The following is a 114,959-nucleotide window of genomic DNA, read 5'->3' as shown; positions in this document are numbered from 1 at the left end:
CTACCTGGTGCCCAACCGCTTCGAGTATGGCTATGGCCTGACCCCGGAAATCGTCGAAGTCGCGCTGGCTCGCGAGCCGCAGTTGCTGATCACCGTCGACAACGGGATTTCCAGCGTGGAAGGCGTGGCGGCGGCGAAGGCCGCGGGGCTCAAGGTGCTGGTCACCGACCACCACTTGCCGGGCCTCGAACTGCCGGCGGCCGATGCCATCGTCAACCCGAACCAGCCTGGCTGTGAGTTTCCGAGCAAGGCGCTGGCCGGGGTCGGGGTGATCTTCTACGTGCTGATGGCGCTGCGGGCCCGCCTGCGCAGCCTGGGGTGGTACGCCAGCACGCCGCAACCGAACATTGGCGAGTTGCTCGACCTGGTGGCCCTGGGCAGCGTCGCCGACGTGGTGCCCCTGGACGCCAACAACCGCATCCTGGTGCACCAGGGGCTGGAGCGGATTCGTGCCGGGCGCGCCCGCCCAGGCATCAAGGCCATCCTGGAAGTGGCCAAGCGCGACCCTTCGCGCATCACCTCCACGGACCTCGGGTTTATCCTTGGGCCGCGCCTGAATGCGGCGGGGCGCCTGGATGACATGAGCCTGGGCATTGAATGCCTGCTCACCGACGACCCGGCCCTGGCGCGGGAAATGGCCGCGCAACTGGATGGCATGAACCAGGACCGCAAATCCATCGAGCAAGGCATGCAGCGCGAAGCCCTGGCCCAGCTCAAGGAGCTGCCTGTGGAGTCGATGCCGTTCGGCTTGTGCCTGTTCGACCCGCAGTGGCACCAAGGGGTGATCGGGATTCTCGCCTCGCGGATGAAAGAGCGCTATTTCCGACCGACCATCGCCTTTGCCGACGCCGGTGACGGCTTACTCAAGGGCTCGGGACGCTCGGTGCCGGGGTTCCACATTCGCGATGCGCTGAGCGTGGTGGCGGCGCAGCATCCGACCCTGATCAGCAAGTACGGCGGCCACGCCATGGCGGCGGGGCTGACGTTGCCGGAAGCGAATTTCCCGTTGTTTGCCGAGGCGTTCGACGCTGAAGTGCGCAGGCAACTGCGCGACGAAGACCTGACCGGGCGGCTGTTGTCGGACGGCACGTTGGCGGTCGAGGAGTTCCACCTGGAACTGGCCCGGGCGCTGCGTCATGCCGGGCCCTGGGGCCAGCATTTCCCCGAGCCGATGTTCCACGGCGTGTTTCAGTTGGTGGAACAGCGGGTGGTGGGCGAACGGCACTTGAAGGTGGTCCTCAAGAGCGAGTGCGGCTCGGTGAAGCTTGATGGCATCGCCTTTGGCATCGACCGCGAGATCTGGCCCAACCCTACCGTGCGCTGGGTGGAACTGGCCTATAAGCTCGACCTCAACGAGTTCCGCGGCCAGGAAACCGTGCAGTTGATGATTGCCCATATCGAGCCGCGGTAAACACACAGATTCCCAAGGCGATGATCTCCCTGTGGCGAGGGGATTTATCCCCGTTCGGCTGCACAGCAGCCGCAAATTGGCTGACGAGGTATGCCAGGTACACCTCGATGCCAGGTTTTGGGGCTGCTGCGCAGCCCAGCGGGGATAAATCCCCTCGCCACAGTAGCTTGTTTTAGATTCTGAACCCTGCCTTATCCCACGTTGTCGACTAGGCTCTAAGCACTGCTTGATAGCCCTTGTGACGTCTTGTCGATTTTCGTTGCCCGCGGGGGCGGGTGTTGCGCTTTTGTCACTCGTCGACTGTTCAAACAGAACCCTGGAGCCTGCCCACTGATTCGAGAGGTGCCCCATGAGTCTGCTGCTGGAACCCTATACCCTTCGTCAATTGACCCTGCCCAATCGCATCGCGGTCTCACCGATGTGCCAATATTCGAGCGTCGATGGCCTGGCCAACGACTGGCATTTGGTCCACCTGGGCAGCCGCGCCGTTGGTGGCGCCGGCCTGGTGTTCACCGAAGCCACCGCCGTCACGGCTGACGGCCGTATCACCGCCCAGGACCTGGGGCTGTGGAACGATGAACAGATCGAACCGCTGCAACGCATTACCCGTTTCATCACCGCCCAGGGGGCCGTGCCGGGTATCCAGTTGGCCCACGCCGGACGCAAGGCCAGTACCTGGCGCCCCTGGCTGGGCAACCACGGCAGCGTGAAGCCGGCGGATGGCGGCTGGGTGCCGGTCGGTCCGTCACCGATCGCCTTCGACCCGCAACACACCCAGCCGGTCCAGTTGGACGAGGGGCAGATCGCCGGCCTGATCCAGGCGTTCGTCGATTCGGCCAAGCGCGCCCTCACCGCCGGGTTCAAGGTGGTCGAAGTCCACGCCGCCCACGGTTACCTGCTGCATCAATTCCTGTCGCCCTTGAGCAATCAGCGCCGCGATCAATATGGCGGTTCGTTCGAAAACCGAATCCGCCTGGTGCTGCAAGTCACCGAAGCGATCCGGGCGGTCTGGCCTGAAGAGCTGCCGGTGTTCGTGCGCGTTTCCGCCACCGACTGGGTCGAGGACGGCTGGAACCCGGATGAAACCGTGGAGCTGGCACGGCGCCTCAGGGCGTTGGGGGTGGACCTGATCGACGTGTCCTCGGGTGGCACCGCCGCCAACGCCGAGATCCCCACCGGCCCTGGCTACCAGACCCGCTTTGCCGAACGGGTGCGCAAGGAATCGGAAATCGCCACCGGTACGGTGGGCATGATCACCGAACCGGCCCAGGCCGAACACATCCTGCGGACCTGCCAGGCAGACATCATCTTCCTGGCCCGCGAATTGTTGCGTGATCCGTACTGGGCCTTGCACGCCGACGATGACCTGGGCGGGCGCAAGGCCGTGTGGCCGGCGCAGTACCAGCGGGCGACGCATCGGGACCAGCCGATCCATGAATCGGATTTGCGCGATTGAGTGTTTGGTAAAACAAAAAAGCCCCGGTCGTCATTGGCCGGGGCTTTTTGCTTATCTGAAATCGTGAGTGTTGGTACTGCCGTCTTCGCGAGCAAGCTCGCTCCCACAGTGGATTCGTGTTGTTCACACGTAATCTATGGGAGCGGGCTTGCTCGCGAAGGCGTCATCCCTGACGCAGCAGGGCTCAGGGATACTTGCGCTTGTCCGGCGCTGGCGGGAAGTACTGGTACAGCCAGGTCTCGCTCAAGGTCCGGTCCTTGGTGCGGATGAACAGGCGCATCTGCACCGGGTCGACGCGGTCGTCGGTCGGGTACCAGTCGAAGGTGATGCGGTAGCCCTTGATCGCGTCCAGCACCAGTACGTTGAAATCCTTCACCTCGCCGTGGGAGCAGGTCACCACCGGTTCGATGCCAGTGCCCGGTGGCAACTGGTCGAGACCGCCGCCGCTGAAGTCCACGGCGAAGCGGCGGGCCCAGACGGTCGGGTAGTGTTCGCCCGGCGCCCAGCCTTCGATGAAGCCGCCCATGCCCGAACGGGTTGCATCGACATGGGCCAGGTCCGTGCTGACCGGGGGCAGGGCGCTCCAGTAGAGTTTGTAGCCGTAGTTCAGCGAGTCGCCGGCGGCCACCGGTTTCTTCGGTGTCCAGAACGCGACGATGTTATCCAGGGTTTCGCCGGTCGTAGGAATTTCCAGCAGGTCGACCGAGCCCTCGCCCCAGGCCGTCGTCGGCTCGACCCACAGGCTCGGGCGCTTGCTGTACCAGTCCACGGTGTCCTGGTAGCTGGCGAAGTCATGGTCGGTCTGTACCAGGCCGAAACCTTTCGGATTGTTGTCGGCAAAGGCGTTGAATTGCAGGGTGGCGGGGTTGTTCAACGGACGGCAGACCCACTCGCCGTTGCCGCGCCACATGGCCAGCCGGTCGGAGTCATGGATTTGCGGATGGATGGTGTCGCACATGCGCCGCTCGACGGTGCCGCAACTGAACATGCTGGTCATCGGCGCGATACCCAGTTGTTCGATGGCGGTGCGGGCGTTGATGTGCGCATCGATTTCCATCACCACACGGGTCGGTTGGCAATCGATGTCGAACCGATAGGCACCGGTGGCGCTGGGGGAGTCGAGCAAGGCGTAGACCACGAAGCGGGTGCTGTTCTTGTCCGGGGTTTCGAACCAGAACTTGGTGAAGTCCGGGAACTCCTCGCGCTTCTTGGCGTAGGTGTCGATGGCCAGGCCGCGAGCCGACAGCCCGTACTGGCCGCTGGCATCGACGGCGCGGAAATAACTGGCCCCCAGGAACGACACGATGTCGTGGCGGGCCAGCTCTGGCGCCTTGAACACGCGAAAGCCGGCGAAGCCCAGGTCACCCGTCAGTTGCGAGGTGTTGACCGTGGTTTTCTCGTAGTTGAACAGCTCCGGGCGGAAGTGCACCTCACGGGCCATGCGGGTCTTCGGGTCGAGGCTGTACATGCGCACCGGCTGCTTGAAGCCCATGCCGACGTGGAAGAACTGCGCGTCCAGTTGCCGACCTTCCAGCTCATTCCACAGGGAGTGATTGGCGTCGTACTGAATGGCGTTGAACTGCAAGGGCGACATCTGCGCCAGGGTCGGCGGCAAGACTTGCTTGGTGTCGACGTAGCGGCTGGCGGCCAGTTTGCGGGCCTGGTCTTTCAGCGAATCGAAATCGAAGGGACGGGCTTCGCCGTCGGCGGTCTGATCAGCAGCCCAGGCGCGCGCGGCCATGAGCCCTGAGGCTGACAGCCCGGTGTAGGCGGCAAAGGCCATGGAGGCCTTGAGCAGGTTCCTGCGGTGCATAAATACAACCTTTCTCGAAACAATCCCGTGCCCATCCTGGCAACAGAAGACTGATGAAGGAGTTCGGACATGCCTTTGGCCAAACGCGACGAACGTTAGAACAGATGCCTGAGAGCTGGATCGGTTCACCGAGGCGCAAAATCATAGGGGATGAGCGGGTGCCGGGAGAACGGAAAGCGGGGCTAAGTCAAAATTTCTTACAGTTATTTCTTTTTTTATAAGGATTGCGGCATTTTTTGACTAATTACTCTAAAACTCCCTTCTCCCGGTTGGAAACCTCCCTATTCTCTAGCGTGACAGGCGATCCACGCCGGGATCCACACGCGCTATCAGTTACATTCGACGTACAGAAGGACATACGCTCATGACGAAAATACAGGGCATCGCTGAAATACTGGGGATCTTTCCAAACCTGACTCATGGGCGCAGGTCGCGGCGCTTGAGCCTGGAAGAACTGAAACTGGTGGAGCGCTATCGGGAACTGTCGGAAAGCGACCGGATCGCCATGCGCTACCTGGTGGATGCAATGAGGAGTGTTTCGAGGTTCTAAGGGCAGGATCGACGGCCGGAGTGGACGGGCATCACCGATGTCATTCCGGCGACCAGTCCTGTGGACGCTCGTTGCGTTGGTGCAATATCCGCAGAATCTGCACTTGTGCATGCACCATACGGTAGGGGATAACGAACGGGTAGCGTGTCAGCACCAGCTCTCGGATATCGGGTGCGATCGAGGGGCGGCCCGAACCCGGAAAACGCTGCAGGCGTTGCAAGGTTTCCAGGATCGTGATGATGGCAGCAGCTGCGCCGTTCTTGCCGAGGGCAGCTTGGTAGTGTTCGTGAATCGAGTCGAGGTCACTCTGTGCTTTGTCGGTCAGTACGATGCTCGGCACGCTTTGCCCACTTAGCCTTAACGGCGTCCAGGTCGGTCAGGTTTCCAGCGTCGGCGTCTGCCACGCCTTCGCTGATGGCTTGCAGATGCCAGGATTCGGCCTCCACATATCGGACCAGTGCACGCTTGAGGTGGTATTGACGATCGCGGTCGGTGGCGATGGCCAACAAATCCAGCTGTTGGGCCAGACCTTCTTCCACGCGAAAGGATAAAACGGGCGAGGCCATGGCTGATCTCCTAGGGTGTATACGTTGTAGACACCCTAGGTTCTGCCAGGATTTCCGTCAACCGGCGAACGTGCATCGATCGACGAAAACCTTAGCAGGACCTCGACCCGGCAACCGTGGGCATGTGTTGCCAACGTTGTCTTGACTCAGTGCTTGAACATCACATGGCGCACCACCGTGTAATCCTCCAGCCCATACATGGACATGTCCTTGCCGTAGCCGGAGCGTTTCTGACCGCCATGGGGCATTTCGCTGACGAGCATGAAGTGGGTGTTGACCCAGGTGCAGCCGTATTGCAGGCGTGCCGCCAGGCGATGGGCGCGACCGACGTCGGCGGTCCATACCGAGGACGCCAGGCCGTAGTCCGAATCGTTGGCCCAGGCCAGCACTTGCGCTTCATCGAGGAACGGTGTGACGGAAACCACCGGCCCGAAGACTTCCCGGCGGACGATTTCGTCATCCTGCTGGGCATCGGCCAGCACGGTCGGCTCGAAGAAGAACCCGTTGCCCTCCACGGCCTTGCCGCCGGTGACCAGGCGAATATGCGCCTGGGCGATGGCGCGCTCGACGAACCCGGCCACGCGGTCGCGATGCTGGGCGGTGATCAGCGGGCCCATCTCGGTGTCGGCGGCGGTTTGCAGGCCGTACTTGATGCTGCTGACCGCCGCGCCGAGTTTTTCGACAAAAGTGTCATAGATGCCTTGCTGGGCATAGATACGGCAGGCGGCGGTGCAATCCTGGCCGGCGTTGTAGAAGCCGAAGGTGCGGATGCCTTCCACCGCGGCGTCGATGTCGGCGTCGTCGAAGATGATCACCGGGGCCTTGCCGCCCAGTTCCATGTGCGTGCGCTTGACGCTGTCGGCGGTGCTGGAAATGATGTTCGAGCCGGTGGCAATGGAGCCGGTCAACGAGACCATGCGCACTTTTGGGTGGGTCACCAGGGGCTGGCCAACGGTCGGCCCGCGACCGAACACCACGTTGAGCACGCCGGCCGGGAAGATCTCTGACGCCAGTTGCGCCAGGCGCAACGCCGTCAGCGGGGTCTGTTCCGATGGCTTGAGCACCACGGTATTGCCGGCGGCCAGGGCCGGGGCGATTTTCCAGGCGACCATCATCAGCGGGTAGTTCCACGGTGCGATGGAGGCGACGACGCCCACCGGGTCGCGACGGATCATCGAGGTGTGCCCCGGCAGGTACTCGCCGCCGGCCGAACCGTTCATGCAGCGGCTGGCGCCGGCAAAGAAGCGGAACACGTCGGCGATCGCCGGGATCTCATCGTTCAGCGCGGCGCTCAGGGGCTTGCCGCAATTGTCCGACTCCAGCTTTGCCAGTTCCTCGCCGTGGGCCTCGATGGCGTCGGCCAGCCGAAGCAGCAGCAAGGAGCGGTCCTTGGGGGCCACCTGGGACCAGCTGTCGAACGCACTGTCGGCGGCGCGCACGGCGGCGTCCACCTGGGCTTCGCTGGCCTCGTTGATTTCCACCAGCACCCGGCCCAGCGCAGGGTTGAACACGGCTTGACCAGGCCCTTCGCCGTCCACCAGGTGGCCGTTGATCAGTAGTTTGGTTTGCATCTCCCTGTCCTCCTCTCGCTGTTTTGTTTTTTGTGGCAGAGAGCCGCTCGCTCCCTCACTGGATAGTCGTCAGTGGCTGATTCATTTTCCCCCGCTGCCCGCCACGCTTTCGCCTCCTCGGGTCAGGTAATAGGCCCCCAGTATCGGCAGCATGGTCACCAGCATCACCAGCATCGCTACCACGTTGGTCACCGGCACGTCGCGGGGCCGGCTGAGTTGATTGAGCAGCCACAGCGGCAGCGTGCGTTCGTGGCCGGCGGTGAAGGTGGTGACGATAATTTCGTCGAACGACAGCGCAAATGCCAGCATCCCGCCGGCCAGCAACGCCGAGCCCAGGTTGGGCAGGATGATGTAGCGGAACGTCTGCCAGCCGTCGGCCCCCAGGTCCATCGACGCCTCGATCAGGCTGTAGGCGGTGCGGCGCAGGCGCGCGATGACATTGTTATAGACGATCACTACGCAAAAGGTTGCATGGCCAACGATGATGGTGAACATCCCCGGCTCGATCCCCAGGCTCTTGAACGTCGCCAGCAACGCGATGCCGGTGATGATCCCCGGCAGGGCGATCGGCAGGATCAGCATCAATGAAATGGCCTGCTTGCCGAAGAATTCACGCCGGTACAGCGCCGCCGAGGCCAACGTGCCAAGCACCATGGCGATCAGCGTGGCGATGGCCGCGACCTGCAGCGACAACTTGATCGCTTCCAGCACGTCGGGGCGTGCGAAGGCGACGCTGAACCACTTCAGGGTCAGGCCCTTGGGCGGAAAGCTGAACGCCGCGTCCTCGGTGTTGAACGCGTAGAGGACGATGATCAGGATCGGAAAGTGCAGGAATACCAGCCCGCCCCATGCCGCAAGACGCAGCCCCCAGGACGCTCGGGACAAGGAGTCAGAGTGCATCGAAAGCCCCCAGGCGTTTGACGATGGACAGGTACACGGCGATCAGCACGATGGGCACCAGCGTGAAGGCGGCCGCCATGGGCATGTTGCCGATGGCCCCTTGCTGGGCGTAGACCATGCTGCCGACGAAGTAGCCCGGCGGCCCCACCAGTTGGGGCACGATGAAATCCCCCAGGGTGAGTGAAAACGTGAAGATCGAGCCGGCGGCGATGCCTGGGATCGACAGCGGCACAATCACCTGCATGAACGTCTGGCGCGGTTTGGCGCCCAGGTCTGCCGAGGCTTGCAGCAGCGACGGCGGCAGGCGTTCGAGGGAGGCCTGGATCGGCAGGATCATGAAGGGCAGCCAGATGTAGACAAACACCAGGAAGCGCCCCAGGTGCGAGGTGGAAAGCGTGCTGCCCCCGACGCCGGGGACGCCAAGCACGAACTGCAGCGACGGTCCCAGGCCCAGTTGCTGGATGAACCACTGCGCCACGCCGCCCTTGGCCAGCAGGAGCGTCCAGGCATAGGCCTTGACGATGTAGCTGGCCCACATCGGCAGCATCACCGCGATGTAGAAAAACGCCTTGGTCTTGCCTCGGGTGTAGCGCGCCATGTAGTAGGCAATCGGGAACGCGACGATCGCGCTGGCGATGGACACGACGATGGCCATGCTCACGGTGCGCAGGATGATGTCGACATTCGAGGGTTGGAACAGGGCGACGAAGTTCGCCAGGGTCAGGTCCGGCGTGACGGCCATGGTGAAGTCGTCGAAGGTGTAGAACCCCTGCCACAACAGGGTCAGCAGCGAACCCAGGTAGACCGCGCCGAACCAGATCAGCGGCGGCACCAGTAACATCGACAGGTAGAGGTTGGGGCGTCGGTACAACAGGTTGGAGAACCGTCGCAGCGAGCCCGATGCGGTGGCGGAGCGCAAGGCCGGTGTGTTCATGTCACGCCTCGCCCGGGACGCTGTCGTGCAGGGGGATCATCGCCTCGCGGGCCCAGCGCACGGCCAGGTGCTGGCCGGCCTGGTGGCGGGTCCCCGGGTCGTCCCATTGGGTGTTGGCCTGGCTGAGGTTCAGGACCTGGCCGTTGGCAAGCTTCAACTCGTAGCGCGTGGCGCTGCCCTGGTACTGGATGTCGTGGAGCAGGCCGTGGACTTCGATCTCATGCGCGGCCAGCGGGCCGTCGGCAAACCGCAGGTGTTCGGGGCGGATCGAGAAGGGCTGTGGATAACCGCTCAGGGTTTGCGCCAGCTCGCCACGGATCACGTTGGAGGTGCCGACGAACTCGGCGACGAAGGTGGTCGCCGGCTTCATGTACAAATTGCGCGGGGTGTCGACCTGTTCGATGCGCCCCTTGTTGAACACCGCCACGCGGTCGGACATCGACAGCGCTTCGGTCTGGTCATGGGTGACGAAGATGAACGTGATGCCCAACTGGCGTTGCAGTTTTTTCAGCTCGCCCTGCATCTGTTCCCGCAGCTTCAGGTCCAGAGCCCCCAGGGGCTCGTCCAGCAGCAGCACCCGCGGGCGATTGACCAGCGCACGGGCCAGGGCCACGCGTTGGCGCTGGCCGCCGGAGAGCTGGGCCGGCTTGCGCTCGCCGTAGCCGCCCAGGGCGACCATCTCCAGGGCGTCTTCGGCGCGCTTGATGCGCTCGGCCTTGGCCACGCCCTTGACCTTCAAGCCGTAGGCCACGTTGTCGCGCACGTTCATGTGCGGGAAGAGGGCGTAGTCCTGGAACACCGTGTTGACGTCCCGCTGGTAGGGCGCCAGTCCCGTGGCTTCCTCGCCGTGGATGCGGATCGAGCCTTCACTGGGCTGCTCGAACCCGGCGATCAGGCGCAGGCAGGTGGTCTTGCCCGAACCGGAGGGGCCCAGCATGGAAAAGAACTCGCCGTCCTGGATATCGATTGAAACCCGGTCAACGGCTTTCACATCGCCGAACTGACGGGATACCTGGGTGAATTGGACTGCAAGCGTCATGGTGCGGGGCTCCAAAAAGCGGGGCGGGTATGAACCTTCAATGATTGGCACGCGACCCCGTGGCGAGGGAGCTTGCTCCCGCTGGGTGGCGCAGCCGCCCTAAAACCAGGCGATGCGGTGTGTCAGCTAATACCGCGTCGCTCGGTTTTGGGCGCGCTTCGCACGCCAGCGGGAGCAAGCTCCCTCGCCACAGGGGCTACTCCCATTTATGTGCCGGGCCTTACCGCCCACCCATGATCGCAATGTAGTCCTGGGTCCAGCGGCTGTAGGGCACGTACTTGCCCCCCTCGGCCTGCGGGGTTTTCCAGAAGGCGATCTTGTCGAACTGATCGAAGCCGTTGGTCTTGCAGCCTTCGGCGCCGAGCAGTTCGCTGCCTTTGCACGCCGCCGGCACCGCCGGCAGGGAGCCGAACCAGGCGGCCACGTCACCCTGGACTTTCGGTTGCAGCGACCAGTCCATCCATTTGTAGGCGCAGTTGGGGTGCTTGGCGTCGGCGTGGAGCATCGTGGTATCGGCCCAACCGGTGGCGCCTTCTTTCGGGACGGTCGAGGCGATCGGCTGTTTCTCGTTCATCAGGCCGTTGACCTGGTACGGCCAGGCCCCGGACGCCACGACACCCTCGTTCTTGAAGTCACTCATCTGCACGGTGGTGTCGTGCCAGTAACGATGGATCAACGGTTGCTGCGCTCGCAGCAATTGCAGCACGGCCTTGTATTGCGCCTCGTCGAGCTGATAAGGGTCCTTGATGCCCAGCTCAGGCTTGGCGGTCTTGAGGTAGAGCGCTGCGTCGGCGATGTAGATCGGACCGTCGTAGGCTTGCACGCGCCCCTTGTTCGGTTTGCCGTCGGGCAGGTCCTGGGCGTTGAACAACATGCCCCAGCTGGTCGGTGCCTGCTTGAACACCTCGGTGTTGTACATCAGTACGTTCGGGCCCCACTGGTACGGTGTGCCGTAGGTCTGCTGGTTGACCACGTACCACGGCGCATCCTTGAGGCGTGGGTCGAGGTTCTGCCAGTTGGGGATCAGCGCCGTGTTGATCGGCTGCACCCGCTTGCCGGCAATCAAGCGCAGCGAGGCATCGCCCGAGGCGGTGACCAGGTCGTAGCCACCCTTGGTCATCAGGCTGACCATTTCGTCGGAGGTCGCCGCGGTCTTCACGTTCACCTTGCAACCGGTTTCCTGCTCGAAACCGCTCACCCAATCGTAGGCCTTGTCGCTTTCGCCGCGTTCGATGTAGCCCGGCCAGGCCACGATATCCAGCTGGCCTTCGCCAGCGCCAATCGCCTTGGGCAGCTCGGCGGCCTGGAGGCTGACACCGGTCAGCAGCGCCGTGGTCATTGCGCTGAGCAATACGGTCTTGTGCGCGTACATGGGAATCCCTCTTGCTTTAATTGTGGTCGGGGCAGTGTCGGAACGGGGCGATACGCTATGGATGGCTAGCTATTAGCGTAGTCAGGCAACATCTGGAAGCAAACTTGCCGCTGTACAAGGGCACTTTCGATCTAGGCTGGTGGCCTTAATGATCCGGTTAACCCGAATGCGTGGAGGTGGTAAATGAACACCCGTGGATTGCTCGATCAACTCCTCAAGTCTGGCCAGGAGATGTTGCAGAACAAGGCCGGCGGCTCACAAGACAAGGCGTCCGGTGGCTTGGGCGGCTTGCTCGGGGGCTCCGGCAACCTGGGCGCAATGCTCTCCGGCAAGGGGGCCCTGGCCGCCGGGGCCATGGGGCTGCTGCTGGGAAACAAGAAAGCCCGCCAGTTCGGCGGCAAGGCCTTGGCCTATGGCGGCTTGGCCGCGCTGGGCGTGATCGCCTACAAGGCCTATGGCAACTGGCAGGCCCAGCAGGGCCGCGCCCCGCAAACCGAACCGCAGACCCTGGACCGCGTGCCCCCGGCGCAGGTCGAACAGCACAGCCAGGCGATCCTCAAGGCCCTGGTGGCGGCCGCCAAGGCCGACGGCCATGTGGATGAGCGTGAGCGCGAGCTGATCGAAGGCGAGTTCACCAAGCTCGACAACGACCAGGAACTGCAACACTGGCTGCACGCCGAACTCAACAAGCCCCTGGACCCCACCGATGTCGCCCGCGCCGCCGGCACCCCGGAAATCGCCGCGGAAATGTACGTCGCCAGTGTGATGCTGGTGGACGAGGAAAACTTCATGGAGAAGTCCTACCTCGACGAACTGGCCCGCCAGCTCAAGCTGGAGCCGGGATTGAAGGCCGAGCTGGAGAAACAGGTGCGCCAGGCCGCCTGATCCCCCACGCAAATACCCCTTCAGAAAACACCTCCTGTGGGAGCGAGCAGGCTCGCTCCCACAGTTTTTTGCAGGGCGCGCCCATACAGCCGTTCCCCGGCCCTCAGCTATACTCCCCAGCATTTTCAAAGTGCCTGAGGTTTTACTGTGAAGAACTGGACATTGCGCCAACGCATCCTGGCGAGTTTCGCGGTGATCATCGCCATCATGCTGCTCATGGTGGTTGTCTCGTACTCGCGGTTGCTGAAGATCCAGGACAGTGAAGAACGGGTGCGTGCCGATGCGGTGCCGGGGGTGTACTACAGCTCCATGATTCGCGGTGGCTGGGTCGACAACTACGTCCTGACCCAGCAGATCGTCGGCCTTTCCGGAAACCGCGAGCTCACCGCCGAGGACAAGGCCCGCTACCAGGGCTTCGAGCAGCACCTGCGCGAAGAAATAGAGAACTATGAAAAACTGATCCAGAACCCCGCCGACCAGGCGTCTTTCGACGAGTTCGAGGCCAACCACCAGGCGTTCAACCAAGCCATGGCCAAGGTCCTGGACTTGTACCAGCGCAAGGACTACGAAGGCGCGCGGCAGATCCTGGACAAGGAGCTGACGCCGGCCTGGATCGGCGGCCGCGGGCACCTGAACCGCATCATCGAACGCAATCGCGAGCTCGCGCAAAACGCCACCCAGACCATCGGCGATGCGGTGACGGCGGCCAAGGTGGCCATGGGCCTGTCATTTCTCGTCGCGCTCATCATCGCGCTGCTGTGCGGGCTGTTGCTGATGCGCGCGATCATGGCGCCGATGAACCGCATCGTGGAGATCCTCGACGTCATGCGCAGCGGCGACCTGAGCGGGCGCCTGAACCTGGCGCGCAAGGACGAATTCGGCGCGGTGGAAACCGGCTTCAACGACATGATGGCCGAACTGACATCGCTGGTGGCCCAGGCCCAGCGTTCGTCGGTTCAGGTCACCACGTCGGTGACCGAGATCGCCGCCACGTCACGGCAGCAACAGGCCACGGCCACTGAAACCGCCGCCACCACCACCGAGATCGGCGCGACGTCCCGGGAAATCGCCGCCACGTCCCGCGACCTGGTGCGCACCATGACCGAGGTTTCCACCGCTGCCGACCAGGCCTCGGTGGCCGCCGGCTCCGGCCAGCAAGGCCTGGCGCGCATGGAAGACACCATGCATTCGGTGATGGGCGCCGCCGACCTGGTGAACGCCAAGCTGGCGATCCTCAACGAGAAGGCCGGCAACATCAATCAGGTGGTGGTGACCATCGTCAAGGTGGCGGACCAGACCAACCTGTTGTCCCTCAACGCCGCCATCGAGGCCGAGAAGGCCGGTGAATACGGGCGCGGCTTCGCCGTGGTGGCCACCGAAGTGCGTCGCCTGGCCGACCAGACCGCCGTGGCGACCTACGACATCGAGCAAATGGTGCGCGAGATCCAGTCCGCCGTATCGGCCGGCGTGATGGGCATGGACAAGTTCTCCGAAGAAGTGCGTCGAGGCATGGCCGAGGTGCAGCAGGTCGGCGAGCAGCTGTCACAGATCATCCATCAGGTCCAGGCGCTGGCACCGCGGGTGTTGATGGTCAACGAAGGCATGCAGGCCCAGGCCACGGGGGCTGAGCAGATCAACCATGCCCTGGTGCAACTGGGCGACGCCAGTAGCCAGACCGTGGAGTCCTTGCGCCAGGCCAGTTCCGCGATCGATGAACTGAGCCAGGTGGCCGTAGGGCTGCGCAGTGGCGTCTCGCGTTTCAAAGTCTGATGGGCGAATTCGAGACCCGGCATGGCACCGTGCCGACGGCCCGCCAGGCGCTGTTCCTGGTGTTTCGCATCGGCAACGAACGTTATGCGTTGCAGGCCATCGATGTGGTGGAGGTACTGCCGCGCCTGCCCCTCAAGCCCATTGCGCGAGCGCCGGCCTGGGTGGCGGGCGTGTTTGCCTGGCGCGGTACGGTGGTGCCGGTGATCGACCTGTGCGCCCTGACATTCGGCCAGGACGCCGAGGCCCGCACCAGCACGCGCTTGGTGCTGGTCCATTACCGGCCCGACAGCGGCCAGGCGGGGCATGTGCTGGGGCTGATCCTGGAACAGGCCACCGACACCTTGCGTTGCGATCCGGCGGACTTCCAACCCTATGGCCTGGAGAACCGGCAGGCGCCGTACCTGGGCCCTGTGCGCGAAGACGCCCAGGGGTTGCTGCAATGGGTGCGGGTCAATGACCTGCTCGACGCGTCGGTTCACGCCATGTTGTTCCCCACTCCGCCGCTCAACCCGCATGATTTCGAGGCGCGGCCATGAGCAGTGACCAACGCTTTTTCGACTTCCTCAAGGCGCGCATCGGCCTCGACGTGACGTCTGTTGGCACCGCCATCATCGAGCGGGCGGTGCGCCAGCGCATCCTGGCCGTGGTAGGACGAACCGCCGATGAGTACTGGCAAACCCTGCAGCATTCGACCCAGGAACAGCAGGCGCTGATCGAAGCGGTCATCGTCCCGGAGACCTGGTTCTTTCGCTATCCGGAGTCGTTCGCGACCCTGGCCAGGCTGGCCATCAAACGCCTGGCCGAGATCAACCACCTGCGTGCGTTGCGCGTCCTCAGCCTGCCGTGCTCCACCGGCGAGGAACCCTATTCCATCGCCATGGCCTTGTTCGACGCGGGCCTCAAGCCCCATCAGTTCAAGGTCGATGGCCTGGACGTCAGCCCGCTGTCGGTGGAGCGGGCCAGGGAGGCGCGCTACTACAGGAACTCCTTCCGTGGGGCGGACCTGGGTTTTCGCGAGCGGTATTTCGTCGCTGAAGATGACGGCTATCGCCTCGACGAACGGGTGCGCGAGCAGGTGCGCCTGCAAGTGGGCAACCTGCTGGATCCGGCGTTGCTGGTGAACGAGGCGCCTTATGACTTTGTGTTTTGCCGCAATCTGCTGATCTATTTCGACCAACCGATCCAGCAGCGGGTGTTCGAGGTGCTCAAGCGCCTGACCCACCAGGACGGCGTGCTGTTTATCGGCCCGGCCGAAGGCAGCCTGCTGGGGCGGCTGGGCATGCGTTCAATCGGCGTGCCCCAATCGTTCGCCTTCAGCCGCCAGGGCGTCGCCGAGCCACAACCGTTGCCGGCCTTGGCGCCGACCCCGCCACCGCTGCGCCAGCCGCCCCCGCGGGTTGTCCCCCCGGTGGCGAGGCCCCGGCCGTTCGCCGCAACGGTGGCGCCGGTTGCCGAGCCAGGAAACCGCGAGGCTGACGCCTTGCTGGCGCAGATCGCGGCCCTGGCCAACGGTGGCAAAAGTGCCGAGGCCCGTGCGGCGTGCGAACAGTATCTGCGCAACCACGCGCCGGTGGCCCAGGTGTTCTATTGGCTGGGGTTGCTCAGCGACATGGCCGGCGACGCACTCCAGGCCCAGGGTTTCTACCGCAAGGCGCTTTATCTTGAACCGCAGCACGCCGAGGCCCTGGTGCACCTGGCGGCGCTGCTGGCTTCCCAGGGAGACGCGGCTGGCGCGCGTCGATTGCAGGAACGCGCCGCGCGCAGTGGGCGCGCGGCAGACAGTGAGCGTAAACAATGAGCGGTCCGGCTTCTTACCACGTCATCCATGACGAGGCCCAGGCAATCGACGATTGCTGGAACCGTATCGGGATCCATGGCGACAAGTCCTGCCCGCTATTGGTCGAGCACATCCACTGCCGCAATTGCTCGGTGTATTCGGCCGCCGCTACGCGGCTGCTCGACCGCTACGCCTTGCAGCAGGATGACCGGGCGCGGGTCCAGGCGCCGGTGGACAGCGACCTTGTCACCCGCTCGTTGCTGATGTTTCGCCTGGGTGAAGAGTGGCTGGGCCTGACCACCCGCAGCCTGGTGGAGGTCGCGCCGTTGCAGCCGATCCATTCGTTGCCGCACCAGCGTTCGCGGGCCTTGCTGGGCGTGGCGAACGTGCGCGGGGCGTTGGTGGCCTGCCTGTCGCTGGCGGAGCTGTTGGACCTGGAACCCGGCGGCACCGTGGCGTCCGGCGCCCGGAGCCAGCCGCGCATGCTCATCGTCGCCGCCAAGGGCGGGGCGGTGGTGGTACCGGTGGACGAGGTGGACGGCATCCATGCCATCGACGAACGCATCCTGGCGAACGCTTCGCCGTCCGCCGGCAAGTACACCCGTGGCGTGTTGCCCTACAAGGGGCGCAGCCTGCGCTGGCTGGACGAAGAACAGTTGTTGTCTGCCGTGACCCGGAGCCTGTCATGACCCCTGACCAGATGCGCGACGCGTCGCTGCTGGAGTTGTTCAGCCTGGAGGCCGAAGCCCAGACCCAGGTGCTGAGTGCCGGGCTGCTGGCCCTGGAACGTGACCCGACCCAGGCCGATCACCTGGAGTCATGCATGCGCGCCGCGCACTCGCTCAAGGGCGCGGCGCGGATCGTCGGGGTGGACGCCGGGGTCAGCGTGGCCCACGTGATGGAGGATTGCCTGGTCAGCGCCCAGGAACGGCGCCTGGTGCTGACGGCCGAGCACATCGACGCCTTGCTGCAAGGCACCGACCTGCTGACGCGCATCGCCACGCCGGGCAACGACGTGGGCGCCGCGGAGATCGAGGCCTATGTCAGCCTGATGGGGCGTTGGCTGGATCCCAGCGTCGTGCAGGACGCGTTGGTGACGCCGGCCAGGATCGAGGTGCCGGTGGCGCCGGTCCGCGTCGAGTTGCCCGAGCCGCAAGCCCCGCAGCCCGCGGAGCCGGCCACCAAGGGCAAGCGGGTCATCGAAGGTGGCGAGCGGGTCCTGCGGGTGACCGCCGAGCGTCTCAACGGCTTGCTCGACCTGTCGAGCAAGTCCCTGGTGGAAACCCAGCGCCTCAAGCCCTGGCTGGCGACCCTGCAACGGCTCAAGCGCCAACAGGGCAATGGCTTGCGTGCCCTTGAGGCGTTGAACGTGCACCTCAAGGAACACACCCTGAGCCTGCAAGCCCAAGAAGCCCTCGACGATGCGCGGCGCTTATTGGCCGAGACCCAGCAACTGTTGGCGCAGAAAACCGCCGAGCTGGACGAATTCGCCTGGCAGGCCGGTCAGCGGGCGCAAGTGCTGTATGACACGGCACTGGCCTGCCGCATGCGCCCGTTCGCCGATGTGCTCTCCGGCCAGGTGCGCATGGTGCGCGACCTGGGGCGCAGCCTGGGCAAGCAAGTGCGCCTGGAAATCGAAGGCGAGAAAACCCAGGTCGACCGCGATGTGCTGGAGAAGCTCGAGGCGCCGCTGACCCACCTCTTGCGCAACGCCGTGGACCATGGCATCGAAACCCCGGAGCAACGGCAACTGGCCGGCAAGCCCGCCGAAGGCCTGATTCGCCTGCGGGCCTCTCACCAGGCCGGGTTGCTGGTCCTGGAGCTGGCCGACGACGGTGCCGGCGTGGACCTGGAGCGGGTCCGTCGCAGCATCGTCGAGCGCGGCCTGTCCCTTGAGCAGACGGCCGCCAGCCTGAGCGAAGAGGAGCTGCTGACGTTCCTGTTCCTGCCCGGTTTCAGTCTGCGCGACAAAGTCACCGAAGTGTCCGGGCGCGGTGTCGGCCTGGACGCCGTCCAGCACATGGTCCGGCAGTTGCGCGGGTCGGTGGTGCTGGAGCAGACGGCGGGCGAGGGCAGCCGTTTCCACCTCGAAGTGCCGTTGACGCTGTCGGTGGTGCGCAGCCTGGTGGTGGATGTCGGCAACGAGGCCTATGCCTTTCCCCTGGCCCACATCGAGCGGATGTGCGACCTGGCGCCGGAAGACATCGTCCAGGTCGAAGGACGCCAGCATTTCTGGTACGAAGGTCGGCACGTCGGCTTGGTGGCGGCCACCCAATTGCTCAATCGCCCGGCGACGCAGAACAACCAACAGACCCTCAAAGTGGTGGTGATCCGCGAGCGTGAGGCGATCTATGGCGTGGCGGTGGAGCGTTTCATTGGCGAGCGGACCCTGGTGGTCCTGCCCCTGGACGAACGCCTGGGCAAGGTCCAGGACATTTCCGCCGGGGCCCTGCTGGACGACGGCTCGGTGGTGTTGATCGTCGACGTCGAAGACCTGTTGCGTTCGGTGGACAAGCTGCTCGACACCGGGCGCCTGGAGCGCATTGCCCGGCAGGACCAGGCCCAGGCCCCGCGCAAGCGCATCCTGGTGGTGGACGATTCGCTGACCGTGCGCGAGCTGCAACGCAAGCTGCTGCTGGGGCGCGGTTACGACGTGGCGGTGGCGGTGGACGGCATGGACGGCTGGAACGCCTTGCGTTCGGAAGACTTCGACCTGCTGATCACCGACATCGACATGCCGCGCATGGACGGCATCGAGCTGGTCTCCCTGCTGCGGCGCGACAACCGTCTGCAATCGCTGCCGGTGATGGTGGTGTCCTACAAGGACCGCGAAGAAGATCGCCGTCGTGGCCTGGACGCCGGCGCCGACTATTATCTAGCCAAGGCGAGCTTCCATGACGACGCCTTGCTCGACGCCGTGGTCGAATTGATCGGAGGAGCACGCGCTTGAAGGTCGCCATCGTCAATGACATGCCCCTGGCGGTCGAGGCCCTGCGCCGCGCCCTGGCGTTCGAACCGGCGCACCAGTTGGTCTGGGTGGCCGCCAATGGCGCCGAGGCGGTGCAGCGCTGCGCCGAATACACCCCGGACCTGATCCTGATGGACCTGTTCATGCCGATCATGGACGGCGTGGAGGCGACCCGGCGGATCATGGCCGACACGCCGTGCGCGATCGTGATCGTCACCGGTGACAGCCAGCAGAACGTCCACCGCGTGTTCGAGGCCATGGGTCACGGGGCGCTGGACGTGGTCGACACGCCGGCTCTGGGCGTCGGCAACCCGGCCGATGCGGCGGCGCCCTTGTTGCGCAAGATCGCCAACATCGGCTGGTTGATCGGTGAGCGCGGCAACCGCGAGCGCTCGGCGCCGGCGTCGCAGCGTGCGGCGGTATCGCGCAAGCGCCTGGTGGCCATCGGCTCGTCGGCCGGCGGCCCGGCGGCCCTGGAGATCCTGCTCAAGGGTTTGCCGCGCGACTTTGCCCCGGCCATCGTGCTGGTCCAGCACGTGGACGAGGTATTTGCCGCGGGCATGGCCGAGTGGCTGAGCAGTGCCTCGGGGCACACCGTTCGCCTGGCCCGGGAAGGCGAGACACCCCAGGGCGGCACGGTGCTGCTGGCCGGGACCAACCATCACCTGCGGCTGTTGAAGGACGGCACCCTGGCCTACACCGCCGAGCCGGTGCACGAGATCTACCGCCCTTCCATCGACGTGTTTTTCGAGAGCGTCGCGCACTTCTGGAGCGGTGACGCAGTGGGCGTACTGCTCACCGGCATGGGGCGCGATGGCGCGCAAGGGCTTAAACTGATGCGCCAGCAGGGTTGCGTGACCATCGCCCAGGACCAGAGCAGCAGCGCGGTCTACGGTATGCCAAAGGCCGCCGCCGCCATCGATGCTGCCGCCCATATACTTGCCCTGGACCGCATAGCGCCAAGGCTGTTGGAGATTTTTGCCCCATGATGACCCCCGGCCGTCTTGCCTCAGGCCGTATTCAGGTAAGCCCCCATGCATGATTTACAGCTCGACGAATTCAAGAGCGACGAGAACGCCGCGATGGTCCTGCTCGTCGACGACCAGGCGATGATCGGCGAGGCGGTGCGGCGCGGGCTATCGAATGAAGAAAACATCGACTTCCACTTCTGCTCGGACCCGCACCAGGCCATCGCCCATGCAATCCGCATCAAGCCGACGGTGATTCTCCAGGACCTGGTGATGCCTGGCCTCGATGGCCTGAGCCTGGTGCGCGAATACCGCAACCATCCGGCCACCCGCGATATCCCGATCATTGTCCTGTCCACCAAGGAAGACCCGCTGGTCAAGAGCGCGGCATTCGCCGCGGGGGCCAACGACTATCTGGTCAAGTTGCCCGACAACATCGAACTGGTGGCGCGCATCCGCTACCACTCGCGCTCCTACATGATGCTGTTGCAACGCGACGCGGCCTATCGCGCCCTGCGCATCAGCCAGCAGCAATTGCTCGACACCAACCTGGTGCTGCAACGGCTGATGAACTCCGACGGCCTGACCGGGCTGTCGAACCGGCGGCATTTCGACGAGTACCTGGAGCTGGAATGGCGCCGGGCGATGCGCGACCAGAGCCAGCTGTCGCTGCTGATGATCGATGTGGATTACTTCAAGTCCTACAACGATAACTTCGGCCACGTGGAGGGCGACGAAGCCCTGCGCAAGGTCGCCACGGCGATCCGCGATGCCTGCAGTCGCCCCTCCGACCTGCCGGCCCGCTACGGTGGCGAAGAATTCGCCCTGGTCCTGCCTGGCACTTCGCCTGGCGGCGCCCGGTTGATGGCCGAAAAGCTGCGCCAGAGCGTGGTCGCCCTGAACATTCCCCACAACACCCCCGACGGCGGCGCGAACCTGACCGTCAGCATCGGCGTCTCCACCGTCACTCCGCAGCAGGGCGGCGACAGCCGGCAACTGATCTCGGCGGCGGACAAGGGCCTGTACATGGCCAAGCACAATGGGCGCAACCGGGTGGGTATCGAATAACGCCCAAGGCAACAGGGGGATTTTTGTGGCGAGGGGATTTATCCCCGTCGGGCTGCGTAGCGGCCCTGTAAGAGCGACTAGCGGGTAAGTCAGGTGAGCCGACTTGGCTGCTTTGGGGCTGCTTCGCAACCCAGCGGGGATAAATCCCCTCGCCACAAGGGCCGGAGTCTGGCCCTTACTCTGAATCTCCTTCCCCCAAAGCCGCCAGGCGGGCTGCCGCTGGCGCGTGATTACGTTATACTCGCCGGCTTTCAAAAGTTCGCCAACGAGTGCTGCCCGCCATGGAAATCAACCCGATCCTGAACACCATCAAGGACCTGTCCGAGCGCTCCGAAACTATTCGGGGGTATCTTTGACTACGATCAAAAGCATGAGCGCCTGACCGAAGTCAATCGCGAGCTTGAAGATCCGAGTGTCTGGAACAAACCTGAATACGCCCAGGAACTGGGCCGCGAGCGTTCTGCGCTGGCGCAGATCGTCGAGACCCTGGACGAACTGGCCAGCGGCCTGAGCGATTGCCGCGACCTGCTGGACATGGCCGTCGAGGAAAACGACGAAGGCGCGGTCGGCGATGTCGTCGCCGAACTGGCCCGCCTGGAAGAATCCCTGGCCAAGCTGGAATTCCGCCGCATGTTCAGCGGCGAGATGGACATGAACAACGCCTACCTGGACATCCAGGCCGGTTCCGGCGGCACCGAAGCCCAGGACTGGGCCAACATCCTGCTGCGCATGTACCTGCGCTGGGCCGACAAGCGCGGTTTCGACGCGACGATCATGGAACTGTCGGCCGGCGAGGTCGCCGGGATCAAGGGCGCCACCGTGCACATCAAGGGTGAATACGCCTTTGGCTGGCTGCGCACCGAGATCGGCGTGCATCGCCTGGTGCGCAAGAGCCCGTTCGACTCCGGCAACCGTCGCCACACCTCGTTCTCGGCGGTGTTCGTGTCGCCCGAAATCGACGACAAGGTCGAGATCGAGATCAACCCGGCGGACCTGCGCATCGACACCTATCGCTCCTCGGGTGCCGGTGGCCAGCACGTCAACACCACCGACTCGGCCGTGCGGATTACCCACGTACCGACCAACACCGTGGTCAGCTGCCAGAACGAACGTTCCCAGCACGCCAACAAAGACACCGCGATGAAAATGCTCCGGGCCCGCCTGTACGAGCAGGAGATCCAGAAGCGCAACGCGGCGTCCCAGGCCCTGGAAGACAGCAAGTCGGACATCGGCTGGGGTCACCAGATCCGTTCGTACGTGCTCGATGCCTCGCGCATCAAGGACCTGCGCACCAACATCGAACGCAGCGACTGCGACAAGGTGCTCGACGGCGACATCGACGAATACCTGGAAGCGAGCCTCAAGCAAGGCCTGTAACGCGACACCCATGCGCCGGGCAGGCCCGCTCCCAAGAGAGGCGCGAGGCTTGCCCGCCCACTCCGGCCCGGCGCTGGAGGCAACGAACCTGTGATGGAAACCTTAAAGACATGAGCGACCTAGAACTCGACCCGCAAGCCCTGCAACAGGAAGAAAACGCCCTGATCGCCCTGCGCAAGGAAAAGCTGGCTGCCGAGCGCGCCAAGGGCCAGCCTTTCCCGAATGACTTCCGCCGCGACGCGTATTGCGACGTGCTGCAGAAGACATACGCGGACAAGACCAAGGAAGAACTGGCCGAGGCGGCGATTCCAGTCAAGGTGGCCGGTCGCATCATGCTCAACCGTGGGTCGTTCATGGTGATCCAGGACATGACCGGGCGCATCCAGGTCTACGTCAACCGCAAGACCCTGCCGGAAGAAACCCTGGCCGCCGTCAAGACCTGGGACCTGGGCGACATCATTGCCGCCGAAGGAACCCTGGCTCGCTCCGGCAAAGGCGACTTGTACGTTGAAATGACCCACGTGCGCCTGCTGACCAAGTCCCTGCGCCCGCTGCCGGACAAGCACCACGGCCTGACCGACACCGAACAGCGCTATCGCCAGCGCTACGTCGACCTGATCGTCAACGAAGAGGTGCGCCAGACGTTCCGCGTACGCTCGCAGGTCATCGCCCACATCCGCAGCTTCCTGATGAAGCGCGACTTCCTCGAAGTCGAGACGCCGATGTTGCAGACCATCCCTGGCGGTGCGGCGGCCAAGCCGTTCGAGACCCACCACAACGCCCTGGACATGGAAATGTTCCTGCGTATCGCCCCCGAGCTGTACCTCAAGCGCCTGGTGGTCGGTGGCTTCGAAAAAGTCTTCGAGATCAACCGCAACTTCCGTAACGAAGGCGTCTCGACCCGGCACAACCCCGAGTTCACCATGCTCGAGTTCTACCAGGCCTACGCCGATTACGAAGACAACATGGACCTGACCGAGGAACTGTTCCGTGAGCTGGCGCAGCTGGTGCTCGGCACCACCGACGTGCCGTACGGCGACAAGGTGTTCCACTTCGGCGAGCCATTCGTGCGCCTGTCGGTGTTCGACTCGATCCTCAAGTACAACCCGGACATCAGCGCTGACGACCTGCGGGACATCGACAAGGCCCGTGCCATCGCCAAGAAAGCCGGTGCCAAGGTGCTCGGCTTCGAAGGCCTGGGCAAGCTGCAGGTGATGATTTTCGAAGAGCTGGTCGAGCACAAGCTCGAGCAGCCGCACTTCATCACCCAGTACCCGTTCGAAGTGTCGCCGCTGGCCCGTCGCAACGACGAAGACCCAAGCGTGACCGACCGCTTCGAGCTGTTCATCGGTGGCCGCGAAATCGCCAACGCCTACTCCGAGCTCAATGACGCGCAAGACCAGGCCGAGCGCTTCATGGCCCAGGTGGCCGACAAGGACGCCGGCGACGACGAAGCCATGCACTACGACGCTGACTTCGTGCGTGCCCTGGAGTACGGCATGCCGCCGACCGCCGGTGAAGGCATCGGCATCGATCGCCTGGTGATGTTGCTGACCAACTCGCCGTCGATCCGGGATGTCATCCTCTTCCCGCACATGCGGCCGCAAGCGTAAGGGTTTCAAATAAAAAGCCGCCTGGAAGGGCGGCTTTTTATTGCCTGTCTGGTACAAACGTATCAATTGGTTACTTTTGAAAGAGCGAGGAAAGACCTGTCGTGAATCGTGCAATGGCTTCAGAAGGTGCCGCGGGCGTCGCCACGGCTGTCGCTGAAAGTGTTCAGTACCAGGGCCGCAAGGCCAGCCGACAGGGCAGTGAGCAGCGGCGCCAGGAGATTCTCGACGCAGCCATGCGCATTGTGGTGCGCGATGGCGTGCGTGCGGTTCGCCACCGCGCCGTGGCCGCCGAGGCGGGCGTGCCGCTGTCGGCCACGACGTATTATTTCAAGGACATCGATGATCTGCTCACCGATACCTTCGCCCAGTACGTGGAACGCAGCGCGGCGTTCATGGCCAAGCTGTGGACCAGCAACGAAGGCCTCTTGCGTGAAATGGTCGCCTACGGTGACGGCAGCGCCGAGTCCCGCTCGCAGTTGGCGGACGACATTGCCCGGATGACCGCCGACTACGTGCAACACCAACTGGACAGCCGTCGCGAGTACCTGATGGCCGAGCAGGCGTTTCGCCAGGAAGCACTGCTCAACCCGCGCCTGGCGCAACTGGTGCGTTCCCACCAGCAGATCCTGCTGCACGGCACCTGTCAGTTTTTCCAGGTATTGGGCTCCCGCGAACCGCAACAGGATGCCAAAGTGTTGACGGCGATTATCGGACGGATGGAATATCAGGGCTTGCTCAATGGCGCCGAGCCGGTCGCCGGTGAAGACATGCTCGGTATCCTGACCCGCTACATGCACCTGGTATTGGCGTCGGTGTAACCCTTTTTGGGTTACAGCAGCCCCTTGTGGCGAGGGGATTTATCCCCGTTGGGCTGCGAAGCGGCCCCAAAACCAGCCAACTTGGTACATCTGGCTAAGTGAGCTGACTGCAAGGGGGCTGCTCCGCAGCCCAACGGGGATAAATCCCCTCGCCACAGTTGCCATAGGGAGTTCCAATGAAAACCTGGCGTGCCGTTGTACTGGCCGTGTCGTTGCTGCTGCTAAGTGGCTGCCTGGTGTCGTTCAAGACGCCGCTGCCCGACGCCGAGGCGGCGCCCAAGGGCCTGCTCGGCCAGTGGACCAGCACCAATGCCTGGGGCGAGCCGCTGAACCTGGAACTGACGAAGGTCGGCAAGCACCGCTACCAGGCCATCAGCTACTTCAGGGCCAGGCCCCAGGAACGCGAAGCCATCCCGCTCACGGTCTCGCGCCATGGCAGCCGCTGGTACCTGTCGGCCAAGGTGCCGGCCCGTTATGGCGGTCATTTCGTGATCGCCGGCTTCGAACTCACCGACAAGCACGAGCTGGTGGTCTACAACCTGGACCTGGAGCAGGTCAACCAGGCCATCGACCAGAAGATTCTCAGCGGCCAGGTGAACCAGAGCGAGGCCGGTGACGGCGTGCTGGTGGACAGCGACATGGACAAGGTCTTCAGTTACCTCGACGATCCGGCCAATTCCGACGTGTTCTCGGAGGCCGTGCGCTACCAGCGGCAGGCCAGATCCCAATAATCGCAGCAGGCAGATGTCTTTTCACAGGAGTTACGGGTGGACGATTACCAGCAGACGATACGCACCTTGTCCGATCGCATTGTGCTGGCGCAAACGCCGATCCGCGTCCTCGATGCGGTGAAGTGGGACGAGAACATCCGCAAAGGGTTTCTCAAGGCCAAGGGCAAGGAAATGCCCGCCGTGGACCGCGACTATTACCTCAATCGACCGCTGTCCTTCGATTCCAGCAAGGTGAAGCTGGAGTTCCAGAACATCGAGCGCGACATCACCCGCCAGCTCGGGCAGTTCAACCCGGTGGGCCAGATCATGCGCCGCATGTGCAAGGAGTACCGCATGGTGGTGCGCATGCTCGAAGCCCGGGGCACCGAGGATTTCGGGCTGATTTCCCAGGAGCTCTACGGCGCGGCCTCCGACGCCTTCCACGCCGGCGACCCGACGCTGGCCGACCTGGGCCTGATGCTGTCCGACTACCTGAACAACATCGACGGCCGTGGCGACCTGAAGGACGAGCCGAAGATCCTCAGCGCCCAGGACGCCGTCAGCCTGCTGCAACACCGGCTCAACCGGGTGTTCGGCGAGGCCGAGGAAACCATCCGCGTGTTCGAGTCCGATGGGATCGTCGCCGACGCGGCGGCGGGCGCGGACTACATCAAGATCCGCACCGATGCGATGTTCAATGAGCGGGATGTGCGGGCGTTGGAGGTCCACGAAGGGCTGGTGCATGTCGGCACCACCCTCAACGGGCTGAACCAGCCGATCTGCACCTTCCTGTCCAAGGGCCCGCCCTCGTCCACGGTGACCCAGGAAGGCCTGGCGATCCTGATGGAGATCATCACCTTCGCTTCCTATCCGAGCCGGCTGCGCAAGCTCACCAACCGCACCCGCGCCATCCACATGGTGGAGGAGGGCGCCGACTTCCTGCAGGTCTTCGAATTCTTCCGCGAGCAGGGCTTTGAGATGGCGGAAAGCTACGGCAACGCCAGCCGAGTGTTCCGTGGCTCGGTGCCGACCGGCCTGCCATTCACCAAAGATTTGTCCTACCTCAAGGGCTTCATCATGGTTTACAACTACATTCAGCTGGCCGTGCGCAAAGGCAAGCTGGAGCAGGTGCCGCTGCTGTTCTGCGGCAAGACCACCCTGGAGGATATGCGCACCCTGCGGCAACTGGTGGACGAGGGCCTGGTCGTGCCGCCCAAGTACCTGCCCGAGCAGTTCCGCGACATGAATGCACTCTCGGCCTGGATGTGCTTTTCCAACTTCCTGAACCACCTGAGCCTGGATCGGATCGAAGCGGATTATTCCAATATCCTTTGAACACAACACCCAGCCCCTGTGGGAGCGGGCTTGCTCGCGAAAGCGGTGTATCAGTCGACATCATCGTTAGCTGACACACCGCTTTCGCGAGCAAGCCCGCTCCCACTGGGATGGCGTTCCAACTCTGATTTTTGCGAGGTTTCACCGGATGCGAACCCTCGGCATCTTTTGCCTGTTGCTGGCCTTGAGCGGTTGCAGTTCGCTGCTGTTCTACCCTGAGCGTGGCCTGCCATTCACCCCTGAGCGGGCCAAGCTAGCGTACCGCGACGTCACCCTGACCACCGCTGACGGCCTCAAGCTGCGCGGTTGGTGGCTGCCCGTCAAACCAGGCGTGGAGGTCAAGGGCACGGTGCTGCACCTGCACGGCAACGGCGGCAACCTGGCCTGGCACCTGGGTGGGAGCTGGTGGTTGCCGGAGCAGGGCTACCAGGTGTTGATGGTCGACTACCGGGGGTATGGCGTGTCCGAGGGCGAGCCGAGCCTGCCGGCGATCTACCAGGACATCGACGCCGCGTTCCAATGGCTCGACCAGTCCCCCGACGTGCAGGGCAAGCCGCTGGTGTTGCTCGGCCAGAGCCTGGGAGGCGCGTTGGCGGTGCATTACCTGGTGGAGCATCCGCAGCGCCAGCGACAGCTCAAGGCGCTGGTGCTCGACGGCGTGCCGGCCAGCTATCGCGATGTCGGGCGGTTTGCCCTGAGCACCTCGTGGTTGACCTGGCCGTTCCAGGTGCCGTTGTCCTGGCTGGTGCCGGACGGTGACAGCGCGATCAGCTCGATGGCGCAATTGACCGGCGTGCCGAAACTGATCTATCACAGCCTGGACGACCCGATCGTGCCCCTTTCCAACGGCATCCGCCTGTACCAAGCTGCGCCGCCGCCCAGGGTCCTGCAATTGACCCGTGGCGGGCATGTACAGACATTCGCCGACCCGACCTGGCGAACCGTGATGTTGCGCTACCTCGACGACCCCACGCATTTCGACGGCCTGCGTCGCCTGGGCGAAGTGCCGAATTATCCGAAATCACCCGATCAATCCCCAGAGAGTCCGCAATGAGCGAAGAACGTAACGCCATCCCCCTGATCATCACCGGTATCTGCAGCATCCTCGGCACTGTCGCGGTGTTGTGGTACTACGGTTACCTGCACTTCGCCAAGCCCGAGGACGCGTTGCTGCTCAACGAATTCACCATGCTCAAGACCGTGCCGGGCGAAGACTACAAAGTCTCCCTGGAGCCCGCGCCCCAAGTGGCCCAATGCATCGACGGTGTGTTGGTGCTGTTCGACACCGAGCAGAAAGGCCTGACCGGCGTGCTGGTCAACGAAAAGAAACGCGCCGTGCGCTGCATGGGCCAGGAGACGCCGCAGAAGCTGCAGCCTTGAAATAATCCATGACTTCCAGTGATCCCCTGTGGGAGCGGGCTTGCTCGCGAACACCATGTGTCAGTCGATGCACAGGTCACTGACACACCGCTTTCGCGAGCAAGCCCGCTCCCTCATGTGGGGAAGTGTTCAGCAATGAAAAAGCCCCGCCTGACCCAGTCAGGCGGGGCTTTGCTATTGCCGTCAACCGATCAGTTGGCGCTCATGCTCGAACGCGGGGCGACGGGTTGGTTGTCGTTGGAGATGGTCACCTCCACGCGACGGTTCATGGCACGGCCCGAAACGCTGTTGTTGTCGGCGACCGGGAATTCCTTGCCATAACCCTGGGTCACGATGCGGGCCGGATCGACGCCCATTTTCACCAGGGCAGTGCGCACGGAGCTGGCACGGCGCTCGGACAGCGATTGGTTGTAGGAGTCCGAACCGGTGCTGTCGGTGTAGCCTTCGACGATCACCTTGCGGTCCGGGTTTTCCTGGAGGAACTGTGCCAGTTTGTTCACGTTGACCAGGCCGCTGGAGCGCAGGTCGGACTTGTTGGTGGCGAACAGCACGTCACCGAAAGTCACCAGCGTACCGCGTTCGGTCTGCTTGGCGTTCAGGCTGTCCTGCAGTTGCTTGATCTGCGCATTGCGGGCATCGAGCAGCGCACGGGCGCGTTCGTCACCGGCGTTTTTCAGCGCGGCCTCGGCGTTGCGCAGGGCGATGGTCTGCTTGGCCACTTCAACACGCTGGTTGGTCAGGTAGGCCAGTTGGTCGACCTTGGCTTCGTCTTCCCGGTCCAGGTAAGCCTTGTCGGCCTTGGCCAGGAAATCGGCTGCGTCCTTGGTTTCCAGGGCTGCCACCTTGGTCGCCGCTGGGTCAGCCTGCAGGCCGTTGTAGTTGGTGCGGGCCTGTTCCAGGTTCGCGTTCGGGTCATGGGAGCAAGCGGCCAGGGCTACGCAGGCAGCGAGCAGGGCGGGCATCATCAAGTGTTTGTGCATCATAGTCTGTCGTCCTTTTATCAATGAGAAGTACGTCGTGGCCTGAACCGATTACTGAATCTTGTTCATGCCTTCCTGACGCAGTTCCTGAACCCCTTTCTGGGAATCCTTGAGTGCTTGTTCCGCTTTGGCGGCCTGGGCCTTGCGCTCGGCGACGCGAGCATCCCACTCGGCCTGTTCGGCCAGACGCTTGGCTTCGTCGTATTTCTTGTCGTGCATGGCCAGTTCGGCTTGCTTGAGCTTGTCCTGGGCCGATTTCATTTCCACCGCGGCGAATTCGGTACCACCGGCCGTCACGGCGCTGTTGACCGCCGATTGGGTCACCGCGTACTGCTCCGAAGGTGGGTTGCCCGCGCAACCGGCCAGGATGAAGCTGCTACCGATGGCCAGGGCAGCCAGCTTGAGGCCGCGCAGGCCCGCGGATGAGGGTTTCGCAGTGCAGGTATTCATAGGCTTCAACTCCATTGGAAAACTCCTGAAAAAAACTACAAATCCATGCTGGGACCGAAACCGTGACGTCTGTTTAGGCGCGGAGGCCAGGGCGCGTTTATTAAAACGGCCGTTCCAGTATGGTTATTCGGTGTGACCCGAAGCTTTTTTCAAAAGTTCAGCGGAGGTGGCCATTCGCCAAAAGAATTGCTGACTGATTGGTCAATGGCAAAAAAGCTGAACTTTCAAGGCGTGCAGCGGTATTCCCGGCGCCAGTCATGGCGTCCGGGAGACCACGAGCGGGAAGGGCGTCAGTGTTTCGGCTTGTCGTTCTGCGAGGAAAGCTCATGCAGATGCCTACGCGACAAGGCGAGGAATCTCGGCGTCGGGCCGACGTCTTCGTACAGCGGGTCACCTTCTTCATCGGTGGCGACCACCTGCTGCCCCTTGACGTACGGGAAGCTCGCTTCGAGTTCTTCCAGCGCGGCCCCGATCAGTTCGCCCAGCAGTTCCTCGGGCTGGCGCTTGGGGTACATGTCACAGATTGCCGCCAGTCGTGCCGCGGCTTCGACGTCCAGGTGAATCGTGTAGCCGGTCTGGGTCAGGCGACCCTTGGCGTTTTCTTCCCAATGCTGGGCAAGCTCACGGATTTTCATGATGGCCTCAATAAGTCTGCTTATGGCAGGCGTGGTGAGTGGCAAGCCGTTGTGTGGCCTATTCATCAGACTAGCTTTGTCCTACAAGGTTTAAAGACCCTTCGTCGCTTGTCATAAACGACCGGCATCGGCACTCTCTATGGCAACGCGTCTACCCCGTTCGCTGTCCGGACCTTTTGCTGGAGAACTGCTGATGACCGATATCGATGCCCGCTTGCGCGAGGACGTCCACCTGCTCGGCGAGCTGCTGGGCAATACCATTCGCGAGCAGTACGGCGACACGTTCCTCGACAAGATCGAGCAGATCCGCAAGGGCGCCAAGGCCGATCGGCGCGGCTCGGCGGATGCCGAACTCAGTGCCAGCCTCAACGCGTTGAGCGAAGACGAGCTGCTGCCCGTGGCGCGGGCATTCAACCAGTTTCTCAACCTTGCCAACATCGCCGAGCAGTACCAGCTCATCCACCGCCGCGAAGAGTCGCAGCCGGCTCCCTTCGAGGCCCGGGTGTTGCCCGAGCTGCTCGCCCGGTTGCGGGCCGAGGGCCACGGCGCCGAGGCCCTGGCGCGGCAATTGGGACGGCTGGAGATCGAGCTGGTGCTGACGGCCCACCCCACGGAAGTGGCCCGGCGTACGCTGATCCAGAAATACGACGCCATCGCCGCGCAACTGGCGGCCCAGGACCACCGCGACCTGACCAGCGCCGAGCGGGCGCAGATTCATGAGCGCCTGCAACGCTTGATCGCCGAGGCCTGGCATACCGAGGAAATCCGTCGCACCCGCCCGACCCCCGTGGACGAGGCCAAGTGGGGCTTCGCGGTGATCGAGCATTCGCTGTGGCAGGCCATCCCCAATTACCTGCGCAAGGCCGATCAGGCCCTGCACGCGGCCACCGGGCTGCACCTGCCGCTGGAGGCCGCGCCGATCCGTTTTGCTTCGTGGATGGGCGGCGACCGGGACGGCAACCCGAACGTCACGGCGGCGGTAACGCGCGAAGTGCTGTTGCTGGCGCGGTGGATGGCGGCGGACCTGTACTTGCGTGACGTCGATCACCTGGCCGCCGAGCTGTCCATGCAGAACGCCAGCGACGCCTTGCGTGCCCTGGCGGGTGACAGCGCCGAACCCTATCGCGCCGTGCTCAAGCAGTTGCGCGAGCGCCTGCGGGCCACCCGCAACTGGGCCCACGCGGCCTTGAAAGGTGCCACGCCAGCGTCCGCCGATGTGCTGCAGAGCAACCGCGAACTGCTGGACCCGCTGGAGCTGTGCTACCAGTCGCTGCATGAGTGCGGCATGGGCGTGATCGCCGACGGGCCGTTGCTCGATTGCCTGCGCCGGGCAGTCACCTTCGGCCTGTTCCTGGTGCGCCTGGACGTGCGCCAGGACTCGACCCGCCATTGCTCGGCCATGACTGAAATCACCGACTACCTGGGCCTGGGTCGCTACGAGGACTGGAACGAGGAACAGCGCATCAGTTTCCTGCTGGAAGAGCTGAACAACCGGCGCCCGCTGTTGCCTGCCCATTTCAAACCATCGGCTGACACGGCCGAAGTGTTGGCCACGTGCCGTGAAGTGGCGGCGGCACCTGCGGCGTCCCTGGGCTCCTACGTGATCTCCATGGCCGGCGCGGCTTCCGACGTGCTGGCGGTGCAACTGTTGTTGAAAGAGTCCGGCGTGCTGCGCCCGATGCGGGTGGTGCCGCTGTTCGAAACCCTGGCCGACCTGGACAACGCCGGGCCGGTGATCGAGCGGCTGCTGCGGTTGCCGGGCTATCGCTCTCGGCTGCAAGGCCCCCAGGAAGTGATGATCGGCTATTCCGACTCCGCCAAGGATGCCGGCACCACGGCGGCGGCGTGGGCACAGTACCGGGCCCAGGAGCGGCTGGTGGACATCTGTCGCGAGCAGCAGGTCGAACTGCTGTTGTTCCACGGTCGCGGCGGCACGGTCGGGCGTGGCGGCGGTCCGGCCCACGCGGCGATCCTGTCCCAGCCGCCGGGCTCGGTGGCCGGGCGTTTCCGCACCACCGAGCAGGGCGAAATGATTCGTTTCAAATTCGGCCTGCCGGACATCGCCGAGCAGAACCTCAACCTGTACCTCGCCGCCGTACTGGAAGCGACTCTGTTGCCGCCACCACCGCCGACCCCCGAGTGGCGGCACCTGATGGACGAACTGGCCGCCGACGGTGTCAACGCCTACCGCGCGGTGGTGCGGGAGAACCCGCAATTCGTCGAGTATTTCCGCCAGTCCACGCCCGAGCAGGAACTGGGTCGCCTGCCGTTGGGCAGTCGTCCGGCCAAGCGTCGGGCCGGCGGGATCGAAAGCCTGCGGGCGATCCCCTGGATCTTTGGCTGGACCCAGACCCGCCTGATGTTGCCGGCCTGGCTCGGTTGGGAAACCGCCCTGGGCAAGGCGCTGGAGCGGGGTGAAGGGCAATTGCTCGGCCAGATGCGCGAGCAGTGGCCATTCTTCCGTACCCGCATCGATATGCTGGAGATGGTGCTGGCCAAGGCCGACGCCGATATCGCGCGCTCCTACGACGAACGTCTGGTGGAACCTGAGTTGCTGCCTTTGGGTGCGCATTTACGCGACCTATTGTCGCAGGCCTGTTCGGTGGTGCTGGGGTTGACCGGTCAGTCGCAGCTGCTGGCACATAGCCCAGACACGCTGGAATTCATCCGCTTGCGCAACACCTACCTCGACCCACTGCACCTGTTGCAAGCCGAACTGCTGGCCCGCTCGCGGCAACCCGAGGTCGCCCAGGGCAGCCCCGTGGAACAGGCGTTGCTGGTGTCTGTGGCAGGGATTGCCGCCGGTTTGCGCAATACCGGCTAAGCTCCAGCAGCGCACCGAAACGGCCCGTCCGGGGTTCCCGGACGTCGGCCGCGGGGGAGGGAAGAGGTCGACCAGGCGACAGTTTGTTGTTCGGTTGCGACTCTCGCCACCTCCGCCAAAGGTCGCATCAGGCGCCGGTTCCTCCGACTTTTGGCGGCTTGTGTGGGTCGGGCCTGCTGTGTATCTTGATCAGCCTTTGGCCGTTTGGGCGGTCACGATTCCAGATTTTCCGAGATTGGCCCCACGAGGCGAATCCGAGCGTTTTACATAAAAAATTGAGGAGCACATCGATGCGCGTCATTCTGCTGGGAGCTCCCGGGGCCGGTAAAGGTACTCAGGCAAAGTTCATCACCGAGAAATTCGGTATCCCGCAAATCTCCACGGGCGACATGCTGCGTGCCGCGGTCAAGGCGGGCACCGAGCTGGGCATCAAGGCCAAGAGCATCATGGATGCCGGTGGCCTGGTGTCGGATGACCTGATCATCGCCCTGGTCAAGGATCGCATCGCTCAGGCCGATTGCGCCAAGGGCTTCCTGTTCGATGGTTTCCCACGCACCATTCCCCAGGCTGAAGCGCTGGTAGAAGCTGGCGTGGAACTCGATCACGTGGTCGAGATCGCTGTCGACGACGAAGAGATCGTCCAGCGCATCGCCGGTCGCCGCGTCCATGAGCCGTCCGGTCGTGTCTACCACACCGTCTACAACCCGCCGAAACTGGCCGGCAAGGACGACATCACCGGCGAAGAGCTGGTGCAGCGCAAGGACGACACCGAAGAAACCGTGCGTCATCGCCTGTCGGTCTACCATTCCCAGACCAAGCCGCTGGTGGCGTTCTACCAGAACCTGTCGGCCGCCAAGGGCAAGCCGAAGTACAGCCACATCCCGGGCGTTGGCTCGGTCGATGCGATCACCGGCAAGGTGCTCGAAGCGCTCAGCTGAAAAGTCTGATTCGCTGTGACAACTACGGCCCGCTTGCGGGCCGTAGTTGTTTATACTGGCGCCCTTTTTCCCCCACCTGATTCGGACACATCGATGAGCACCTTGCTGGCCCTGGACACCGCGACTGAAGCTTGCTCCGTTGCCTTGCTGCACGACGGCAAGGTCACGAGCCATTACGAGGTGATTCCGCGCCTGCATGCCCAGAAGCTGTTGCCGATGATCCAGCAGTTGCTCAGCGACGCCGGGACCACCTTGCAAGCGGTGGACGCCATTGCCTTCGGGCGTGGGCCCGGGGCATTCACCGGCGTGCGCATCGCCATCGGCGTGGTCCAGGGGCTGGCGTTCGCGCTGGAGCGTCCGGTGTTGCCGGTGTCCAATCTGGCGGTGCTGGCCCAGCGTGCGTTGCGCGAGCACGGTGCACGGCAGGTCGCTGCCGCCATCGACGCCCGCATGGACGAAGTGTACTGGGGCTGCTACCGCGAAACCGACGGCGAGATGCGCCTGGTGGGTGCAGAAGCCGTGTTGCCGCCGCAGGTCGCGGCTTTACCAAGCGAAGCCGCTGGCGAGTGGTTCGGAGCCGGGACCGGTTGGGGCTACGGCGAGCGGATCGCCGTCAAGCTCTGCGGCCAGGACGCGGCCATGTTGCCTCACGCCGAAGACCTGCTGACCCTGGCACGCTTCGCCTGGGCCCGGGGCGAAGCCGTCCCGGCGGACGACGCCCAGCCGGTGTATCTGCGCGACAAGGTGGCGGTACCGAAGGCAGAGCGCTAGATCCTCTCCCTCGCCACAGGCGTAGAGGTCGAAAGTCATTTCCCTACTCAAAAGTCACACCCTTTATTGCCAGTCGTCACTTTTTTCAGCGGTTTTTAAACCTTTTTGGCTTTATGTGTTCTAGTTATCACTTGCGCATTTGCGCGGCTACGAAAGTGCCGCTAAATTGCCATCATTGATACCGAGCATTCTGTCATGCGTATAGACGGCGTTTCCTCACAGTCCTATCCCATCAAGCGCAAGCCGCGTGCAGGCAAGGCTGTCGAGCCTGAGTCGCTCGATGATATCGATGGCGAACTGGACTCCCCGTCCGAAGAACAACTGGCTGCCCGCGCCGCCAAATCCGCCGCGCAGCGCCTGAGCAACCTTCCCGCCCGCCAGCAAGACATGCTGTATCACCGCGCCATGAAGCGCAGCGTCGCCACGGCCCTGGCCAGCTACCTGAGCACCGCCGGTTTCGTCGATTGGGATATGGAAGTGCTGGGCCTCGACCTCTACATCTGATGGGCTTGCCTTACTACCTGGGCTGCCCCTCCTGGAGCGAAAACGCCTGGCGTGATTACCTCTATCCGCAAGACGCCAAAAGCGCCGATTTCCTCAGCCTCTACTGCCAAGTGTTCAATGCCGTGGAAGGCAATACGACGTTCTACGCCAGCCCGTCTGCCGCCATCGTGCAGCGTTGGGCCGATGCCATGCCCGAACACTTTCGTTTTACCGCCAAGTTGCCCGGTGACATCAGCCACAATGGTGATTTGCGTGAGCAGTTAGCAGCCACCGAAACCTTCGTGCAGTTGCTCAGCCCCTTGGGTGAGCGGGTTTCGCCGTTCTGGTTGCAGTTGTCCAAGGCCTTCACCCCGCATCGGCTCGGCGAACTGGCGGCGTTCATCGACGCCTTCGAGCGGCCACTGGCCGTGGAAGTGCGCCACGATGAGTTCTTTGCCAAGGGTGACGCCGAGCGACAGCTCAATCGCCTGCTGCTCGACCGTGGTGTCGAGCGCATCTGCCTCGATCCGCGGGCCCTGTTCAGTTGCACCTCCACCGAACCTTCGGTGCTCCACGCGCAATCGAAAAAGCCTCGGGTGCCGCCTCGGCCAACAGCCTTTACCCAATGCCCACAAGTGCGCTTCATCGGTCATCCGGTACTGGAAGCCAACGAACCGTTCCTGACGCCTTGGGTGGAGAAAGTCGCCGGCTGGATCGAAGAGGGGCGCACGCCGTATGTCTTCCTGCACACCGCCGATAACCTGCTGGCGGCCAAACTCGCGCAGCACTTTCACCAGCGATTGATGCGTCGATTGCCTGGCTTGCCGGCCCTGCCTGAGCTATACAGAGAGCCCGCCGCCGAGCAACTGGGTTTGCTCTGAGGCCTACCCCTTTCTGCTCAGGAGCGAACTACATGGATGCGCAAACCCGTCGAGCCCAGGCGTTCAAGGCCTTGCACGCACGCGAAGGGGCTTTCGTCATTCCCAACCCGTGGGATGCCGGTTCCGCCAAGATGCTCGCCACCCTCGGCTTTGAAGCCTTGGCGACCACCAGTGCCGGTCACGCGTTTTCCCTGGCGCGGCCGGACGGAGGCCTGGGGCTGGAAGCCACGCTGGCCAACGTGCGGGCCATCGTCGCCGCCACCGACTTGCCGGTGGCGGTCGACCTGGAGAATGGGTTTGCCGATGATCCCCAAGCCTGCGCTCAAAACCTGCTTCGGGCCGCGGAGGCCGGGGCGGTGGGGGGATCGATCGAAGATGCCACGGGGCGTGAAGACAGCCCGATCTATTGTTTCGAACAGGCCGTGGCACGGGTCAAGGCGGCCGCCGAAGCGGTGGCCAGCTTGCCGTATCCCTTCCTGCTCACGGCCAGGGCGGAAAACTTCCTGCATGGCAATCCTGACCTGGATGACACGATTCGGCGCCTGAGGGCGTTCGCCGACGCCGGTGCCGATGTGCTCTACGCCCCTGGGCTCAATACGGCCGAGCAAGTGCTCGCGGTGGTCCGGGCCGTGGCGCCGAAACCCGTGAATGTGTTGATGTCCGGGGCGCTGGACCTGACCGTCGCGCAGGTGAGCGAGATGGGCGTCAAGCGCATCAGCGTCGGTTCGGCCCTGGCCCTGGCCGCGTATGGCGAGTTCTTCCGCGCCGCCGAGGAAATCCAGCAGCAGGGCACGTTCACCTTCACTCGGCGCTCGATGCCGTTCAAGCAGGCCAACGAATTGTTCAAGGGTTGATGGCCGAGGCAATGTCGTGCGGGTCCTGAAAGGTTTCCTGTGGCTGGGATTGATCGCCGGTGTGGCCGGGGTGGGGGTGTGGCGCGGTTGGCTGTCGCTGCCTCCCCAGTGGAATCCCTGGGCGCCGCTGGACGTCAACCTGGCGCCGAACCTGCTGACCCGCTACAAGCTCATGGCCCTGCGCAACGACCCGCAACTGTGCGACCAGGCCCTCGCCACGTCGGGGCTGCGGGTCGCTCGGCAGGCCGACAGCCCTGACAATGCCGATTGCCCGCTGACCAATGTGTTGCGGGTGCAGGGCGGCGAGGTTGGGTTGAGCAGCAGTTTTCTCGCCAGTTGCCCGTTGGCGGTGGCTTTCGCGCTGTTCGAGCGTCATGCGTTGCAGCCGGCGTCGGCGGCGGTCTATGGACAGAAGGTAACGCGGGTCGACCACCTCGGCAGTTTCGCCTGCCGGAACATGTACGGCCGTGAAAGTGGCGCACGCAGCCAGCATGCCACGGCCAGCGCCCTGGACATTGCCGGGTTTCGCCTGGCCGATGGCCGCGCGGTCAGCGTGCTCAAGGACTGGCCCCGGAACAACGCCGATGCGCAGTTCCTGCGACAGGTGCGCGACGGTGCCTGCGACATGTTCAGTGTGGTCCTGAGCCCGGACTACAACGCGGCGCACCGCAACCATTTCCATCTGGATGTGGGGCCCTGGTGGATCTGTCGCTGATCAGGCGGCGATGCGCAGGTTCTGCAGCACGATAGGGCGAGCCCAGCGCGTGTCGAAGTCCAATGCTTTCTGCTGGGCCACGATTTCGTCTTCCGGGAACGGCGGGAACGGCTTGTCCAGCAAGTCGAGTTCCAACTCGGCAATCGGCAGGTGCAAGGGCCGTGGTTGCGGTGCCGGGCCCGGTTCTGGCAGCGGTTGGCCGGCGGTAAGGACGAGCGGGCGAACCCAGTGGCTCTCGAAATCCTGCTGCTTTTGCTGGGCGACGATTTCGTCTTCCGGGAACGGCGGGAATGGCTTGTCCAGCAGGTCGAGCTCGAATTCGGCGATCGGCAGGAACAGCGGCTCCGGCGGTGCGATCGGGGTGTCTTTCACGTCACAGGTGCGCTGGCTGACGATGTGGTCCAGCAGTTCGGCGCCGAGGGTCGGTTCAACGGCCTCATCGAGGGCGACGGGCTGGTAGCTGCCCGGCGCCGGCGCGGCATCACCCAGTTGATCGGCCAGGGCCTGGGCAAAGAAATCCTGCCACAGGTGACTGACGCCGCTCAGTGCTTGGGTGTTGCGCAGGCGGTAATCCCCGTACGGGGAGATCACGCCTATCGATGTGGATTGAATGTCTGACATTTTTCTCGGTCGACGCTCAGCTCTGGCAAAATGCCGTTCACTGTTGTTATCGGCGGTTTTTGCCGATCCTTAATTTTTTGAGCGTGTTTTCATGATTGAGCAACCCGCGGCCTGCCGCATCCACGTCGAGGCCTTGGCCCCGGCCTTCGAGTCGCAAGCGCAAGCATGGGCCGAGCGCCTCGACCTGCCCCGGCAGGTGGACGACGGCGAGTTCGCCTTGCAGGTCGGCGAGCAAGGGCTGCAATTGCAGCAACTGGGCCCGGACGCGCCGGGCCCGGTGCGTGTCGACTTCGTCGAGGGTGGTGCGGCCCATCGCCGGTTGTACGGCGGCGGCAGCGGCCAGATGATCGCCAAGGCGGTCGGTATTGCCCAGGGCGTGCGTCCAAGGGTGCTGGATGCCACGGCCGGGTTGGGCAAGGATGCGTTCGTGCTGGCGAGCCTGGGTTGTGAAATGAGCCTGATCGAGCGCCAGCCGCTGATCGGCGCCTTGCTTGAGGATGGCCTGGCCCGTGGGGCGGAGGATTTCGACGTGGCGCCGATCGTCGCGCGGATGCGCCTGCTCAAGGGCAACTCCATCGAGGTGATGCGCAACTGGGAAGGCGAGCCGCCCCAGGTGATCTACCTGGACCCGATGTTCCCTCATCGGGAAAAAACCGCCCTGGTGAAGAAGGAAATGCGTCTGTTCCGGCCCTTGGTCGGCGACGATCCGGACGCGCCGGCGCTGCTGGCCGCGGCCTTGGCCCTGGCAACCCACCGGGTGGTGGTCAAGCGCCCGCGCAAGGCGCCGTGCATCGAGGGGCCGAAGCCGAGCCATGGGCTCGATGGCAAGTCCAGTCGGTACGATATCTACCCCAAGAAAGCGCTCAAGGCCTGAAACCGCGTCGGGCCCATCGCGGGCTTGCTCGCGATGGCGGTGGGTCAGTGGGTGCAGATGCTGAATGTTCCGACGTCTTCGCGGGCAAGCCCGCTCCCACAGGGGCCAGCGGCGGATGTGGATTTCGAGCACACCCACGATCCATTGTGGGAGCGGGCTTGCCCGCGAAGAGGCCCGCCCCGCCAGCGAAGCTCTGCCGGATGATCTAAGGCCGATAAGCCCGCACAAACAACCCCACCACCTCCCGCACATGGGCCTCGGCGGCTTCTGGCTCCAACGGCGCGCCGCAGCCATACAGCAGCCGGAAATTCGCCGCGCCCTTGATCAGGCAAAAGAAGTGTTCCGCCGCGTTGCGCGGTTTATCGATGCTCAAGGCGCCGCTCTGGTTGACCTTGCTCAACAGGCGTTCCATCCCTGACAACATCCGCTGCGGACCGGCCTCGAAGAAAATCGTCGAGAGCTTCGGGTCCTGGCTGCCCAGCGCCATGATCACTCGGTGCAGGTTCACCGATTCCTCACTGCTGACCAGTTGGTGAAAGCCGCGGGCTATGTTCAGCAATACTTCCTCGATCGCCACGCCTTCGGGCCATTCGAAGAACAGCGGCGGCACTTGCTCTTCGCACTTGGCGATCACCGCGGCGGAGAACAGCGTTTCCTTGTCGTTGAAGTGGCTGTAGACCGTCAGCTTGGAAACCCCGGCCTCGGTGGCCACGGTGTCCATGCTGGTATTGGCGTAGCCCATGTTCACGAACAGGCGTTTCGCGGCGTCGAGAATGGCCTGGCGCTTGGCCAGGTCCTTGGGACGGCCGGGGCCGCTGGGAGATGCAAGATTGTTCGACATTTTTCCGCTTTAATACTGGACTGGTGAGTTTGCTATTAATAACATACTGGCCAGTATAATTATTCCAAGCACCATTCGCGAAAGGTCAGCCGCCATGTTCCGCTCTGCCTTGCCCCTCGCCATGCCAGTCTGCCTGGCTTTTTTATTGTCTGCGTGTGGTCATGACGAGCCGGCGCCCGTCGCCGTGCGCCCGGCCATGGTGGTCAAGCCAGAGCCTTCGGCCCAGGCCATGGAAAGCTATCCTGGTGAGGTGCGAGCGCGTTTCGAGCCCGACCTGGCCTTTCGCATTGGCGGCAAGGTGAGCCGACGGCTGGTCGAAGAGGGGCAGCGGGTCAAGGCCAACCAGCCCCTGGCCGAGCTCGACCCCGAGGACGTACGTCTGCAACTGGAAGCGACCCGGGCCCAGGTGGCCGCCGCCGAGGCGAACCTGAACCTGGTGCGTGCCGAGCGTGACCGCTACAAGACGCTGATGGAGCGGCAGATGGTCAGCCGCTCCCAGTACGACAATGCCGAAAACCTCTATCGCTCCGGCGCCGCGCGGCTCAAGCAGATCAAGGCTGAGTTCGACGTGGCCAACAACCAGGCCAGCTATTCGGTGTTACGGGCACCCCAGGACGGCGTCGTTGCCAGGCGTGCGGTGGAAGTCGGGCAAGTGGTTTCGGCCGGACAGACGGTCTTCACCCTGGCCACCGACGGTGAGCGTGAAGTGCTGATCAGCTTGCCGGAACAGGGTTTTGGTCGCTTCAAGGTCGGCCAGCCGGTTTCGGTCGAGTTGTGGAGCCAGCCTGACCAGCGTTTCAGTGGCCGCATTCGCGAATTGTCGCCGGCCGCCGACCCCAGGTCCCGTACCTTCGCCGCTCGCGTGGCGTTCACCGCCGGCAGCGTTCCGGCCGAGTTGGGCCAAAGTGCCCGGGTGTTCATCCAGACGGCCGACAAGGTGTCGCTGGCGGTGCCTTTGTCGGCCCTGACGGCCGAGAACGGCGCGACCTACGTCTGGGTGGTCAACGCCAACAACACCCTGAAAAAGGTCCCGGTGCGGGTCGGCGCGTTCGGCGAGAAAGCCGTCCCGGTGCTGGAAGGCCTGAGCCCGGATGACTGGGTGGTGGCGGCCGGCGTCCATGTGCTCCTCGACGGCCAGCAGGTGCGGCCGGTGGATCGCTCCAACCGCGTGGTCAACCTGGCGGCCAAGGAGTAATCCCCGATGGGTTTCAATCTTTCCGAATGGGCGCTGCGTAATCGCCAGATCGTACTGTTCCTGATGCTCCTGCTGGCCATCGTCGGTGCGCTTTCCTACACCAAGCTGGGCCAGAGCGAAGACCCGCCGTTCACGTTCAAGGCCATGGTGATTCGCACCCTCTGGCCGGGCGCGACGGCCGAGGAGGTTTCGCGCCAGGTCACCGAACGCATCGAGAAGAAGCTGATGGAGACCGGCGATTACGAGCGTATCGTCTCGTTCTCCCGGCCGGGCGAGTCCCAGGTCACCTTCATGGCGCGCGACTCCCTGCATTCGGCGCAGATCCCCGAGCTGTGGTACCAGATCCGCAAGAAAGTCAGCGACATTCGCCATACCTTGCCGCCGGGCATCCAGGGACCGTTCTTCAACGACGAATTCGGCACCACCTTCGGCAACATTTACGCGTTGACCGGTGACGGTTTCGACTACGCCGTGCTCAAGGACTACGCCGATCGCATCCAGATCCAGTTGCAACGGGTCAAGGACGTGGGCAAGGTCGAGCTGCTCGGCTTGCAGGACGAGAAAATCTGGATCGAGCTGTCGAACGTCAAGCTGGCGACCCTCGGCCTGCCCTTGGCGGCGGTGCAGCAGGCCCTTGAGGAGCAGAACGCGGTATCGACCGCAGGCTTCTTCGAGACCGGCAGCGAGCGCTTGCAGTTGCGGGTGTCGGGCAATTTCCAGACGGTCGAAGAGATCCGCAACTTTCCGATCCGGGTGGCCGACCGAACCTTTCGCATCAGCGACCTGGCGGACGTGCGTCGTGGCTTCAACGACCCACCGGCGCCGCGCATGCGCTTCATGGGCGAAGATGCCATCGGCCTGGCCGTGGCGATGAAGGACGGTGGCGACATCCTGGTCCTGGGCAAGGCGCTGGAAGCCGAGTTCGCCCGGATCCAGAACAACCTGCCGGCCGGCATGCAACTGCGTAAGGTGTCGGACCAGCCGGCGGCGGTGAAGACGGGCGTCGGCGAGTTCGTCCAGGTGCTGGTGGAGGCCCTGGCGATCGTGTTGCTGGTGAGTTTCTTCTCCCTGGGACTGCGCACCGGGATGGTCGTGGCGCTGGCGATCCCGCTGGTGCTGGCGATGACCTTCGCCGCGATGTATTACCTGGGAATCGGCCTGCACAAGATCTCCCTTGGCGCGCTGGTGCTGGCATTGGGGCTGCTGGTGGACGACGCGATCATTGCGGTGGAGATGATGGCGATCAAGATGGAGCAGGGCTTCGACCGCATCAAGGCCGCCAGTTATGCCTGGACCAGCACCGCCTTCCCCATGCTCACCGGTACGCTGATCACGGCGGCGGGCTTCCTGCCGATCGCCACGGCGCAGTCGGGCACGGGTGAATACACCCGCTCGATCTTCCAGGTGGTGACCTTGGCATTGCTGGCGTCCTGGGTGGCCGCGGTGGTGTTCGTGCCGTATCTGGGGGAAAGACTCCTACCAGACCTGGCGAAAATTCATGCCGCCAAACACGGCACCGCCGACGGTGAATTCGACCCTTACGGCACGCCGTTCTATCAACGCGTGCGGCGGCTGGTGGGCTGGTGCGTGCGTCGGCGCAAAACCGTCATCGCGCTGACCGTGCTGCTGTTTATCGGCTCGGTGGTGTTGTTCCGTTTTGTGCCTCAGCAGTTCTTCCCAGCCTCCGGGCGGTTGGAGCTGATGGTCGACCTCAAACTGGAGGAAGGCGCCTCCCTGAGCAACACCGCCGAGCAGGTCAAGCGCCTTGAAGCGCTGCTCAAGGACCACGCCGGCATCGACAACTATGTGGCCTACGTCGGTACCGGATCGCCGCGTTTCTACCTGCCGCTGGATCAGCAACTGCCCGCGTCCAGCTTTGCTCAGTTCGTGGTGCTGGCCAAGACCATCGAAGACCGCGAACCGCTGCGCAGTTGGCTGATCAGCACCCTGAACGAACAGTTCCCGACCCTGCGTTCGCGGGTGACCCGCCTGGAAAACGGGCCGCCGGTGGGCTACCCGGTGCAGTTTCGCGTGACGGGTGAGCACATCGAGGAAGTCCGGGCCTTGGCGCGGAAAGTGGCGGCCAAGGTTCGGGAAAATCCCTACGTGGCCAACGTGCATCTGGATTGGGAAGAACCGAGCAAGGTGGTCTACCTCAATATCGACCAGGACCGCGCCCGGGCCCTGGGCGTCAGCACGGCGAACCTGTCCAGCGCCCTGCGCAGTTCCCTGACCGGGTCGAGTGTCAGCCAGTACCGCGAAGACAACGAGCTGATCGAGATCCTGCTACGGGGCACGGTGCACGAGCGCACCGAACTGTCGCTGCTGCCAAGCCTGGCCGTGCCGACCGACAGCGGTCAGAGTGTGGCGTTGTCGCAGATCGCCACCCTGGAATACGGCTTCGAAGAAGGTGTGATCTGGCACCGCAATCGCCTGCCGAGCGTGACCGTGCGGGCAGACATCTACGGCAAGGAGCAGCCGGCCACCCTGGTGCAGCAGATTTTCCCGACCCTGGAGCCGATCCGCGCGGAACTGCCGGACGGTTACCTGCTGGAAGTGGGCGGGACGGTGGAGGATTCGGCCCGTGGCCAGAAATCGGTGAATGCCGGCGTGCCGCTGTTCATCGTGGTGGTGCTGACGTTGCTGATGCTGCAACTGCGCAGTTTCTCGCGCACGGCGATGGTGTTCCTGACGGCGCCCCTGGGGTTGATCGGCGTCACGCTGTTCCTGCTGGTGTTCCGTCAGCCGTTCGGCTTCGTGGCGATGCTGGGGACCATCGCGCTGTCGGGGATGATCATGCGTAACTCGGTGATCCTGGTGGACCAGATCGAGCAGGACATCAAGGCCGGGCTCGCACCCTGGCAGGCAATCATCGAAGCCACCGTGCGCCGCTTCCGCCCGATTGTGCTGACCGCGCTGGCGGCGGTGCTGGCGATGATCCCGCTGTCGCGCAGCCTGTTCTTCGGCCCGATGGCCGTGGCGATCATGGGCGGGTTGATCGTGGCGACGGCGTTGACGCTGTTGTTCCTGCCGGCGTTGTATGCGGCGTGGTTCAGGGTCAAGAAAGCCTGATCAACAGGTGCACACTGGCCCTGTGGCGAGGGGATTTATCCCCGTTGGGCTGCGAAGCGGCCCTAAAGCAGTGAACTCAATCTTTCTGACACACCGAGTTTTCTGGTTTAGGGGCTGCTGTGCAGCCCAACGGGGATAAATCCCCTCGCCACAGGGTTTTGCGCTAAGTCTTAAAGCGCGCCGAACACCTTCTTCGCCAGGCTGGTCGCGGCGGCGGCCGGGTTCTGGCGAATGGTGGCTTCCTGCTTGGCGATCATCTCGAACAACCCGTCCAGCGCCTGCTCGGTCACGTAGTTCTCGATGTTGGCGCTTTTCGCATCCAGTACGCCGAGCGTCGCGGCCTGGCCGGCGAAGGCGTTGTATTTCTGGGCCAGGCCGACCTTGTCGGTGGCTTGCTTGACGATTGGCAGGAACTTGGCGCGGATCTGCTCGCGGCTGCTCTTGTTCAGGTACTGCGTGGCCGAGTCGTTACCGCCGCTCAGGATGCCCTTGGCGTCGTTCACGCTCATGTTCTTCACGGCATTGACCAGGATCGGCTGGGCCTGGACCACGGCGGCTTCGGCGGCCTGGTTCATGCTGGTTTCCAGCTGATCGACCTGGTCACCCATGCCGAAGGCCTTCATCTTGCCGGCGACCTTGCCGAGCTTGCCCGGCAACTCGATCTTCACCTCGGGGTTGTTGTTGAAACCGCCGGGCTTGCCCAGTTGCTGGACCGCCACCTGCGCGCCTTGGGTCAGGGCGTCCTTGAGACCGCCGGTGGCATCCTTTTGCGACAGGTCGCCCAAGGACAGGGCCATGGCATTGGCGCAGATCAGCAGGCCCGCGCAAAGGCCGGTGAAACGGAGAGGGAAACGGAGCATGACGGCATCCTTGAAAAAGTGGAAAACGGAATCAGCGCGCAGGGTTGACGCGGATCTTCAACGGCTGCGGGTCTTTGCCATCCAGGTGTACGGCGTGCTGTTGGGTGGTGATGAACAGCAACTGGCCGTCTACTTCGATGCGGGCGCTCACGGCATAACGATGACCGGGCTTGACCTGGGCTGGATCATAACTGAGGTGGAACGGCAGCGGGACCTGGCCTTTGACCGGCCCGCTGTGTTCATCGAGCACCACCGCCGGGGCATCGGCCAGGGAGACGTCCTGCAGGCTCACGCTCAAGGTGGCGCTGGGGGCAGGGCGATACGTTGCAAGTAGAAGACTTCGCCATCCAGGGACGCGGCGGATGGAGTGGGTGGGGTTGTGGCTTGGCACGCGGCCAGTAAAGCCATGGAGGCAAGCAAAACGAGTTTTTTCATCGGGAGCACCTGGTGCGTCGACGCCCGCGACACGGCGGGCGCCGACGAACATTCAGCGAAGTGGCGTCCAGGCAAGCCCTTGTAGCGTCACGGTTCAGGAACCGAACGCGGGTGCCTGGACCGTTTCAGCCAGCGATCCTGGCGTCAGGTTCAGGGGGATGTCAACGTGCTGGTTGCTGCCATCCCAGGTGAATGTCTGTTCGGCATCGAGGAACAGAGCGGTCTCGCCCAGGTACATTTGGACCTTGACCGAGAGCGCTTCTCCCACAGGCGTTACCTTGGGATCGAGCAGGAAGCGATATTGCCAAGGTTGCCTGGCCGCTGGCACCTGCGATGCCACGTTGGAACCCTGGCCACCGCTGGCGCTGATCTGCTCACCGGCTGCATTTCGCACACTGATTTCGGCGCGGCCGGCTTCCGGGAGTTGATAGCCATCGGGCAATTGCAGGGTCAATGTGATGATGTTCATGGTGAATTCCTTTTCAGTACGTCGTTATTGACGCGAGTCCATCCTAGAAGTCTGCTCCACGGTTTTCTGTAGGTTTTTTCTTCGTTTGATGTCGCCTCAGCCGCTCCAGGGTGTCGGAGACCGCTGTCGATTGCCCCGTCGACTCACCGCTAACGTCCCTGTTCACGGTGAGTGGGCCGAGCCTTGTCAAAGGTCCGGACTGAGGGCGACCTCGGCTGCGTCTTCGCTGCGATGCAGCGCCACCTGGCGGATCGACAGGCGAATTTCCGCCGGCAGTACCCGCTTGGCCGCGCCCTCGGCCAGTTCTCCCAGCAGCGGGTGGTAACTCAGCTTGCCAGCCTCGTCACGGCGCAGCACCTCAAGGTCCAGCAGGGTCTGGATGAAGTGGCGGAACAGGCTCTTGTCGAAGAACTCCGGAGCGTTCAGGCCATGCAGGATCGACAGGCGCTGAGCCATGACCGTGCAAAGGTCTTCCAGTTCTTCGGCGCTGACGGTGTTCTGGCCGCTGTTGAGCAGCAGTGAGACGGTCATGTAGAAGCGTTGCAGGGTCTGGGCGATGCTTTTGGACAGCAGGGTCAGCAGCACGAAGTGCCGCGAGCTTGGGGCCGGACGCAGGTACAGGTCTTTTTCGAAACGCAGCAGGCCTTGCTCGACGAACGCTTCGAGCCACTGGTCGACCACGTCGTCCAGTTCCTCCAGCGACCAGCGAATGAACAGCTCCGATTGCAGGTACGGGTACAGCGCGCGGGTGTAGCGCAGGATCTGCTCGCGGCTCATGCGCGAGGTGCTCTGGAAGAAGCTCGCCAGCAACGCCGGCAAGGCAAAGATGTGCAGCACGTTGTTGCGGTAGTAAGTCATCAGTACCGCGTTCTGTTCATCCAGGTACAGGATCTTGCCCAGGGCGTCGCTCTGTTCCGAGAGCAGGTCCATGCCCTTCACGTGCTCGATCAGCGCCCGTCCGTCGCCTTCGGGCAGGGTGGTGTGGGGCGAGTACGGGACTTTGCGCAGCAGCGCCAGGTACAGGTCGAGCACCCGGGCCATGGCGCGGTCGTCCAGGGCCAGGCGGCTGGTGGACAGCAGCGCCAGGGCCACGAGGTTGACCGGGTTGATGGCCGCCGCTTCGTTCAGGTGCCGGGCCACGCGCTCGCCGAGGCGGTGGGTGGTGGGGTTGAGCCAGGCCGGTTTGAACTGCGGCCCCAGTTCCTGCTCCCGCCAGCCGGGCTGTTCGCCGTCGAGGAAGTCGGCCAGTTTGATCGGTTCGCCGAAGTTCACCGCCACCTGCCCGAAGCGTTGCTTGAGGGCGCCGATGACCTTGAAGATGTCGAAGATCGATTCTTTCTTCTTGCTGGCCCCGCGCAGTTCCCCCAGGTAGGTGCGACCTTCCAGGACCCGCTCGTAGCCGATGTAGACCGGCACGAAGACGATGGGCGTGCGCGACGAACGCAGGAAGCTGCGCAGGGTGATGGCGAGCATGCCGGTCTTGGGCTGCAGCATGCGCCCGGTGCGCGAGCGTCCACCCTCGACGAAGTACTCCACCGGAAAGCCCTTGGTGAACAGCGTGTGCAGGTACTCATTGAACACGGCGGTGTAGAGCGGGTTGCCCTTGAAGGTACGGCGCATGAAAAATGCCCCGCCCCGGCGCAGCAGGCCGCCGATGACCGGCATGTTGAGGTTGATGCCGGCCGCGATGTGCGGTGGAGTCAGGCCGTTGCGAAACAGCAGGTACGACAGCAGCAGGTAGTCGATGTGGCTGCGGTGGCAGGGCACGTAGATGACTTCGTGGCCGGGGGCGATGGCCTGTACGCCTTCGATGTTGTTGACCTTGATGCCGTCGTAGATCTTGTTCCAGAACCAGCTCAGGACCACTTCCAGGAAACGGATCGCGGTGTAGGTGTAGTCCGAGGCGATTTCGTTGCCATAGCGCAGGGCCTGGGCCTTGGCTTTCTCCGCCGAGATCTTTTCCCGCTCGGCCTCGTCGGCAATCGCCTGCTTGACCAGCGGCTGGTTCAGCAGGCCCTTGACCAGGTTGCGCCGGTGGGAAATGTCCGGGCCGATGACCGCCGTCTTCAGGTTGCGCAAATGCACCCGCAGCACCCGTTGGGCCATGCGCACGGTGCGTTCGTGGCCTTTGTCGTGTTCGATCAGTTCGCGCAGGTGGATCGGTGGCGAGAACTGCACGCGGGTCTTGCGCCCCAGGATCATGATGCTCAGCAGGCGCCGCAGGCGCCCGGTGACTGCCCAACTGTCGGCGAACAGCAGCTTCCATGGGCTGGATTCACTGTCGGGCGATTGGCCCCAGAACACGCTGACCGGAATGATCTGGGCGTCTTCGGCGGCGTTGTGGGTCAGGGCGTCGACCAGCCGCGTCAGGGTCGGTGGCGCGCCGCGCTTGTCCTGGCGGCCAAGCCAGTCCGGGGCGGGCGTGAGGTAGAAGAACGCCGCCGGCTCCAGCAGGTTGCCCACCGACACCGGCAGCACCGGGCGGGGCAGGCCGGCCTTGGTGCACTCGGTGTCGAGCACCGCCAGGTCGGTCAGCGAAGGGTCTTGCAGAACGTAGAACACCGGACGGCTGCGGTCGAGGTTGAGGGTGAAGGACGACTGGTTGATGGTCTCGGAGCGAACCCAGAGATACAGCAGTCGGCGCAGGGTGCCAAACACTAGACGGCGGAACGGGGAACGGGTCATACGGCTTCTGCATGAGTGGATGGGGTTGAGCGGCAGGTAGTGTGCCGGATTCACCGAAAATCGGCAAAAAAGCACCGAAGTAAAGTCAGTTGAGAGTTTTTCCCGGTGTCATATACTCGGCGGGCTACTGCCCCGACGTTCACGTGGACGGCCAGGCGGCGGTGAGAGTCCGCAGGCTTTGTCTGCCTGCCGCTAGGCGGGACAAGCCGACTTAACAATAAGAAATGGGAGTGAGCATCATGGCTGCACGCGAGACCGGCAGTGTGAAGTGGTTCAACGACGCCAAAGGCTACGGCTTCATCCAGCGCGAAGGTGGGGCCGATGTGTTCGTGCACTACCGCGCGATCCGCGGTGAAGGCCACCGTTCACTGACCGAAGGCCAGCAGGTCGAATACGCGGTCGTGGAAGGACAGAAGGGCTTGCAGGCCGAGGATGTGGTGGGGTTGTAAGCCATTCTTTTTCAGCCACCGCCAATCCCCTGTGGGAGCGGGCTTGCTCGCGAATGCGTCAGTCCAGCCGGCATGGATGTCGACTGATGCACCGCTTTCGCGAGCAAGCCCGCTCCCACATTTGGGACTGTGGTGGGCCTTGGGCCGAATCAGGCCGTCTTCCAGGTGATCTCCTCTTCCCCATCGGCGCTGATGCGAATCCAGCGATCGGCCGATTCCTCGCCTTCTTCTTCCACCCACGAGCCGGGTGCGCAGCGCACTTCGACATTCAGTGCGGCGTAGGCGGCGCGGGCGCAAGCAATGTCGTCTTCCCACGGGGTCCGGTCGCTTTCCAGGTACAGGCTGTTCCATTTGCCGACGGCCTTGGGCAGCCAGGTCACCGGGACGTCGCCGGCCTTGCACTTGTAGGTCTGGCCTTTCTGGACCCATTCGCTGCACGGGCCCAGGGCCTGGCCGAGCCAGTGGGCGATGGCCTTGTGGTCGACGTCGGCGTCCTTGAGGTAAATCTCGATATCGGGTTGGCGCATGGATGTCCTCACTGCGGTCTTGAAAAATCCATTCGCGGATTTAACGGGCCCCGTACGGGTGTCCGGGGCCGATCATAAGGTTTATTGAAGAACGAAATAATCGTAGCGCATCGACACCGTGACCTCGAACGGTTCAGCCTGCTCGATCACGCTGGCCCGGCGTTCGGCACTGGCGCGCCAGCCGTGGGGCGTCATCGCCAGCAGGTTGGCGCGGTCCTGGCCGCTTTCGAGCACGAGCGTGAACTCCAGGGTTTCGCTGTGCTCCAGCGCCATCCCCGAAGGCACCAGGGCCAGGTGCTTGTCGTCGGTGTATTCGCGCACTTCGTCGTACAGGCGTTCACGCAATTGCATCAGGTGACCGCGGGTCGGGCCGACTTTCATCAAGCCGCCGCCGGGGCTGAGCAGGCGCTTGGCTTCCTGCCAGTCCAGTGGGCTGAACACGCTCGCCAGGAACTGGCAGCAGCCGTCCGCCAGCGGCACCCGGGCCATGCTGGCGATCAACCAGGTCAGTTGCGGGCTGCGTTTGCAGGCGCGTTTGACTGCCTCGCGGGAAATGTCCAGGGCATAGCCATCGGCGTCGGGCAGTGCGTCGGCGATCTGCGCGGTGTAGTAGCCCTCGCCACAGCCGATGTCCAGCCAGCGCCCCGGCGCGCGCTCAGCCGCCAGTTCGGCCAGGCGCCGGGCAACGGGGGCGTAGTGCCCGGCGTTGAGAAAGTCGCGACGGGCTTCGACCATGGCCTGGTTGTCCCCGGGGTCGCGGCTGTTCTTGTGCTGCACCGGCAACAGGTTCAGGTAGCCCTGGCGCGCGCGGTCGAACCGATGGCCGGCCGGGCAGGCCACGCCGTTGTCCACCGCGTTCAGCGGTTCACTGCAGATCGGGCAGGCGAGCATCAGGCGAGCAACTTGATCAGCGTCTGGTAGTAGATCTCGGTCAGTACGTCGAGATCGGCTGCCAATACCCGTTCGTTGACCTGGTGGATGGTCGCGTTGACCGGGCCCAGTTCCACCACTTGCGTGCCCATGGTCGCGATGAAGCGGCCGTCGGAGGTGCCGCCGCTGGTGGACGCCTGGGTCTCGCGGCCGGTGACGTCCTTGATGCTCGACGACACGGCGTCCAGCAGCGCACCCGGTTCGGTGAGGAACGGCAGCCCGGACAGGGCCCAGTCGATGTGCCAGTCCAACTGGTGCTTGTCGAGGATATCGGCGACGCGCTGTTGCAGGCCTTCGACAGTGGATTCGGTGGAGAAGCGGAAGTTGAACACCGCCACCAGGTCACCCGGGATCACGTTGGTCGCGCCGGTGCCGGCGTTGAGGTTGGAGATCTGGAAGCTGGTGGGCGGGAAGAAATCGTTGCCATGGTCCCAATGTTCGGCGGCCAACTCCGCCAGGGCTGGCGCGGCGAGGTGGATGGGGTTCCTCGCCAGGTGCGGGTAGGCCACGTGACCTTGCTTGCCGCGCACGGTCAGTGTGGCGCCAAGGGAGCCACGACGGCCGTTCTTGACCACGTCACCCACCAGGGTGGTGCTCGACGGCTCGCCGACGATGCACCAGTCCAGGCGCTCCTGCCGAGCCTTGAGGCGCTCGACCACAGCTTTGGTGCCGTGGTGCGCCGGGCCTTCTTCGTCGCTGGTGATCAGGAAGGTCACCGCACCCTTGTGGTCCGGGTAGTCGGCGACGAACCGCTCGGCCGCCACCACCATCGCTGCGAGGCTGCCTTTCATGTCGGCGGCGCCACGGCCGCAGAGCATGCCCTGTTCATCGATCACCGCATCGAACGGGTCGAGCTGCCAGGCCTGCACCGGGCCGGTCGGCACCACGTCGGTGTGCCCGGCGAAGCACAGCACCGGGCCGTCATGCTGGCCGTGGCGGGCCCAGAAGTTATCCACATCCTCGATGCGCATCGGCTCGAGCGCAAAGCCCGCGTTGCCCAGGCGCTGCATCATCAGTTTCTGGCAATCGGCGTCCACCGGTGTCACGGACGGACGGCGGATCAGGTCGCAGGCGAGTTGCAAGGTCGGCGAGAGGTCGGCGTGGGCCGTCATGGAAACTCCGGGAATATAGTGTGAACGCAAGGCTTGTGCAGGCGCGGGCTGGCTCGCGCAAAATGGCGATTATCTTATAGTAAAACGACCGTCATTGGCCCAAGTATGCCGACAGTGTGTGACACAGAACCTGTGGGAGCGAGCTTGCTCGCGATGGCGGTGGATCAGTCGATACTCTATTGACTGGACTGACGCCATCGCGAGCAAGCTCGCTCCCACAAGGGGGAATTGGTGGGATTCAATTCGCGAACGGCTCGAATTGCCACGGCGAAGCCCTATAATGCGCGCCGGTTTTTGGGGTAATGGTCATGAGTACAGAAGATCCACGGTTTGCCGGCATCGCCCGTTTGTATGGCATCGAGGGCCTGGAGCGCCTGCGGGCGGCCCATGTGGCGGTGGTCGGGGTGGGCGGGGTCGGTTCCTGGGCGGCGGAAGCGATCGCCCGGTGCGGCGTGGGCGAAATTTCGCTGTTCGACCTGGACGATGTCTGCGTCAGCAACGCCAACCGCCAGTTACACGCCCTGGACAGCACCGTCGGCAAGCCCAAGGTCGAGGTCATGGCCGAGCGGCTGCGGGGCATCAACCCCGATTGCACGGTGCACGCCGTGGCCGACTTCGTCACCCGCGACACCATGGCCGAATACATCACGCCCCACATCGATTGCGTGATCGACTGCATCGACAGCGTCAATGCCAAGGCGGCGCTGATCGCCTGGTGCAAGCGCCGCAAGATCCAGATCATCACCACCGGCGGCGCGGGCGGGCAGATTGACCCGACGCTGATCCAGGTGTGCGACCTGAACCGTACCTTCAACGATCCGCTGGCCTCCAAAGTGCGCTCGACCCTGCGTCGCGACTACGGCTTTTCCCGCACCGTGACCCGTCACTACAGCGTGCCGTGCGTGTTCTCCACCGAACAGCTGCGTTATCCGAAGCCGGACGGCAGTATTTGCTTGCAGAAGAGTTTTGTCGGCGACGGCGTGAAGCTCGACTGCGCCGGCGGGTTTGGCGCGGTGATGATGGTGACGGCGACATTTGGCATGGTCGCGGCGACCAAGGCGGTGGACAAGATCGTGGCGGGCGTGCGGCGGCCGGCTGACAGGACCAAGCCTCAGGATTGAGGGTTGAGGTGGTCAATTTTTTCCGGACACCTCAATCGGTGTTTTTCAGGCTGCTTGCCGCTCATACTGATTGGGCGGCAAATAGCCCAAAGATGAATGGATTCGCCTTCCGTTATAGAACCGCACGATGTAGTCCGTGATGTCTTTGATCGCTTCGCCATGGTTGGCGTAATCCTTGCGCCAAACACGCTCCATCTTCAGATTCAAGAAGAAGCGCTCCATGACCGCATTGTCCCAGCAGTTGCCCTTGCGACTCATGCTGCAACGCATTCCATGTCGCGTCAGCAAGTTCTGGTAATCCGTACCGGCATACTGGCTGCCTCGATCCGAATGAGCGATCAAGCCCGGTTCAGGTTGTCTCTGCGCGATGGCCAGTTGCATCGCACTGCATACCAACTCTGCTCGCATGTGGGGTGCCATGGCCCAGCCCACGATTTTGCGTGAGTACAGGTCCATGACGGCCGCCAGGTACAGCCAGCCGCTGCGGGTACGGATGTAGGTGATGTCAGCGACCCACGACTGGTTGATGCGCTCGGGATTGAACTGGCGATTGAGCAGGTTCTCAGCCACCGGAAAATTGTGATTGCTGTCAGTGGTATGAACGAACTTGCGCTTCCAAATCGGACGCAAATCCTGTTGTTTCATCAGGCGGCGGACCTTGTTCCGTCCAACGGAGACGCCAGTGTCACGCAGCGCTTTCACCAAACGACGGCTGCCATAACAGTGTTCATTGGACACGAAGGCAGCCTTGAGCTGAGCGGAAACCGAGCACACAGGTTTTGGCTTCAAACGCCGCTGACGAGCTTCGTAAAACCCCGAACGACTGATCCGCAACACCCGGCAGATACGCGCCACCGGGTAGGCCTTGCATTGGACTTGGTGAACCAACTGGTGGATCACTTCAACTCGCGGGCAAAGAAGGCCGTAGCTTTTTTTAATATGTCATTATCCGTCTTCAGTTCGCGGACTTGCTGTTCAAGCTGGCGAATACGCTGCTGGTCGCTGGTCAATGGTTTGCCAATCCCCGTACCGCCCGACTGCTCGGTTTGATACTGCTGAACCCAGCGGCGTACGGCGGTATCGCTCAGGCCTAAATCGGTACAAACCGAGTTCACGCTCAGACCTTGATCAACAACCATCTTGCAGACCTTCAGCTTGAACTCGGCGTCGAATTTTCTGTACTTCTTAGTCATGGAATATTCCTCAATGAGTGTAGTTTCACCCATTGAGGTGTCCGGGGCTATTAGACCAGCTCAGGTGGGCTGAGGGCCTCTTCGCGAGCAAGCCCGCTCCCACAGTGGATAGGGGGATCACAAGATTTGTGTTCAATGAGATCCCTTGTGGGAGCGGGCTTGCTCGCGAAGCTTTTAACGATCAGCGAGTCAGCGCAATCATCCGCTGCAACACCGCATTCAACCCATTACTGCGCGAAGGCGATAGCTGGCGCGACAATCCCAGTTCACCAAACCACCCCGGCAGATCGACCTCGCGCAACTCGTTCGCCGATAACCCATTGACCCGCGCCAGCAGCAACGCCACCAGCCCGCGAATCAACCGCGCTTCGCTGCTGGCGGCAAATTGCCAATGCCCGTCCTGCAACCGACCCATCAGCCACACCTGGCTTTCGCAGCCGTTGACCAGGTTGGCGTCGCATCGCTCGGCCTCGCTCAGCGGCGGCAGGCGCTCGCCCCATTGCATCAGCAGCCGGGCGCGCTGTTCCCAGCCCGAGGCCTGCTGAAAGGTCTGCAGCGCCGTGACAGCCTCGGCCGGCAGGTTCATCGGAGCATCTCCAGGGCCTGGTCCAGGGCCTCGAAGAAGCGTTCGAGGTCGGCCGAATCGTTGTACAACGCCAGCGACACCCGGATCGCGCCCGACAGGTTCAGGTGCTTGAACAGCGGCATGGCGCAGTGATGCCCGGCGCGTACGGCGATGCCTTGCTCGGTCAGCAGGTGAGCCAAATCGGCGTTATGCACACCGTCGACGCCGAAGCTGACCAGCGCCAGCCGGGGCTGGCCCACCAGGCGTATGCCCTTGCGTGCCTGCAAGCCATGGAGCAGGTAGTCGTGCAGCGCCGCCTCATGCTCGATGACCGCGGGCGTCTCGAGACCGGTCAGGTAATCCAGGGTCGCCCCCAGGCCGATCACGCTGGCGATCGGCGGCGTACCGGCTTCAAAGCCCAGCGGCGCCGGGCGGAACGTGGCGCTGTGGTAATCGGCCTGTTGCACCATTTCACCGCCAAACTGCCAGTGCCGCAGTTCGCTCAACGCTTCGTGACGGCCGTACAGCACGCCCAGCCCGTCGGGCCCGTAGAGCTTGTGGCTGGAGAACACATAGAAGTCGCAACCCAGGCCTTGTACGTCGTGCCGGCCATGAACCACGCCCTGGGCGCCATCGATCACCGTCAACGCGCCGTGGGCCTTGGCCAGGGCCAGCAGCGCCGGTAATGGTTGCCAGGCCCCTAGCACGTTGGACAACTGACTCACCGCCAGCAGGCGCGTACGCGGCCCGATCAACTGCGTGGCGGCGTCCACGTCGATGACCCCGTCGGGGTCCAGCGGCAGCACTACCAGCGTCAACGCACGGCGTTCAGCCAGTTGTTGCCACGGCAGCAGGTTGGCGTGGTGTTCGAGGGCGCTAACGACGATTTCATCGCCCGGCTTGAACAGGTGTTCCAGTCCGTAGGCCAGAAGATTCAGCGCGCAGGTCGCGCCGTGGGTAAAGACGATCTGCCCGCTGTCGCCTGCGTTGAGCCATTGCGCGACTTTAAGGCGACTGTCTTCGAAGGCCTGGGTGGCATGGGCGCCTGGCAGGTGTTGCGCGCGATGCACGTTGGCCGCGCCGTTGGCGTAGTAGTGCACCAGGGCATCGAGCAAGGCTTGGGGTTTTTGCGTGGTGGCGGCGCTGTCCAGGTAGGTCTGGCCTTGCCGGTGCAGGGCGGCGATGGCCGGGAAGTCGGCACGCCAGGGAGAGGGGATCAACATGCTTTCGGGCCCTGCTGGGTTACGCCGGACCCTGTGGGAGCTGTTCGCTCCCACAGGTGACTGTGTGAAGCGCCTTAGTTGTGCGCGTGCAGAGCTTCGTTCAGCTCGATGGCCGATTTGTGGGTCTTGCACTCCACCGCGCCGGTTTCGGAGTTGCGGCGGAACAGCAGGTCGGGTTGACCGGCCAGCTCGCGGGCCTTGACCACTTTGACCAGTTGGTTGTTCTCGTCCAGCAGTGCGACCTTGGTGCCGGCGGTCACGTACAGGCCCGACTCCACGGTGTTGCGGTCACCCAGTGGAATACCGATACCGGCGTTGGCGCCGATCAGGCAGCCTTCGCCGACCTTGATCACGATGTTGCCGCCACCCGACAGGGTGCCCATGGTGGAGCAGCCGCCGCCCAGGTCCGACCCCTTGCCGACGAACACGCCCGCCGATACGCGGCCTTCGATCATGCCCGGGCCTTCGGTGCCGGCGTTGAAGTTGACGAAGCCTTCGTGCATCACGGTAGTGCCTTCGCCCACGTAGGCGCCCAGGCGAATCCGCGCGGCGTCGGCGATACGCACGCCGGCCGGGACCACGTAGTCGGTCATTTTCGGGAACTTGTCCACCGAGAACACTTCCAGCAGTTCGCCACGCAGGCGGGCTTCGAGCTGGTGCTCGGCCAGTTCGGCCAGGTCGATCGCGCCCTGGCTGGTCCAGGCGACGTTCGGCAGCAACGGGAAAATCCCGGCCAGGTTCAGGCCATGGGGCTTGACCAGGCGATGGGACAGCAGGTGCAGCTTGAGGTAGGCCTCAGGCGTCGAGCTCAATTGGGCGTCTTCGGCCAGCAGGGTGGCAACCAGCGGCTTGTGGCTCTCGGCCAGGCGGGTTAGCAGGGCGGCTTGCGCGGCGTCGACGCCCTTGAGCGCTTCGGCCAGTTGCGAGGCCTGGGCGGTGGTGAAGGTGATCGCCTGGTTGCCTTCGCTGTAGCCAAGGATGGGTGCGATGGCGCTGACGATGGCCGCCGACGGGTTGAGCAGCGGTTGTGCGTAGAACACTTCCAGCCAGGCGCCTTGACGGTTTTGAGTGCCGACACCGAAGGCCAGGCTGAACAGGGTAGTGGACATGGACATTACCTCAACAAAATGGACTGGGCAGGTTTACTTGAGCGCTGCCGCATAAATATCTGGCTTGAAGCCAATCAGGGTTCGGTCGCCGAGATCGAGCACCGGGCGCTTGATCATCGAGGGTTGGGCGAGCATCAGTTCGATGGCTTTCGACTGGTCGAGATCGGCTTTGCGTTCGTCGTCGAGCTTGCGAAAGGTCGTACCGGCGCGATTCAACACCACTTGCCAGCCATGCTCGTCGCACCATTGGGTCAGGTGTTCACGGTCGATGCCGGCGCTCTTGTAGTCGTGGAAGTCGTAGCGTACAGCGTGTTCATCGAGCCAGGTGCGCGCTTTTTTCATCGTGTCACAGGCTTTGATGCCGAAAAGGTGCAACGTTTTGCTTGAATCGGTCAAGGAACTGCCCCCTTTGCAGGTGCTGGGAATAAAAGGTGACGGATTATGCCATGACCGGACGGTTTCGCGGCGGCCTGGGTTGATTTGCCCCAAAGCCTTGGAGAGGGTGCGACATAGGTGTAACGGTCAGCGCCATGCTAAGCGACTAATATGGCACTTCAACGGCAAGCTGTTGCCGGATGTGTGTCGCTGTCAATGGAACCCCCTATGCAAAGCGCTTATACCGTCCTGATCCTGCTGACACTGGTGGGTGTCTCGCGTTTGATCGGGCGGTTGATCCCCCTGCCGTTGCCGCTGGTGCAGATCGGCGCAGGGGCCGTGCTAGCCTGGCCGTCCTTGGGCCTGCACGTGGCCCTCGATCCCGAACTGTTCCTGTTTCTGTTCTTGCCCCCGCTGCTGTTCTCCGACGGTTGGCGCATGCCCAAGCGTGAGCTGTGGCGCCTGCGCGGGCCGATCCTGACACTGGCGGTGGGCCTGGTGCTGTTCACGGTGGTGGGCGCCGGGTATTTCATTCATTGGCTGTTGCCCAGCATCCCGTTGCCGGTGGCCTTCGCCCTGGCCGCGGTGCTGTCGCCCACTGACGCCGTGGCCGTGTCGGCGATTGCCCGGGACCGCTTGCCCAAGCCGCTGATGCACATGCTCCAGGGCGAAGCGCTGATGAACGACGCCTCTGGCCTGGTGACCTTCAAGTTCGCCCTGGCGGCGGCCATCACCGGGGTGTTCTCCCTGGCCAACGCCAGCCTGGCGTTTGTGTTGGTGGCCGTCGGAGGTCTGTTGGTGGGGGTGGCCCTGAGCTGGCTGGTCGGTCGTCTGCGGGCCTGGATGGTGGCACGCGGGTGGGATGATCCGGCCACCCACGTGGTGTTCATGCTATTGCTGCCATTCGCCGCCTATGTGGTGGCTGAGCGATTGGGCGTCTCGGGCATTCTCTCGGCGGTGGCGGCCGGGATGATGCAGAGCTGGCTGGATCTACTGCCGCGCCAGACCCATACGCGGCTGCTCAATCGCAGCGTCTGGTCGCTGTTGGAATTCGCCTTCAACGGCTTGATCTTCCTGCTGCTGGGCTTGCAGTTGCCGGACATCGTCAAGGCCGTCACCCGCCACGAGACCACGTTGTGGCCGACGTTGTTCTACCTCTGCCTGGAGGTGATGGCGATCTTTCTGGTGTTGCTGGTGCTGCGGTTTGTCTGGGTGCAAAGCATCTGGCGCCTGTCCGGGTGGTTGCGCCGCTGGCGTGGCAAGGGGGAGTTGACCTTGGTGCCGACGGCGCGCTCCTGCTGGCTGCTGACCTTCGGTGGGGTGAGAGGGGCCGTGACGTTGGCGGGCGTGTTATCGGTGCCGTTGCTGTTGGGCGCCGGGGAAGCGTTTCCCGAGCGCGATTTGCTGATCTTCATCGCCGCGGGGGTGATCCTGCTGTCGCTGATTGCGGCCTGCATTGCTTTGCCACTGTTGCTGCGGGGCATCGAGCAAAGTCCCGACGACAAGCGTCGCACCGAAGTGCGCGAGGCCTGGCGCAAGACCGCCGAGGCGGCGATCCGTGCGCTGGAAGTGGAAGAGCCCGCCGAGCCGGCCAGTGCGCCAGCGGCGGCCATGGCGACCGAGGTCAAGGCGCGATTGATGAGTGAGTATCGCCATCAGTTGGAGGTGTTCAACGACTCCGCCGAAGCCCAGGCCCTGGCGTTCGAAATGGACCTGCTGGAGCGCCGCCTGCGCCTCAAGGCCCTGAAAGCCCAGCGCCTGGAACTGTATCGCCTCAGCCGCCATCACCAGATCGGCGACGACGTGCTGCGTGAAGTGCTGGGGGAGTTGGATTTGGCGGAGGCGAATTTGGGGTTGGGTAAATAGTCGTTATGCGTAGGACACGTCGTGGCGAGGGGATTTATCCCCGCTGGGCTGCGAAGCAGCCCTGAAACCGGGTCGCGCGGCATCTCAGACAGATCGAGTTGACTTGTTTGGGCCCGCTGCGCAGCCCAGCGGGAGCAAGCTCCCTTGCCACAACAACGCTTATGCGTGGGCCTCTTCCTGCTCAGGCACCAACCGTACTTCCACCCTCTGACCCAGCGCACGCGCCGCGCTGGCAAGTGTTGCCAGCGTCATTCCCGCATCATTCTGATCGAGCGCACGATCAACCGCGGTACGGCTGGTATGCATTCGCTCTGCCAAAGCCTTCTTGGTCACTTTCTGAAGTCGCATGGCCTCGGCAATTTGCCAGGAAATAACGCGTTTGAGCGCGGCCGCAGACACTTCCTCGGCAATTCCTTGCTCGGCCAGGAAGTCGTCAAAATCAGATCCAATGTGTTTGTTCATTTGCGGTACCTCATAATCTTGCTTTGCGCTGCTTGGCGGTTGCCATGTCGACCGCTGGTGTTTTTTGACTTTTCTTGATGAAGCCATGGAGTAGAACCATGTCGGAACCGACCACGGTGAAAAGAACGCGGGCGGTAGAGTCTTCAAGATCAATCCTGACTTCCCATAGCCCTGTATCCAGCTTGCGCACCACAGGCATACCTATCGGCCAACCAAGCTGAACAGTCTTGATGTCAGTCCCTATCATCCGTCTGTGTTCGCGGGGCAGATCTGTCAGCCATTCCCGCACGGGTTCATTTCCGGCATCTGTGCAGAAGAAACGTACATTCAGTATGGGTGCGATTTCGGTCATGGGGGCAGTGTACCGAAATAGGTGCATTGCGCAACCTTGGCGTTGCTGGGATTTTGTACAGGCGCCCAGCCTCAAATGGAGTCCTGAATGCGGTAAGCGCCGGCGCCCAGTGTGGCGGCGAGCCTGCTCGCGATGAGGTAATGTCAGGCAGTGAAGATTTGATGCCGGTCAGAAAGCTCTTGTGGCGAGGGAGCTTGCTCCCGCTGGACTGCGCAGCAGTCCCAAAAAGCGAGGGGCGCTTGGCGCCCCAGCGGGAGCAAGCTCCCTCGCCACAGGTTCAGTGTTCAACCGAAACGGCCTATCACCCCCGGCGCTGGATGAACGCGCGGATCCGCTCGGCCGCTTCCACGCACTCGGCCAATGGGGCGACCAGGGCCATGCGCACACGGCCGGCGCCCGGGTTGACGCCGTCCACGTCGCGGGAGAGGTAGGAGCCTGGTACCACGGTCACGTGTTCCTGCTCGAACAGGTCCCGGCAGAACGCCGCGTCATCGCCTGCCACGTTGGGCCACAAGTAGAAACTGCCGTCGGGGCGTTGCACGTCCAGCACCGGGCTGAGGATCTGCAGCACGGCGTCGAATTTCTCCCGGTACAGCGCCCGGTTGGCGCGTACGTGCACTTCATCGTTCCAGGCGGCGACGCTCGCCAGCTGGGTCTGCACCGGCATCGCGCAGCCGTGGTAGGTGCGGTACAGCAAGAAGCCCTTGAGGATGTCCGCGTCGCCAGCCACGAAACCGGAGCGCAGGCCAGGCAGGTTGGAGCGCTTGGAGAGGCTGTGGAACACCACGCAACGCTTGAAATCCTTGCGTCCCAGCTCAACGCAGGCGCTGAGCAGGCCCGGTGGCGGCGTCTGCTCGTCGAAATACAGCTCGCTGTAGCACTCGTCGGCGGCGATCACGAAGTCGTGTTCGTCGGCCAGGGCGATGAGTTTTTTCAGCACATCCACCGGGATCAGTGCGCCGGTCGGGTTGCCGGGGGAGCACAGGAACAGGATCTGGCAGCGCTTCCAGATGTCCGCCGAGACGGCGTCGAAATCCGGGTTGAAGCCGTTTTCGTCCAGGCACGGCAGGTAGTGCGGCTTGGCCCCGGCCAGGAACGCGGCGCCTTCATAGATCTGGTAGAAGGGGTTCGGGCTCACGACCAGCGCATCGTCACCGCGGTTGACCACGGTCTGGGTGAAGGCGAAGAGGGCTTCGCGGGTGCCGTTGACCGGCAGCACGTGGCGCGCCGGGTCAAGCCAGCCGGTCGGCACACCAAAGCGTCGCTCGCACCAGCCGGTGATGGCTTCACGCAAGGCCGGGATGCCGAGCGTGGTCGGATAAACCGCCATCTGGTCCAGGTTGCTGGCCAGGGCCTCGGCGACAAAGCTGGGCGAGCGGTGCTTGGGTTCGCCGATGGACAGGGCAATCGGCCGCTTGTCCGGGTTGGGCGTGACGCTGCCGAGCAGGGCGCGAAGCTTCTCGAACGGGTAGGGCTGCAACTGGTTCAGGGCGTTGTTCATCGGGGGCCTCGTTCAATGTGGGGCGCTAGCCTTGTGGGAGCGGGCTTGCTCGCGAAAGCGGTGTGTCAGGTGATGGTCAGTTGACTGACACACCGCTTTCGCGAGCAAGCCCGCTCCCACAGGGGATATAGAGTGGGTCAGATACTGATACGCGTCAGGTTGATGTCCGGTTCCTGGTTGACGCTCAAGTGCCGGACCATCTCTTCCTGCAAGCGGCTGCACAACTGCGGGTCGGACAATGGCTGGTTGTGGGCGTCGGTGATGAAGAACACGTCTTCCACGCGTTCGCCGAGGGTGGCGATCTTGGCGTTCTGCAGCGACAGGTCGAACTCCAGGAAGATGTGCCCGACCCGTGCCAGCAGGCCCGGACGATCCGGGGCGCTGAGTTCCAGCACGGTGACCTGGCGCAGGGCGTCGTTGTGGATCGTCACCTGCGGGGCAAACGCGAAATGCTTGAGCTGGCGCGGCACCCGGCGCTGGATGATGGTCGGGTAGTCCGCCGGGTTACGCAGCGCTTCGGTCAGGCCTTCGCGGATCTGCTTGATCCGCGCCGGGTTGTCGCCAATCGAGTCGCCGTCGGTGTCGAGCACGATGTAGGTGTCGAGGGTGAACTGGCTGCTGGAGGTGATGACCCGGGCGTCGTGGATGTTCAGGTTGAGCTGGTCCATCGCGGCCACGGTCACGGCGAAGAAGTCGTGCTGGTCCGGCGCGTAGATGAAGATCTGCGTGCCGCCCTCGAACTCGCGCTGAGTGGTTTCCTTGATCAGCACCAGGGGCCCGCCATCGGCCGGTTGTTGCAGGATCGCATCGCTGTGCCAGGCCACGTCGCCGGCGGTGTGGCGCAGGAAATAGTCATCGCCCAGTTGCGCCCAGAGCTGTTCGACGTCGTCCGGATCGGTGCCGCCGCGCACCAGGATGTCCAGGGCGGCGCTTTGTGTGCGACGGATCTGCTCTTCGCGGTCCACGGGGTTTTCCAGGCCGCGGCGCAAGGCCCGCTTGGTCTCGGTGTACAGCTGGCGCAACAGGCTGGCGCGCCAGGAGTTCCACAGGCTTGGGTTGGTGGCGTTGATGTCGGCCACGGTCAGCACGTAGAGGTAATCCAGGCGGGTTTCATCGCCGACGATCTGGGCGAAGTCGTGGATCACCTGCGGGTCGGACAAGTCCTTGCGCTGGGCGGTGGTCGACATCACCAGGTGGTTCTGCACCAGCCAGACGATCAACCGGCTGTCCCACACCGGCAGTTGGTGTCGCTGGCAGAACGCCTCGGCATCCACCGCGCCGACCTCGGAGTGATCGCCCTGGCGCCCCTTGCCGATGTCGTGGTACAGCCCGGCCATGTAGATCAGCTCGGGCTTGGGCAGCTTGCCCATGAGCTTGCTGGCCAGCGGGAATTTCTCGGACACCTGGGTGTACTGCAGCTTACGCAGGTGCTTGATCAGGTTCAGTGTGTGGGCATCGACCGTATAGATGTGGAACAGGTCATGCTGCATCTGCCCGACGATGAAGCCGAACTCCGGCAGGTAGCGCCCGAGGATCCCGTAGCGATTCATCCGCCGCAGGTTGCGGTGCACGCCGATCTTGCATTTGAACAGCTCGATGAACAGGCTGGTGTTGCGGATGTCATGACGGAAATCGTCATCGATCAGGTGCCGGTTTTCCCGCAGCAGGCGAATGGTGTCGGCGCGCACGCCCTTGATTTCCGGCTGCTGGGCCATGAGCACGAAGATTTCCAGCATGGCGAACGGCGTGCGGCGGAACACATTGGGGTGGCGGGCCTCGATGTAGCCGTCGTGCAGTTGGAAGCGCGAGTTGATCGGCAGCGGCGCTTCCTCGTCCTCGGGGGCCAGGATGACTTCCTCGAAGTGCTGGATGATCAGTTCGCTGAGCTGGGCGATGCTCATCACCACCCGATAGTACTGCTGCATGAAGTTTTCGATGGATTGCTTGGCGTCCTGCCCTTCGAAACCCAGCAGCCCGGCGATGGAGCGCTGGTGATCGAACAACAGGCGGTCTTCGGCGCGTCCGGCGAGCATGTGCAGGGCATAGCGAACCTTCCACAGGAATTCCTGGGAGGAGGCCAGCAAGGCGTTTTCGCTTTCCACCAGGAAACCTTCGCCGGCCAGTGCACGCAGGTTCAGCGTGCCGTACTGGCGGCGGGCGACCCAGAGGATCGTCTGGATGTCCCGCAGCCCACCGGGCGAGCCCTTGACGTTGGGCTCCAGGTTGTACTCGGTGTCGTTGTACTTGTGGTGACGGGCTTTCTGCTCGGCGTGCTTGGCGAGGAAGAAATCCTTGCTCGGCCACATGTGCGCGGTGCTGGTGACGTCGAGCATGCGTTGGCGCAGGTGCTCGGGGCCGGCAATGGTGCGGCTTTCCATCAGGTTGGTGATGACGGTCAGGTCGGCGCGGGCTTCGTCGGCGCATTCCTGCACCGAGCGCACGCTCTGGCCGACTTCCAGGCCGATGTCCCACAGCAGTGTCAGGAAACGCTCGATGGAATCGCGAAAGACCTCATGGTCGGCGTTGTCCAGCAGGATCAGCAAATCGATGTCGGAGTAGGGGTGCAGCTCGCCGCGCCCGTAGCCGCCGACGGCCACCAGGGCGATGTCGGCGTCCTGGCTCCAGTCGAACTGCTCCCAGGCCTTTTGCAGGATGTTGTCGACGAACCAGGCGCGGTCCTCGATCAGCCGGCGGATATCCCGGCCATTGCGAAAGCGCTGGTCCAGCACCTCGTGGGCCTGGCGGATCGCCTTCTTGAATGCCGAGATGGGGCTTGCCTTCAGGGCCAGTTCTGCCTGGAACTGGCCGCGGTCGAAGAGTTCGGGATCCACCTGCGGCATTAATGGCTTTCCTTTCTATATCTATGGAGCGATAGGCGAGTTGCGGATCAGGCGGAAACGCGGGCGATGGTGTCATCGCTGCGCAGGGTGAAGATCTCGTAACCGGTCTCGGTCACCAGCAAGGTGTGCTCCCACTGGGCCGACAGCTTGCGGTCCTTGGTGATGGCGGTCCAGCCGTCACCCAGCACCTTGGTGTCGGCGCGGCCCTGGTTGATCATCGGCTCGATGGTGAAGGTCATTCCGGCCTGCAGCTCCATGCCGGTACCGGCGCGGCCGTAGTGCAAGATCTGCGGCTCTTCGTGGAACACCTTGCCGATGCCGTGGCCGCAGAACTCGCGCACCACCGAAAAACCGTTCTTCTGCGCGTGCTTCTGGATCACTTCGCCGATGTCCCCGAGGCGGCAGCCCGGCTTCACCAGTTCGATGGCCATGTACATGCATTCCTGGGTGACCTTCGACAGGCGCTGGGCCCACTCCGGCACGTTGCCGACATGGAACATGCGGCTGGTGTCGCCGTGGTAGCCGTCCTTGATGACGGTGACGTCGATGTTCAGGGTGTCGCCGTCCTTCAACGGCTTTTCGTTGGGGATGCCATGGCAGACCACGTGGTTGATCGAGGTACAGATCGACTTCGGGAAGCCTTTATAGTTGAGCGGCGCCGGGATGGCCTTCTGCTCGTTGACGATGAAGTCGTGGCAGATGCGGTCCAGCTCTTCGGTGGTCACACCCGGCTTGACGTAGTCGGCGATCATTTCCAGCACGTCGGCGGCGAGTTTGCCGGCGACACGCATTTTCGCGATGTCCTCAGGCGTCTTGATGGTCACGGTCATACAGGCTCTCTTTGCGCCCGACGGCGCTGTTCAAAACGAAATGAGCGGCGGATATTGATCCGGGCAGCCCTTAAAGAGGCGATTCTAACAGACCATCCCGGCAATCCGCGCCTGTCAGCAATACCAGATCGGTCAGGCGCCATAAATAAACCGTGGCGAGGGAGCTTGCTCCCGCTGGGCTGCACAGCAGCCCCAATAAAGCGAGGGCCGCTACGCGCCCCAGCGGGAGCAAGCTCCCTCGCCACGGTTTTGTGCCCGGCTTGAGGTGTTTTGCCTACCTGCAGAATCCGTGTTCCGTTTTCGCCCTTGCTGTGGTATAAAATGCGCCGCTTTCCGGGGATGACCCCGTAAGCTTAAATCCACACACGTGTCGACACGATGACCTGGGTGCCTTTGGCTCATGAGCCGCTGGTTGGTCATTGGGATACGTGGAGGCCAAACCCGACTTATCAAGGAACTATCATGTCCCAAGTCAACATGCGCGATATGCTGAAGGCCGGTGTGCACTTCGGTCACCAGACCCGTTACTGGAACCCGAAAATGGGCAAGTACATTTTCGGCGCGCGCAACAAGATCCACATCATCAACCTTGAAAAAACCCTGCCAATGTTCAACGAGGCACTGACCTTCGTAGAACGCCTGGCCCAGGGCAAAAACAAGATTCTGTTCGTCGGCACCAAGCGTTCCGCTGGCAAGATCGTTGCTGAAGAAGCAGCACGTTGCGGTTCGCCGTACGTCGATCACCGCTGGTTGGGCGGCATGCTGACCAACTTCAAGACCATCCGCGCTTCCATCAAGCGTCTGCGTGATCTTGAAGTCCAGTCCGAAGACGGCACTTTCGCCAAGCTGACCAAGAAAGAAGCGCTGATGCGCTCCCGCGATCTTGAGAAGCTGGACCGCTCCCTGGGCGGTATCAAGGACATGGGCGGTCTGCCTGACGCACTGTTCGTGATCGACGTTGACCACGAGCGCATCGCGATCACCGAAGCCAACAAGCTGGGCATCCCGGTCATCGGCGTTGTCGATACCAACAGCAGCCCGGAAGGCGTTGACTACATCATCCCAGGCAACGATGACGCCATCCGCGCCATCCAGCTGTACATGGGTTCGATGGCTGACGCTGTTATCCGTGGTCGCAACAACGTGAATGGCGGCACCGAAGTCTTCGCTGAAGAAGCTCCGGCAGCAGCCGCTGAGTAATTGACGCCCTGGCGTTGACTCAGTAAGCAAAAAGGGGGCTTGGCCCCCTTTTTGCCACCTCGAAAACCATTTGTCGCCAGCGCAGCTACCTGTTTGTAACTTGCCGCGGTCTATAAACGATGGTTTTCCAGGAAGAATTGATCGCCCGTTCGATCGGGTGGAATGGTTGAAAACCTATCCAAGAGGATTTTGAAATGGCAGAGATTACTGCAGCGTTGGTCAAAGAACTGCGCGAGCGTACCGGCGAAGGCATGATGGACTGCAAGAAAGCCTTGACCAAGGCTGGCGGCGACATCGAGAAAGCCATTGATGACATGCGTGCTTCGGGCGCCATCAAGGCTGCCAAGAAAGCGGGCAACGTGGCCGCTGAAGGCGCCATCGCCATCAAGGACGACGGTAAAGCCGCCGTTCTGCTGGAAGTCAACTCCCAGACCGACTTCCTGGCCCTGCAGGATGACTTCAAGGCATTCGTTGCTGCCAGCGTCGAGAAAGCCTTCGCTGACAAACTGACCGACGCAGCCCCGCTGATCGAAGCTCAGGAGCAAGCGCGTCTGGTCCTGGTTGGCAAAACCGGCGAAAACGTCAACATCCGTCGCCTGGTTCGCGTTGAAGGTGACGTGGTCGGCACTTACCTGCACGGCAACAAGATCGGCGTAGCAGTTGTCCTCAAGGGCGGCGACACCGAGCTGGCGAAAGACATCGCCATGCACGTTGCAGCGACCAACCCTGAGTTCCTGCTGCCTTCGGACGTTTCGGCCGAAGCGATCGAGCGCGAAAAAGGCGTTTTCCTGCAGCTGAACGAAGAGAAACTTAAGGGCAAGCCTGCCGACATCGCCGAGAAGATGGTGGCCGGTCGTATCTCCAAGTTCCTGGCTGAAGCCAGCCTGGTCGAGCAAGCGTTCGTCAAGAACCCTGAAGTCAAGGTCGGCGACCTGGCCAAGAAAGCCGGTGCTGAAATCGTTTCCTTCACCTACTTCAAGGTTGGCGAAGGTATCGAGAAGCCGGTCGACAACTTCGCTGAAGAAGTTGCTGCCCAGGTAGCTGCTGCCAGCAAGCAATAAGACAGGTTTTTACAACTGTCGCCCAGAAGAGGCTGCCCGCTCACGCGCGCAGCCTCTTTTTGGATGAGGATGCCGATTTTTATTGGTTTCCTGTCGGAACTGGCTTACAAAGCCGTGTTCCGATGGCGCTGTGTCAGCGTCAAGCCAGGCTTTGAACGAAAAGTCCCGCAGGCATTTTTCGTTCAGCGCACTGAGTGAGTGCAGGCTGCAAACAATCTGCAAATTTTCGTAAATACGCCGCAGGAGAGATTCGCAATGGCTCAGCAGGGCAGTGGTTATCAGGCTCGCTATAAACGCATTCTACTCAAGCTTAGCGGCGAGGCCCTGATGGGCTCGGAAGAGTTCGGGATCGATCCGAAGGTACTGGATCGCATGGCCCTGGAAGTTGGCCAACTGGTTGGAATCGGCGTCCAGGTCGGCCTGGTCATCGGCGGCGGCAACCTGTTCCGTGGTGCGGCGCTGAGCGCGGCCGGCATGGATCGGGTCACGGGCGACCACATGGGCATGCTGGCCACTGTGATGAACGCCCTGGCTATGCGCGATGCCTTGGAGCGTGCCAATATCTCGGCCATCGTGATGTCGGCCATTTCCATGGTCGGCGTGACCGATCATTACGACCGCCGCAAAGCCATGCGCCACCTCAACTCCAAGGAAGTGGTGATTTTTGCCGCAGGTACCGGTAATCCGTTCTTCACCACGGATTCGGCTGCCTGCCTGCGAGCGATCGAGATCGATGCCGATGTCGTGCTCAAGGCAACCAAGGTCGATGGTGTCTACACCGCCGACCCGTTCAAGGACCCGCATGCCGAGAAGTTCGATCATCTGACCTACGATGAAGTACTGGATCGCAAGCTGGGGGTCATGGACCTGACGGCCATCTGTCTGTGCCGCGACCACAAGATGCCGCTGCGCGTCTTTAACATGAACAAGCCCGGCGCCCTGCTGAATATCGTACACGGCGGCGCGGAAGGGACTCTGATCGAGGAAGGCCAACAATGATCAACGAAATCAAGAAAGACGCCCAAGCGCGTATGCAAAAATCCCTGGAGTCTCTGAGCCACGCGTTTGGCCAGATTCGTACCGGCAAGGCGCACCCGAGCATCCTGGGCAGCGTGATGGTGCCTTACTATGGCGCCGACACGCCGATCAGCAGCGTTGCCAACATCACCGTCAAGGATTCGCGGACCCTGCAAGTCGTGGCCTTCGAGCGCAACATGCTCGCGGCGGTCGACAAGGCGATCCAGAGCGCCGGCCTGAACCTCAACCCGACCAACCTGGGCGAGTTGCTGCTGATTTCCATGCCTGCCCTGACCGAAGAAACCCGCAAGGGCTTCACCAAGCAGGCGCGCAGCGCGGCCGAAGATGCTCGGGTTGCCGTGCGCAACATCCGTCGCGATGCCCTGGGCGAGCTGAAGAAGCTGGTCAAGGACAAGGAAATCAGCGAAGACGAAGAGCGTCGCGCAGCGGCCGATATCCAGAAGCTGACCGATAAGGCCGAGGCTGACATCGATGCGGCCACCAAGCAAAAAGAAGCGGACCTGATGGCCGTATAAGGGTCCCGTTTTCATGGAAAAGACCAAGCAGGCCTTGCCGTTCGCGGTGCCGCGCCACGTGGCGATCATCATGGACGGCAATAACCGTTGGGCCAAGAAACGCTTCATGCCTGGCGTTGCCGGGCATAAGGCCGGGGTCGACGCGGTTCGCGCGGTCATCGAGGTGTGTGCCGAGGCCGGGGTCGAGGTGCTGACTCTGTTCGCGTTCTCCAGCGAGAACTGGCAGCGCCCGGCCGATGAAGTCAGTGCCTTGATGGACCTGTTCCTCAAGGCCCTGCGCCGCGAGGCCAAGCGCCTCAACGAGAACAAGATCAGCCTGCGCATCATTGGCGATCGCTCGCGCTTCCATCCGGAGCTGCAAGCCGCGATGCGCGAAGCCGAGGCCGCGACGGCGGGGGTTGATCGGTTTGTCTTGCAGATCGCCGCCAACTACGGTGGCCAGTGGGACATCGCCCAGGCTGCCCAGCGGCTGGCGCGGGAAGTCCAGGCCGGCCACCTGCGCCCGGAGGACATCACCCCGGACCTGCTGCAGACCTGCCTTGCGACCGGTGATCTGCCTTTGCCGGACCTGTGTATCCGTACCGGTGGCGAACACCGCATCAGCAACTTCCTGCTCTGGCAGTTGGCTTATGCCGAGCTGTACTTCTCCGACCTGTTCTGGCCGGACTTCAAACACGAAGCCATGCGCACCGCACTGGCCGATTTCGCTTCCCGTCAGCGTCGCTTCGGTAAAACGAGCGAGCAGATCGAAGCTGGAGCCCGGGTTTAATGCTTAAACAACGAATCATCACTGCCCTGATCCTGTTGCCTATCGCCTTGTGCGGGTTTTTCCTGCTCGAGGGGGCGAACTTTGCCCTGTTCATCGGGCTGGTCGTGACCTTGGGGGCGTGGGAATGGGCACGGCTGGCCGGTTTTCCCGCACAGTCGGCACGCATAGCCTACGCCGTGGCCGTGGCCGCCATGCTGTTCATCATGTACCTGGTGCCGGGGCTGGCGCCTTGGGTGTTGGGAGCATCGGTGTTGTGGTGGGCGACAGCCACCTTCCTGGTGTTGACCTACCCTCGCACCACCCATCACTGGGCCAACACGGCGACCAAGCTGGTGATCGGCCTGTTGATCCTCCTGCCGGCCTGGCAAGGCCTGATCTGGATCAAGCAGGGCGCACTGGGCAACTGGCAGATCATGGCCGTGATGGTGCTGGTCTGGGGCGCCGACGTCGGTGCCTATTTTTCCGGTCGGGCCTTTGGCAAGCGCAAGCTCGCGCCAAAAGTCAGCCCCGGCAAGAGTTGGGAAGGGGTCTATGGTGGCCTGGCCTTGAGCCTGGTGATCACCACCGTGGTCGGCTTCGTCCGCGACTGGACCGTGGCGCAACTGCTGATGGGGCTGTTTGGTGCCGCCCTTATCGTCTTTGTGTCCGTGGTTGGTGACCTGACTGAAAGCATGTTCAAGCGTCAATCCGGGATCAAGGACAGCAGCAACCTGTTGCCGGGTCACGGGGGGTGCTGGATCGTATCGACAGCCTGACCGCCGCGATCCCGATCTTCGCCGTGCTGCTGTGGATGGCGGCATCGTGAGTCGTCCCCAGCAAATCACTGTGCTGGGGGCGACCGGTTCGATCGGCCTCAGTACGCTTGATGTTATCGGCCGGCACCCGGAGCGCTACCAGGTCTTTGCTCTCAGCGGCTTCACGCGCCTGAGCGAGCTGTTGGCCCTGTGCGTTCGCCATGCGCCAAAGTTTGCGGTGGTGCCTGAGGTCGGTGCGGCGCAGGCGTTGCAGGATGACCTGCGCGCAGCGGGTTTGCCCACGCAGGTGTTGGTGGGGGAGGCCGGGCTGTGCCAGGTGGCGTCCGATCCGGATGTCGACGCGGTGATGGCGGCGATTGTCGGGGCGGCCGGCTTGCGTCCGACGCTGGCGGCGGTGGAGGCCGGCAAGAAGATCCTGCTGGCCAATAAAGAAGCGCTGGTGATGTCTGGCGCACTGTTCATGCAGGCCGTGCGCCAAAGCGGCTCGGTGCTGCTGCCCATCGACAGCGAACACAATGCGATCTTTCAGTGCATGCCGCGGGATTTTTCCCGCGGTCTGGAAGCCGTGGGAGTCCGGCGGATTCTTCTGACCGCCTCCGGTGGGCCGTTCCGTCAGACACCGCTGGAAGAGTTGCTGCATGTTTCGCCCGAGCAGGCCTGTGCCCACCCGAACTGGTCCATGGGGCGCAAGATTTCCGTGGATTCGGCGAGCATGATGAACAAGGGGCTGGAGTTGATCGAGGCCTGCTGGCTGTTCGACGCCAAGCCGGCCCAGGTCGAAGTGGTGATTCATCCGCAGAGCGTGATTCATTCGCTGGTGGACTATGTAGACGGTTCGGTGTTGGCCCAGTTGGGCAACCCGGACATGCGCACCCCGATCGCCAATGCCCTGGCCTGGCCGGAGCGAATCGACTCCGGCGTTGCACCGCTGGACCTGTTCGCCATCGCCCGTCTGGATTTCCAGGCGCCGGATGAGCAGCGCTTCCCCTGCCTGCGCCTGGCGCGGCAAGCGGCCGAGGCGGGCGGCAGTGCCCCGGCCATGTTGAACGCGGCCAACGAAGTGGCGGTCGCCGCGTTTCTCGATGGACGTGTTCGTTACCCCGAGATCGCGAGTATGATCGAGGAAGTCTTGAATCTCGAGGCGGTGGTTTCGGTCGATGACCTCGACGCGGTATTTACGGCGGATGCCAGGGCCCGTGAGTTGGCGGGGCAATGGCTGCAGCGCCACGGGCGTTGACGCTGCGATACGTTAGCCAGGGTTGCCCTGGGCAGGATTGCGGAGAAAACAGATGAGCGCGCTCTATATGATTGTCGGCACCCTGGTTGCACTGGGGGTGTTGGTCACCTTTCACGAATTCGGTCATTTCTGGGTCGCGCGTCGCTGTGGCGTCAAGGTGCTGCGTTTTTCCGTAGGCTTTGGCATGCCTTTGCTGCGCTGGCACGACAAGCAGGGCACCGAGTTCGTCGTGGCGGCGATCCCGCTGGGCGGCTACGTGAAGATGCTCGACGAGCGCGAGGGCGAGGTTCCCGCCGACCAGCTCGACCAATCCTTCAATCGCAAGAGTGTTCGCCAACGTATCGCCATCGTGGCGGCGGGGCCGATCGCCAACTTCCTGCTGGCCATGGTGTTTTTCTGGGCGTTGGCCATGCTTGGCAGCGACCAGGTGCGACCGGTCATCGGTTCTGTGGAGGCCGGTAGCGTTGCCGCCCGGGCCGGGCTTGGCGCGGGCCAGGAAATCGTTGCGATCGACGGTGAGCCGACGTCGGGCTGGGCGGCGGTCAATTTGCAGTTGGTGCGTCGGCTGGGTGAAAGCGGTTCGCTGCAGTTGAGGGTGCGCGAGCAGGGCTCCACCGTCGACTCGCCCCGTGAGCTGGTGCTGGACAACTGGCTCAAGGGCGCCGACGAGCCGGACCCGATCCGGTCCCTGGGCATCCGCCCATGGCGTCCGGCGCTGCCGCCGGTGCTTGCCGAACTTGATCCGAAAGGTCCGGCCCAGGCCGCAGGCCTGAAGACCGGCGACCGTTTGCTTGCCCTCGACGGCCAGTCGGTCAGCGACTGGCAACAGGTGGTCGATTCGGTTCGGGTACGTCCTGATACCAAAATTGTGCTGCGCGTGGAGCGCGACGGTGCTCCAATCGACGTCCCGGTCACCTTGGGTGCCCGTGGCGAAAGCAAGGCGCAGACCGGTTACCTGGGGGCGGGCGTCAAGGCCGTCGACTGGCCGCCGGAAATGATCCGCGAAGTCAGTTTCGGTCCGGTGGCGGCTATTGGCGAGGGTGCGCGTCGTACCTGGACCATGAGTGTCCTGACCCTCGACTCACTGAAGAAAATGTTGTTCGGCGAGCTCTCGGTAAAAAACTTGAGTGGACCGATAACCATTGCTAAAGTGGCGGGCGCTTCTGCCCAGTCGGGCGTTGCTGATTTCCTGAATTTCCTTGCTTATCTGAGCATTAGCCTGGGGGTTCTGAATTTGCTGCCCATTCCGGTACTGGATGGGGGGCATCTGCTGTTTTATCTGATCGAGTGGGCGCGTGGTCGTCCCTTGTCGGATCGGGTGCAAGGTTGGGGGATACAGATCGGTATCAGCTTGGTGGTCGGGGTCATGCTGCTTGCCCTCGTCAACGATCTGGGTCGTTTGTAACGCTTCGCCGAATTGCGAATCTGCCGCATTTTGCGGCAGTTTGTTTATTGCCAGTTGGAATAAGAAAGGACTTCATGAAACGTCTGCTGCTAACTGCGGTTCTCACCGTATTGATGATCGCCGAAGTTCACGCCGAGTCCTTCACTATCTCTGATATTCGCGTCAACGGCCTCCAGCGGGTCTCCGCGGGTAGCGTCTTTGGTGCCTTGCCGTTGAACGTCGGCGAGCAGGCGGATGATCGGCGCTTGGTGGAATCCACGCGTGCGCTGTTCAAGACCGGCTTCTTTCAAGATATCCAACTGGGCCGTGACGGCAACGTCCTGGTCATCACGGTAGTCGAGCGCCCGTCGGTTGCCAGTATCGAGATCGAAGGCAACAAGGCGATCTCCACCGAAGACCTCATGAAAGGCCTCAAGCAATCCGGCCTGGCCGAAGGCGAGATCTTCCAGCGTGCCACCCTCGAAGGCGTGCGTAACGAACTGCAACGCCAGTACGTCGCCCAGGGCCGCTACTCGGCCACCGTCGACACCGAAGTGGTGCCGCAACCGCGCAACCGCGTCGGCCTGAAGGTCAACATCAACGAAGGTACCGTGGCGGCCATCCAGCACATCAACGTGGTGGGCAACACGGTTTTCCCGGATGAAGACCTGATCGACCTGTTCGAACTCAAGACCACCAACTGGCTGTCGTTCTTCAAGAACGACGACAAGTACGCCCGTGAAAAACTCTCCGGTGACCTGGAGCGCCTGCGTTCCTACTACCTGGACCGTGGCTACATCAACATGGACATCGCTTCGACCCAGGTGTCCATCACCCCGGACAAGAAGCACGTCTACATCACCGTCAACGTCAACGAAGGCGAGAAATACACCGTTCGTGACGTCAAGCTCAGCGGTGACCTGAAGGTGCCGGAAGACCAGGTCAAGTCGCTGCTGCTGGTGCAGAAGGGTCAGGTGTTCTCGCGCAAGCTGATGACCACCACCTCCGAACTGATCACCCGTCGCCTGGGTAACGAGGGCTACACCTTCGCCAACGTCAACGGCGTGCCGCAGCCCCACGATGACGACCATACCGTCGACATCACCTTCGCCGTGGACCCGGGCAAGCGTGCCTACGTCAACCGCATCAACTTCCGTGGCAACACCAAGTCCGAGGACGAAGTGCTGCGCCGTGAAATGCGCCAGATGGAAGGTGGCTGGGCTTCGACCTACCTGATCGACCAGTCCAAGACCCGCCTCGAGCGCCTGGGCTTCTTCAAGGAAGTCAACGTCGAGACACCGGCCGTACCGGGTGTCGATGACCAGGTCGACGTGAACTACAGCGTCGAAGAGCAGGCGTCCGGCTCGATCACCGCCAGCGTCGGCTTCGCCCAGAGCGCCGGCCTGATCCTCGGTGGCTCGATCACCCAGAACAACTTCCTGGGTACCGGTAACAAGGTCAGCATTGGCCTGACCCGCAGTGAATACCAGACCCGCTATAACTTCGGTTTCGTGGACCCCTACTGGACGGCCGACGGTGTGAGCCTGGGCTATAACGCCTTCTATCGCACCACCGACTATGACGAGCTCGACTCGGACATCTCCAGCTATGCGGTGGACAGCTACGGTGTGGGTGCCAACATCGGCTACCCGATCAGTGAAACGTCGCGCCTGACCTTCGGCCTCACCGCCCAGCAGGACAAGATCAACACCGGTCGCTACACCGTCGACGAGATCTTCGACTTCGTTAACAAGGAAGGCGACAGCTACCTGAACTTCAAGGCGTCTGCCGGCTGGTCCGAGTCGACCCTGAACAAGGGCGTACTGGCGACCCGTGGTCATTCCCAGAGCCTGGTGCTGGAAAGCACCATTCCTGGCAGCGACCTGTCGTTCTTCAAGCTCGACTACCGTGGCCAGCTGTTCCAGCCGTTGACTGATACCTACACCATGCGCCTGCACACCGAGCTGGGCTATGGCGATGGCTACGGTTCGACCGACGGCCTGCCGTTCTACGAGAACTACTACGCCGGTGGTTTCAACTCGGTACGTGGCTTCAAGGACAGCACCCTTGGCCCGCGCAGTACGCCGAGCCGTGGCACGAACCCGGGTACCATCGAGGACCCGGACCAGGATCCGCTGCCGTTCGGTGGCAACGTATTGATCCAGGGTGGTGTCGAAGTCCTGTTCCCGATGCCGTTCGTCAAGGATCAGCGCTCGCTGCGTACCTCGGTATTCTGGGACGTGGGTAACGTATTCGACTCCAAGTGCGAAGACACTACCAATGCCAACGGCACCCGGTCCAACACCCAATGCAACGACATCAGCCTGAGCAACATGGCCAGTTCCGTCGGTCTGGGCGTGACCTGGGTGACCGCGCTGGGTCCTTTGAGCTTCGCGTTGGCGATGCCGATCAAGAAACCGGATGACGCTGAAACCCAAGTGTTCCAATTCTCCCTCGGCCAGACGTTCTAAGCGTCTGTCCCATGACAACGACAATGGATTTTGTAGGAGTGCATCGTGCGTAAGTTGACTCAATTGGTTCTCCTGGCGACCGTACTGGTCGCAGGCCCGGCGTTCGCCGACATGAAGATTGCCGTGCTGAACTATCAGATGGCCCTGCTGGAATCCGACGCGGCCAAGAAATACGCCGTGGATGCCGAGAAGAAGTTCGGCCCGCAACTGACCAAGCTCAAGGGCCTGGAAAGCAGCGCCAAGGGTATCCAGGATCGTCTGGTCGCCGGTGGCGACAAAATGGCCCAGGGCGAGCGTGAACGCCTGGAGCTGGAATTCAAGCAGAAGGCCCGTGACTTCCAGTTCCAGTCCAAGGAACTGAACGAAGCGAAAGCCGTTGCCGACCGTGAAATGCTCAAGCAGCTCAAGCCCAAGCTCGACAGCGCCGTGGAAGAAGTCATCAAGAAAGGTGGTTTTGACCTGGTGTTCGAGCGTGGCGCCGTGATCGATGTCAAGCCTCAGTACGACATCACGCGCCAGGTGATCGAGCGCATGAATCAGCTGAAGTAATCCATGACAGCGACTATCAAGCTCGGCCAGTTGGCCGAGTTCCTCGGCGCCACCCTGCGTGGCGACCCGGAGAGGGCAATTACTGGGCTAGCCACTTTGCAAGAGGCTGGCCCAGCTCAGTTGAGCTTTCTGGCAAATCCCCAATACCGCAAGTACCTGGCTGACAGCCGGGCTGCCGCGTTGTTGCTCAAGGCCGCCGATGCCGAAGGGTTTGCCGGCGACGCCTTGATCGTGCCCGACCCGTACCTGGCCTATGCGCGCATTTCCCACTTGTTCGATCCCAAGCCCAAGGCGGCTGCGGGTATTCATCCCAGTGCGGTGATCGCGGCGGATGCGGTGGTGGATCCCACGGCCAGCGTCGGTCCCTTCGTGGTGATCGAAAGCGGCGCCCGCATTGGTGCCGGTGTCACCCTGGGCGCTCATTGCGTCATTGGTGCGCGCAGCGAGGTCGGCGAAGGTGGCTGGCTGGCTCCGCGCGTGACCCTGTACCACGACGTGCGCATCGGCAAGCGGGTGGTGATTCAGTCCGGCGCGGTGCTGGGCGGTGAAGGCTTCGGTTTCGCCAACGAGAAGGGCGTCTGGCAAAAGATCGCCCAGATCGGTGGCGTCACCCTCGGCGATGACGTCGAGATCGGCGTCAACACCGCGATCGACCGGGGTGCCCTGGCCGATACGGTCATCGGCAATGGCGTCAAGCTCGACAACCAGATCCAGATCGCCCACAACGTCCAGGTCGGTGACCACACCGCCATGGCCGCCTGCGTGGGCATTTCCGGCAGCACCAAGATCGGCAAGCACTGCATGCTCGCCGGCGGCGTCGGCCTGGTGGGCCATATCGATATCTGTGACAACGTATTCCTGACCGGGATGACCATGGTGACCCACTCGATTACCGAGCCGGGCGCCTATTCTTCCGGTACGGCGATGCAACCGGCGGCCGAATGGCGCAAGAGCGCGGCCCGTATCCGTCAGCTCGACGACATCGCGCGACGTCTGCGCCAGGTGGAAAAGCGTGTAGGGGACGTGACCCCTGACGGTAATGCTTCATCAGATGGCTGATACCATTTCCATATCAAGTGTGCACAGCCGTTAGGGCTCCTTGATTTGCTAGCGGAGTGCGCGTTGCCCGTGCGCTCCCAATCTTTACATAGGCTTCCTCCCGAAATGATGGACATCAACGAGATTCGCGAATACCTGCCTCACCGTTACCCGTTCCTGCTGGTGGACCGGGTGGTGGACCTGGATGTTGAAGGCAAGCGCATTCGCGCCTACAAGAATGTCAGCATCAACGAGCCGTTCTTCAATGGTCACTTCCCCGCGCACCCAATCATGCCGGGCGTGCTGATCATCGAGGCGATGGCCCAGGCTGCCGGGATCCTTGGTTTCAAAATGCTCGACGTAAAGCCTGCCGACGGCACGCTCTACTACTTCGTGGGCTCCGACAAGCTGCGTTTCCGCCAGCCGGTCACTCCGGGCGATCAGTTGATCCTCGAAGCCAAGTTCATCAGTTGCAAGCGCCAGATCTGGAAGTTCGAATGCCAGGCTTCGGTCGACGGCAAGCCAGTCTGCTCCGCTGAAATCATCTGTGCGGAACGCAAGCTATGAGTTTGATTGACCCTCGCGCAATCATCGATCCGACGGCCGTCCTGGCCGCCGATGTCGAGGTCGGCCCGTGGTCGATCATCGGCGCAGGTGTGGAAATCGGCGAGGGTACGGTGATCGGCCCCCACGTAATTCTCAAGGGGCCGACCCGGATCGGCCGTCACAATCGCATCTACCAGTTTTCCTCGGTAGGCGAGGACACGCCCGATCTCAAGTACAAAGGTGAAGAAACCCGCTTGGTCATCGGCGATCACAACGTGATCCGTGAAGGCGTGACCATTCACCGCGGTACCATCCAGGATCGCTCCGAAACGACCCTGGGCGACCACAACCTGATCATGGCCTACGCCCACATCGGCCATGACAGCGTGATCGGCAACCATTGCATCCTGGTCAACAACACTGCGTTGGCCGGTCATGTGCACGTGGATGACTGGGCGATCCTCTCCGGTTTTACCCTGGTGCACCAGTACTGCCACATCGGCGCCCACAGCTTCTCCGGCATGGGCACCGCCATCGGCAAGGACGTTCCTGCCTATGTCACGGTGTTCGGCAACCCGGCCGAAGCCCGCAGCATGAACTTCGAGGGCATGCGCCGTCGGGGCTTCAGCGAAGAGGCGATCACCGCGTTGCGGCGTGCCTACAAGGTCGTGTATCGCCAGGGCCTGACCGTCGAGCAGGCACTTGCCGAACTGGCCGAAGCTTCGGCGCAGTACCCGGAAGTCGCGACGTTCCGCGACTCCATCCAGTCTTCGACTCGCGGCATCACCCGTTAACCATGGCTAATCTGCGTATTGCGCTGGTGGCCGGAGAGGCTTCCGGCGACATTCTGGGCGCCGGTCTGATGCGTGCGCTCAAGGCGCAGCATCCCGCGGTGGAGTTCATGGGGGTGGGTGGTCCGTTGATGCAGGCCGAAGGGCTGACCTCCTATTTCCCGATGGAGCGCCTGTCGGTGATGGGGTTGGTGGAGGTGCTCGGGCGCCTGCGCGAATTGCTGGCGCGGCGCAAGAAGCTGATCGAGACCCTGATCGACGAGAAACCGGATGTGTTCATCGGCATCGACGCGCCGGATTTCACCCTCAACATCGAGTTCAAGTTACGTCAGGCCGGGATCAAGACCGTGCATTACGTCAGCCCGTCGGTCTGGGCCTGGCGGCAGAAGCGGGTGCTCAAGATTCGCGAAGGCTGCGACCTGATGCTGACGCTGCTGCCGTTCGAAGCCCGTTTCTACGAAGAGAAAGGCGTGCCGGTGCGGTTTGTCGGGCATACCCTGGCCGACACCATTCCCCTGCAGGCCGATCGCGAGGCGGCTCGCCAGGCGCTGGGCCTGGCCGATGGGCCGCTGGTGGCGTTGATGCCGGGTAGTCGCGGCGGTGAAGTGAGTCGCCTGGGTGGCTTGTTTTTCGACGCCGCTGAACGCCTCCGGGTGATGCGCCCCGACGTGCGTTTTGTCCTGCCGTGCGCCAGCCCGCAGCGCCGGGAGCAGCTTGAAGCGCTGCTGGCGGGGCGCGATCTGCCGGTCACGCTGCTCGACGGTCGCTCCCATGACGCGCTGGCTGCCTGTGACGCCGTGTTGATTGCCTCCGGCACTGCTACCCTTGAGGCGTTGCTGTACAAACGCCCGATGGTGGTTGCCTATCGCCTGGCGCCGCTGACGTTCTGGATCCTCAAGCGCATGGTCAAGAGCCCCTACGTGTCCCTGCCGAACCTGTTGGCCCAGCGCCTGCTGGTGCCGGAGTTGCTGCAGGACGAGGCCACGGCCGACGCCCTGGCCAATACACTTGCGCCGTTGATCGACGGCGGCGAGGAGCAGACCCGCGGCTTCGACGAAATCCACCGGACCCTGCGCCGCGACGCCTCCAATCAGGCGGCTGACGCGGTGCTGACCCTGATCGGCGCACAATCATGAGCCACTCGAAACTGCAGATGGGCCTGGACTTCAACCTGGTCGCCGAAGTGGAAGAATTGGTCGCCGGTGTCGACGAGGTGGGCCGTGGCCCGTTGTGCGGCGCCGTGGTAACGGCCGCGGTCATTCTCGATCCGAACCGGCCGATCCTGGGCCTCAACGATTCCAAGAAACTCACCGAGGCCCGTCGCGAAAAGCTCTACGACGAGATTTGCGAGAAAGCCCTGAGCTGGTGCATTGCCCGGGCCGAGGTCGAAGAGATCGATGAGCTGAACATCCTCCACGCCACCATGTTGGCCATGCAGCGCGCGGTGCAGGGCCTGCACATCACGCCGAAGCTGGCGATGATCGACGGCAATCGCTGCCCGAAACTGTCGATGCGCGCCGAGGCGGTGGTCCAGGGCGACGCGAAGGTGCCCGCCATCGCGGCCGCATCGATTCTGGCCAAGGTCAGCCGCGATCGGGAAATGAGCGCCTTCGAACTGATTTATCCGGGCTACGGCATCGGCGGCCACAAGGGCTACCCGACCCCCGTGCACCTGGAAGCCTTGGCACGCCTCGGGCCAACGCCGATCCACCGGCGCTCGTTCGCTCCGGTGCGGCTGGCCTATGAGGCGCGTGAAGGGTTGATCATAAACAATCAGTGCTTTGTTTCTTAAGACAAACGCTGCTTTTGTGGCGAGGGGATTTATCCCCGTTGGACTGCGAAGCAGTCCCGAAGTCTGTCAGACGCAACGGGTTGTCAGGTTTAAGGGCCGCTTCGCGCCCCAGCGGGGATAAATCCCCTCGCCACAAAGGCCGTGTTCGTATGTTCAAGGTCGGACACTCATGGCTGATGTTTTACCCCAGGCCCGGTACAATCCGGGCCTTGTTGTTTTCATGACTTAACGCAGGATCACTATGCCGGCTTCATTCGTTCATCTACGCCTGCACACTGAATATTCCCTGGTCGACGGTCTGGTGCGGATCAAGCCACTGGTCAAGACCCTGGTGGGCATGAACATGCCTGCCGTGGCGGTCACCGACCAGAACAACATGTGTTCGCTGGTCAAGTTCTACAAGGCCTCCATGGGCGCCGGGATCAAGCCGATCTGCGGTGCCGACCTGTGGTTGTCGAACAAGGACCCGGATGCGCCGTTGAGCCGCATCAGCCTGCTGGTCATGAATGCGGTGGGGTATCGCAACCTCACCGAGCTGATTTCCCGGGGCTTCATCGATGGCCAGCGCAACGGTTCGATCATCATCGAACGCGAGTGGGTGGCCGAGGCCAGCGAAGGCCTGATCATGCTGTCGGCGGCCAAGGAGGGTGAGATCGGCTTGGCCCTGCTCAGCGGCAACCCCGAGGAGGCCGAGGCATTGGCCCGGGACTGGATGGCGGTGTTTCCCGACCGCTTCTACATCGAGGTGCAGCGCACCAATCGGCCCAATGACGAAGAGCACCTGCACGCCGCCGTGGCCCTGGCCGACAAGCTCGGCGCGCCGCTGGTGGCCACCAACGACGTGCGCTTTATCAAACCGGAGGATTTCGAGGCCCACGAAACCCGCGTCTGCATCGGCGAAGGCCGTGCCCTTGACGACCCGCGCCGCTCGAAGAACTACAGCGACCAGCAATACCTCAAGAGCGCCGAGGAAATGGCCGAGTTGTTCAGCGACCTGCCTGAGGCGCTGGAAAACACCGTCGAGATCGCCAAGCGTTGCAACATCGAGGTCAAGCTGGGCAAGCACTTCCTGCCCAACTTCCCGATCCCCGATGGCATGACCATCGACGAATATTTCCGCAAGGTGTCGTTTGATGGCCTGGAAGAGCGCCTCAGCGTCCTGTTGCCCAAGGACACCACCGAGGCTTACGAAGCCAAGCGCCAGGTCTACATCGACCGGCTGAATTTCGAGCTGGATATCATCATCCAGATGGGCTTCCCCGGTTACTTCCTGATCGTGATGGACTTCATCCAGTGGGCCAAGAACAACGGCGTGCCGGTCGGTCCGGGCCGGGGGTCGGGTGCCGGGTCGCTGGTGGCCTACGTGCAGAAGATCACCGACCTCGACCCGCTGGAATATGACCTGCTCTTCGAACGGTTCCTCAACCCGGAACGGGTTTCCATGCCCGACTTCGACGTCGACTTCTGCATGGATGGTCGCGACCGGGTGATCGACTACGTGGCCGAGAAGTACGGCCGCAATGCGGTGAGCCAGATCATCACCTTCGGTTCCATGGCCGCCAAGGCGGTGGTGCGGGACGTGGCGCGGGTGCAAGGCAAGTCCTACGGCCTGGCGGACCGCTTGTCGAAAATGATCCCGTTCGAAGTCGGCATGACCCTGGAAAAAGCCTACGAGCAGGAAGAAATCCTGCGGGACTTCATCAAGGTCGATGAAGAGGCCGCGGAAATCTGGGAGATGGCCCGCAAGCTCGAAGGCGTGGTGCGTAACGTCGGCAAGCACGCCGGTGGCGTGGTGATCGCCCCGACCAAGCTGACCGACTTCTCGCCGATCTATTGCGATGAAGAGGGCGACGGCCTGGTCACCCAGTTCGACAAGGATGACGTCGAGGCAGCGGGCCTGGTGAAGTTCGACTTCCTCGGCCTGCGGACCCTGACGATCATCGACTGGGCGCTGAAGACCATCAACCGCGACCGGGCCAAGCTCGGCGAAGAGCCACTGGACATCGCGTTCATCCCGCTGGACGACAAGCCGACCTACAGCCTGTTGCAGAAGGCCGAGACCACGGCGGTGTTCCAGCTTGAATCCCGGGGCATGAAGGAGCTGATCAAGAAGCTCAAGCCCGACTGCCTGGAAGACTTGATCGCACTGGTGGCCCTGTTCCGTCCGGGGCCGCTGCAATCGGGCATGGTGGACGACTTCATCAACCGTAAGCACGGTCGCGCCGAACTGGCCTACCCACACCCGGACTACCAGTACGACGGCCTCAAGCCGGTGCTGGCACCGACCTACGGCATCATCCTGTATCAGGAACAGGTGATGCAGATCGCCCAGGTGATGGCCGGCTACACCCTTGGCGGCGCGGACATGCTGCGTCGGGCGATGGGTAAGAAAAAGCCCGAGGAAATGGCCAAGCAGCGCGGCGGCTTCATCGAAGGCTGTGCGAACAACGGCATTGATGCGGACCTGGCCGGTAACATCTTCGACCTGGTGGAAAAATTCGCCGGTTACGGCTTCAACAAATCCCACTCCGCCGCGTACGGCCTGGTGTCGTACCAGACCGCCTGGCTGAAGGCGCATTACCCGGCGCCGTTCATGGCCGCCGTGCTCTCGGCGGATATGCACAACACCGACAAGGTCGTGACCTTGATCGAAGAAGTGCGGACCATGAAGCTGCGCCTCGACGCGCCGGACGTGAACGCCTCGGAGTTCAAGTTCACGGTGAACGAAGAGGGCCGCATCATCTACGGCCTTGGCGCGATCAAGGGCGTGGGCGAGGGGCCGGTGGAAGCGATCACCGAGGCGCGCCAGGACGGGCCGTTCAAGGACCTGTTCGACTTCTGCGCCCGGGTCGACCTCAAGCGCATCAACAAGCGCACCCTCGATGGCTTGATCCGCAGCGGCGCGCTGGACCGGCTCGGCCCCTATTTCCATGATGAACCCAAGGCCTACCAGGCCAACATCGACCGCAACCGCGCGGTGTTGCTGGCGGCCATGGAAGAAGCCATCAAGGCGGCCGAACAGACCGCCCGCACCCACGACAGTGGCCACGCCGACCTGTTTGGCGGGCTGTTTGTCGAGGAGGACGCCGACGTCTACGGCAATCATCGCAAGGCCAAGGAACTGACCCTCAAGGAACGCCTCAAGGGTGAAAAAGACACCCTGGGCCTGTACCTCACCGGGCACCCGATCGACGAGTACGAAGGCGAGATCCGCCGTTTTGCCCGTCAGCGCATCATCGACCTCAAGCCGGCCCGGGACACCCAGACCGTCGCCGGTATGATCATTGCCCTGCGGGTGATGAAGAACAAAAAGGGCGACAAGATGGGTTTCATCACCCTCGACGACCGCTCCGGGCGTATCGAGGCGTCCTTGTTCGCCGATGCGTTCCATTCGGCGCAGTCGCTGTTGCAGACCGACGCGATGGTGGTGGTCGAAGGCGAGGTCAGCAACGATGACTTCTCCGGTGGTCTGCGGCTGCGGGTCAAGCGGGTGATGAGCATGGAGGACGCCCGGACCAACCTGGCCGAGAGCCTGCGCCTGAAGCTGCAGACCCAGGACCTCAAGGGTGACCAGTTGCGCTGGCTGGGCGAATTGTTCAAGCGCCATCGCGGCGCCTGTCCGATCACCATGGAGTACATGCGGCCCGACGCCAAGGCGGTGTTGCAGTTCGGCGAGGGCTGGCGGATCGACCCGGCGGATGCGTTGATTCAAGCCTTGCGTGACCAGTTCGGCAAAGACAACGTCTTCCTCCAATACCGTTGACGGCCAGGGGCCACCTCGCAAACCCGAGTGCCCCCTGATCTCGACCCGGATTTTTAATCTCGACCTGAACGCGCCTCTCCCTTAAGGTAGGCGCGAATAGACAACCGGCCGGCCCAAGCTCTCTTGGACGTCGACCCAAGACGGACGCCTATGAACCCGAATTTTCTAGATTTCGAACAGCCGATCGCCGACCTGCAAGCCAAGATCGAAGAGTTGCGCTTGGTCGGTAATGACAATTCGCTGAATATCGGCGATGAAATCTCTCGTCTGCAGGACAAGAGCCGTACGCTGACCGAAGACATCTTCGGCAAGCTGACCAGCTGGCAGATCGCGCGCCTGGCGCGTCATCCGCGTCGTCCCTACACCCTGGACTACATCGAGCACATCTTCACCGAGTTCGACGAACTGCACGGCGACCGTCACTTCTCCGACGACGCCGCGATCGTGGGCGGTGTGGCTCGCCTGGAAGACCAGCCGGTGATGGTCATCGGCCATCAGAAGGGCCGTGAAGTGCGCGAGAAGGTACGTCGCAACTTCGGCATGCCGCGTCCTGAAGGCTACCGCAAGGCTTGCCGCCTGATGGAAATGGCCGAGCGCTTCAAGATGCCGATCCTGACCTTCATCGACACGCCGGGCGCCTACCCGGGCATCGACGCCGAGGAGCGCAACCAGAGCGAAGCGATCGCCTGGAACCTGCGGGTCATGGCACGCCTGAAAACCCCGATCATCGCCACCGTCATCGGCGAAGGCGGTTCCGGTGGTGCGCTGGCCATTGGTGTCTGCGACCAGCTGAACATGCTGCAATATTCCACCTACGCGGTGATCTCGCCGGAAGGCTGCGCCTCGATCCTGTGGAAAACCGCCGAGAAGGCCCCGGACGCCGCTGAAGCCATGGGCATCACCGCCGAGCGCCTCAAGGGCCTGGGCATCGTGGACAAGGTGATCAACGAGCCCGTGGGCGGCGCCCACCGCGACCCGGCCGCTGCCGCCGCGCTGATTCGTGCCGAACTGAGTTCGCAATTGTCGATGCTGAAGAAACTCGACCACGACACATTGCTGACCCGTCGCTACGATCGTCTGATGAGCTACGGTCTCTGATCTGACGGCAGTACCCTGTGGGAGCGGGCTTGCTCGCGATAGCGGTTTACCTTCAACAGATAAGTTGATTGATACACCGTCATCGCGAGCAAGCTCGCTCCCACATTGATTTGTGTGAAGGCCAATTCCTATGAATCAATCCAGGATTGATCTCCCCACCGGGCTCCTCACCCAACTGTCCCCCTGGCTCAACGCTACCGCCTGGCACATCGCCTTCTCCGGCGGCCTCGATTCCACTGTGCTGCTGCACCTGCTCGTTTCGCTGTCCAAACATCACACCCTGCCCCCGATCCGGGCGCTGCATGTCCATCACGGGCTCCAGGCTGCGGCCGATGCCTGGCCGGAACATTGCCGTCGGGTGTGTGAGGCACTGGGCGTGCCGTTGCAGGTGGTGAGCGTTGAAGTTTGCCCGGGTGCCAGCCTCGAACGCGCTGCCCGGGAGGCGCGCTACGCTGCCTTTGCCGCAACGCTCCAGGCCGACGAAGTGCTGCTCACCGCCCAGCACCAGGATGATCAGGCCGAAACCCTGCTGTTCCGCCTGCTGCGCGGGGCGGGCGTGCGCGGTTTGTCGGCGATGCCCCGGCAGCGTCCCCTCGGGCACGGGTACTTGTTGCGCCCGCTGCTCGAAGTATCCCGGGCAGCATTGGAGACCTACGCGACGCAGCAGGGCTTGAACTGGATCGAGGACCCCTCCAACGACGACCTGCGGTATTCGCGCAATTACTTGCGCCGGCGGGTGTTTCCGCTGCTGGCCGAGCACTGGCCTCGGGCGTCCATGAGCCTGGCTCGCAGCGCCGCACACATGAGCGAAGCCCAGGATTTGCTGAGCGACCTGGCGCGGCTCGACCTGGCCGCTGCCGCGAGCCCGGACGCGTTCGACTGGCTGGGTGTGCCGTCGCTTGAACTGGCGCCCTTGCAGGCCCTGTCTGCGGCGCGCCAGCGCAACGCATTGAGCCATTGGCTGGCGGCGCTGACCCTGTTGCCCGACAGCGATCACTGGTCCGGCTGGGACGCGTTGCGCGATGCGGCGCACGACGCCCGGCCGATCTGGCGCCTGGCCGGAGGTGAGTTACACCGTGGTGGCGGGCGAGCCTGGTGGTTATCCGACCACTGGCTGCGCCCGGTCGCCGGCGCTGTTCAATGGCCGGATCCCACGGCCGCGTTGTACTTGCCGGGCAATGGCCGAGTCACGCTCAACGGCCAGCGGCCGGCGGGGCCCCTGTGGATCCGCTATCGTCAAGGTGGCGAGGTGCTGCAATTGCCGGGCCGTGGGCATCGCGACCTCAAGCGTTTGCTCAATGAGCGCGCGGTGCCGGCCTTCGTTCGCGGCCGATTGCCGCTGCTGTACCAGGGCCAGCGATTGCTAGCGGTGGCTAATCTGGGCGGGCTCGACTGCGCGGCAGATGGCAGTTGGCAATTGGTCTGGCAGCCAGGAAGCCAAGATCGGGGTTTGAGCTGAAAGGGGCTTTCCGGTAGACTACGCTCCCTTCTTGATACAACTTCTGTGGATTCGCCTGAATTGCAGGAGTTGCCGATTACCAAGCAGTCTTTGCTGGGCGATTCCAAAAAATGTGTAGCGAGCAACGTACCGGTGATTTCACTTCCGGTCTGTCCCAACGCGGCGGTTTTTTTGAAAGGTGCACTGTGATTAATGCAGGTGATCGGGGGCTTCGGCCTTCCTTCGCTTTCCCCGGCGGCTCGGACCGCTTTAACGCAGACTTCTAGGGTTTTTCATGACGCGCTACATATTCGTCACGGGCGGTGTTGTTTCTTCATTGGGGAAAGGCATTGCCTCGGCTTCATTGGCGGCCATCCTGGAGGCGCGGGGACTTAAGGTCACCATGCTCAAGCTGGACCCGTACATCAACGTCGACCCGGGCACCATGAGCCCGTTCCAGCACGGTGAAGTGTTCGTCACCCATGACGGCGCCGAGACCGACCTGGACCTGGGCCACTACGAGCGGTTCATCCGCACGACCATGACCCAGAACAACAACTTCACCACCGGCCGTGTCTACGAGCACGTGCTGCGCAAGGAGCGTCGTGGTGACTACCTGGGCGCGACCATCCAGGTCATCCCGCACATCACCGACGAAATCAAGCGCCGCATCATCAAGGGTGCTGGCGACGCCGACGTGGCGATGGTCGAGATCGGCGGCACCGTGGGCGACATCGAGTCCCAGCCGTTCCTCGAGGCCATCCGCCAGTTGCGTTTCGAAATCGGCGCCAAGCGCGCGATGCTGATGCACCTGACCCTGGTCCCGTACATCGCCACCGCTGGCGAAACCAAGACCAAGCCAACCCAGCACTCGGTCAAGGAGCTGCGCTCCATCGGCCTGCAACCGGACGTGCTGATCTGCCGCTCCGATCACCCGATCGACCTGTCGTCGCGTCGCAAGATCGCCCAGTTCACCAACGTTGAAGAGCGTGCGGTGATCGGCCTGGAAGACGCCGACACCATCTACAAGATCCCCGGCATCCTGCACTCCCAGGGCCTGGACGATTTCGTCGTCGAGCGTTTCGGCCTGCAGTGCGCCGGTGCCGACCTGTCCGAGTGGGACGCCGTGGTCGATGCCAAGCTCAACCCTGAGCACGAAGTCACCATCGCCATGGTCGGCAAGTACATGGAGCTGCTGGACGCCTACAAGTCGCTGATCGAAGCGATGAGCCACGCCGGTATCAGCAACCGCACCAAGGTCAACCTGCGCTACATCGATTCCGAAGACATCGAGAACCAGGGCACTGGCCTGCTCGAAGGCGCCGACGCGATTCTCGTGCCGGGCGGCTTCGGCCTGCGGGGCGTAGAAGGCAAGATCACCGCCGTGCAATACGCTCGCGAAAACAAGGTGCCTTACCTGGGGATCTGCCTGGGCATGCAAGTGGCGGTCATCGAGTTCGCCCGTAACGTGCTGGGCTGGAAAGACGCCAACTCCACCGAATTCGATCGCGCCAGCGGCCACCCGGTCGTGGGCCTGATCACCGAGTGGGAAGACGCCACCGGCGCCGTTGAAGTGCGCACCGAATCTTCCGACCTGGGCGGCACCATGCGCCTCGGTGCCCAGGAATGCCTGCTCGAAGCCGGTTCCCTGGTGCACGAGTGCTACGCCAAGGACGTGATCGTCGAGCGTCACCGCCATCGCTACGAAGTGAACAACAACCTGCTGCCGCAACTGATCGAGGCTGGCCTGAAGATCTCCGGCCGCTCCGGTGACGGCGCGCTGGTCGAGGTGGTCGAGTCGCCGGATCACCCATGGTTCGTGGCTTGCCAGTTCCACCCCGAGTTCACCTCGACGCCACGGGACGGTCATCCGCTGTTCAGCGGTTTTGTGAAAGCCGCTTTGGCCCAACACCAGAAAAAGGCATAAGACGATGGCCCAGAAGATCATCCGCGTCGGTGACATCGAGATTGCCAACGACAAGCCCATGGTGCTGTTCGGCGGCATGAACGTGCTGGAAAGCCGTGATATGGCGATGCAGGTCTGCGAGGAGTACGTCAAGGTCACCCAGAAACTGGGGATCCCCTACGTCTTCAAGGCCAGCTTCGACAAGGCCAACCGTTCGTCCGTGACTTCCTACCGTGGCCCGGGCCTGGAAGAGGGCATGCGGATCTTCCAGGACATCAAGCAAGCCTTCGGCGTGCCGATCATCACCGACGTCCACGAGCCTGCCCAGGCGGCGGTCGTGGCCGAGGTCTGCGACATCATCCAACTGCCGGCCTTCCTGTCGCGCCAGACCGACCTGGTGGTCGCGATGGCCAAGACCGGCGCGGTGATCAACATCAAGAAGGCCCAGTTCCTTGCGCCCCAGGAAATGAAACACATCCTGAGCAAGTGCGAGGAGGCCGGCAATGACCAGTTGATCCTCTGCGAGCGCGGTTCGAGCTTCGGCTACAACAACCTGGTGGTGGACATGCTCGGCTTCGGCATCATGAAGCAGTTCGAATACCCGGTGTTCTTCGACGTGACGCACGCCTTGCAGATGCCTGGCGGCCGTTCCGACTCCGCCGGTGGTCGTCGTGCCCAGGTCACGGACCTGGCCAAGGCGGGCATGAGCCAGTCCCTGGCGGGCCTGTTCCTGGAAGCCCACCCGGATCCGGACAACGCCAAGTGCGACGGTCCTTGCGCCCTGCGCTTGAACAAGCTGGAACCTTTCCTGTCTCAGCTCAAGGCGTTGGACGAGCTGGTCAAGGGTTTTGCGACGATAGAAACCGCGTAAGGCGGTTTTCTCCGGTAAAGTACCGCTCGTTTATCGCTCTGGCCTGCGGGCCGCACTGCTCTTGTGGGAGCATGGTTTGCCAGCGATGGCGCCCTTGAGGCCCCCATCGCCGACAAGCCGTGCTCTTGTGGCGAGGGAGCTTGCTCCCGCTGGAGTGCGAAGCGCTCCCATTCGGTCTCTTTTGGCTGAATCGCAGCTGAGGGTGAGCAAGTTTTCTGCAACGTTCTAGTCAACTTTGGAGTGTTTACAACAATGGCAAAAATCGTCGACATCAAAGGTCGTGAGGTTCTCGACTCCCGTGGCAACCCCACTGTTGAAGCGGACGTGCTTCTCGACAACGGCATCATCGGCAGCGCCTGCGCGCCGTCCGGTGCTTCCACTGGCTCGCGCGAAGCGCTGGAGCTGCGTGATGGCGACAAGGGCCGTTACCTGGGCAAGGGCGTGCTGAAAGCCGTCGCCAACATCAACGGTCCGATCCGTGACCTGTTGCTGGGCAAGGACCCTGCCGACCAGAAAGCCCTCGATCAGGCGATGATCAAGCTCGACGGTACCGAGAACAAAGCTACCCTGGGCGCCAACGCGATCCTCGCCGTTTCCCTGGCTGCCGCCAAGGCTGCCGCCCAGGACCAGGACCTGCCACTGTACGCCCACATCGCCAACCTCAACGGTACGCCGGGCGTCTATTCGATGCCGGTGCCGATGATGAACATCATCAACGGCGGCGAACATGCCGACAACAACGTCGACATCCAGGAGTTCATGGTGCAGCCGGTGGGCGCCAAGTCCTTCTCCGAAGGCCTGCGCATGGGCACCGAGATTTTCCATCACCTCAAGGCTGTGCTGAAGGCCCGTGGCCTGAGCACCGCCGTTGGCGACGAAGGTGGTTTCGCCCCGAACCTGGCGTCCAACGAAGACGCGCTGAAAGTGATCTCCGAAGCCGTGGCCAACGCCGGCTACACGCTGGGCACCGACGTGACCCTGGCCCTGGACTGCGCCGCCAGTGAGTTCTTCGAAGACGGCAAGTACAACCTGTCCGGCGAAGGCCAGGTGTTCACCGCCGAAGGTTTCGCCGACTACCTCAAGGGCCTGACCGAGCGCTACCCGATCATCTCCATCGAAGACGGCCTGGACGAGTCCGATTGGGCGGGTTGGAAGATCCTCACCGACAAGATCGGCGAGAAGACCCAGCTGGTGGGTGACGACCTGTTCGTGACCAACACCAAGATCCTGAAGGAAGGCATCGACAAGAAGATCGCCAACTCGATCCTGATCAAGTTCAACCAGATCGGCACCCTGACCGAAACCCTGGAAGCCATCCAGATGGCCAAGGCCGCCGGCTACACCGCCGTGATCTCCCACCGTTCCGGTGAAACCGAAGATTCGACCATTGCCGACCTGGCCGTGGGCACCGCGGCAGGCCAGATCAAGACCGGTTCGCTGTGCCGTTCCGACCGCGTTTCCAAGTACAACCAACTGCTGCGTATCGAAGAGCAGTTGAACGGCAAGGCCAAGTACAACGGTCGCGCCGAGTTTCGCGGTTAAGCGGTAGATGGTAAAAAGACAGCGGGTTATGTCGGAAAAGTCGCCCATGCGGCGCTTTTCCCTCTAATCTGATGCCTTATCAAGCACAAGCCTGGGTTTTCCAGGCTTCGTGCTATCAGACGCTGCAAAGTTTGGCATGGCGGTCTTTTTTCACTGGATACTGATATTCGATGCGCAGTCCCAATTGGTTGTTTCTTGTCTTGCTCCTGTTGCTGGCCGGCTTGCAGTACCGCCTCTGGGTGGGTAATGGCAGCCTGGCGCAAGTGGCCGACCTGACTCAGCAGATTGCCGACCAGCATGCCGAAAACGAGGCGTTGCTGGAGCGTAATCGGGTAATGGACGCCGAAGTCACAGAGTTGAAAAAAGGCATGGAGACCGTCGAAGAGCGGGCTCGCCATGAATTGGGCATGGTCAAGGAGGGTGAAACCCTCTACCAGTTGGCCCAATGAGTATTCGTTTGCCGGCCTTCTGGGCCGTGATTCCTGCCGCGGGCGTGGGTGCCCGGATGGCCGCGGACCGACCCAAGCAGTACCTGCAACTGGGTGGACGCACAATTCTTGAACACAGCCTTGGCTGTTTCCTCGATCACCCCACCGTCAAGGGCGTGGTGGTGAGCATTGCCCATGATGATCCCTACTGGCCGAGCCTGGCTTGCGCCAGCGATCCGCGCATCCAGCGCGTGGACGGCGGCGAGCAGCGTGCGGACTCCGTGCTCAATGCCTTGTTGCATCTGCACGGGCAGGGCGCCGACGATCATGACTGGGTGCTGGTGCACGATGCGGCGCGGCCCAACCTGTCCCGCGATGACCTGGACACCTTGCTCGGCGAGTTGGTGAACGATCCGGTCGGGGGCCTGCTGGCGGTTCCGGCCCGGGACACCTTAAAGCGCGTCGACAAACACGGCCGCGTAGTGGAAACCGTGGATCGCAGCGTGATCTGGCAAGCCTACACGCCCCAGATGTTTCGCCTCGGCGCGCTGCACCGGGCCCTTGCCGACAGCCTGGTGGCGGATGCGCTCATTACCGATGAAGCTTCGGCCATGGAGTGGGCGGGGCAGGCCCCTCGCTTGATCGAGGGGCGTTCCGACAACATCAAGATCACCCGCCCTGAAGACCTGGAGTGGCTGCGCCAGCGTTGGGCGCATCGCCGCTAGTCCCGTACCCGTAAGGGCGTCACCGCTCCGTGGCGAGGGAGCTTGCTCCCGCTGGGCTGCGTAGCAGCCCTAAAAGCTTGGGACCGCTGCGCGTTCCAGCGGGAGCAAGCTCCCTCGCCACGATAAGTGATGAACCTCAAGTGAACAGCATTACGCCAGTACCGGGGATGTCCTGTTCCAGTTAACCCGCTTCGCGAGCAAGCTCGCTCCCACAGGAAGCTGTGTACACAGTCCAATGTGGGCGCGAGCTTGCTCGCGAAGGCGTCGGCCCAGTCGACCTGCCATCAGTTGTCTTGCAAAAACATTTCCCGGTTCAAACCATGGCGCTGCAGCTTTTCATTGAAGGTGCGGCGCGGCAGTTGCAACTCTTCGAGCACCGCTTTCACGTCGCCCTTGTGCCGTGTCAGGGCGGCGCGCAGGCATTGGGCTTCGAAGGCCTCCTGCTGGGCGGCCAGTGACTGCCCGGGCTCGCTGTCCAGGGTGTGCGGCTGGTCCAGCCCCAGTACCTGGCGTTCGGCGACGTTGGCCAGTTCACGCACGTTGCCCGGCCAGGCATGGCTGAGCAGGTGATTCAACTGCGGGCCGCTCAGGGGCGCGGCGGTGCGGCCCAGGCGCTCGGCGGCGCTGTGGGTGAAGTGTTCGAACAGCAGCGGGATGTCCTCGCGCCGTTCCCGTAGCGGTGGCAAGCGCAGCTCGGCGATGTTCAGGCGATAGGCAAGGTCTTCGCGAAAGCGCCCGGCCCGGGCCTCATCCAACAGGTCGGGCTTGGTCGCGGCGATGATCCGCAGGTCGACGTGGATGCTCTGGTTCGAGCCCAGCCGTTCGAGCTTCTGTTCCTGCAGCACCCGCAGCAGCTTGACCTGCTGGGCCAGGGGCATGCTCTCGATTTCATCGAGGAACAACGTGCCGCCGTGAGCGTATTCGAGCTTGCCGATACGCTTGCCCTGGGCGCCGGTGAACGCGCCGCTTTCATGGCCGAACAGCTCCGCCTCGAACAACGGTTCGGGAATGGCCGCGCAATTCAGTGCGACAAAAGGCTTGCTCGCCCTCGGGCCGAAGTCGTGCAGGCAACGGGCGACCAATTCCTTGCCGCTGCCGGTTTCGCCGCGGATCAGGACGTTGACCGGCAACGCGGCCAAGTCCAGCACCTGGCGGCGCAGGTTCTGCAAGGCGCGGGACACGCCCAGCAGCGTCCCGTCGAGGCGGGCCCTGGCGTCGGCCTGTTCGTGCAGGCGACGGTTCTCCAGGACCAGGGTGCGCTTGTCCAGGGCCCGGCGCAGGCTGCCGAGCAGGGCTTCGGGGCTGAAGGGCTTTTCCAGGAAGTCGTAGGCGCCGTCGCGCATGGCTTCCACGGCCATCGGCACGTCACCGTGGCCGGTCAACAGGATCACTGGCAGGTCCGGGTCGCGGCGGCGCACTTCGGCCAGCAGTTCCAGGCCGCTGAGGCCGGGCATGCGCACATCGCTGAGGATCACCCCGGGGTAGTGCTCCGGCAATTGCGCCAGGCAGTCTTCGGCGCGACTGAACAACTGCACCTGGAACCCCGACAGGCTCAACCATTGCTCGACGGCACTGCGGATGCTGCCTTCGTCATCCACGACCATGACTGAATCAAGCATGCAACTGCGCCTCCTGGTCGATGGGCAAGGTCACGCAGAATACCGCGCCGTGTTCATGGTTGTCCGCTGTCAGGCGCCCACCCGACTCATGAATGATCGCAAACGACACCGCCAGCCCCAGCCCCAGGCCGTCGCCCACTGCCTTGGTGGTGAAGAACGGGTCGAACACCTGGGCCAGGTGCTCCTCGGCGATCCCGCAGCCGCTGTCGCTCACGCACAGGCGCCACAGTTGTTCATCGGCCTCCAGGCGTACTTCCAGGCGCTTGAGGGGCTGCCCGGCCATGGCGTCGAGGGCGTTGCGCAGAAGGTTGATCAATACCTGTTCGAGGCGGATCGCATCGCCACGCACCCATGCCGGACGCGTCAGGTGCAGCACGGTGCTGACCTGTTCGTCCCGTAGACGGGTGTCCAGCAATTGCAGGGCCTGGTCCACCACCGCCGCCAGGTCGAGCCGTTCGCGCAGGCCGCTGGGGCTCTTGCGGGCGAAGGTTTTCAGGTGGCCGGTGAGGGCGGCCATGCGGGTCAGCATGTCGTCCACCGGCTTGAGGGCCTTATAGGCATCGTCGACCCGGCCGTGGTCCAGCAGCAGGCGCAAGGTGGCCAGTTGCATGCGCTGGGCGGTCAGTGGCTGGTTGATCTCGTGGGCCAGGGCCGCGGACATCTGCCCCAGGGCCGCCAGCTTGGCCGATTGCACCAGGCCGTCCTGGGCCGTGCGCAGGTCTCGGGTACGGACTTCCACCAGCCGCTCAAGCTCTTCGCGACTGCGCTGGCGAAGTTTGGCCAGGCGCCAGCGCTGGTTGAGAAACAGCAGCAGGAATACCAGCGCCAGCCATGATCCGGCGGCGGCAAGCCCGGCGTTGCGCAGGTCCTCGAAGGCGATCTGCGGGTGGCGCAGCAGGTGCAGCGTCCAGCCTTCGGCGCTCAACGGCAGGGATTCCCAAAGGTAGTCGGCAGTGCCGTTGGGGGCGGCGACACGGGCCAGGTGGCTGTTGTCGTCAAAGCGTCGCAGCGATTCGATGGCCAACGGTTGCAGCGGTTGCTTGTCGTACTGGCGGGTAGTCTTGAGTTCGGCGCGGTCGCTGTCGGTCAATGGCTGCAAGTGGCGATACCGCCAGCCCGGCCGATTGGCGATGAACACGATGCCCCGGGCATCACTGACCAGCAGGGTGTCGCTGCCCTGGCGCCATTCGCGTTCAAGCTCTGGAAACTCCAGTTTCACCACCATGGCGCCGAGGAATTCGCCGTGGTCGCCGGTCACCGCGCTGGAGAGGAAATAGCCCGGTATGCCGCTGGTGACGCCCACCGCATAGAAGCGCCCGGTGCCCTGGGTGCGGGTCTGGATGAAGTAGGGCCGGAACCCGTAGTTGTGTCCGACATAGCTGCTGGGCAGTTGCCAGTTGCTGGCCGCGACGGCCAGGCCGTTATGGTCGAGCAACTCCAGGGTGGACGATTGGGCGGCACCGTTGATCTGCTCCAGCTTGCGATTCAAGGCGTCCTGCTGCGCACCCTCGACCGGCCCCTTGAGGGCCGAGCGCAACTCGGGGTCCAGCGCCAGCACGGCGGGCAGGGCGCGGTAGCGTTCGATCAGGGTGTGCAGGGAGTTGGCGTACAGCGCCAATTGCTGGCTCGCTCGGTGAGCGTCCTCTTCCAGGGCGGCACGCTCGGCGTGGCGCATGGCGAGGGTGGCGGCGACTGCCGCGCCGGCAAGGATCAGCAAGGTGTACAGCGACAGGCGCAAGGTGCGGGTGGTTGGCAACATGCTGGCGTGAACAGATTGAAAGTCGGGCGGGCACCATAGCATGGCTTGAACACCGTTTTCGCAGACAACCAAAAACCCTTGTGGGAGTGGGCTTGCTCGCGAAGGCGGTGTAGCGGTTAACCACGATGTCCACTGATGCACCGCCTTCGCGAGCAAGCCCGCTCCCACAGGGTTCAAGGCGGTATCCGGGTACGAAAAAGGCCGGTGGGCATTGAGCTCACCGGCCTTTTTCAGCGCATCGAAGGGCGTGTTACTGCACTTCTACCGCCAGGCTGTCGCTGATTTTCTTTTGCCAGATGGCCGGGCCGGTGATGTGCACCGACTCACCCTGGCTGTCCACGGCGACCGTCACCGGCATGTCCTTGACCTCGAACTCGTAGATCGCTTCCATGCCCAGCTCGGCGAACGCCAGGACCTTGGATTTGCGGATCGCCTGGGCCACCAGGTAAGCGGCGCCGCCGACGGCCATCAGGTACACGGCCTTGTTGTCCTTGATCGCTTCGATGGCGGTCGGACCGCGCTCGGATTTGCCGATCATGCCCAGCAGGCCGGTCTGTTCGAGGATCTGGCGGGTGAACTTGTCCATCCGCGTGGCGGTGGTCGGGCCTGCCGGGCCCACGACTTCGTCACCCACCGGGTCGACCGGGCCGACGTAGTAGATGAAGCGGCCCTTGAGGTCCACCGGCAAGGTTTCACCCTTGTTCAGCATCTCGACCATGCGCTTGTGCGCCGCATCGCGACCGGTGAGCATCTTGCCGTTAAGCAGCACGGTTTCGCCCGGCTTCCAGCTCTGCACTTCTTCCGGGGTCAGGGTATCGAGGTTCACGCGGCGAGCCGAAGGGCCGGCTTCCCAGACGATTTCCGGGTAGGCGTCCAGCGGTGGCGCTTCCAGCTCCGCCGGGCCCGAGCCGTCGAGCACGAAGTGGGCGTGACGGGTGGCGGCGCAGTTGGGGATCATGCACACCGGCAGGGAGGCGGCGTGGGTCGGGTAGTCCATGATCTTCACGTCGAGCACGGTGGTCAGGCCACCCAGGCCCTGGGCGCCGATGCCCAGCTGGTTGACCTTCTCGAACAGCTCCAGGCGCATTTCTTCGATGCGATTCTGCGGGCCGCGCGCCTTCAGCTCGTGGATGTCGATGGATTCCATCAACACTTCCTTGGCCATGACGGCGGCTTTCTCGGCGGTACCGCCGATGCCGATGCCCAGCATGCCCGGCGGGCACCAGCCGGCACCCATGGTCGGAACGGTCTTGAGTACCCAGTCGACGATGGAGTCGGACGGGTTGAGCATGGCCATCTTGGACTTGTTCTCGGAGCCGCCGCCCTTGGCCGCCACGTCCACTTCCACGGTGTTGCCCGGGACGATGGAGTAGTGGATGACCGCTGGCGTGTTGTCCTTGGTGTTCTTGCGGGCGCCTGCCGGGTCGGCGAGGATCGATGCGCGCAGGACGTTTTCCGGCAGGTTGTAGGCGCGACGTACGCCCTCGTTGATCATGTCGTCCAGGCTCATGGTCGCGCCATCCCAACGCACGTCCATGCCCACGCGCACGAACACGGTCACGATGCCGGTGTCCTGGCAGATCGGCCGGTGGCCGGTGGCGCACATGCGCGAGTTGATCAGGATCTGCGCCATGGAGTCACGGGCCGCCGGCGATTCTTCGCGCAGGTAGGCCTCGTGCATCGCCTGGATGAAGTCCACGGGGTGGTAGTAGGAAATGAATTGCAGGGCGTCGGCAACGCTCTGAATCAGGTCGTCTTGCTTGATCACGGTCATGAGTCGCGCTCCTCTAAAAGACGGGAACATTCAATAAGGTGTCATCCGCTTGGGTGCATCGGTCGACGGACGACACCTCTTAAGGCACGCCGGGCATGCTGGCGCGACGCTAAAAAGGCGCGGCAGTATATCGCAGGCAGGCACCCTGTGGGGGAGGTTGCTCGCGATAGCGACGGATTGAACAGGTGCGTGGGTGAAAACCTGTGGCGAGGGAGCAAGCTCCCTCGCCACAGGGGGCATCAAACGCGTCAATCCAGGCCATTGCTTTGACGCCATTTTTCTGCTCCAGAATTGAATGGTCATTTGGCCTGCACGCCACTAAAGTGGCGTCTGGCCTGTAGCGTAGGACGCCTCCTGTCAGTTTCTCTTTCCCATGGTGAGTCAACGATTGACCCATAACGCCATCCAACGTCTTTTGCTGAAACGCTTCGCTCTGGCGGCTGCGACTTACGCGCTGGCACTGGTGTTGTTGTGGCTGGCATTTTTCAGTGGTCACTACCTCGATTCGTTGCGCGGTGTCGTCATCGGCAGCTTGCTCGTGGTGGTGTGCCAGGCAGGGTTGTTCGCGTTGTTCATCACCGGTCGCAACCTGCGCTTCGCGGACCCCAGCCTGACCGAAATACAAGTGTTGATCGGCCTCGGCTGGCAGACCTGGATGATGGCGCACCTGGACCAGGCCCGAGGCGTGTTCCTGGTGTTCTACGTGCTCATCCTGCTGTTCGGCCTGTTCCACCTGACACGCCGGGTCTTCGTGCGCTGCGCGATGCTGGTGTTCTTCAGCTTTACCGGCATTACCCTCTGGGATGGCTATTTCTTCCGGCTCCCCGACCCCACGCTGGCCGGGTTGCAGGTGTGCGTGCTGTTCATGGTGCTGGTGTGGCTGGTGTTCTACGCGCGCTACGTCCAGACCTCGCGCCAGCGCATGCGCCAGCGACGGTTTGCCTTGCAGGCGCACCAGGACACGTTGCGCGGCATGATGCGCCAGCTCGAAGACCTGGTGGCCACCGATGAGCTGACCGGGTTGTTCAACCGCCGGCATTTCCTGCGCCTGGCGTCCCGCGAGCTCAACACCCTGCGGCCCGGCGTTGCCCATGGCCTGGCGTTGATCGACCTCGACCATTTCAAGCGCATCAACGATCTGCACGGCCACGCCGCCGGCGACCAGGTGCTCCAGGCATTCGCCAGTGTCGCCACGGCCTGCCTGCGCGAAGGCGATGTGCTGGCCCGTTATGGCGGCGAGGAGTTCGTCATGCTCCTGCCTGCCTGCGACCCGTCGCGTCTGACGGCCTGCTGCGAGCGATTGCGCCTGGCGTTCACTGAGGTCGAGTTGGTCGGGCTGCAGGTCGGGGCGCTGAGCTTGTCGGCGGGCATGACGATGCTGGAAATGGGCGATGACCTGGACAACGCGTTGCAACGCGCCGACCAGGCCCTGTACCGTGCCAAGCGAGACGGCCGCAATCGTTGCGCTGCCGCTTGGGAGAGCGTCGATGCCTGAACTGACAGTCGCTGGCCGGCAATGGACGGTGGCGACGGGCAGTAACCTGTTGGACGCATTGAATGCGTCCGGTGTGGCGGTGCCCTACAGTTGCCGGGCGGGCAGTTGCCATGCGTGCCTGGTGCAATGCCTGAGCGGCGATGTGCGTGACAGCCGGCCCGATGCCCTGAGCCCGACCCAGCGTGATCAGGGCTGGCGGCTGGCCTGCCAGTGTCAGGTGGTCGAGGATGTGCAGGTCCACACCTTCGACCCGCAACGCGACGGTCGCGCGGCTCAGGTGGCGGCGGTGGATTGGCTGGGCGCCGATGTGTTGCGCCTGCGGATCACCCCCGAGCGACCATTGCGCTACCGTGCCGGCCAGCACCTGGTGCTGTGGGCCGGCGAGGTGGCACGGCCGTATTCCCTGGCGAGCCTGCCGGAGGAAGACCGTTTCCTGGAGTTTCACCTCGATTGTCGCGAGCCCGGCCAGTTCGTCGATGCGGCTCGACAGTTGAAGGTCGGCGACCCGATCCGCCTCGGCGAACTGCGTGGCGGCGCCCTGCACTATGACCCCGACTGGACCGACAAGCCGCTCTGGTTGCTCGCCGCCGGCACCGGGCTGGCGCCGCTGTTCGGCTTGCTTCGCGAGGCCTTGCGCCAGCATCACCAGGGCGCCATCCGCCTTATTCACGTGGCTCATGATGAGGCCGGGCACTATTTGGCCAAACCCTTGGCCGCACTGGCGTCCAAGCATGCAAACCTGGACGTGGAGCTTCTGACCGCGACCGAGGCGCCATCCGTGTTGGCGCAACTGCGGCTTGTTTCCCGGCAAACCCAAGCCTTACTCTGCGGCCATCCCGACCGGGTCGAGGCCTTTGCCAAGCGCCTGTACCTGGCCGGCCTGCCGCGCAATCAACTGCTGGCCGACGTCTTCCTGCCCCGTGGTTGAGCGCTGATTTCCAGACGCGAGACCGACCATGAGCGAAACCCTGTTACTTGACCGCGAGCGCGGCTTGCTGACGATGCGGCTGAACCGTGCGGACAAGAAAAACGCCCTGACCCGGGCCATGTACAGTCAATTGGCCCAGGCCCTGGCGACGGCCGACGCCGACCCGCAGATTCGCGCGGTCCTGCTGACCGGTTCCAGCGACTGCTTCACCGCCGGTAACGACATCGTCGACTTCCTCGAACAGCCGCCGGACGATCTCGATAACCCGGTGTTCCAGTTCATGCTCGCCCTGCTGGAGTGCCGCAAGCCGGTGATTGCCGCCGTCGCTGGGCCGGCGGTCGGCATCGGCACCACGCTGTTGCTGCATTGCGACCTGGTCTACGTCAGCCGGGATGCGCGGCTGCGGATGCCGTTCGTCAACCTGGGGCTGTGTCCGGAGTTCGGCTCCAGCCTGATCCTGCCGCGATTGCTGGGCCAGGCCAGGGCGGCGCAATTGTTGTTGCTGGGCGAGGGCTTCAGTGGTGAACAGGCGGTCGCCTGGGGCCTGGCCACCGAGGCGTTGGACACGGGGGACGCGGCCTTGGCCAAGGCGCGTGAGGTGGGGCTGAGGTTCGAGTCGCTGCCGCCTGAAGCCGTGCGCATCAGCAAGCAGTTGATGAAGGCACCGGGTCGCGAATCGTTGCGCCGGGCGATCGAGGAGGAGGGTGCCTTGTTCATCCAGCGACTGCGCTCGCCGGAAGCGATGGCGGCGTTGTCGGGGTTTATCGAGCGGCGTTGAGCTCTCCGGCGCCTGGGTCGACGCCTTCGCGAGCAAGCTCGCTCCCACAAAAGCCTGCGTATGCATAACCTTTGTGGGAGCGAGCTTGCTCGCGAAAACGCCAGTGGGAGCGACATATTTCCAAGGCCGAAAACCAAAAAGCCCCGCCATTCACATGGAAGGGCTTTTGTTTTTCAGCCGGTCACTCAGACCATCGGGTCGCCAACATGGAGGATTTTCATCCCGTTGGTGCCGCCGATGGTGTGGTAGCTGTCGCCTTTGGTCAGGATCACCCAATCGCCGGTCTGCACCACGCCGCGCTTGACCAGTTCATCCACCGCCGCCTGGCTGACTTCGCCCGGTTGCAGGGCGGCCGGGTCGAAGGGCACGGTGTAGACGCCACGGAACATGGCGGCACGGGCCTGGGTTTCGCGATGGGGGAGAACGCGTAGATCGGCACCGAGGAACGGATGCGCGACATGATCAGCGGGGTGTAGCCACTTTCGGTCAGGGCGATGATCGCCTTCACGCCCGGGAAGTGGTTGGCGGTGTACATCGTCGCCAGGGCGATGCTCTCGTCACACCGCTCGAAGGTCTTGCCGATGCGGTGGCTGGAGGTCTTGCTGGTCGGGTGCTTCTCGGCGCCCAGGCAGATACGGGCCATGGCCTGTACCGCTTCGAGCGGGTAGAGGCCGGCGGCGCTTTCGGCCGAGAGCATCACGGCGTCCGTGTAGTCGAGCACGGCGTTGGCTACGTCGGAGACTTCGGCGCGGGTCGGCATCGGGTTCTGGATCATCGACTCCATCATCTGGGTCGCCACGATCACCGCTTTGTTGTGGCGGCGTGCGTGCAGGATGATTTTCTTCTGGATGCCCACCAGCTCGGCGTCACCGATTTCCACGCCGAGGTCGCCACGGGCCACCATCACGGCGTCGGATGCCTTGATCAGGCCGTCGAGGGTGTCGTCGTCGGCCACGGCTTCGGCGCGTTCGATCTTCGCCACCAGCCAGGCGGTGCCGCCGGCCTCGTCGCGCAGTTGACGGGCGTATTCCATGTCGGCAGCGTCACGAGGGAAGGACACGGCGAGGTAGTCGACTTCCATTTCCGCGGCCAGCTTGATGTCGGCCTTGTCTTTTTCGGTCAGGGCCGGCGCCGTCAGGCCACCGCCGCGACGGTTGATGCCCTTGTGGTCCGACAGCGGGCCGCCGATGATCACGGTGCAGACCAGTTCGGTGGCCGTGGCGGTATCGACGCGCATCACCACGCGACCGTCGTCGAGCAGCAGCTCGTCGCCCACGCCGCAGTCCTTGACCAGGTCCGGATAGTCGATACCCACCACCTGCTGGTTGCCTTCGGTCAGCGGATGGCTGGTGGAGAAGGTGAAGGTGTCACCGATCTTCAGCTCGATGCGCTTGTTGGCGAATTTGGCGATACGGATCTTGGGGCCTTGCAGGTCACCCAGCAGGGCCACGAAGCGGCCGTGCTTGGCGGCGAGGTCGCGCACCAGCTTGGCACGAGCCTTGTGCTCGTCGGGGGTGCCGTGGGAAAAGTTCAGGCGGGCGACGTCCAGGCCAGCCAGAATCAGCTGTTCGAGAACTTCCGGCGAGTGACTGGCCGGGCCAAGGGTAGCGACGATTTTGGTGCGACGGACGGACATGCAAGACTCCTCAAGTTCAAGCGCCAGCGAAGGCTACTATGCTCTTTGGGTGTAGTCATTGTTCATATGCACTACTTATTCGTTTCTTTTTCGAAATGAACATTCCTGAAAATTTTTGCGCCTGCTAAGCACGAAGGCCGAACATTGCTGTTGTGGCGAGGGAGCAAGCTCCCTCGCCACGGGATTTGCATTTACCTAAGGTAGACGTTTTGAGGCTGAAGATTTTCTTGCCCAGGTCGATAAAGAACTCAAGACAGGAGAACCTCCCCATGCGATTCGTGCTTTTTATTGCCCTGGCCCTGGGTATCACGGGCTGCACCCGTTGGTCGATGAACCATCACATGAACCTGGCCTACAAGGCCTATGACCGTGGCAATTGCGAGCAGGTGATGCTCGAGCTGTCCCAGGTCGACCGCGCCAGCCGTGCCCGCCGCTACATGCAGCCGGAAGTCTCGATGCTGCGTGGCCAGTGCCTGGAGCGCCAGAAGCTGTTCATCGATGCGGCGCAAACGTATCAGTTCATCATTGCGCAGTACCCTTACAGCGAATATGCATTCCGCGCCCGCGCCCGTCTTGAAACCTTGCAGAGCCTGGGGCATTACCCGACGCGCAGTGCCGCGGCGATCCGTCCAGCGTCCTGATTCCTGCCCCCTGGCGCATGGTCGGTGAAATTCCCGGCCACTTGCGCGTTGTCGTGCTGTCCTACATTAAACATGGCGCGTGTACTGGCCGCGTCGAAACCTTCGGCTATAGTTACAAGTCGCATTAGAGCTAACCCTCTAAAACAAGGGGCACCTGTGACCGGCAATAACTAGGCTTAGGCGCTGGCGAGCGTCTGGCACCGGGATCGGGGAGAGCGAGCAGGTCCTTTGGCTCGTTCCGAAGTATCGGTAGCCCCTGCGCGGGGTCGTCCAAAAAGCGATACAAAACATGTACAAAAAGAGGCGTATCGAACGGCAACAGCTGCCGTACTTCCTGAAAGTGTTTAACGGCGTCAATGACAAGCCCCTCGGATTCCTGGGTAATGTCTCTCAGGATGGCCTGATGTTGATCAGCCATCTGCCGTTGATGGTGGGGGCCGACTTTGACTTGCTCCTCAAGCTGCCGGCCGATGAGGGGCCGTCGCTGAACATCAAGTTGAAAGCCACCTGCCTGTGGTGCCACGAAGACGTGACGCCGCAACACTTCGACGCCGGCTTCAGCCTGCATTGGGCGCCGCCGGAGTACAGCCAACTGGTCAATGCGTTGCGCCAGTATTTCAGTTTCCACACGTTGCCAGCGTCGGCCTGATCCATACCTGAGCCAACGAGGGAATCGTCATGGGTTTAGCGGTCACAGGCGAACCCTTGTGGGAGCGGGCTTGCTCGCGAAGGCGGTGGGGCAACTGCACATGTATTGCCTGGCACGCCGCCTTCGCGAGCAAGCCCGCTCCCACAGGTCCTTCATCGTTCTCCAGTTCTGCAAGTCAGCGCTGGACCTTCGCTTGGTGGGCTGCCACACACTCGCGACTAAACGAGGGGGGGCGGCTGAACGCAGGTTAGTCGACCGGTGGAAAAGCGAAAGCCCGGCGCGCCCGAGGGCACCCTGCGAACAGCCACCATCAAGTGCGGGGATAGGGGGACCCGACTGGATGAAGCCTGTGCGCATCACCTTTACCACCGGGCGACTAAACCCGATCGCTGGAAATCAGCGACGCGAATCAAGTTACGGGGCAAGGCCAAGGCGCACAAGTCGGCGGATTCTGGCGGGTCTGTAGTCCGTTGCGCACGGCGCAGTAGTCGCCCGGACCTTTCTTACAGATCCGGTCTAGGCGGTTCCGGCCTTCTTCCAGGCCAGGTACTGGGTAACCAGTTGTGCGCCCAGCTCACTGGGGCGGGCGTCCTGCGTGGGAATGGCGTGGGCGCTCAACTGCTGGTGCAATTGGGCCCGCGCATTCAAATAATCCACCGTGCCGCAATAGGCCAGGGCTTCGGGCAGGGTCTGCACCGGCGCCTGACGCAATCGGTCGAGGGCTTCTTCACGCAGGCTGGCCACCAGGACCCGATGCTGTTGGCCCAGCCGTTTCACCGCGGCCAGCAGTTCTTCGTCGTCTTCATCGCGCAGGTTGGTCACCAGCACCACCAGCGCCCGGCGCTTTTGCCGGGCCAGCAGTTGAGTGACGGCTGCCTGGTAGTCGGCGGGACGCTGACTGCTGTCGAGGTCGTATACGGCGTTGAGCAGAACATTGAGCTGGCCGCTGCCCTTGACTGGGGCGAGGTAGCGGGCCTGGTCGCTGGCGAAGGTGCTCAGGCCCACGGCGTCGCCCTGGCGCAGCGCGGTGTAGCTGAGCAGCAGGCAGGCGTTGAGTGCGTGATCGAAATGCGACAGTTCGCCGTCCTGGCTGCGCATGCGGCGGCCGCAATCGAGCATGAAGATGATCTGCTGGTCGCGCTCGTCCTCATACTCCCGGGCAATCGGCGTGCGATGGCGGGCGGTGGCTTTCCAGTCGATCTGCCGCAGGCTGTCGCCTTCGCGAAATTCCCGCAGTTGATGGAATTCCTGGCCCTGGCCCCGCCGCTGGCGTTGGCGTATGCCGAGCTGGCTGAGCCAGTTGTCCACCGCCAGTAACTGGCCGTCGTAGAGGCGGGCGAAATCGGGGTAGACGCGGGTGGCGTCGAGGGCGTCCAGCAGGCGCCGGTCAGACCACAGCCCCAGTGGGCTCGGCAGGCTGACCTCGCAGTGTTCGAAGCTGAAATGGCCGCGCTTGAGCGGGCGCAGGCGGTAGCCGATCTGACTGCGTTGGCCGGGTTGAAGCTCGACCGACAGCGGCAGGTTGTCGAAATCCAGGCCGTCCGGTACGTGGTCGAAAAGCTGAATCTGCAAGGGCGGGGCAAAATCATGGGTAATGTCCAACCGGACTTCACCCCAGCGTCCCAGCGCCAGACTGCCCGGCATCTGCCGTTGCACCCGCGGCGAGGGCAAGCGCTTGAGGCGCACGGCGTCGATCAGCGCCAGGGCCAACAGGGCCAGCATCAAGCCCCAGTCGATCGACAGCAGCGTCGCCGGCAGCGCCACGCCCAATGCCCGCAATGCACCCAGCAAGATGCTCACGGCCAGCAGGACGGCGAGCCAGGTCAGCAGCAGGCGGGAGGGTTTCATCGGAACGTTTCCTGCGAAAGAAATGCAGAGCGAGCTTTTGTGGCGAGGGGATTTATCCCCGCTGGCCGCGAAGCGGCCCTTTGCGGTGTATCAGTCGGAATCCGGGGGCCGCTTCGCAGCCCAACGGGGATAAATCCCCTCGCCACAAAGGTGTTCCTGATCATGTTGGTGTGACTCACAACCGCGGCGCCGGCACTTGGTCCAGCAGTTGCCCGAGCACCTGGTCCACCGAGAGCCCTTCGATGTCCAGCTCCGGTGCCAGCCGTACCCGATGACGCAACACGGCCAGGGCGCAGCCCTTGATGTCGTCCGGCACCACGAATTCGCCCCCACGCAACAATGCTCGGGCTCGGGCACAGCGCACCAGCGCGATCGAGGCGCGAGGTCCGGCACCAAGGGTCAGGCCCGGCCAGCTGCGGGTGGTGCGGGCCAGGCGCACGGCGTAGTCGAGCACCTGATCGTCCATCGGCAGGTCGCTGGCGATACGTTGCAGCACCTGCACGTCCTTGGCCTGCAACACCGTGCGCAGCGGCTGCACGTCGAGCATGTCGGCACGGGTCGAGCGGCTGACCTGGCGAACCATGTCCAACTCCCGCTCCGCGTCGGGGTAGTCCATCCGCACCTTGAGCATGAAGCGGTCGAGCTCGGCTTCCGGCAGCGGGTAGGTGCCTTCCTGTTCGATGGGGTTCTGGGTGGCGAGCACCATGAACGGCTGGGCGATGGGCAGGGCGCGGCCTTCGAGGGTGACCTGGCGTTCCTGCATGGCTTCGAGCAGCGCGGCCTGGGTCTTGGCCGGCGCGCGGTTGATCTCGTCGGCCAGCAGGAGGTTGGTGAACACCGGCCCCTTGCGCAGCTTGAATTGCTCGGTCTGCAAGTCGTACACCGCATGACCGGTGACATCGCTGGGCATCAGGTCGGGGGTGAACTGGATGCGCGCGAACTCGCCACCGAAACAGCGGGCCAGCGCGCGCACCAGCAAGGTCTTGCCAAGGCCCGGAACACCTTCGAGCAGGACATGACCGCCGGCGATCAACGCCGTGAGCACATCGTCGATCACCGCCGCCTGACCGACCACCGCCTTGTGCAGTTCGGTACGGATGGCCTGGGCCAACTGACTGGCGCGCTGGCGCTGTTGGACGGCGTGGGCCTGGCCGTCGACAGGTTCGTTCTGTTCAGTCATAGGGCATTCCTGAGGGTTTGCAAATGGGCGACCTGACGGCAGAACTCCGCGTTGGACAGGCGCTGTTTCGGCCGCGGGCTCAAGGCTTGGCTGATGGCTCGCGTGGGCTGGCGGGTCAAGCGGGCGAGCACCTGCCATTGGTCGGCAACCGCCAGTTGTTCGAAGCCCGGATGAAGATGCCGGGCGCGGCGCAACACATCCTGCTGCAAGGCCTGCAGCAAGTACTGCCGGCCATTGTGGCGCATGTGGAAGCCGGCGCTGGCCTGCAAGTGCTCTTCCAGCTGACGCCGGGCCTTGGACGCCGGCGGCTGGATCGGGCCCAGGCGTACCGCTGAGCGCCAGAGCCACAGCGCAACCAGTGCGAGCAGTGCCACCAGCGCCTGGGGGAAATAGCGCAGCAGCAAGGTCAGCAGGCTGTCGTGGTCCGTGTTGAACAGCAGCGTGACATCGGTGTCGGCAGTCAGATACCAGAGCAGCCAGGCGTTGTCGTACTGCTCGATCTGCCCGTTCTTCCACAACTCGGCGTCGGTGATCACCGTGATCGAACCCAGGCCATGGTTCAGTTGCATCATGTGGGTGGACTGTGCGCTGTTCGCCCAGGCCTGGGCCAGGTTGTGCGGGTCTTCGAGGTGGAAGTCGGTGTCGAAGCCGACATACGCCGGGGCCTCTTCGTCCTCCAGGTACAGCTTGGTCAGCTCGGGATAGCGGTCTTTGATGAGTTCGGGTGGCGCTTGCTTGAGGTCCTTGCTCAAGGACTGGCGCAGGCGCACGCGGTCCAGCAGCAGATCGCCGCTGCTGCCGGTGCTGTCATCCCACAGGGCCTCGGCGACAAACAACAGGCGGCCACCGGCCCGGGTCCAGTTCAGCAGTTGCTCGACCTGGCGGGGTGTCATGTTGGTGCGTTCGCCCAGCAACAGCAGGCTGTTCTGGCGCGGTTCCAGGGCCGGCAGCCCATCCAGGTTGTTGGCGTGCGCGACGTTGATGCCTTGCTGGCGCAAGAACTGTTCGGCGGCCAGGTAGGGGTTGGCCTGGGCTTCAGGGGACGGGCCGTGATCGACGGTTTCCTGGTACGGCACGGCCTTGGCGCTGAGGTAACTCACCAGCGTCGCGAGCAGCGCGGCCACCAGGGCCAGGGTCAGCCAAGCGGCGCGCCGGCTCATGGGGTGGCTCCCGGGCCGAACAGCCCACGCCAGTCGTCACACAGTTGCTGTTGCAGGTCGGGCGGTGGCGTCCGGTGCCCATAGGCGATGTTCTGCCAATGCAGGGTCAGGCGTTTGCTGAACCCCAGCAGGCGTTCATGCTCAAGCTGTTCGACCCGGTGCAGCACCTGGCCTTCGGTGTCGGCGGCTTTCAAGGGCACCTTGAAGTCATGGTGCAAGCGGCTGAGCAGCGCCCGGTAGAGCAAGCCCAGCGCTTCCCGGGGATGGGCCGACCACAGTTGCTCGGCGCTGGCCGCGACATCCACCGGCAGGCTTTCTTCGCGGATATCCAGGCCGAACATCTGCGTCGGAGCCGGTCGGTCCAAGTGGGGCTGTTTGGCCGGGCGGCGAACCATCAACAGGTTGAGTCGTTCCCGATAGCGCCAGACCAGCCAGACGATCGCGCTCGCCAGGCAGGCCCAGAGCAGGATCTGGATCAGCCCGGCGGCGAGGTCGAAACGCTGGCCGGCCATCCACTTGAACAACCCTTTGAGCCAGTCCGGATTGGCCTCGGCCTCGGGTGATTGGCTTTTCTCTTCGCCAAAGCGATAGCGGGTGATCGTTTCCGGGTTCTTGAACGGCGGTGCTTGCAGGATCGTCTTGATGCTGTCCCTGGAGGCTTCGCTGGTGAGAGGCTGGTTGAGCAGGCGTGGGCGCTCGGGAGCGTTGCTGTCTTCGTCGGCCCAGGCCGCAGGGGGCATGGGCGCGAGCGTCAAGGCCAGCAACAGCAGCAATGGCGCGACGCCGAGCAAGCGCTGGCGCAGGCGTCGGAACACCAGTTCGATGTCCCAGGCCTCGAGGATCGTGCGCCGGTTCAGGTAGAGGCTGAAGCCGCAGGCGACATAGATCGGCTCCCAGACGATCAGCAGCAGGGGATAAAGAACGTTGACCAGGTGCTCGAACCACAACCAGTCCTGTTCGGTCGCGGTTATCAGCTTCTGCCAGTCCCATTCCAGTTCGACCTGTTGCGGCACGAACAGATAGAACAGGACCATCAGGCCGAACCACAGGGCGGTCTCCAAATGCACGCCGATGACGGTCAACCATTGCGCGGCGCCGCCATTGCGTTGCAACAACACCCGCAAGCGCTGCTCCCGGGCCTCGCCGGCCAGGCCCTCCAATTGCACCACGGGCATCAGGAAGCTGCGGCTCAGGCTCAGCCGACGCCAGGTCAGGCTTGCCAGCAACTGTGGCTTGAGCAGCGCTGGCCATTGGCGCAAGGCCTGGCGCAATGTCGGGGTTTCGCCAAACAGCGCCTTGGACAGAATGTACAACGGCAGGCGGTCGAAGGCCGGCTTCAGCCACCAGAACAGGAACATCACCAGGTTTGGCGACTTCCACAACAACAGCGTCAGCAACGCATACACGGGCAGGGTGCTGATGGCCCAACTGGTCATCAGCAGCCGTCGATGCTGCTGGCTCATCAGCACGCCCAGGTCCATGGCTTCCCAGGTGGTGCGGGGGCGGATCACGACGGTGGCGTCACTCAGGCGCATGGCGGGCTCGTCCGGCAAGCGACAGGTAGCTGATCACCAGCAGCCACAGCAGTGCGCCGACCGTGTACTTGGTGGCGGGCGTCACGGCGCTGGAAGACCAATAGGCCTCGATGAACGCGGCGATGAGCAGGAACAGGATGACCCCGGCAATGATCTGCACGCTCTTGCCGGCGGCGAGCCGCAGCGCCTCGCCCCGGGTGAGGCGGCCCGGAGCGATCAACGCCCAGCCCAATTGCAGGCCGGCGGCGCCTGCCAGGGCGATGGCGGTCAGTTCGAACGCGCCGTGGCCGATCACGAAGGGCCAGAACGTCCCGCCGGAACCGATCTCGGTCAGGTGACCGGCGATTGCGCCGATGGTCAGTCCGTTGAAAAACAGGAAGAACGCGCTGCCCAAGCCAAACATCAAGCCACTGGCGAACGTCTGAAAGGCGATGCCGATGTTATGCATGATGTAGTAGCCGAACATGATCCAATCTTCGCTGGAGGCGCGCTCGACGGAGCGTCCCAGGTGCCCGGCGGCCGGATCGTACATGCCGCGCACCTGGCTGACTTCCTCGGCGCCCAGGATGCTGTAGACCAGGTCGGGAAACAGGTACACCAGCAGCCCGATGCCGATCAGGCTGCCAAGGAACATCACGCTCGCCGCCAGCACGAAGCGCCATTGCGCGCGGACCAGTCGCGGGAAACCGGCCAGGATAAAGTCCGAAAGGCTCGCCGACGGTCGGCTGCGGTCCCGGTAGAGTTGCTGGTGGCCGCGCAACGCCAATTGTTGCAGGGTATCCACCAGCAAGCTGCTGTAGCCCCGGGCCTGGGCCAGCGCCAGATGGTGGCAAAGCCGTCGGTAGGCGGGCGGGAAGTCGCTGTCCTGGGGCACGCGGCGGTTGCGTTCCAGTTGGTCGAGCTGCCGGGACAGGCGGTCCCATTCCTCTTGGTGACGGCTTTCGAAAAGACTTTGCTTCATGTAGGCCCCAGCAGGCCACGGGCAATGCCGTTGAGTTCGGCCACGGCCCGTGGCGGCTGGACATTCAAGGGCTCGGCCAGGATAGCGGCCAGCTCGCTGACCCGTGCCTTGGACAGTTCGGCCTGGCGTTCGGCGAAACCGAGCACGGTACGTTGCTCGTCGACACTCAGGGCAAAAGGCGGGCGGATCGGCGTTGCCATGGGCAGCGCCGGGCGCTTGACCGGTTGCTCGCGATACACCACCAGCGTGCCGGCTGCCAGGTCGCCCAGGCGTTTGAAGGTCGGATGCTGCAGGCAACTGATCGCGCCGAAGGTATAGCCGAAGGGCAGCATGTCGACAAAGCGCAACAGGTTGCGGATCAGCGACGCCGACCAGCCGATGGGCCGGCCGTCGTCCTGCACCACGCGCAGGCCCATGATCTGTTTGCCGGGGGAGCGGCCCTGGTGCAGCACTTCGAACAGCACCATGTACCACCAACTGATGACGAACAGCAGGATGGAGCCCAGGCCAATCCCCAGCTCACCGAAGAACGCCAGGATGATGAACAGCAGGCCCAGCACCAGGCCGCGTATCGCCAGGTCGATGGCAAACGCCAGTGAACGGGGCATCAACCCCGCCGGGCGCAATGGCAGGTCGATGCCTTCGGGCGTCTCGACCTGATACCGCGTGTCCAATGGCGGTGGCAGCGTCGCGGTCCTTTGCAGTGCTGGTGTCTCGAGCATGGGCAACCTGAGTGATGGGCCGGGTCGAACGGTCGATGTCGGCGTCGATGCTAGCAGAAAACGGTGGGCGCGAGCCTGCTCGCGAACGCGGTGAGGCGGGTGATGTCGAGGCGGATGGTGGCGCTGCCTTCGCGAGCAGGCTCGCTCCCCTCAGAAGTGTTTCCAAAACAGGCACAGTGCTGGCCGACGGTAGGGTCGAGCGCCTAGACTTCGCCCGTCTACAGTTCAGGAACAGCCCGTGACTTCCATCTTCTGGTACGACTACGAAACCACCGGCATCAACCCGCGTTGCGACCGGCCCTTGCAGGTGGCGGGGATCCGTACCGATTTCGAACTCAATGAAATCGACGCGCCGGTGAACCTGTATTGCCGGCCCAGCGACGACATCCTGCCTCATCCGGCGGCCTGTGCGATCACCGGGATCACCCCTGCCTGCCTGGCGGAAAACGGCTTGAGCGAAGCCGACTTCATGACCCGCGTCCACGCCCAACTGGCCGCGCCGGGTACCTGTGGCGCCGGTTACAACACCCTGCGCTTCGACGACGAGATGACCCGCTACAGCCTCTATCGCAATTTCTTCGACCCGTATGCCCGTGAGTGGCAGGGCGGCAACAGCCGCTGGGACCTGATCGACCTGGTGCGCGCCGCCTATGCCCTGCGCCCGGACGGCATCGTCTGGCCGGAGGAAGATGGCCGCGTCACCCTCAAGCTCGAGCGCCTGACCGCCGCCAATGGCATCGATCATGGCCAGGCCCATGATGCGTTGTCGGACGTGCGCGCCACCATCGCCCTGGCCCGCCTGATTCGCCAGCGGCAACCCCGGCTCTACGATTGGCTGTTCCAGCTGCGCAGCAAACAGAAGGTGATGGACCAGGTGCGCCTGTTACAGCCGATGGTGCACATATCCGGGCGCTTCTCGGCCGCGCGAAATTTTATCGGTGTGGTGCTGCCGCTGGCCTGGCATCCGAAAAACCGCAACGCGCTGATTGTCTGCGACTTGCACCTCGATCCCCAGGGGTTGCTGGACCACGACGCCGAAACCCTGCGCCAGCGTCTGTACACCCGCCGCGAAGCGCTGCTCGAAGGCGAGCTGCCGGTGCCGCTCAAGCTCATCCACATCAACAAATGCCCGGTGGTCGCGCCGCTCTCGGTGCTGCGGGCCGAGGACCAGCAGCGCTTGCAACTGGACATGGCCGGCTACCAGCAGCGGGCGTTACAACTGACGGACGCGCAGCAAGTTTGGCAGGACAAACTTCAGGCCATTTACGCACGGGAGGATTTCGCCGCCAGCGACGATCCCGAGCAACAGTTATACGCAGGCTTCATTGGCGATCGTGACCGGCGTTTATGTGAACAAGTCCGCCTGGCCGATCCGGCACAATTGGCACAAGAGCGCTGGCCGTTCGACGATGAGCGTTTACCGGAACTACTGTTCCGTTATCGTGCGCGCAACTTCCCGGACACATTGAATGCTGAAGAGCAGCAGCGTTGGAGAGTTTTCTGTCAACAACGCCTGTCTTCCCCGCAATGGGGCGCGCCTAATACCCTGGAAAGTTTTGATGTGGCAATGGCAGAGTGGCTGTCCCTGGCGACACCCTTACAGCGAGAAGTACTCATGCAATGGCAAGGCTACAGCCAGCAATTGCGTAAACGTTTAAGCCTTGATTTGCCGTGAAGTAAGCAAGATGACAGGCATAAAAAAACGCCAGCAATGCTGGCGTTTTTTTGTTCGCAAGGAACGGTGCGAGCCGGTGAGGCTTAACCCAGCAGGGTTGCCCAGCCTTCAACCACGTCACCGCCCCACTTGGCTTTCCACTCTTTCAGCGTCTTGTGGTTGCCACCTTTGGTTTCGATGACTTCGCCGTTGTGCGGGTTTTTGTATTGCTTAACTTTGCGAGCACGTTTGGTGCCGGTAGTTTTGACGGCGCCACGTGGAGCCTTGCTCGACTTGGCATCCGGATCCAGCAGGGCAATGATGTCGCGCAGGGACTTGGAGTATTCGCCCATCAACGTGCGCAGTTTGCCTTCGAATTCCAGCTCGGTCTGCAGCTTGTCGTCCTGGGACAGGTTTTTCAGACGGGCTTGCAGTTCTTTGATGGCTTCTTCGGTGGCACGGTATTCATTGATCAGGGACATGTGGACTACCTTATGTAGGGCTTGGGGTGACAAGGGCACAGTGCGGCAATAGTAATCAGACAGTTTCATCAAGTAAACATTTAACCGATGTTTTATTTAATTAATTAGTGCTGTGCCACAAAAATCGCTATTGCAGTTAAATACCGTCCTGCCGACTTCACGCCCGTTCACACATATAGCTAGCCGCCCTGAGCTGCGCCTTGCGCGGCTCAGGGGCGCGTGGGGCACCGATTGCTTGATCGATACTGCAGTTTTGCCGCGCAATGGCTAGAATAGCCGCCTTTGCGAAGTTCTGGAGTTCCCCTAATGCGCACTTTTCGGCTGGTGATTGCTTGCCCGGACCGCGTCGGTATCGTTGCTAAAGTCAGTAACTTTCTGGCGTCCCATAACGGCTGGATCACTGAAGCAAGCCATCACTCGGACAATCAGAGCGGCTGGTTTTTCATGCGTCACGAGATTCGTGCCGACTCGCTGCCCTTTGGCATCGAGGCTTTTCGCGAGGCTTTCGCGCCGATTGCCGAAGAGTTCTCGATGGACTGGCGCATCACCGACACCGCGCAGAAAAAACGCGTGGTGCTGATGGCCAGTCGCGAGTCCCACTGCCTGGCAGACTTGCTGCACCGCTGGCACAGCGATGAGCTCGATTGCGATATCGCCTGTGTGATTTCCAATCACGACGACCTGCGTAGCATGGTCGAGTGGCACGGCATCCCGTACTACCACGTACCGGTCAACCCGCAGGACAAGCAGCCGGCATTCGCCGAGGTTTCGCGCCTGGTCAAGCAGCACGATGCCGAGGTGGTGGTGCTGGCCCGCTACATGCAAATCCTGCCGCCGGCCCTGTGCAGCGAATACGCGCACAAGGTCATCAATATCCACCACAGCTTCCTGCCGTCCTTCGTCGGTGCCAAGCCGTACCACCAGGCCTCGATGCGCGGCGTGAAGCTGATTGGCGCCACTTGCCATTACGTCACCGAGGAGCTGGACGCCGGTCCGATCATCGAGCAGGACGTGGTCCGCGTCAGCCACAGCGATAGCATCGAAGACATGGTGCGTTTCGGGCGTGACGTGGAGAAAATGGTCCTGGCGCGGGGCTTGCGTTATCACCTGGAAGACCGGGTGCTGGTGCATGGCAACAAGACTGTGGTGTTCTGACCGAACGGCCATCGTGGTGGGGGATCAAGCGCCCTCACCACAGCATGCCCGCCAGATGTTTACCGAAGGTGCACCATGACCGATCCACTGGACAAAGCCACTTCGAAGGCGCCGGCCACCCTCGGTGAGGGTTGCCTGAGCCGCTACGATCCCGAGGAGCTGGGCCCGGAAGACGGTACGGAGTTTCCCGACGCCGCCGAACTGTGGAAACAGACCCATCCCGAAGATCATCCCGATCCCGAGCAGCCAGCTCTCACGCCTGACGCAGGCTGATCAGCTTCTTGATCAATGGTCGCCCGACCATCAGCAAGAACACCGGCCCACCGGCCACCAGATAGAAATAATAGGTGACCGCCCGCCAGATCAGGATGGCCGCGGCCGCGGTGGATTTGCCCACCATCGGCGCGAGCAGCGCCGCCGAGGTCAGTTCTGCCGCCCCCGCACCGCCCGGCAGCAGGCTGAATTGCCCGGCACTCAAGGACAGCATCTGGATCAGGAAACTCCAGGCCCATTGCAAGTCCGCCCCCAGCCCCTTCAAGGCCAGGTACAGCACGCTGTAACGCAACGCCCAATGCAGGCAAGTCAGGCCGAATACCTGGAACAGCGTCTGGCGTGGCAGTTTCAGGGTGTCGGTGAACGCTGCGAGAAAATGCAGGATCTTGCGTCCCCAGCGATGGCGGGTGGCGGTCTTCACTCGCAGATGCCGCAGCAGGCGCGCGCCCAGCAGGATCAACCGGCGGTGATAGC

At 63.1% G+C, this 114,959-nt stretch carries 101 protein-coding genes and 4 pseudogenes (2 of these 105 cut by a window edge); 63 read left to right on the top strand and 42 right to left on the bottom strand.

All coding sequences use genetic code 11. The features are described from left to right. A protein-coding gene (gene recJ / locus KI241_RS21935) for a single-stranded-DNA-specific exonuclease RecJ (RefSeq protein WP_042730050.1) crosses the window boundary here: on the top strand, positions 1-1,411 show its 3' portion. Its footprint begins 299 nt before the window's first position; only the last 1,411 of its 1,710 coding nucleotides appear in the window; its start codon lies beyond the left edge, outside the window; the stop codon is at positions 1,409-1,411. Positions 1,412-1,760: 349 nt separating this feature from the next. Continuing rightward, a complete protein-coding gene (locus KI241_RS21930; protein WP_042730049.1) occupies positions 1,761-2,867 on the top strand; it encodes an NADH:flavin oxidoreductase/NADH oxidase in 1,107 nt (368 codons plus the stop codon). Between the two features lie 184 nt (positions 2,868-3,051). Here KI241_RS21930 and KI241_RS21925 read toward each other — a convergent pair whose 3' ends face one another. Next, the gene (locus tag KI241_RS21925; RefSeq protein WP_047736754.1) at positions 3,052-4,680 is read right to left on the bottom strand and encodes a glucan biosynthesis protein D; all 1,629 of its coding nucleotides are present in this window, start codon (positions 4,678-4,680) and stop codon (positions 3,052-3,054) included. Positions 4,681-5,044: 364 nt separating this feature from the next. Here KI241_RS21925 and KI241_RS21920 point away from each other — a divergent pair, with 364 nt between their 5' ends. Then, positions 5,045-5,230 carry a hypothetical protein gene (locus tag KI241_RS21920; RefSeq protein ID WP_042730047.1) on the top strand — a complete coding sequence of 62 codons (186 nt, stop codon included), beginning with the start codon at positions 5,045-5,047 and terminating at the stop codon, positions 5,228-5,230. A 40-nt stretch (positions 5,231-5,270) separates the two neighbouring features. Here KI241_RS21920 and KI241_RS21915 read toward each other — a convergent pair whose 3' ends face one another. The 7 genes from KI241_RS21915 to ydcS all read right to left on the bottom strand — a co-directional run bounded on the left by KI241_RS21915 (position 5,271) and on the right by ydcS (position 11,612). Beyond that, positions 5,271-5,570, bottom strand: coding sequence for a type II toxin-antitoxin system RelE/ParE family toxin (locus tag KI241_RS21915; RefSeq protein ID WP_042730046.1), 300 nt, complete (start codon positions 5,568-5,570; stop codon positions 5,271-5,273). After that, entirely contained in the window at positions 5,533-5,796 is a 264-nt protein-coding gene (locus KI241_RS21910) for a transcriptional regulator (RefSeq protein WP_042730045.1), read from the bottom strand. Before KI241_RS21910 ends, KI241_RS21915 begins: the two co-directional genes overlap by 38 nt. A gap of 146 nt (positions 5,797-5,942) precedes the next feature. Further along, the gene (locus tag KI241_RS21905) at positions 5,943-7,367 is read right to left on the bottom strand and encodes a gamma-aminobutyraldehyde dehydrogenase (protein WP_042730044.1); all 1,425 of its coding nucleotides are present in this window, start codon (positions 7,365-7,367) and stop codon (positions 5,943-5,945) included. 81 nt (positions 7,368-7,448) lie between these two features. Continuing rightward, on the bottom strand, positions 7,449-8,267 hold the full coding sequence (locus KI241_RS21900; protein ID WP_042730043.1) for an ABC transporter permease: 819 nt from the start codon (positions 8,265-8,267) through the stop codon (positions 7,449-7,451). Next, positions 8,257-9,201: an ABC transporter permease gene (locus tag KI241_RS21895; RefSeq protein WP_042730042.1), complete on the bottom strand. Its 945-nt coding sequence runs from the start codon at positions 9,199-9,201 to the stop codon at positions 8,257-8,259. The genes KI241_RS21900 and KI241_RS21895 overlap by 11 nt, the downstream gene beginning before the upstream one ends. Before the next feature lies 1 nt (position 9,202). Continuing rightward, positions 9,203-10,240 (bottom strand): ABC transporter ATP-binding protein, encoded by a 1,038-nt coding sequence (locus KI241_RS21890; RefSeq protein ID WP_042730041.1) that lies wholly within the window; start codon positions 10,238-10,240, stop codon positions 9,203-9,205. Positions 10,241-10,460: 220 nt separating this feature from the next. Next, positions 10,461-11,612: a putative ABC transporter substrate-binding protein YdcS gene (gene ydcS, locus KI241_RS21885; protein WP_212802987.1), complete on the bottom strand. Its 1,152-nt coding sequence runs from the start codon at positions 11,610-11,612 to the stop codon at positions 10,461-10,463. Positions 11,613-11,795: 183 nt separating this feature from the next. Here ydcS and KI241_RS21880 point away from each other — a divergent pair, with 183 nt between their 5' ends. From KI241_RS21880 to KI241_RS21810, 16 genes and pseudogenes are all read left to right on the top strand, one after another. Beyond that, complete coding sequence (locus KI241_RS21880; RefSeq protein WP_042730676.1) at positions 11,796-12,497, top strand: tellurite resistance TerB family protein; 702 nt, start codon at positions 11,796-11,798, stop codon at positions 12,495-12,497. Positions 12,498-12,644: 147 nt separating this feature from the next. Then, complete coding sequence (locus KI241_RS21875; protein ID WP_042730677.1) at positions 12,645-14,267, top strand: methyl-accepting chemotaxis protein; 1,623 nt, start codon at positions 12,645-12,647, stop codon at positions 14,265-14,267. Continuing rightward, on the top strand, positions 14,267-14,803 hold the full coding sequence (locus KI241_RS21870; RefSeq protein WP_042730678.1) for a chemotaxis protein CheW: 537 nt from the start codon (positions 14,267-14,269) through the stop codon (positions 14,801-14,803). The genes KI241_RS21875 and KI241_RS21870 overlap by 1 nt, the downstream gene beginning before the upstream one ends. Beyond that, on the top strand, positions 14,800-16,065 hold the full coding sequence (locus tag KI241_RS21865; RefSeq protein ID WP_042730679.1) for a protein-glutamate O-methyltransferase CheR: 1,266 nt from the start codon (positions 14,800-14,802) through the stop codon (positions 16,063-16,065). The genes KI241_RS21870 and KI241_RS21865 overlap by 4 nt, the downstream gene beginning before the upstream one ends. Further along, the gene (locus KI241_RS21860) at positions 16,062-16,733 is read left to right on the top strand and encodes a chemotaxis protein CheW (RefSeq protein WP_042730680.1); all 672 of its coding nucleotides are present in this window, start codon (positions 16,062-16,064) and stop codon (positions 16,731-16,733) included. Before KI241_RS21865 ends, KI241_RS21860 begins: the two co-directional genes overlap by 4 nt. Continuing rightward, entirely contained in the window at positions 16,730-18,994 is a 2,265-nt protein-coding gene (locus KI241_RS21855; RefSeq protein ID WP_042730681.1) for a hybrid sensor histidine kinase/response regulator, read from the top strand. The genes KI241_RS21860 and KI241_RS21855 overlap by 4 nt, the downstream gene beginning before the upstream one ends. Beyond that, the gene (locus KI241_RS21850; RefSeq protein ID WP_042730682.1) at positions 18,991-20,001 is read left to right on the top strand and encodes a chemotaxis response regulator protein-glutamate methylesterase; all 1,011 of its coding nucleotides are present in this window, start codon (positions 18,991-18,993) and stop codon (positions 19,999-20,001) included. The genes KI241_RS21855 and KI241_RS21850 overlap by 4 nt, the downstream gene beginning before the upstream one ends. Before the next feature lie 45 nt (positions 20,002-20,046). After that, on the top strand, positions 20,047-21,048 hold the full coding sequence (locus tag KI241_RS21845) for a PleD family two-component system response regulator (protein ID WP_042730683.1): 1,002 nt from the start codon (positions 20,047-20,049) through the stop codon (positions 21,046-21,048). A 281-nt stretch (positions 21,049-21,329) separates the two neighbouring features. Further along, positions 21,330-22,425 (top strand): peptide chain release factor 2 gene (gene prfB / locus KI241_RS21840; protein ID WP_123579921.1). Its coding sequence is split into 2 segments (ribosomal slippage): positions 21,330-21,401 and positions 21,403-22,425, totalling 1,095 coding nucleotides; the frame shifts between segments, so codons are not numbered across the junction. 110 nt (positions 22,426-22,535) lie between these two features. After that, positions 22,536-24,038 (top strand): lysine--tRNA ligase, encoded by a 1,503-nt coding sequence (gene lysS, locus KI241_RS21835; protein ID WP_042730685.1) that lies wholly within the window; start codon positions 22,536-22,538, stop codon positions 24,036-24,038. A 101-nt stretch (positions 24,039-24,139) separates the two neighbouring features. After that, the gene (locus KI241_RS21830) at positions 24,140-24,856 is read left to right on the top strand and encodes a TetR family transcriptional regulator (protein ID WP_042730686.1); all 717 of its coding nucleotides are present in this window, start codon (positions 24,140-24,142) and stop codon (positions 24,854-24,856) included. Between the two features lie 176 nt (positions 24,857-25,032). Then, positions 25,033-25,587, top strand: coding sequence for a hypothetical protein (locus KI241_RS21825; protein ID WP_042731038.1), 555 nt, complete (start codon positions 25,033-25,035; stop codon positions 25,585-25,587). Between the two features lie 36 nt (positions 25,588-25,623). Beyond that, positions 25,624-26,901 (top strand): flavohemoglobin expression-modulating QEGLA motif protein, encoded by a 1,278-nt coding sequence (locus KI241_RS21820; RefSeq protein ID WP_042731037.1) that lies wholly within the window; start codon positions 25,624-25,626, stop codon positions 26,899-26,901. Positions 26,902-26,919: 18 nt separating this feature from the next. After that, a pseudogene (locus KI241_RS27875) lies at positions 26,920-27,006 on the top strand (metal ABC transporter ATP-binding protein); the annotation flags it as partial. Positions 27,007-27,049: 43 nt separating this feature from the next. After that, entirely contained in the window at positions 27,050-27,955 is a 906-nt protein-coding gene (locus KI241_RS21815; RefSeq protein ID WP_212802986.1) for an alpha/beta hydrolase, read from the top strand. Continuing rightward, positions 27,952-28,281 (top strand): hypothetical protein, encoded by a 330-nt coding sequence (locus KI241_RS21810; protein WP_041024802.1) that lies wholly within the window; start codon positions 27,952-27,954, stop codon positions 28,279-28,281. The genes KI241_RS21815 and KI241_RS21810 overlap by 4 nt, the downstream gene beginning before the upstream one ends. A gap of 191 nt (positions 28,282-28,472) precedes the next feature. Here the strand turns inward: KI241_RS21810 and KI241_RS21805 are convergent, their stop codons facing one another. From KI241_RS21805 to KI241_RS21795, 3 genes are all read right to left on the bottom strand, one after another. Next, positions 28,473-29,261: an OmpA family protein gene (locus tag KI241_RS21805; RefSeq protein ID WP_042731039.1), complete on the bottom strand. Its 789-nt coding sequence runs from the start codon at positions 29,259-29,261 to the stop codon at positions 28,473-28,475. A gap of 51 nt (positions 29,262-29,312) precedes the next feature. Next, positions 29,313-29,726: a DUF4398 domain-containing protein gene (locus KI241_RS21800; RefSeq protein WP_042731034.1), complete on the bottom strand. Its 414-nt coding sequence runs from the start codon at positions 29,724-29,726 to the stop codon at positions 29,313-29,315. A gap of 275 nt (positions 29,727-30,001) precedes the next feature. Next, entirely contained in the window at positions 30,002-30,346 is a 345-nt protein-coding gene (locus KI241_RS21795) for a hypothetical protein (protein WP_042731033.1), read from the bottom strand. A 193-nt stretch (positions 30,347-30,539) separates the two neighbouring features. On the opposite strand from KI241_RS21795, the gene ppc reads away from it, so the two are divergent. The 7 genes from ppc (at position 30,540) to KI241_RS21760 (ending at position 37,812) form a co-directional block, all read left to right on the top strand. Beyond that, positions 30,540-33,170: a phosphoenolpyruvate carboxylase gene (gene ppc, locus KI241_RS21790; protein ID WP_212802985.1), complete on the top strand. Its 2,631-nt coding sequence runs from the start codon at positions 30,540-30,542 to the stop codon at positions 33,168-33,170. Positions 33,171-33,460: 290 nt separating this feature from the next. Continuing rightward, a complete protein-coding gene (gene adk / locus KI241_RS21785; protein WP_042731031.1) occupies positions 33,461-34,108 on the top strand; it encodes an adenylate kinase in 648 nt (215 codons plus the stop codon). A 93-nt stretch (positions 34,109-34,201) separates the two neighbouring features. Beyond that, on the top strand, positions 34,202-34,879 hold the full coding sequence (tsaB, locus tag KI241_RS21780) for a tRNA (adenosine(37)-N6)-threonylcarbamoyltransferase complex dimerization subunit type 1 TsaB (protein WP_212802984.1): 678 nt from the start codon (positions 34,202-34,204) through the stop codon (positions 34,877-34,879). A gap of 195 nt (positions 34,880-35,074) precedes the next feature. Continuing rightward, entirely contained in the window at positions 35,075-35,383 is a 309-nt protein-coding gene (locus KI241_RS21775) for a hypothetical protein (RefSeq protein WP_042731029.1), read from the top strand. Continuing rightward, a complete protein-coding gene (locus KI241_RS21770) occupies positions 35,383-36,243 on the top strand; it encodes a DUF72 domain-containing protein (protein WP_042731028.1) in 861 nt (286 codons plus the stop codon). The genes KI241_RS21775 and KI241_RS21770 overlap by 1 nt, the downstream gene beginning before the upstream one ends. Positions 36,244-36,275: 32 nt before the next feature. Continuing rightward, a complete protein-coding gene (locus KI241_RS21765; RefSeq protein WP_212802983.1) occupies positions 36,276-37,097 on the top strand; it encodes an isocitrate lyase/phosphoenolpyruvate mutase family protein in 822 nt (273 codons plus the stop codon). Positions 37,098-37,113: 16 nt separating this feature from the next. After that, positions 37,114-37,812, top strand: coding sequence for an extensin family protein (locus tag KI241_RS21760; RefSeq protein WP_212802982.1), 699 nt, complete (start codon positions 37,114-37,116; stop codon positions 37,810-37,812). Here the strand turns inward: KI241_RS21760 and KI241_RS21755 are convergent, their stop codons facing one another. Then, on the bottom strand, positions 37,813-38,433 hold the full coding sequence (locus KI241_RS21755) for a hypothetical protein (protein WP_053147845.1): 621 nt from the start codon (positions 38,431-38,433) through the stop codon (positions 37,813-37,815). Positions 38,434-38,527: 94 nt separating this feature from the next. Between KI241_RS21755 and KI241_RS21750 the strand changes: the two genes are divergently transcribed. After that, positions 38,528-39,307 (top strand): class I SAM-dependent methyltransferase, encoded by a 780-nt coding sequence (locus tag KI241_RS21750; protein ID WP_185057709.1) that lies wholly within the window; start codon positions 38,528-38,530, stop codon positions 39,305-39,307. 205 nt (positions 39,308-39,512) lie between these two features. Here the strand turns inward: KI241_RS21750 and KI241_RS21745 are convergent, their stop codons facing one another. Next, positions 39,513-40,148 (bottom strand): TetR/AcrR family transcriptional regulator, encoded by a 636-nt coding sequence (locus tag KI241_RS21745; RefSeq protein WP_042732285.1) that lies wholly within the window; start codon positions 40,146-40,148, stop codon positions 39,513-39,515. 94 nt (positions 40,149-40,242) lie between these two features. Between KI241_RS21745 and KI241_RS21740 the strand changes: the two genes are divergently transcribed. Together KI241_RS21740 and KI241_RS21735 are read left to right on the top strand one after the other, a co-directional pair. Next, entirely contained in the window at positions 40,243-41,343 is a 1,101-nt protein-coding gene (locus tag KI241_RS21740) for an efflux RND transporter periplasmic adaptor subunit (protein WP_042732284.1), read from the top strand. A gap of 6 nt (positions 41,344-41,349) precedes the next feature. Then, complete coding sequence (locus tag KI241_RS21735) at positions 41,350-44,415, top strand: efflux RND transporter permease subunit (protein WP_042732283.1); 3,066 nt, start codon at positions 41,350-41,352, stop codon at positions 44,413-44,415. A 170-nt stretch (positions 44,416-44,585) separates the two neighbouring features. Here the strand turns inward: KI241_RS21735 and KI241_RS21730 are convergent, their stop codons facing one another. The 4 genes and pseudogenes from KI241_RS21730 to plsB all read right to left on the bottom strand — a co-directional run bounded on the left by KI241_RS21730 (position 44,586) and on the right by plsB (position 48,864). Next, positions 44,586-45,275: a DUF4197 domain-containing protein gene (locus tag KI241_RS21730; RefSeq protein ID WP_042731560.1), complete on the bottom strand. Its 690-nt coding sequence runs from the start codon at positions 45,273-45,275 to the stop codon at positions 44,586-44,588. Positions 45,276-45,306: 31 nt separating this feature from the next. Further along, a pseudogene (locus KI241_RS21725) lies at positions 45,307-45,710 on the bottom strand (YbaY family lipoprotein). Positions 45,711-45,804: 94 nt separating this feature from the next. Next, entirely contained in the window at positions 45,805-46,179 is a 375-nt protein-coding gene (locus tag KI241_RS21720) for a hypothetical protein (protein WP_042731558.1), read from the bottom strand. 186 nt (positions 46,180-46,365) lie between these two features. Continuing rightward, a complete protein-coding gene (gene plsB, locus KI241_RS21715) occupies positions 46,366-48,864 on the bottom strand; it encodes a glycerol-3-phosphate 1-O-acyltransferase PlsB (protein ID WP_042731557.1) in 2,499 nt (832 codons plus the stop codon). Between the two features lie 239 nt (positions 48,865-49,103). Here plsB and KI241_RS21710 point away from each other — a divergent pair, with 239 nt between their 5' ends. Further along, positions 49,104-49,313, top strand: a complete 210-nt coding sequence (locus KI241_RS21710) for a cold-shock protein (RefSeq protein ID WP_003198198.1) — start codon at positions 49,104-49,106, stop codon at positions 49,311-49,313. Positions 49,314-49,462: 149 nt separating this feature from the next. Here the strand turns inward: KI241_RS21710 and KI241_RS21705 are convergent, their stop codons facing one another. The 3 genes from KI241_RS21705 to dapE all read right to left on the bottom strand — a co-directional run bounded on the left by KI241_RS21705 (position 49,463) and on the right by dapE (position 51,882). Then, a complete protein-coding gene (locus KI241_RS21705) occupies positions 49,463-49,840 on the bottom strand; it encodes a hypothetical protein (protein ID WP_042731556.1) in 378 nt (125 codons plus the stop codon). An 81-nt stretch (positions 49,841-49,921) separates the two neighbouring features. Next, positions 49,922-50,731, bottom strand: a complete 810-nt coding sequence (locus KI241_RS21700; protein WP_042731555.1) for a putative RNA methyltransferase — start codon at positions 50,729-50,731, stop codon at positions 49,922-49,924. Next, positions 50,731-51,882 carry a succinyl-diaminopimelate desuccinylase gene (dapE, locus tag KI241_RS21695; protein ID WP_047736710.1) on the bottom strand — a complete coding sequence of 384 codons (1,152 nt, stop codon included), beginning with the start codon at positions 51,880-51,882 and terminating at the stop codon, positions 50,731-50,733. The genes KI241_RS21700 and dapE overlap by 1 nt, the downstream gene beginning before the upstream one ends. 308 nt (positions 51,883-52,190) lie before the next feature. On the opposite strand from dapE, the gene tcdA reads away from it, so the two are divergent. Beyond that, the gene (gene tcdA, locus KI241_RS21690) at positions 52,191-53,003 is read left to right on the top strand and encodes a tRNA cyclic N6-threonylcarbamoyladenosine(37) synthase TcdA (RefSeq protein ID WP_161796122.1); all 813 of its coding nucleotides are present in this window, start codon (positions 52,191-52,193) and stop codon (positions 53,001-53,003) included. Positions 53,004-53,048: 45 nt separating this feature from the next. Here tcdA and KI241_RS21685 read toward each other — a convergent pair. The 5 genes from KI241_RS21685 to KI241_RS21665 form a co-directional block, all read right to left on the bottom strand. Continuing rightward, a protein-coding gene (locus KI241_RS21685) for an IS3 family transposase (RefSeq protein WP_144419424.1) occupies positions 53,049-54,196 on the bottom strand; the annotation gives its coding sequence in 2 pieces (ribosomal slippage) (positions 53,049-53,941 and positions 53,941-54,196; 1,149 coding nt in all). A 181-nt stretch (positions 54,197-54,377) separates the two neighbouring features. Beyond that, positions 54,378-54,782, bottom strand: coding sequence for a SufE family protein (locus tag KI241_RS21680; RefSeq protein WP_212802981.1), 405 nt, complete (start codon positions 54,780-54,782; stop codon positions 54,378-54,380). After that, complete coding sequence (locus KI241_RS21675) at positions 54,779-55,984, bottom strand: cysteine desulfurase (protein ID WP_042731551.1); 1,206 nt, start codon at positions 55,982-55,984, stop codon at positions 54,779-54,781. Before KI241_RS21675 ends, KI241_RS21680 begins: the two co-directional genes overlap by 4 nt. A gap of 74 nt (positions 55,985-56,058) precedes the next feature. Then, positions 56,059-57,093: a 2,3,4,5-tetrahydropyridine-2,6-dicarboxylate N-succinyltransferase gene (gene dapD, locus KI241_RS21670; protein WP_047736705.1), complete on the bottom strand. Its 1,035-nt coding sequence runs from the start codon at positions 57,091-57,093 to the stop codon at positions 56,059-56,061. A 33-nt stretch (positions 57,094-57,126) separates the two neighbouring features. Next, complete coding sequence (locus KI241_RS21665; RefSeq protein WP_042732718.1) at positions 57,127-57,489, bottom strand: ArsC family reductase; 363 nt, start codon at positions 57,487-57,489, stop codon at positions 57,127-57,129. A gap of 207 nt (positions 57,490-57,696) precedes the next feature. Between KI241_RS21665 and KI241_RS21660 the strand changes: the two genes are divergently transcribed. Continuing rightward, complete coding sequence (locus tag KI241_RS21660; protein WP_047736703.1) at positions 57,697-59,334, top strand: Na+/H+ antiporter; 1,638 nt, start codon at positions 57,697-57,699, stop codon at positions 59,332-59,334. Positions 59,335-59,493: 159 nt separating this feature from the next. Here KI241_RS21660 and KI241_RS21655 read toward each other — a convergent pair whose 3' ends face one another. From KI241_RS21655 to map, 5 genes are all read right to left on the bottom strand, one after another. Then, positions 59,494-59,796 carry an XRE family transcriptional regulator gene (locus tag KI241_RS21655; protein WP_123578485.1) on the bottom strand — a complete coding sequence of 101 codons (303 nt, stop codon included), beginning with the start codon at positions 59,794-59,796 and terminating at the stop codon, positions 59,494-59,496. A gap of 10 nt (positions 59,797-59,806) precedes the next feature. Then, on the bottom strand, positions 59,807-60,148 hold the full coding sequence (locus KI241_RS21650) for a type II toxin-antitoxin system RelE/ParE family toxin (RefSeq protein WP_042732720.1): 342 nt from the start codon (positions 60,146-60,148) through the stop codon (positions 59,807-59,809). A 301-nt stretch (positions 60,149-60,449) separates the two neighbouring features. Next, positions 60,450-61,649 carry a succinyldiaminopimelate transaminase gene (gene dapC / locus KI241_RS21645; protein ID WP_212802980.1) on the bottom strand — a complete coding sequence of 400 codons (1,200 nt, stop codon included), beginning with the start codon at positions 61,647-61,649 and terminating at the stop codon, positions 60,450-60,452. Between the two features lie 137 nt (positions 61,650-61,786). Beyond that, positions 61,787-64,489 carry a [protein-PII] uridylyltransferase gene (locus KI241_RS21640; protein WP_042732548.1) on the bottom strand — a complete coding sequence of 901 codons (2,703 nt, stop codon included), beginning with the start codon at positions 64,487-64,489 and terminating at the stop codon, positions 61,787-61,789. Between the two features lie 47 nt (positions 64,490-64,536). Next, on the bottom strand, positions 64,537-65,319 hold the full coding sequence (gene map, locus KI241_RS21635; RefSeq protein ID WP_042732549.1) for a type I methionyl aminopeptidase: 783 nt from the start codon (positions 65,317-65,319) through the stop codon (positions 64,537-64,539). Positions 65,320-65,781: 462 nt separating this feature from the next. On the opposite strand from map, the gene rpsB reads away from it, so the two are divergent. From rpsB to ispD, 23 genes and pseudogenes are all read left to right on the top strand, one after another. Beyond that, on the top strand, positions 65,782-66,519 hold the full coding sequence (gene rpsB, locus KI241_RS21630) for a 30S ribosomal protein S2 (protein ID WP_042732227.1): 738 nt from the start codon (positions 65,782-65,784) through the stop codon (positions 66,517-66,519). A gap of 194 nt (positions 66,520-66,713) precedes the next feature. Then, positions 66,714-67,580 (top strand): translation elongation factor Ts, encoded by an 867-nt coding sequence (tsf, locus tag KI241_RS21625; RefSeq protein WP_042732228.1) that lies wholly within the window; start codon positions 66,714-66,716, stop codon positions 67,578-67,580. Between the two features lie 255 nt (positions 67,581-67,835). Next, positions 67,836-68,579 (top strand): UMP kinase, encoded by a 744-nt coding sequence (gene pyrH, locus KI241_RS21620; protein ID WP_003189161.1) that lies wholly within the window; start codon positions 67,836-67,838, stop codon positions 68,577-68,579. Continuing rightward, entirely contained in the window at positions 68,576-69,133 is a 558-nt protein-coding gene (frr, locus tag KI241_RS21615) for a ribosome recycling factor (protein ID WP_042732229.1), read from the top strand. The genes pyrH and frr overlap by 4 nt, the downstream gene beginning before the upstream one ends. Before the next feature lie 13 nt (positions 69,134-69,146). After that, a complete protein-coding gene (gene uppS / locus KI241_RS21610; protein ID WP_042732230.1) occupies positions 69,147-69,902 on the top strand; it encodes a polyprenyl diphosphate synthase in 756 nt (251 codons plus the stop codon). After that, positions 69,902-70,707 (top strand): annotated as a pseudogene (locus tag KI241_RS21605) (phosphatidate cytidylyltransferase). The gene uppS and the pseudogene KI241_RS21605 overlap by 1 nt, the downstream one beginning before the upstream one ends. Then, a complete protein-coding gene (gene ispC, locus KI241_RS21600) occupies positions 70,704-71,894 on the top strand; it encodes a 1-deoxy-D-xylulose-5-phosphate reductoisomerase (RefSeq protein ID WP_123578482.1) in 1,191 nt (396 codons plus the stop codon). The pseudogene KI241_RS21605 and the gene ispC overlap by 4 nt, the downstream one beginning before the upstream one ends. Positions 71,895-71,946: 52 nt before the next feature. After that, entirely contained in the window at positions 71,947-73,299 is a 1,353-nt protein-coding gene (rseP, locus tag KI241_RS21595; RefSeq protein WP_053145757.1) for a sigma E protease regulator RseP, read from the top strand. 74 nt (positions 73,300-73,373) lie between these two features. Continuing rightward, positions 73,374-75,749: an outer membrane protein assembly factor BamA gene (gene bamA / locus KI241_RS21590; RefSeq protein ID WP_053145759.1), complete on the top strand. Its 2,376-nt coding sequence runs from the start codon at positions 73,374-73,376 to the stop codon at positions 75,747-75,749. A gap of 45 nt (positions 75,750-75,794) precedes the next feature. Then, a complete protein-coding gene (locus tag KI241_RS21585) occupies positions 75,795-76,298 on the top strand; it encodes an OmpH family outer membrane protein (RefSeq protein WP_003184901.1) in 504 nt (167 codons plus the stop codon). 3 nt (positions 76,299-76,301) lie between these two features. Beyond that, the gene (gene lpxD, locus KI241_RS21580) at positions 76,302-77,357 is read left to right on the top strand and encodes a UDP-3-O-(3-hydroxymyristoyl)glucosamine N-acyltransferase (RefSeq protein ID WP_042728613.1); all 1,056 of its coding nucleotides are present in this window, start codon (positions 76,302-76,304) and stop codon (positions 77,355-77,357) included. Between the two features lie 105 nt (positions 77,358-77,462). Next, positions 77,463-77,903 carry a 3-hydroxyacyl-ACP dehydratase FabZ gene (gene fabZ / locus KI241_RS21575; protein WP_003184897.1) on the top strand — a complete coding sequence of 147 codons (441 nt, stop codon included), beginning with the start codon at positions 77,463-77,465 and terminating at the stop codon, positions 77,901-77,903. Next, positions 77,900-78,676: an acyl-ACP--UDP-N-acetylglucosamine O-acyltransferase gene (gene lpxA / locus KI241_RS21570; RefSeq protein ID WP_042728614.1), complete on the top strand. Its 777-nt coding sequence runs from the start codon at positions 77,900-77,902 to the stop codon at positions 78,674-78,676. The genes fabZ and lpxA overlap by 4 nt, the downstream gene beginning before the upstream one ends. Positions 78,677-78,678: 2 nt before the next feature. Continuing rightward, the gene (gene lpxB / locus KI241_RS21565; protein WP_212802979.1) at positions 78,679-79,809 is read left to right on the top strand and encodes a lipid-A-disaccharide synthase; all 1,131 of its coding nucleotides are present in this window, start codon (positions 78,679-78,681) and stop codon (positions 79,807-79,809) included. Between the two features lie 11 nt (positions 79,810-79,820). Then, on the top strand, positions 79,821-80,465 hold the full coding sequence (rnhB, locus tag KI241_RS21560; protein WP_212803895.1) for a ribonuclease HII: 645 nt from the start codon (positions 79,821-79,823) through the stop codon (positions 80,463-80,465). 241 nt (positions 80,466-80,706) lie between these two features. Further along, on the top strand, positions 80,707-84,228 hold the full coding sequence (gene dnaE / locus KI241_RS21555) for a DNA polymerase III subunit alpha (protein WP_212802978.1): 3,522 nt from the start codon (positions 80,707-80,709) through the stop codon (positions 84,226-84,228). 150 nt (positions 84,229-84,378) lie between these two features. Further along, on the top strand, positions 84,379-85,326 hold the full coding sequence (locus tag KI241_RS21550) for an acetyl-CoA carboxylase carboxyltransferase subunit alpha (protein ID WP_042728618.1): 948 nt from the start codon (positions 84,379-84,381) through the stop codon (positions 85,324-85,326). 130 nt (positions 85,327-85,456) lie between these two features. Continuing rightward, positions 85,457-86,785 (top strand): tRNA lysidine(34) synthetase TilS, encoded by a 1,329-nt coding sequence (gene tilS, locus KI241_RS21545; protein ID WP_212802977.1) that lies wholly within the window; start codon positions 85,457-85,459, stop codon positions 86,783-86,785. A gap of 274 nt (positions 86,786-87,059) precedes the next feature. Then, positions 87,060-88,691, top strand: a complete 1,632-nt coding sequence (locus tag KI241_RS21540) for a CTP synthase (RefSeq protein WP_042728620.1) — start codon at positions 87,060-87,062, stop codon at positions 88,689-88,691. A 4-nt stretch (positions 88,692-88,695) separates the two neighbouring features. Further along, complete coding sequence (gene kdsA, locus KI241_RS21535) at positions 88,696-89,541, top strand: 3-deoxy-8-phosphooctulonate synthase (protein ID WP_042728621.1); 846 nt, start codon at positions 88,696-88,698, stop codon at positions 89,539-89,541. Positions 89,542-89,793: 252 nt separating this feature from the next. After that, positions 89,794-91,083: a phosphopyruvate hydratase gene (gene eno / locus KI241_RS21530; RefSeq protein WP_042728622.1), complete on the top strand. Its 1,290-nt coding sequence runs from the start codon at positions 89,794-89,796 to the stop codon at positions 91,081-91,083. A gap of 170 nt (positions 91,084-91,253) precedes the next feature. Continuing rightward, positions 91,254-91,532, top strand: a complete 279-nt coding sequence (gene ftsB / locus KI241_RS21525; protein ID WP_003184873.1) for a cell division protein FtsB — start codon at positions 91,254-91,256, stop codon at positions 91,530-91,532. Continuing rightward, a complete protein-coding gene (gene ispD, locus KI241_RS21520; protein WP_212802976.1) occupies positions 91,529-92,236 on the top strand; it encodes a 2-C-methyl-D-erythritol 4-phosphate cytidylyltransferase in 708 nt (235 codons plus the stop codon). The genes ftsB and ispD overlap by 4 nt, the downstream gene beginning before the upstream one ends. Before the next feature lie 284 nt (positions 92,237-92,520). On the opposite strand, the gene KI241_RS21515 is transcribed toward ispD, so the two are convergent. The 3 genes from KI241_RS21515 to KI241_RS21505 all read right to left on the bottom strand — a co-directional run bounded on the left by KI241_RS21515 (position 92,521) and on the right by KI241_RS21505 (position 97,388). Further along, positions 92,521-93,855, bottom strand: a complete 1,335-nt coding sequence (locus KI241_RS21515; RefSeq protein ID WP_042728624.1) for a sigma-54 dependent transcriptional regulator — start codon at positions 93,853-93,855, stop codon at positions 92,521-92,523. Then, complete coding sequence (locus KI241_RS21510; RefSeq protein WP_042728625.1) at positions 93,848-95,614, bottom strand: ATP-binding protein; 1,767 nt, start codon at positions 95,612-95,614, stop codon at positions 93,848-93,850. Before KI241_RS21510 ends, KI241_RS21515 begins: the two co-directional genes overlap by 8 nt. A 250-nt stretch (positions 95,615-95,864) precedes the next feature. Next, positions 95,865-97,388: a fumarate hydratase gene (locus KI241_RS21505; RefSeq protein WP_042728626.1), complete on the bottom strand. Its 1,524-nt coding sequence runs from the start codon at positions 97,386-97,388 to the stop codon at positions 95,865-95,867. 388 nt (positions 97,389-97,776) lie between these two features. Here KI241_RS21505 and KI241_RS21500 point away from each other — a divergent pair, with 388 nt between their 5' ends. From KI241_RS21500 to KI241_RS21490, 3 genes are read left to right on the top strand one after another with little or no spacing between them, the layout of a single operon-like run. Further along, positions 97,777-98,883, top strand: a complete 1,107-nt coding sequence (locus KI241_RS21500) for a GGDEF domain-containing protein (protein WP_042728634.1) — start codon at positions 97,777-97,779, stop codon at positions 98,881-98,883. Then, entirely contained in the window at positions 98,876-99,811 is a 936-nt protein-coding gene (locus KI241_RS21495) for an iron-sulfur-binding ferredoxin reductase (protein ID WP_042728628.1), read from the top strand. The genes KI241_RS21500 and KI241_RS21495 overlap by 8 nt, the downstream gene beginning before the upstream one ends. 28 nt (positions 99,812-99,839) lie before the next feature. After that, positions 99,840-100,589: an enoyl-CoA hydratase gene (locus KI241_RS21490; protein WP_042728629.1), complete on the top strand. Its 750-nt coding sequence runs from the start codon at positions 99,840-99,842 to the stop codon at positions 100,587-100,589. 185 nt (positions 100,590-100,774) lie between these two features. On the opposite strand, the pseudogene pyk reads toward KI241_RS21490, so the two are convergent. Further along, positions 100,775-102,225: pseudogene (pyk, locus tag KI241_RS21485) on the bottom strand (pyruvate kinase). 269 nt (positions 102,226-102,494) lie between these two features. Here pyk and KI241_RS21480 point away from each other — a divergent pair. Both KI241_RS21480 and KI241_RS21475 read left to right on the top strand, forming a co-directional pair. Then, positions 102,495-102,866 carry a tetratricopeptide repeat protein gene (locus tag KI241_RS21480; protein WP_212802975.1) on the top strand — a complete coding sequence of 124 codons (372 nt, stop codon included), beginning with the start codon at positions 102,495-102,497 and terminating at the stop codon, positions 102,864-102,866. A 289-nt stretch (positions 102,867-103,155) separates the two neighbouring features. Then, positions 103,156-103,515, top strand: coding sequence for a PilZ domain-containing protein (locus KI241_RS21475; protein ID WP_042728632.1), 360 nt, complete (start codon positions 103,156-103,158; stop codon positions 103,513-103,515). A 516-nt stretch (positions 103,516-104,031) separates the two neighbouring features. Here the strand turns inward: KI241_RS21475 and KI241_RS21470 are convergent. From KI241_RS21470 to KI241_RS21445, 6 genes are all read right to left on the bottom strand, one after another. Continuing rightward, positions 104,032-105,363, bottom strand: coding sequence for a DUF58 domain-containing protein (locus KI241_RS21470; RefSeq protein ID WP_212802974.1), 1,332 nt, complete (start codon positions 105,361-105,363; stop codon positions 104,032-104,034). 175 nt (positions 105,364-105,538) lie between these two features. Further along, positions 105,539-106,543 carry a MoxR family ATPase gene (locus KI241_RS21465; protein WP_042732447.1) on the bottom strand — a complete coding sequence of 335 codons (1,005 nt, stop codon included), beginning with the start codon at positions 106,541-106,543 and terminating at the stop codon, positions 105,539-105,541. Continuing rightward, on the bottom strand, positions 106,540-107,703 hold the full coding sequence (locus KI241_RS21460; RefSeq protein WP_212802973.1) for a DUF4350 domain-containing protein: 1,164 nt from the start codon (positions 107,701-107,703) through the stop codon (positions 106,540-106,542). Before KI241_RS21460 ends, KI241_RS21465 begins: the two co-directional genes overlap by 4 nt. Beyond that, entirely contained in the window at positions 107,700-109,238 is a 1,539-nt protein-coding gene (locus tag KI241_RS21455) for a DUF4129 domain-containing protein (protein WP_212802972.1), read from the bottom strand. Before KI241_RS21455 ends, KI241_RS21460 begins: the two co-directional genes overlap by 4 nt. Next, positions 109,225-110,199, bottom strand: a complete 975-nt coding sequence (locus tag KI241_RS21450; protein ID WP_042732448.1) for a stage II sporulation protein M — start codon at positions 110,197-110,199, stop codon at positions 109,225-109,227. The genes KI241_RS21455 and KI241_RS21450 overlap by 14 nt, the downstream gene beginning before the upstream one ends. Further along, complete coding sequence (locus KI241_RS21445; protein ID WP_053145787.1) at positions 110,196-110,921, bottom strand: RDD family protein; 726 nt, start codon at positions 110,919-110,921, stop codon at positions 110,196-110,198. The genes KI241_RS21450 and KI241_RS21445 overlap by 4 nt, the downstream gene beginning before the upstream one ends. Before the next feature lie 238 nt (positions 110,922-111,159). Between KI241_RS21445 and sbcB the strand changes: the two genes are divergently transcribed. Further along, positions 111,160-112,596 carry an exodeoxyribonuclease I gene (gene sbcB, locus KI241_RS21440; RefSeq protein ID WP_212802971.1) on the top strand — a complete coding sequence of 479 codons (1,437 nt, stop codon included), beginning with the start codon at positions 111,160-111,162 and terminating at the stop codon, positions 112,594-112,596. 83 nt (positions 112,597-112,679) lie between these two features. Here sbcB and mvaT read toward each other — a convergent pair whose 3' ends face one another. Next, positions 112,680-113,057 carry a histone-like nucleoid-structuring protein MvaT gene (mvaT, locus tag KI241_RS21435; protein WP_042732166.1) on the bottom strand — a complete coding sequence of 126 codons (378 nt, stop codon included), beginning with the start codon at positions 113,055-113,057 and terminating at the stop codon, positions 112,680-112,682. A 306-nt stretch (positions 113,058-113,363) separates the two neighbouring features. Here mvaT and purU point away from each other — a divergent pair, with 306 nt between their 5' ends. Together purU and KI241_RS21425 are read left to right on the top strand one after the other, a co-directional pair. Next, a complete protein-coding gene (purU, locus tag KI241_RS21430) occupies positions 113,364-114,212 on the top strand; it encodes a formyltetrahydrofolate deformylase (protein ID WP_003178545.1) in 849 nt (282 codons plus the stop codon). Positions 114,213-114,287: 75 nt separating this feature from the next. Beyond that, complete coding sequence (locus KI241_RS21425) at positions 114,288-114,485, top strand: hypothetical protein (RefSeq protein ID WP_042732167.1); 198 nt, start codon at positions 114,288-114,290, stop codon at positions 114,483-114,485. Here KI241_RS21425 and KI241_RS21420 read toward each other — a convergent pair. Continuing rightward, positions 114,466-114,959: the end of a lysylphosphatidylglycerol synthase transmembrane domain-containing protein gene (locus KI241_RS21420; RefSeq protein ID WP_123578469.1), read on the bottom strand. 502 nt of this gene lie beyond the right edge of the window; 494 of the gene's 996 nt are visible here — the last part of the coding sequence; its start codon lies off the right edge, out of view; it ends in the stop codon at positions 114,466-114,468. The two genes, KI241_RS21425 and KI241_RS21420, sit on opposite strands and share 20 nt — an antisense overlap.

Origin of the sequence: Pseudomonas sp. Cab53 (assembly GCF_018325965.1) — a bacterium.
In the GTDB taxonomy this organism is placed as follows: domain Bacteria; phylum Pseudomonadota; class Gammaproteobacteria; order Pseudomonadales; family Pseudomonadaceae; genus Aquipseudomonas; species Aquipseudomonas chlororaphis_E.
Note: the sequence above shows the minus strand (reverse complement) of the source record. Positions and strands in the feature narration are given on the sequence as shown.

Bases quoted from the DNA above. Each gene is read 5' to 3' on its own strand.
- KI241_RS21930 (WP_042730049.1), top strand. From the start codon at position 1,761: ATGAGTCTGCTGCTGGAACCCTATACCCTTCGTCAATTGACCCTGCCC.
- KI241_RS21925 (WP_047736754.1), bottom strand. From the start codon at position 4,680: ATGCACCGCAGGAACCTGCTCAAGGCCTCCATGGCCTTTGCCGCCTAC.
- KI241_RS21920 (WP_042730047.1), top strand. From the start codon at position 5,045: ATGACGAAAATACAGGGCATCGCTGAAATACTGGGGATCTTTCCAAAC.
- KI241_RS21910 (WP_042730045.1), bottom strand. From the start codon at position 5,796: ATGGCCTCGCCCGTTTTATCCTTTCGCGTGGAAGAAGGTCTGGCCCAA.
- KI241_RS21905 (WP_042730044.1), bottom strand. From the start codon at position 7,367: ATGCAAACCAAACTACTGATCAACGGCCACCTGGTGGACGGCGAAGGG.
- KI241_RS21900 (WP_042730043.1), bottom strand. From the start codon at position 8,267: ATGCACTCTGACTCCTTGTCCCGAGCGTCCTGGGGGCTGCGTCTTGCG.
- KI241_RS21895 (WP_042730042.1), bottom strand. From the start codon at position 9,201: ATGAACACACCGGCCTTGCGCTCCGCCACCGCATCGGGCTCGCTGCGA.
- KI241_RS21890 (WP_042730041.1), bottom strand. From the start codon at position 10,240: ATGACGCTTGCAGTCCAATTCACCCAGGTATCCCGTCAGTTCGGCGAT.
- ydcS (WP_212802987.1), bottom strand. From the start codon at position 11,612: ATGTACGCGCACAAGACCGTATTGCTCAGCGCAATGACCACGGCGCTG.
- KI241_RS21880 (WP_042730676.1), top strand. From the start codon at position 11,796: ATGAACACCCGTGGATTGCTCGATCAACTCCTCAAGTCTGGCCAGGAG.
- KI241_RS21870 (WP_042730678.1), top strand. From the start codon at position 14,267: ATGGGCGAATTCGAGACCCGGCATGGCACCGTGCCGACGGCCCGCCAG.
- KI241_RS21865 (WP_042730679.1), top strand. From the start codon at position 14,800: ATGAGCAGTGACCAACGCTTTTTCGACTTCCTCAAGGCGCGCATCGGC.
- KI241_RS21860 (WP_042730680.1), top strand. From the start codon at position 16,062: ATGAGCGGTCCGGCTTCTTACCACGTCATCCATGACGAGGCCCAGGCA.
- KI241_RS21855 (WP_042730681.1), top strand. From the start codon at position 16,730: ATGACCCCTGACCAGATGCGCGACGCGTCGCTGCTGGAGTTGTTCAGC.
- KI241_RS21845 (WP_042730683.1), top strand. From the start codon at position 20,047: ATGCATGATTTACAGCTCGACGAATTCAAGAGCGACGAGAACGCCGCG.
- lysS (WP_042730685.1), top strand. From the start codon at position 22,536: ATGAGCGACCTAGAACTCGACCCGCAAGCCCTGCAACAGGAAGAAAAC.
- KI241_RS21825 (WP_042731038.1), top strand. From the start codon at position 25,033: ATGAAAACCTGGCGTGCCGTTGTACTGGCCGTGTCGTTGCTGCTGCTA.
- KI241_RS21815 (WP_212802986.1), top strand. From the start codon at position 27,050: ATGCGAACCCTCGGCATCTTTTGCCTGTTGCTGGCCTTGAGCGGTTGC.
- KI241_RS21810 (WP_041024802.1), top strand. From the start codon at position 27,952: ATGAGCGAAGAACGTAACGCCATCCCCCTGATCATCACCGGTATCTGC.
- KI241_RS21805 (WP_042731039.1), bottom strand. From the start codon at position 29,261: ATGCACAAACACTTGATGATGCCCGCCCTGCTCGCTGCCTGCGTAGCC.
- KI241_RS21800 (WP_042731034.1), bottom strand. From the start codon at position 29,726: ATGGAGTTGAAGCCTATGAATACCTGCACTGCGAAACCCTCATCCGCG.
- KI241_RS21795 (WP_042731033.1), bottom strand. From the start codon at position 30,346: ATGAAAATCCGTGAGCTTGCCCAGCATTGGGAAGAAAACGCCAAGGGT.
- ppc (WP_212802985.1), top strand. From the start codon at position 30,540: ATGACCGATATCGATGCCCGCTTGCGCGAGGACGTCCACCTGCTCGGC.
- adk (WP_042731031.1), top strand. From the start codon at position 33,461: ATGCGCGTCATTCTGCTGGGAGCTCCCGGGGCCGGTAAAGGTACTCAG.
- tsaB (WP_212802984.1), top strand. From the start codon at position 34,202: ATGAGCACCTTGCTGGCCCTGGACACCGCGACTGAAGCTTGCTCCGTT.
- KI241_RS21775 (WP_042731029.1), top strand. From the start codon at position 35,075: ATGCGTATAGACGGCGTTTCCTCACAGTCCTATCCCATCAAGCGCAAG.
- KI241_RS21770 (WP_042731028.1), top strand. From the start codon at position 35,383: ATGGGCTTGCCTTACTACCTGGGCTGCCCCTCCTGGAGCGAAAACGCC.
- KI241_RS21765 (WP_212802983.1), top strand. From the start codon at position 36,276: ATGGATGCGCAAACCCGTCGAGCCCAGGCGTTCAAGGCCTTGCACGCA.
- KI241_RS21755 (WP_053147845.1), bottom strand. From the start codon at position 38,433: ATGTCAGACATTCAATCCACATCGATAGGCGTGATCTCCCCGTACGGG.
- KI241_RS21745 (WP_042732285.1), bottom strand. From the start codon at position 40,148: ATGTCGAACAATCTTGCATCTCCCAGCGGCCCCGGCCGTCCCAAGGAC.
- KI241_RS21740 (WP_042732284.1), top strand. From the start codon at position 40,243: ATGTTCCGCTCTGCCTTGCCCCTCGCCATGCCAGTCTGCCTGGCTTTT.
- KI241_RS21735 (WP_042732283.1), top strand. From the start codon at position 41,350: ATGGGTTTCAATCTTTCCGAATGGGCGCTGCGTAATCGCCAGATCGTA.
- KI241_RS21730 (WP_042731560.1), bottom strand. From the start codon at position 45,275: ATGCTCCGTTTCCCTCTCCGTTTCACCGGCCTTTGCGCGGGCCTGCTG.
- KI241_RS21720 (WP_042731558.1), bottom strand. From the start codon at position 46,179: ATGAACATCATCACATTGACCCTGCAATTGCCCGATGGCTATCAACTC.
- plsB (WP_042731557.1), bottom strand. From the start codon at position 48,864: ATGACCCGTTCCCCGTTCCGCCGTCTAGTGTTTGGCACCCTGCGCCGA.
- KI241_RS21710 (WP_003198198.1), top strand. From the start codon at position 49,104: ATGGCTGCACGCGAGACCGGCAGTGTGAAGTGGTTCAACGACGCCAAA.
- KI241_RS21705 (WP_042731556.1), bottom strand. From the start codon at position 49,840: ATGCGCCAACCCGATATCGAGATTTACCTCAAGGACGCCGACGTCGAC.
- KI241_RS21700 (WP_042731555.1), bottom strand. From the start codon at position 50,731: ATGCTCGCCTGCCCGATCTGCAGTGAACCGCTGAACGCGGTGGACAAC.
- dapE (WP_047736710.1), bottom strand. From the start codon at position 51,882: ATGACGGCCCACGCCGACCTCTCGCCGACCTTGCAACTCGCCTGCGAC.
- tcdA (WP_161796122.1), top strand. From the start codon at position 52,191: ATGAGTACAGAAGATCCACGGTTTGCCGGCATCGCCCGTTTGTATGGC.
- KI241_RS21680 (WP_212802981.1), bottom strand. From the start codon at position 54,782: ATGAACCTGCCGGCCGAGGCTGTCACGGCGCTGCAGACCTTTCAGCAG.
- KI241_RS21675 (WP_042731551.1), bottom strand. From the start codon at position 55,984: ATGTTGATCCCCTCTCCCTGGCGTGCCGACTTCCCGGCCATCGCCGCC.
- dapD (WP_047736705.1), bottom strand. From the start codon at position 57,093: ATGTCCACTACCCTGTTCAGCCTGGCCTTCGGTGTCGGCACTCAAAAC.
- KI241_RS21660 (WP_047736703.1), top strand. From the start codon at position 57,697: ATGCAAAGCGCTTATACCGTCCTGATCCTGCTGACACTGGTGGGTGTC.
- KI241_RS21655 (WP_123578485.1), bottom strand. From the start codon at position 59,796: ATGAACAAACACATTGGATCTGATTTTGACGACTTCCTGGCCGAGCAA.
- KI241_RS21650 (WP_042732720.1), bottom strand. From the start codon at position 60,148: ATGACCGAAATCGCACCCATACTGAATGTACGTTTCTTCTGCACAGAT.
- dapC (WP_212802980.1), bottom strand. From the start codon at position 61,649: ATGAACAACGCCCTGAACCAGTTGCAGCCCTACCCGTTCGAGAAGCTT.
- KI241_RS21640 (WP_042732548.1), bottom strand. From the start codon at position 64,489: ATGCCGCAGGTGGATCCCGAACTCTTCGACCGCGGCCAGTTCCAGGCA.
- map (WP_042732549.1), bottom strand. From the start codon at position 65,319: ATGACCGTGACCATCAAGACGCCTGAGGACATCGCGAAAATGCGTGTC.
- rpsB (WP_042732227.1), top strand. From the start codon at position 65,782: ATGTCCCAAGTCAACATGCGCGATATGCTGAAGGCCGGTGTGCACTTC.
- tsf (WP_042732228.1), top strand. From the start codon at position 66,714: ATGGCAGAGATTACTGCAGCGTTGGTCAAAGAACTGCGCGAGCGTACC.
- pyrH (WP_003189161.1), top strand. From the start codon at position 67,836: ATGGCTCAGCAGGGCAGTGGTTATCAGGCTCGCTATAAACGCATTCTA.
- frr (WP_042732229.1), top strand. From the start codon at position 68,576: ATGATCAACGAAATCAAGAAAGACGCCCAAGCGCGTATGCAAAAATCC.
- uppS (WP_042732230.1), top strand. From the start codon at position 69,147: ATGGAAAAGACCAAGCAGGCCTTGCCGTTCGCGGTGCCGCGCCACGTG.
- rseP (WP_053145757.1), top strand. From the start codon at position 71,947: ATGAGCGCGCTCTATATGATTGTCGGCACCCTGGTTGCACTGGGGGTG.
- bamA (WP_053145759.1), top strand. From the start codon at position 73,374: ATGAAACGTCTGCTGCTAACTGCGGTTCTCACCGTATTGATGATCGCC.
- lpxD (WP_042728613.1), top strand. From the start codon at position 76,302: ATGACAGCGACTATCAAGCTCGGCCAGTTGGCCGAGTTCCTCGGCGCC.
- fabZ (WP_003184897.1), top strand. From the start codon at position 77,463: ATGATGGACATCAACGAGATTCGCGAATACCTGCCTCACCGTTACCCG.
- lpxA (WP_042728614.1), top strand. From the start codon at position 77,900: ATGAGTTTGATTGACCCTCGCGCAATCATCGATCCGACGGCCGTCCTG.
- lpxB (WP_212802979.1), top strand. From the start codon at position 78,679: ATGGCTAATCTGCGTATTGCGCTGGTGGCCGGAGAGGCTTCCGGCGAC.
- dnaE (WP_212802978.1), top strand. From the start codon at position 80,707: ATGCCGGCTTCATTCGTTCATCTACGCCTGCACACTGAATATTCCCTG.
- KI241_RS21550 (WP_042728618.1), top strand. From the start codon at position 84,379: ATGAACCCGAATTTTCTAGATTTCGAACAGCCGATCGCCGACCTGCAA.
- tilS (WP_212802977.1), top strand. From the start codon at position 85,457: ATGAATCAATCCAGGATTGATCTCCCCACCGGGCTCCTCACCCAACTG.
- KI241_RS21540 (WP_042728620.1), top strand. From the start codon at position 87,060: ATGACGCGCTACATATTCGTCACGGGCGGTGTTGTTTCTTCATTGGGG.
- kdsA (WP_042728621.1), top strand. From the start codon at position 88,696: ATGGCCCAGAAGATCATCCGCGTCGGTGACATCGAGATTGCCAACGAC.
- eno (WP_042728622.1), top strand. From the start codon at position 89,794: ATGGCAAAAATCGTCGACATCAAAGGTCGTGAGGTTCTCGACTCCCGT.
- ftsB (WP_003184873.1), top strand. From the start codon at position 91,254: ATGCGCAGTCCCAATTGGTTGTTTCTTGTCTTGCTCCTGTTGCTGGCC.
- ispD (WP_212802976.1), top strand. From the start codon at position 91,529: ATGAGTATTCGTTTGCCGGCCTTCTGGGCCGTGATTCCTGCCGCGGGC.
- KI241_RS21515 (WP_042728624.1), bottom strand. From the start codon at position 93,855: ATGCTTGATTCAGTCATGGTCGTGGATGACGAAGGCAGCATCCGCAGT.
- KI241_RS21510 (WP_042728625.1), bottom strand. From the start codon at position 95,614: ATGTTGCCAACCACCCGCACCTTGCGCCTGTCGCTGTACACCTTGCTG.
- KI241_RS21505 (WP_042728626.1), bottom strand. From the start codon at position 97,388: ATGACCGTGATCAAGCAAGACGACCTGATTCAGAGCGTTGCCGACGCC.
- KI241_RS21495 (WP_042728628.1), top strand. From the start codon at position 98,876: ATGCCTGAACTGACAGTCGCTGGCCGGCAATGGACGGTGGCGACGGGC.
- KI241_RS21490 (WP_042728629.1), top strand. From the start codon at position 99,840: ATGAGCGAAACCCTGTTACTTGACCGCGAGCGCGGCTTGCTGACGATG.
- KI241_RS21480 (WP_212802975.1), top strand. From the start codon at position 102,495: ATGCGATTCGTGCTTTTTATTGCCCTGGCCCTGGGTATCACGGGCTGC.
- KI241_RS21475 (WP_042728632.1), top strand. From the start codon at position 103,156: ATGTACAAAAAGAGGCGTATCGAACGGCAACAGCTGCCGTACTTCCTG.
- KI241_RS21470 (WP_212802974.1), bottom strand. From the start codon at position 105,363: ATGAAACCCTCCCGCCTGCTGCTGACCTGGCTCGCCGTCCTGCTGGCC.
- KI241_RS21465 (WP_042732447.1), bottom strand. From the start codon at position 106,543: ATGACTGAACAGAACGAACCTGTCGACGGCCAGGCCCACGCCGTCCAA.
- KI241_RS21460 (WP_212802973.1), bottom strand. From the start codon at position 107,703: ATGAGCCGGCGCGCCGCTTGGCTGACCCTGGCCCTGGTGGCCGCGCTG.
- KI241_RS21455 (WP_212802972.1), bottom strand. From the start codon at position 109,238: ATGCGCCTGAGTGACGCCACCGTCGTGATCCGCCCCCGCACCACCTGG.
- KI241_RS21450 (WP_042732448.1), bottom strand. From the start codon at position 110,199: ATGAAGCAAAGTCTTTTCGAAAGCCGTCACCAAGAGGAATGGGACCGC.
- KI241_RS21445 (WP_053145787.1), bottom strand. From the start codon at position 110,921: ATGCTCGAGACACCAGCACTGCAAAGGACCGCGACGCTGCCACCGCCA.
- mvaT (WP_042732166.1), bottom strand. From the start codon at position 113,057: ATGTCCCTGATCAATGAATACCGTGCCACCGAAGAAGCCATCAAAGAA.
- purU (WP_003178545.1), top strand. From the start codon at position 113,364: ATGCGCACTTTTCGGCTGGTGATTGCTTGCCCGGACCGCGTCGGTATC.
- KI241_RS21425 (WP_042732167.1), top strand. From the start codon at position 114,288: ATGACCGATCCACTGGACAAAGCCACTTCGAAGGCGCCGGCCACCCTC.